Raw genomic sequence first — 115,343 nt, 5'->3', positions numbered from 1 at the left:
GCCGGGTGAATTCACCTTCTATCAAGGCACGCTCGCGCTCATCGACATGCCCATCAGCCTTGGCCGCCGCCACCAACGCCTTGAGAATCGCCTGACTGTGCAACTCGACTTGCGCGGCGGGTACCCGGTCCAGGGTTTGCGGCTCCGCACCGGCTGCACCGCCCTGCTGTGACTGCCAGTTGCCGTAGGCTTTATAGGCCAGCACGCCCAATGCGGCGAGACCGCCGTAGACCGCGACCTTGCCCCCGACCTTACGGGCCTTTTTACTGCCCAGCAGCAAGCCCATGGCGCCTGCCGCCAATGCCCCGCCGCTCGCGCCGGAGAGCAGACTGCCAAGGGCGCCTGTGCCAGCGTTCGCGCCCTTTTGCTGCGAGCCACCGGCCTTGTTCTGCAACAGGTCCTGGCCGGACTTGAGTAGTTGATCGAGCAATCCACGGGTGTTCATTCACCGCCTCCACTAGACGTTAAGCCTGAAACCAAGGCCACCAGCCTAGATGGAAAGCCCCCGATGGCTGCTCGCAAGAGTGCTTCGAGATGTTGCTCAAGACTTTCTGCTTGCCGCTTGACGCTTGCCTCCCATAAAGCGGCCTTTCAAAAAAAACGATATACACTCTCGCAAATCGATAAAAACAGCCCACCGGGTGCTTTCCCATGATGACCTTGCGCCAGATCCGTCATTTCATTGCCGTGGCCGAGACCGGCTCGATCTCGGCCGCCGCGCAAACCGCGTTCATTTCCCAGTCGACCCTGACCCTGGCCATCCAGCAACTGGAAGAAGAAATCGGCATCAGCCTGTTCAGCCGCCACGCCAAGGGCATGACCCTGACCCACCAAGGGCATCAATTCCTGCGTCAGGCGCACTTGATCCTGGCCACCGTGGACAACGCCAAACGCAGCCTGCAACAAAGTACCGACCAGGTCGCCGGGCAGTTGATCGTCGGCGTGACCAGCCTGGTGGCCGGTTATTACCTGGCGGATTTGCTCACGCGCTTCCAGCGCGCCTACCCCAACGTGGAAATCCGCGTGATGGAAGATGAGCGCCCGTACATCGAGCATTTGCTGGTCAGCGGCGAGATCGATGTCGGCGTGCTGATCCTCTCGAACCTCGAAGACCGCCACGCCCTGCAGACTGAAGTGCTGACCCATTCGCCGCACCGGCTCTGGCTGCCGGCCCAACACCCGTTGCTGGAACACGACAGCATCAACCTCGCCGACGTCGCCCGCGAGCCATTGATTCAACTGAACGTCGATGAAATGGACCGCAACGCCCAGCGCATGTGGTCCGCCGCTTCGCTGCAACCGCGCATCACCCTGCGCACGGCCTCGACCGAGGCAGTGCGAAGCCTGGTGGCCGCCGGATTGGGGGTGTCGATCCAGCCCGACATGACTTATCGCCCATGGTCACTGGAGGGCGACATCATCGAAGCCCGGCCGATTGCCGACCTGAGCCAGACCCTCGATGTCGGCCTGGCGTGGCGTCGCGGCACGGCGCGGCCGGCGCTGGTGGACCCGTTCCTCACGGTCGCCCGCGAACAACCCCACGGCGGGCGCAAGCCATCTATTTAATCGAACGCCACGTTCAGTATTTAGTATTTGTTGTCCTCGGGGCCGCGCACTAGTCTTGTTACATCTAATAAAGACAGCCGGCCCCCGGTCACAGGGAGCGCTGCCATGTCTACACAACAAGCCACACAAGCAAAGAGAACCCGAAAAATGGCTGGTGCGCAGACCCCGTTGTTCACCGCATTGTTGATCGATGGTGAATTAGTCGCCGGCCAAGGCTGCGTCGAGCCGATTCTCAACCCGGCCACCGGGGAAGTCCTGACCCGGATCGCCGAAGCCAGCACCGAGCAGGTCGAAGCCGCGATCCTCGCAGCCAATCGTGCCTTTGCCAGCTGGTCACGCACCACACCGCAGCAGCGTTCGAACCTGTTGCTGGACATCGCCAACACCATCGAAAAAAACGCCGACCTGCTGGCCCGCCTCGAATCCATGAACTGCGGCAAGCCGTTGCACCTGGCCCGTCAGGATGACCTGAATGCCACGATCGACGTGTTCCGCTTCTTCGCCGGTGCCGTGCGCTGCCAGACCGGCCAGCTCAGCGGCGAATACCTGCCGGGCTACACCAGCATGGTGCGCCGCGATCCTATCGGGGTGGTGGCGTCGATTGCGCCGTGGAACTACCCGATCATGATGGCCGCGTGGAAAATCGCCCCGGCCCTCGCCGCCGGCAACACGCTGGTGTTCAAGCCGTCGGAACACACCCCGCTGTCGATTCTGGCCCTGGCGCCGGCGCTGGCCGAGATCCTGCCACGGGGTGTGATCAACATCATTTGCGGTGGTGGTGAAGGCGTCGGCAGCCATTTGGTCAGCCATCCGAAGGTCCGCATGGTGTCGCTGACCGGCGATATCGTCACCGGGCAAAAAATCCTCCAGGCCGCCTCGAAAACGCTCAAACGTACCCACCTCGAACTCGGCGGCAAGGCCCCGGTGATCGTGTGCAACGATGCCGACATTCAGGCTGTGGTCGAGGGCGTGCGCACTTACGGCTATTACAACGCCGGCCAGGACTGCACCGCCGCTTGCCGCATCTACGCCCAGGCCGGGATTCACGACCGTTTGGTGGCCGAACTCGGCGCGGCCGTCGGCAGCCTGCGCTTCGCCGGTAAACGCGACGCCGACAACGAAATCGGCCCGCTGATCAGCACCCGCCAGCGTGACCGCGTGGCCAGTTTTGTCGAGCGCGCCCTCGGCCAGCCGCACATCGAACGGGTCACCGGTGCAGCCGTGCATTCCGGCGCCGGGTTCTATTACCAGCCGACCCTGCTGGCCGGTTGCAAGCAAAGTGACGAGATCGTCCAGCGCGAAGTGTTCGGTCCGGTGGTCACCGTGACCCGTTTCGATGAACTGGAACAAGCGGTGGACTGGGCCAACGATTCGGAATACGGCCTGGCCTCGTCGGTCTGGACCCAGAACCTCGACAAGGCCATGCAGGTCGCGGCGCGCCTGCAGTACGGCTGCACCTGGATCAACAGCCATTTCATGCTGGTCAGCGAAATGCCCCATGGTGGCCTGAAGCGTTCGGGCTACGGCAAGGACCTGTCCAGTGATTCGCTTCAGGACTACAGCGTGGTGCGGCACATCATGGCCCGCCACGGCGAGCATCTCTGACTAAGCTAATAACAAGGCACCAAGACCTGCATCACCACGTTCAAGACACTGCCCCGACCATAATTAAAGAAGAGGGAATTCCCATGTTCGTGCACAAGACCGCACTGCTCAGTGCAATCACCACCGCGCTGCTGGCCAGCGCCAGCGTCCAGGCCGCCGAGCCGCTCAAAGCTGTCGGGGCGGGCGAAGGCCAACTGGATATTGTGGCCTGGCCTGGTTATATCGAACGTGGCGAGAGCGACAAGGCCTACGACTGGGTGACCGGTTTCGAGAAGGAAACCGGCTGCAAGGTCAACGTCAAGACCGCGGCCACTTCCGATGAAATGGTCAGCCTGATGGCCAAGGGTGGTTACGATCTGGTGACGGCATCGGGCGACGCCTCCCTGCGCCTGATCGTCGGCAAGCGTGTGCAGCCGATCAACACCGCGTTGATCCCGAACTGGAAAAACCTCGATCCACGCCTCAAGGACGGACCGTGGTACGTGGTCAACAAGCAGACCTACGGCACCCCATATCAGTGGGGCCCGAACGTGTTGATGTACAACACCAATGTATTCAAGACCGCGCCCACCACCTGGGGCGTGCTGTTCAATGCGGAAAACCTGCCGGACGGCAAGCCGAACAAGGGTCGCGTGCAGGCCTATGACGGCCCGATCTACATCGCCGACGCGGCGCTGTACCTGAAGTCCGCCAAGCCGGAACTGGGCATCAAGAACCCCTACGAACTGACCGAAGCCCAGTACAAGGCCGTGCTCGATCTGCTGCGCGCCCAGCAGCCGTTGATTCACCGCTACTGGCACGACACCACGGTACAGATGAGCGACTTCAAGAACGAAGGCGTGGTCGCCTCAGGCGCGTGGCCGTATCAGGTCAACGGCCTGATGAACGAGAAACAGCCAATCGCTTCGACCATCCCGAAAGAAGGCGCCACCGGGTGGGCCGACACCACCATGATGCACGCCGAGGCCAAGCACCCGAACTGCGCCTACAAGTGGATGGACTGGTCGCTGCAACCGAAAGTCCAGGGTGATGTTGCGGCGTGGTTCGGCTCGTTGCCGGCAGTCCCGGCAGCATGCACCGGTAGCGAATTGCTCGGCGCCGAGGGCTGCAAGACCAACGGTTTCGACAATTTCGACAAGATCGCCTTCTGGAAAACCCCGCAGGCCGAAGGCGGCAAGTTCGTGCCGTACAGCCGCTGGACCCAGGACTACATCGCGATCATGGGCGGCAGATAGTTTGTGAACTGACACCGTCCCTGTGGGAGCGGGCTTGCTCGCGAAGAGGCCATCAGATCCAGCATTGATGTTGCCTGACACACCGCATTCGCGAGCAAGCCCGCTCCCACAGGGGCTCTCCACAGCCAGCACAGCGTATTCGATTCAGATTTTTCAGAAGTCCAGGCAGGGCCGCTGCGACGGCCTTCGCCTTTTTGGAGCACCGCGCCATGACACTTGCAGTCCAGTTCACCAACGTTTCCCGTCAGTTCGGCGAAGTGAAAGCCGTCGACCGGGTTTCCATCGACATCCAGGACGGCGAGTTCTTCTCCATGCTGGGGCCTTCCGGTTCGGGCAAAACCACCTGCTTGCGCCTGATCGCCGGTTTTGAACAACCGAGCGCAGGTTCCATCCGTATTCATGGCGCCGAAGCCGCCGGGCTGCCGCCCTACCAGCGTGACGTGAACACCGTGTTCCAGGATTACGCGCTGTTCCCGCACATGAACGTTCGCGACAACGTCGCCTATGGACTGAAAGTCAAAGGCGTCGGCAAAGTCGAACGCCAGAAGCGCGCCGAAGAAGCCCTCGACATGGTCGCCCTCGGCGGCTACGGCGACCGCAAGCCGGTGCAACTGTCCGGCGGCCAGCGCCAGCGTGTGGCCCTGGCCCGCGCCCTGGTCAACCGCCCACGGGTACTGCTGCTCGACGAACCCCTCGGTGCACTCGACCTGAAGTTGCGCGAGCAAATGCAGGGCGAACTGAAAAAGCTGCAACGCCAGCTCGGCATCACCTTCATCTTCGTAACCCACGACCAGACCGAAGCGCTGTCGATGTCCGACCGCGTGGCAGTGTTCAACAAGGGACGCATCGAACAGGTCGATAGCCCGCGCAACCTGTACATGAAACCGGCCACCACCTTCGTGGCGGAATTCGTCGGCACCTCCAACGTGATTCGTGGCGACCTGGCCAGGCAGTTGAGCGGCAACCCGCAGCCGTTCTCGATTCGTCCGGAACACGTGCGATTCGCCGACGGCCCGCTGGCCAACCACGAGATTGAAGTCAGCGGTTTGCTACATGACATCCAGTACCAAGGCAGTGCAACTCGCTATGAGCTGAAACTGGAAAACGGCCAGACCCTGAACATCAGCAAGGCCAACAACCAATGGCTGGACACCAGTACACAGCACCAGACCGGGCAACGCATCAGCGCACGCTGGGCGCGCGAGGCAATGATTCCATTGCACGATACCGTTGCAGGCGGGGTGTGAGATGAACACCGTGGCTATCCCTCAATCTCCGGCCAGCGGCTCGCTGCTGCGCAGGTTTTCCAACCTGCTGTATCGCCGGCCGAATTTTTACCTGTCGCTACTGCTGGTACCGCCGCTGCTGTGGTTCGGCGCGATCTACCTGGGTTCATTGCTGGTTCTGCTGTGGCAAGGTTTCTACACCTTCGATGACTTCACCATGGCGGTCACCCCTGACCTGACCCTGGCGAACTTCACCGCGCTGTTCCAGCCGTCGAACTTCGACATCATCCTGCGCACCCTGGGCATGGCGATTGTCGTGTCCATCGCCAGCGCCATCGTAGCGTTCCCGATTGCCTACTACATGGCGCGCTACACCACGGGCAAGACCAAGGCGTTTTTCTACATCGCGGTGATGATGCCGATGTGGGCCAGCTACATCGTCAAGGCCTACGCCTGGACGCTGCTGCTGGCCAAGGGCGGCGTGGCGCAGTGGTTCGTGCAGCATCTGGGGCTGGAACCGCTCCTGCAATTGGTGATGGGCATTCCGGGCTTTGGCGGCAGCACCTTGTCGACCTCGCACCTGGGCCGCTTCATGGTGTTCGTCTACATCTGGCTGCCGTTCATGATCCTGCCGATCCAGGCCTCGCTGGAGCGCCTGCCGCCATCGCTGCTGCAAGCCTCCGCCGACCTCGGTGCCAAGCCGCGCCAGACCTTCATGCAAGTGATTCTGCCGCTGTCGGTGCCGGGCATTGCCGCCGGTTCCATCTTCACCTTCTCGCTGACCCTGGGTGACTTCATCGTGCCGCAACTGGTCGGCCCGCCCGGCTACTTCGTCGGCAGCATGGTGTACGCCCAACAAGGTGCCATCGGCAACATGCCAATGGCCGCTGCCTTCACCCTGGTGCCGATCGTGCTGATCGCCATCTACCTGTCCATCGTCAAACGACTGGGGGCCTTCGATGCACTCTGAGAAAGCTTCCATAGGCCTGCGCATCGCAGCCTGGGGCGGATTGCTGTTCCTGCACTTCCCGATCCTGATCATCTTCCTGTACGCCTTCAACACCGAAGACGCGGCGTTCAGTTTTCCGCCCAAGGGCTTCACCCTGAATTGGTTCAGTGTGGCGTTCTCGCGGCCGGACGTGCTCGAAGCGATCAAGCTGTCGTTGCAGATCGCTTCGATTGCCACCCTGATCGCCATGATCCTCGGCACGCTGGCCTCGGCTGCGCTGTACCGCCGGGATTTCTTCGGCAAGCAGGGCATCTCGCTGATGCTGATCCTGCCGATCGCCTTGCCGGGGATCATCACCGGGATCGCGCTGCTGGCGACCTTCAAGACACTGGGAATCGAACCGGGGATGTTCACCATCATCGTCGGTCACGCGACCTTCTGTGTGGTGATCGTCTACAACAACGTCATCGCCCGCTTGCGCCGTACTTCACACAGCCTGATCGAAGCCTCGATGGACCTCGGCGCCGACGGCTGGCAGACCTTCCGCTACATCATCCTGCCGAACCTCGGCTCGGCGTTGCTGGCCGGCGGCATGTTGGCGTTTGCCCTGTCGTTCGACGAAATCATCGTCACCACCTTCACTGCCGGCCATGAACGCACCCTGCCGCTGTGGCTGCTCAACCAGCTCAGCCGCCCACGGGACGTGCCGGTGACCAACGTCGTGGCGATGCTGGTGATGCTGGTGACCATGCTGCCGATCCTCGGCGCCTATTACCTGACCCGTGGCGGTGAAAGCGTTGCGGGGAGTGGCGGTAAGTAACTGACAACCAACATCTCCTGTAGGAGCGAGCTTGCTCGCGAAAAACGTTAACGATGACAGGGGTTGCCTGGATGCACGCGGTGCCCTTGCATCCTTCGCGAGCAAGCTCGCTCCTACAGGTTCGGGTTCCGACAGAACAATAAAAGCACCAAAGAGGACATGAACATGCAAACCAAACTCTTGATCAACGGCCAATTGCTCGACGGCGAAGGCCCCGCCCAACCTGTGTTCAACCCGGCGCTGGGCAGTGTGCTGGTGGAAATCAACGAAGCCAGCGAAGCCCAGGTCGATACCGCCGTGCGCGCCGCCGACGCCGCGTTCGACAGCTGGTCACAGACCACGCCGAAAGAGCGTTCGCTGCTGCTGCTCAAACTCGCCGATGCCATCGAGGCCCATGGCGAGGAGCTGGCCAAACTGGAATCGGACAACTGCGGCAAGCCTTACAGCGCTGCGCTGAACGACGAAATCCCGGCAATTGCCGACGTGTTCCGCTTCTTCGCCGGCGCCAGCCGCTGCATGAGCGGTTCGGCCGGTGGCGAGTACTTGCCGGGGCACACCTCAATGATCCGCCGCGATCCGGTGGGCGTGATCGCCTCCATCGCGCCGTGGAACTACCCATTGATGATGGTCGCCTGGAAAATCGCCCCGGCCCTGGCCGCCGGTAATACCGTGGTGCTCAAACCATCGGAACAGACTCCGCTGACCGCCCTGCGCCTGGCCGAACTGGCGTCGGATATCTTCCCGGCCGGCGTACTCAACCTGGTGTTCGGCCGTGGTCCTACCGTCGGCAGCCCGCTGGTCACTCACCCGAAAGTGCGCATGGTCTCGCTGACCGGTTCGATTGCCACCGGTTCGAACATCATTTCCAGCACCGCCGACACCGTCAAACGCATGCACATGGAGCTGGGCGGCAAAGCCCCGGTGATCATCTTCGACGACGCCGACATCGATGCCGCTGTCGAGGGCATCCGCACCTTCGGTTTCTACAACGCCGGCCAAGACTGCACCGCTGCCTGCCGTATCTATGCCCAGGCAGGCATCTACGAGAAGTTCGTCGAGAAACTCGGCGCCGCCGTCAGCAGCATCAAGTACGGCATGCAGGATGATCCGTCGACCGAACTCGGCCCGCTGATCACCGCGCAACATCGTGACCGTGTCGCCGGTTTCGTCGAACGCGCCGTGGCCCAGCCGCACATCCGCCTGATCACCGGGGGTAAGGCGGTGGAAGGCAATGGCTTCTTCTTCGAACCAACGGTGCTGGCCGATGCGCAGCAGGATGACGAAATCGTCCGTCGCGAAGTGTTCGGGCCGGTGGTATCGGTGACCAAATTCACCGATGAAGCACAAGTGCTGGGCTGGGCCAACGATTCGGACTACGGCCTGGCCTCTTCCATATGGACCGCCGATGTCGGCCGCGCCCATCGTCTGTCAGCCCGTTTGCATTACGGCTGCACCTGGGTCAACACGCACTTCATGCTGGTCAGCGAAATGCCTCACGGCGGTCAGAAGCTGTCTGGTTATGGCAAGGACATGTCCATGTACGGACTGGAGGACTACAGCGTCGTACGGCATGTGATGTTCAAGCACTAGCAGGAGCAAGCTTGCTCGCGATGGACGTCAACGTTGACGCGGGAAACCTGACGCCCCGCGGTGTCCTCAGGTTTTTCGCGAGCAATCTCGCTCCTACAGCGAAGGTCTCACCTCGGTTTCAGGGCAGAAACCGGCAACACGCACCACCAGGCTCCACCCCAAAGAAGACAAAACAATAACCACCGATCCGGGCGGTGCCCTCAAGGCCCCGCCACGGTTTCGGACATCCGAAATCTGCCGATTTTCCGGAGAAAATACACATGAGTGCATCACCCGATCTCTCAGCAGCCGTTGCCGACAGCGATGCCGAGCAGCTACGCAAACTGGGCTATACCTCCAACTTCAATCGCAGCATGAGCCTGTGGGAAAACTTCGCCCTGGGCTTCACTTATCTGTCCCCGGTCGTAGGGGTTTATACCCTGTTCGGCCTGTGCCTCGCTGCTGGCGGGCCACCGATGTTCTGGGCCTATCTGCTGGTCGGTTGTGGCCAGTTGCTGGTGTGCCTGATCTTCGGCGAAGTGGTATCGCAGTTCCCGATTTCCGGCGGCGTGTACCCATGGGCCCGCCGTCTGGTGGGCAAGCGCTGGGCGTGGATGGTCGGCTGGATCTACTCCATCGCCCTGTGCGTCACCATCGCGGCGGTTGCCGTGGGTGCCGGTCCGTACCTCGCCGCCATGATGGGCTTTGAACCGAGCAACAACACGAACATAATTATTGCCCTGTTTCTGACGCTGTTCGCCACTCTGGTCAATCTCAGCGGCACCAAGGCGTTGGCGCGGATCGCCATGTTCGGTTTTCTGTGCGAACTGGTCGGTGCCGTGATCGTGGGTGTTTACCTGCTGATTTTCGAGCGTCATCAATCGATCAGCGTGCTGTTCAACACCTTCGACATCAGCGTCGACGGCTCGTACCTGCCAGCGTTCCTCACCGCTTCGCTGGCGGGGATGTTCCTGTACTACGGCTTCGAGGCCTGCGGCGATGTGGCCGAAGAAACCCCGAACCCGAGCAAGAAAATTCCGGTGGCCATGCGCATGACCATCTACATCGGCGGCATCGCGGCAATGTTCGCCTGCCTGGCGCTGATCCTGGCCGTGCCGGACATGCAAGCGGTGATCGACGGCACCGACAAGGACCCAGTCACCACCATCCTCAACAACGCGTTTGGACCAATCGGTTCGAAAGTGGTGATGGGTGTGGTGATGATTTCCTTCATCTCCTGTGTGATCAGCCTGCAAGCAGCAGCCAGTCGTCTGCTGTATTCCTACGCCCGTGATGAAATGGTCATCGGCAGCCGACTGCTGAAGACGATTTCCCCTACGACTCAGGTTCCAGTTGCCGCGCTGTTCGTGTCCGGCGTCCTGCCGGCACTGATCATCATCCTCGGCTTCTTCCTGCAAGACGCGGTGGCCACCATCGTCAGCTTTGCGGCAATCGGCATCTACCTGGCGTTCCAGATGATTGTGCTCGCGGCCCTGTACGCCCGCATGAAGGGCTGGAAACCGAGCGGCAAATTCACCCTCGGCGCCTGGGGCTGGGCGGTGAACATCGGCGCGCTGGCCTATGGTGTCGGAGCCATCATCAACATGGCCTGGCCACGTACGCCGGATGCCGCGTGGTACATCAACTACGCGATGGTGCTCAGTACCGCCATCGTGATCGGATTGGGCTTGCTCTACATGTGGATCGCCAAGCCGTATGACCACGGCACGGCGCCTGCAGGGGATGCGTGGAAGGTCAGTCGCTGACGAACATCGCCCCGTGAAAAAACTGTAGGAGCGAGCAAGCTCCGGGCGGCGATCCGACGATGGTCGTTAACGATTACGCGGGTTCACTGGCTATACGCGGTGCTCTTGAATTCATCGCGAGCAAGCTCGCTCCTACATTGCTCAACCAGGCGATCGACTCGGGCATTGCACGCTAATGCAGGGCCTGACCACCGAAAAAGCCAAATGGCTTTCACGGTGATCAGGTCCACTCAGAACCGCGAAACACTCCTCATCGCGTCCACCAGATACCTCATCGCAACCCTGTCACTCTCCGACAGTTCCCGGTAGCGCTCCACCAGTTTCATTTCCTCGCTATTGAGCCGGCGTCTTCGCCGCCCCATGGCCAGACACGGAAGGATTCCCAACAATTCGGCGATGTTCTGTACTTTCGACATGGACGATGTCCTTCTGAACGTCAAAGAAAACTGCAAAAAAAAAACCGCATCGCCCTCCTCCTTTTCAGCAGCCGCATCGTGCCGACTGAAGCGCACCGGCCTTTCGGGCATAGACCGGTCATGCACACAGAATAGAAATAATCCGGGCGCTGAAAAGCGGTTTTTAGAGTAATTAGTCGAAAAAGGCAGAAATACCCTTCAAATCAGAAACCACTGTCGGAATTGTTTCTCGACATGTCTTGTTTCATTGCCGGGCCGGCGCAATGCCATCAATCAATTTTGCTCTGCAATCGAACGGTTTAAGCTATCCGGCATCTGTTTCAAAGTCCGTTGCGTTTGGCCGAAGGCATGTCCGAACCGATATTTCTGATCCAGCACGTGCCAGGAACGGCGCGGGATTGTTCACGACAGGTTGTACTTATGCACCGCAGGAACTTGCTCAAAGCCTCCATGGCCATTGCTGCCTACACCGGCTTGTCCGCCACGGGCCTGTTGGCCGCTCAGGCCTGGGCCGCCAACGCCGGTACCGCTGATGGCGAGGCCACCGCGTTCGACTTCGAAGCGCTGAAAACCCAGGCCAGACAGCTCGCCAGCAATCGCTACCAGGACACCAAGCAACAGCTGCCGCCGACCCTGGCGAGCATGACGCCGCAGAACTTCAACGCGATCCGCTACGACGCCAACCACTCTTTGTGGAATGACCTGAACGGTCAGCTGGACGTGCAGTTTTTCCATGTCGGCATGGGCTTCAAGCAACCAGTGCGCATGTACAGCGTCGACCCCAGGACACGCCAGGCGCGTGAAGTGCATTTCCGCCCATCGCTGTTCAACTATGAAAACACCACGGTCGACACCGCACAGCTCAAGGGCGACCTGGGTTTCTCCGGCTTCAAGCTGTTCAAGGCCCCGGAACTGGACAAGCACGATGTCGTGTCGTTTCTAGGCGCCAGTTACTTCCGTGCGGTGGACGCCACCGGCCAGTACGGCTTGTCGGCCCGCGGCCTGGCCATCGATACCTACGCCAAAAAACGTGAAGAGTTCCCCGACTTCACCAAATTCTGGTTCGAGACGCCGGACAAGGACAGCACCCGCTTCGTGGTCTACGCCCTGCTCGACTCGCCGAGCGCCACCGGTGCCTACCGCTTCGATATCGACTGCCAGGCCGAACGCGTGGTGATGGAGGTCGACGCCCACATCAACGCCCGCACCGCCATCGACCAGTTGGGCATTGCGCCGATGACCAGCATGTTCAGTTGCGGCACCCACGAACGCCGGATGTGCGACACCATTCACCCGCAAATCCACGACTCCGATCGCCTGGCCATGTGGCGCGGCAACGGCGAGTGGATCTGCCGCCCGCTGAATAACCCGGCGACCCTGCAATTCAATGCTTTCGCCGACAAGGACCCGAAAGGTTTCGGCCTGGTACAGACCGACCACGAGTTCGCCAGCTATCAGGACACCGTCGACTGGTACAGCCGCCGCCCGAGCCTGTGGGTCGAACCGACCACCGCCTGGGGCGAAGGCTCGGTCGACCTGCTGGAAATCCCCACCACCGGCGAAACCATGGACAACATCGTCGCCTTCTGGACCCCGAAGAAACCGGTGGCTGCCGGCGACTCGCTGAACTACGGCTACAAGCTCTACTGGAGCGCATTGCCACCGGTCGGTACGCCGCTGGCACGGGTAAACGCCACCCGTTCCGGGATGGGCGGCTTCACCGAAGGCTGGGCACCGGGCGAGCATTACCCGCCAGTCTGGGCCCGTCGTTTCGCCGTGGACTTCACCGGTGGCGGCCTGGACCGCTTGCCAGAGGGCGCGGGCATCGAGCCGGTGGTCACTTGCTCGAACGGCGAGGTGAAGGACTTCAGCGTACTCAAGCTGGATGACATCAAGGGCTACCGCATCCTGTTTGACTGGTACCCGACCAACGACAGCACTGACCCTGTCGAGCTGCGGCTGTTCATCCGCACCAACGACCGCACGCTAAGTGAGACCTGGTTGTACCAGTACTTCCCGCCAGCGCCGGACAAGCGCAAATACCCCTGATGGCCGGGTAGCACCCCGCCACCATTCGGTTTTCCGAACGCGACCTGACGGTCAGTTCGGTTAACCGGATCACTTCACTGAAGTTTCAGCGCAAAAAATATTTAATTCCTTTATAAATCAACACTTTGACTAATTCAGACTGGTCTGGCACGAGTCATGCTCTACACTTCTTCGACGAATGTCCTTTGCGCCCACTCATCGTAGCGCTCAGGTGTTTTGCAGCACAAAAGGGCCGATGAACTGGCTCCATAAAAAAAACAATGTCGAGGAAAATTTGATGCGCATCGTTCCCCACATCCTGGGCGCAGCCATTGCTGCCGCTCTGATCAGCACGCCAGTTTTCGCCGCGGAACTGACCGGCACCCTGAAGAAGATCAAAGAGTCCGGTGTCATCACCCTGGGCCATCGCGACGCTTCCATTCCGTTCTCCTACATTGCAGACGCTTCCGGCAAACCGGTCGGCTACTCCCACGACATTCAGCTGAAAGTCGTTGATGCCCTGAAAAAAGACCTCGACATGCCGAATCTCCAGGTCAAATACAACCTGGTGACTTCGCAAACCCGCATCCCGCTGGTGCAGAACGGCACCGTGGACCTCGAGTGCGGTTCCACCACCAACAACGTCGAGCGTCAGCAGCAAGTTGACTTCTCCGTCGGTATCTTCGAAATCGGTACTCGCCTGCTGTCCAAGGCTGACTCCAAGTACAAGGATTTCCCGGATCTGGCCGGCAAGAACGTCGTGACCACCGCAGGTACCACGTCCGAGCGCATCCTGAAGTCGATGAATGCCGACAAGCAGATGGGCATGAACGTCATCTCCGCCAAGGACCATGGCGAGTCCTTCCAGATGCTGGAAACCGGCCGTGCCGTCGCGTTCATGATGGATGACGCCCTGTTGGCGGGTGAAGCGGCCAAGGCCAAGAACGCGAAAGACTGGGCTGTAACCGGCACTCCACAGTCCTTCGAAATCTACGGCTGCATGGTGCGCAAAGGCGACGAGCCGTTCAAAAAGGCCGTGGATGATGCCATCAAGGCCACCTACGCTTCGGGCGAGATCAACAAGATCTACGACAAGTGGTTCATGCAGCCAATCCCGCCAAAGGGCCTGAACCTGAACTTCCCGATGAGCGACGAACTCAAGGCCCTGATCGCCAATCCGACCGACAAAGCGGCTGACGACAAGAAATCCTGATTTCTGACTAACCTTATCCCCTGAAAGGGCCGTAGCCCTTTCAGGGGAATGCACTCCCTGCTGGCATTTCTGGAAACACTCGAACCGGTGTCTGTCGAGCCGAGCGCGTGTGCCTGTCCCCCAAGGACAGGCGGGAACGGAGCTTCCCCCAAGCGGGCATTTGTACATCGATCGAATCCGAGGGGAGACCCTAATGAATTACAACTGGGACTGGGGCGTGTTCTTCAAGTCCACCGGCGTGGGCAGCGAGACCTATTTCGACTGGTACGTGTCCGGTCTGGCCTGGACCATCGGCATCGCCATCGCGGCCTGGATCATCGCCCTGACACTGGGCTCGATCCTGGGCGTCATGCGCACCGTGCCGAACCGCATCGTATCGGGCATCGCCACCTGCTACGTCGAACTTTTCCGTAACGTGCCGCTGCTGGTTCAGCTGTTCATCTGGTACTTCCTGGTACCCGATCTGCTGCCTGCCGACCTGCAAGAGTGGTACAAGCAGGACCTGAACCCGACCACTTCGGCCTTCCTCAGCGTCGTCGTGTGCCTGGGCCTGTTCACCACCGCCCGGGTTTGCGAACAGGTGCGCACCGGTATCCAGGCCCTGCCCAAAGGCCAGGAGTCCGCGGCCCGCGCCATGGGTTTCAAGCTGCCGCAGATCTACTGGAACGTGCTGCTGCCCCAGGCCTACCGGATCATCATTCCGCCGCTCACCTCGGAATTCCTGAACGTTTTCAAGAACACCTCCGTGGCCTCGCTGATCGGCTTGATGGAATTGCTCGCGCAGACCAAACAGACTGCCGAGTTCTCCGCCAACCTGTTCGAAGCCTTTACCCTGGCAACGCTGATCTACTTCACCCTGAACATGAGCCTGATGTTGCTGATGCGCCTGGTCGAGAAGAAAGTCGCCGTACCGGGCCTGATCTCCGTAGGGGGTAAATGATGGAATTCGACTTCTCGGGCATCATCCCGTCCCTGCCGGGCCTGTGGAACGGCATGATCATGACCCTCAAGCTGATGATCATGGGCGTGGTCGGCGGGATCATCCTCGGCACGATCCTGGCCCTGATGCGCCTGTCCCACAGCAAACTGCTGTCGAACATCGCCGGCGCCTACGTCAACTATTTCCGTTCGATCCCGTTGCTGCTGGTCATCACCTGGTTCTACCTGGCGGTGCCGTTCGTGCTGCGCTGGATCACCGGCGAAGACACCCCGATCGGCGCGTTCGCCTCGTGCATCGTGGCGTTCATGATGTTCGAAGCGGCGTACTTCTGCGAAATCGTCCGCGCCGGCGTGCAGTCGATTCCCAAGGGCCAGATGGGCGCCGCCCAGGCACTGGGCATGACTTACGGCCAGATGATGCGCCTGATCATCCTGCCGCAGGCGTTTCGCAAGATGACTCCACTGTTGCTGCAACAGAGCATCATCCTGTTTCAGGACACCTCGCTGGTCTACGCCGTCGGCCTGGTGGACTTCCTCAATGCTTCGCGCGCCAGTGGCGACATCATTGGCCGCTCCAATGAGTTCCTGGTCTTCGCGGGTCTCGTGTACTTCATCATCAGCTTTGCCGCCTCGCAGCTGGTCAAGCGTCTGCAAAAAAGGTTCGCCGTATGATCTCTATCAAAAGCATCAACAAGTGGTATGGGGACTTCCAGGTACTGACTGATTGCAGCACCGAGGTCAAAAAAGGCGAAGTGATCGTGGTGTGCGGGCCATCCGGTTCCGGCAAATCGACCCTGATCAAGTGCGTCAACGCACTGGAACCGTTCCAGAAAGGCGACATCGTGGTCGACGGCACCTCCATCGCCGACCCGAAGACCAACCTGCCGAAACTGCGTTCGCGCGTGGGCATGGTGTTCCAGCACTTCGAACTGTTCCCGCACCTGACCATCACCGAAAACCTGACCATCGCGCAGATCAAGGTGCTGGGCCGCAGCAAGGAAGAAGCCACCAGGAAGGGCCTGCAACTGCTCGAGCGTGTCGGTCTCTCGGCCCATGCCCACAAGCATCCTGGCCAACTGTCCGGTGGTCAGCAACAGCGTGTGGCGATTGCCCGTGCGCTGGCGATGGACCCGATCGTCATGCTGTTCGACGAACCGACCTCGGCGCTGGACCCGGAAATGGTCAACGAAGTGCTGGACGTGATGGTGCAACTGGCCCACGAAGGCATGACCATGATGTGCGTGACCCACGAAATGGGCTTCGCCCGTAAAGTGGCCGATCGGGTGATCTTCATGGACGCCGGCAAGATCATCGAAGACTGCCCGAAAGAGGAATTCTTCGGCGACATCAACGCCCGTGCGGAGCGCACACAGCACTTCCTCAACAAGATTCTGCAGCACTAAAGGCTGTACGCCCCTCCCCTGTAGGAGCGAGCTTGCTCGCGATGTACTCAAAGACACCGCGTACATCCAGGATGAACGCGTCATCGTTGACGACCATCGCGAGCATGCTCGCTCCTACAGAGAGGCGGGCAGCGCTGGTTGACCCAAGGCATCTGTGATGAAATGCGACCCCAATCTTTATCGCGCAGCGTCGCCATCACTCGCCGTGAAACCCCGTCTGGTTCGTCATTTGTTTCTGCCGCCGCTGATCATCGCAATGATGATCGGCCTGGGCTATATCGGCTTCTGGATCAGTGAGCACTACGGCATTCGCAGCCTTGGCGAGAACGGCCAGCGTCAGCTGGAACTGCACGCCCGTGCCGTCGAAAGCGAAATCAGCAAATACACCTACCTGCCCAGCCTGCTGGAGCTCGAAACCAGCGTTTCGCAGTTGCTGGCCGACCCGACCCCGGAACACCGGCAAACAGTCAACGCTTACCTCGAAGGCCTGAACCGGCGCAGCCGCAGTCGGGCCATCTATGTGATGGACACCACCGGCCGCGTCATGGCCACCAGCAACTGGCGCGACGTCGACAGTTACCTGGGTGAAGACCTGTCCTTCCGCGCCTATTTCCAGAACGCCGTGCGCGGTCAGCCGGGGCGCTTCTATGGTATCGGCAGTACCAACGGCGAGCCCGGTTACTACCTGGCCCATGGCCTGGAAGAACACGGCAAGATCATTGGCGTCGCGGTGGTCAAAGTCCGCCTGGAAGCCATGGAAGAACGCTGGCAGCGGGCGCGCCTGGAAGCCTTCGTCAGCGACGAGAACGGCATCATCATTCTGTCCAGCGATCCGGCCCGGCGCTTGAAGTCGGTGGTGCCGCTGAGCGAAGAAACCAAGGAAAAACTCGCCCGCAGCCTGCAGTACTACTGGTTCCCGCTCAACGAACTGCAGCCGCTGGCCCGGGAAACCCTGTCCGAAGGCGTGGAAAAACTGACCTTCCCGGCCAACAGCGAACTGGTGTCCGACGAAGAAAACATCAGCTACCTGTCGCAAACCCGGCCGCTCAGCGATACGCCGTGGAATTTCACCTTGCTGACGCCGCTGCAGGACTTGCGCCGCGAAGCGATCAACCAGGGGATTCTGGTGGCCGTGGCGTTTGCCCTCCTGGCGTTCCTGTTGATCGCCTGGAACGAGCGGCGCAAGGTGATCGCCACGCGCCTCGCGGCCCGGGAAGCCTTGCAGGAAGCCAACAGTCAGCTGGAGCGTCGGATTACCGAACGCACCACCGACCTGCGCGCCAGCAACGAACGGCTCAAGGGGCAGATCCGCGAACGCCGGCTCGCCGAAGAGACCTTGCGCCGCGCCCAGGATGAACTGGTACAGGCCGGAAAACTCGCGGCCATCGGCCAGATGTCCACCAGCATCGCCCACGAACTGAACCAGCCGCTGGCGGCGCTGCGCACCTTGTCCGGCAATACCGTGCGCTTCCTCGAACGCGGTCAACTAGACGTGGCCAGCACCAACCTCAAGACCATCAACGAACTGATCGACCGCATGGGCCGGATCACTGCCAGCCTGCGCTCGTTCGCCCGGCGCGGGGACGACAAGGGCCAGGCCTGCCTCGGCAAAGCGGTGGACGCGGCCTTGCAATTGCACGGTGGCCGCGTGGAAAACATTCAGCTGCAATTGCATCGCGACTTCACCGATGTGCAGGTGCAAATCGACCAGACCCGCCTGGAGCAGATTCTGGTCAACCTCATCGGCAACGCCCTGGATGCGATGCAAGCACAGCCGTTGCCGGAGTTGTGGCTCGAAGGCGAAGTTTCCGAAGGCAAGTACCGGCTGCGGGTGCGTGACAACGGCCATGGCATCGACGCCGAAGCGCGCAAGCACCTGTTCGAGCCGTTCTTCACCACCAAACCCGGCGAACAGGGCCTGGGCCTTGGCCTGACCCTTTCCGCCAGCCTGGCCGCCGCCACCGGCGGTCACCTGGGTGTCGAGCACCCGTCCAGCGGTGGCACCGCATTCGTCCTCAGTTTACCGTTGGTAAGCCCCACTCCCGCCGAGCCAATATGAACAACGACCTTAGTGTATTGATCGTCGAAGACGACCCCCATGTGCTGCTCGGCTGCCAACAGGCGCTGACCCTGGAAGACATTCCCTGCATTGGCGTGGGCAGCGCCGAAGAAGCCCTGGAGCGGGTCGGCGAAAACTTCGCCGGCATCGTCGTCAGCGACATTCGCCTGCCGGGCATCGATGGCCTGGAACTGTTGACCCGGCTCAAGGCTCGCGACCGCAGCCTGCCGGTGGTGCTGATCACCGGGCACGGCGACATTTCCATGGCCGTCGGCGCGATGCAGAAAGGCGCCTACGACTTCATGGAAAAGCCGTTCTCCCCCGAGCGCCTGGTGGATGTCGCCCGCCGCGCCCTGGAGCAACGCAGCCTGGCGCGAGAGGTGTCGTCGCTGCGTCGGCAACTGGCCGAGCGCGACTCCCTCGAAGGTCGGATCATCGGACGCTCGCCGGCCATGCAGAACTTGCGAGAACTGATCGCCAACGTCGCCGATACCTCGGCCAACGTGCTGATCGAAGGCGAGACCGGTACCGGCAAGGAATTGGTTGCGCGCTGCCTGCATGATTTCAGTCGGCGGCACACCCGGCAGTTCGTCGCCCTGAACTGCGGCGGCCTGCCGGAGAACCTCTTCGAAAGCGAAATCTTCGGCCACGAGGCCAACGCCTTTACCGGCGCGGGTAAACGGCGGATCGGCAAGATCGAACACGCCGATGGCGGCACGCTGTTCCTCGACGAAGTGGAAAGCATGCCCCTGCCCTTGCAGATCAAGCTGCTGCGGGTGTTGCAGGAACGCACCCTCGAACGACTCGGTTCGAACCAGAGCGTGGCGGTGGATTGCCGCGTCATCGCAGCGACCAAATCCGACCTCGTCGAGTCGAGCAAGGCCGGCGAATTCCGCAGTGACCTGTATTACCGACTCAATGTGGTGACCCTGGAACTGCCGCCGCTGCGCGAGCGCCGCGAGGACATCCTGCAACTGTTCGAACACTTTTTGCAGCAGTCGTCCCTGCGCTTCGATCGCATCGCGCCGGAACTGGACAACCAGACCGTGTCGAATCTGATGAGCCACGACTGGCCGGGTAACGTACGTGAACTGCGCAACGTTGCCGAGCGCTTTGCCCTGGGCTTGCCGGCGTTCAAGAAAACCGGTGCCAGCGGTGGCAATCAGGGCCTGGCCTTTGCCGAAGCGGTGGAAGCGTTCGAGCGCAACCTGCTCAGCGATGCCTTGCAACGCAGCGGCGGCAACCTGACCCAGGCCAGCCAGGAACTGGGCATGGCCAAGACCACGCTGTTCGACAAAGTGAAAAAGTACGGCCTGAGCCATTAAGCGAGCCCCGCCGCCCGAAACTGGCGTGGTTAATGGCGGTCACTGCTTTGGTGACAGCATGGCTACGCTTTCACGGCTGAATGCCTTCCCCTGTGGGAGCGGGCTTGCTCGCGAAGAGGGAGTATCAGTTAGCATTTGAGTTGACTGACACACCGCTTTCGCGAGCAAGTCGGATCGCCGCACCGCCGCTCCCACATTGGATTGGGGGGTTAGAGGAGGTTGCGGTCGGCCACCGGTTCGATCTGCGCCCAGTGCGAAGTGTCTTCACGATGCGCCCGCAAGTACGGCAACACCGCCGCCAGCAGCGGTGCCTTGAACGCCTCCTGAAAGCGATGGGCCAGCCCCGGAATCAGGATCAACTGACTGCCACGCAAATGCGCCGCCAGGTGCACGCCGTGCATCACCGGCAAAAGCGGATCGGCCGTACCGTGCACCACCAGCGCCGGAACCCGCAGCTGGTTGAGCAGCGCCACCCGGCTTGGTTCGGCGAGTATGGCCATGATCTGGCGTTTCACGCCTTCGGGATTGAACGCCCGGTCATAAGACAGCGCCGCCTGATGCAGCAGCGCCTGACGATCATCGGTCACCATCGGGCTACCCAACGCCTCCAGCAGGTCGGCCTGTTGTTCCAGCGCCACTTCGCGATTCGGTGCGCCACGACGGGCAAGCAGTTGCACCAGCGCTGCACTGGGTGCCGGCAAGCCTTCGGCGCCTGAGGAGGTCATGATCAGGGTCAGGCTCTCGACCCGTTGCGGCGCCATGGCCGCCATGCGCTGGGCGATCATTCCCCCCATGCTCGCACCGAGCACATGGAACTGCTCGATGTGCAAGGCATCCATCAACCCCAGGCCATCGTCGGCCATGTCGGTCAGCGAGTACGGTGCCGACACCGGCAAGCCGAGCTTGTAGCGCAGCACTTCGAACGTCAGGTTGGCCTCGCCCGGTGGCTGTCGCCAGCTCGAAAGGCCGACATCGCGATTGTCATAGCGAATCACCCGAAAACCTTGTTGGCACAGGGCAACCACCACTTCGTCGGGCCAGTGGATCAATTGCCCGCCCAGCCCCATCACCAACAGCAAAGCCGGGTCCGACGCACGGCCGATGCTCTGGTACGCCAGGCTTACCTGGGCCAGATCCACCCGTTCGGTCGGAACATTGACGTCACAACGCGAGGCCGCCAGAGACGGCAGGCCGAACACCAGCGCGGCCAAAAATACGATTCGTGAAAAAAATGCAGCACCCATGGAAAAACACCAAAACGCAGAACCCCGGTAGAGCGCGAGTCTGATGAAGTTTGTTCAAGCGCGCTGCCACAGTTCCGTGACAGTTTGATGAAGGGTGCCGAGCGGTCGTCGAGAAGCAAAAGCGCACTGCACGATAACTATGTACCGCCAGTCCCTGATACGACGAACCTTTAATGGGGGCAACGCCGGCACACGCCCGGCCCTTTGGAGAACTATCGTCATGGTCGACGAACCCACCCCCCTACCGGCCGAATTCGGTCTCACGCGCACTTTGCCGTCCAGCCTGGATGAAAGCCTGATACTGAGCGCTTCGGCGCGCTGCAATGAGTACCGCGATCAATGGCTCGAGCTCATGGCGCAGAGCCCGCAGTCGATACTCGAGGGTCATTGGTGGAGCACCCGCGCTCGCGGTACCGACGTTTCACGCAGAGCCCTGGCGATGAGGCTGTATCACCAGCATTTCGAGGCATCGAGCCAACTGGCATTCGCCCAGGGCAGCCTGACTGTCGAGCAGATCAAGTCCGTGCACACGCTGATTGATCCCGCCAAACCGGCAACGACGCCTGAGGTCCCGGCGATCCAGGTCGAACGATTGACGCTGAAGACCGCCGATGACACACGCATCGAACTTGCCGGGGCCCTGGTCATCACCCGGGATACCGGTCAAGTGGTCGCGCAAATGTTATATCTGCCTTCCCGGCCAGTGGCCTGGGTGAACTTCCAGAACCGCAATGAAATGCAACGCTGGCTGATCGAGCATCAGCAACAACTGATTGACTCGTCCGGACCGGGCGTCGCCAGCATCGATTACACCGTGCTGGCAAATGCCCCGCTGACCGGTAGTGTCGACTTCCTGTTGACGCATTTGTCCACAGCACAGGTCAGTCAGTCGCAGCGCCAGGCAGTTTTTGCCCAGCCCACTGACCTGTCGCCAACGGACCCGAACGAGGTTGATGACCAGTCCCTGTTCGGCCTGTTGAACCCCGACATTCCCCTGAATGGGCGACGTAGCGCCCTGACGCAGCAGCACGCGGCACTGGAAAGCCTGTTCGACACGTCCAATGCTTTCCTCCTGTCCGTGCTGAAACAGCAACTTGATGCACTGACGGCCGCCGAACAGGCCAGCGCCACTGCTGCGTCAACGCTACTCGACACCCGCAACCCGCTCAATCTGCTGGAACTGCGCAACCTGCCAAACCCTCACTACACCGCTCTTTACCAGGCACGTCTCGCCGGCCTGCGTGCCGAGGCCGATGTTCAACTGAGCCTGAACCAGATCAGCGCCGAAGAACATCAATGGCTCAAAACCGTCCTGGACGCGCCGGATAAAACGGATCAACAAGCTGACGTGGCGGTGGCCCGCGTTACGCTGGTAGCGGCCGATGTCGAGGGCGCCAGCACGCCGGTCCCCCAGGAACTGGATGGCGTATTGCTTTTCACTCATCCGTCCGCGTTGCTGACCGACGCGCCCCATAGCCTTTTACTCTACTGGCCTGGCTACTTTGGAGGACTGCAACGCTTTGACTCTAGACAGGCCCTGGAAAGGACAGTGTTCAAACTGACGGCCAGCGAAAACACTTTGGTGCTACGCCTGTCGGTGCTGTCCCGTGATCCGATTGAATACTCATTGCAAAACCAGCTCTATGCCTGCCAACAACAGGCAGTCCGAATCATTGCCGACAATCCCGCGCCGCAACGTGCCGATCAGCGCAGCCAAGCCCTGGAAAAACTGCGCGAGCAAGCCCTGGCCAGCCTCACGGTACCCATCCCGGCCGCTCGGGAACTGGCCTACGCGCAGTTGCTCGAGCAACACCAGAGCGGCGTATTGGCGGGCAATTTGCCACAATGGCTTGGCACGCTGCCCGAGGCTCAGCGCTCGCGACTCAAAGGGTTGTTCACTGCCTACATCAAGGCGATGAAGCGCTCCCATGAACTGCTCGAACGCGATCTGCCGCCAAGGGAAGCCTTCGCTGAAAAGGCCATCGACATCAAGCTGAGCCTGGAGTTTGGCCTCACAGAAAAGGTCGAGGTGCTGCTCGACCTGCCCGACTCTACCTACTGGCAAAAAGTCGTCATGGAGGGTGCCGCGCCAGGTACGCCTCAGCAAAACATGCTGTTTGCCAGCCAGCAACGCAGCAAGTTGTCACTCGCCGAGCTGGCACTCAGCAATATCGATGAAGCCATGTGGCTGCGCCTGACGTTCATGCGAGTCGAGATGAGCGGGGCCGATGAGGCACAACGTCAGAAGTTGCAAATCGGCATCACCCAAATGTGGTTGCGCGCGCTGGTTACCGAACTTGACCTGGCCGGACACTATGAAACGCTGATCCGCGAGACCTTCCTCGGCAGCGTGGCTGCGTCGACCTTCAGCAATGAATATCGTCGCGAATGCCTGAGCGAGCCGTGGCGCCTGATGCTCAAACTGCAAGGCGAGTTCGCTTTGCTGCAACGACAGATCACCACCGACGGGCACCGGTTGCTGGAGATCGCCATCGAGGCCAATAGCCGTGAAGCCTATGCGGCCAACGGCAAACACATCGTGCTATTGCCAGCGCACCTGACGGTGGGCGGTGAGGACACCCCGCATCAGGGGCCGAGCCCCCTGGCCGGCGTCACCTTCATCGTGGAACAGATCAGCGGCCTGACCCTGCTTTACCTGCCCGACAGCCCTGACGGTGTCTTTCTACGTCAGTACGACACCCTTGAAGAAGCGCGCAAAGCCCTGTTCAACCTGTGCCTGCAGACACGAATGGTCAACTACCTGGCCGGCCGCGCAATCAATGGCAATTTTGAACACCACGTCAGCCGGATCAACCAGGCGTTGTTGAAAAACTTCGATGCCATGATCGGCACGGGCATGGCCTGGCCGGCCACCACCTCACTGGCGGTCCACCTGGTCAATGTCCACATGGGCCGTTTGCTCGAAGCGCACCGGACGACATCGCGCTCCAACGATGCCTTGTACTTTGAGCGTGCCGCATTGAAGTGCGGCGCTCTGTACAACTACCTGAAAATGGCCTTGGGCATGGTGCCTTTCGTGGGCACGGCCATCGCATTGTATGACGCCTGGAGCAGCGCAAATCTGGCGGTTGGCGCTTTCCTTCGTGGCGATGTCGGTCATGGTCTGGCCGAAGTGGAATCGGTGCTTATGTCATTGATCGACGCCGCGATGGACATCCTTCCCGGTGCCAGTGCCGGTTCCAGCCCGGCGACGGCGGCTCGTTCGCTGACGCGAGTACGACAGCTCGGAAAAACGGGCAATGCCGCCAGGGCGCTACGTCCCTTGAGGGCCATCCGTCATGCCAGGCAAGTTGTCGAGCGATTCGCGGGTTACGAGTACGAAAACCTGATCAGTCTTGCCGGCCTGCAGCCAGGGACTCACGGGATCTATCGCAATGTCTATCGGCATGCAGACGGCGACTTCATCGTTCGACAGGGTCGCATTTTCCAGATCGAGTGGAGCAACGACTCACGGAACTGGCGCTTGACCGGCACTCGAATGAAAACCTACAAGCAGCCGATAGCGGTTGATGAAGCGGGTGACTGGGATACTTACTTCCATGTCCACGGCAAGACATTCGAAGGTGGGGGGCTCGGTGGCGGCGCCGTCCTGGGTCACCTGGCCGACGGACTCGATCCACTCTGGCCAGCGGCGATTCGCGAACGGTTGCCACGCTGGTGGGCCGATCAGCGTTTTCGTCGGCAACACGCATTGACTGAGGCTGCCGACAACCTGGCACCGCAACTCGATGCCCAAGTGTCACGGACCAATACCGTGCTGCAAAATTACAACGGCAGCACCCTCGAGAATCGTGCGGCCCTCAGACAGGCCGCCGAAACGTCCTGCATCACCGACATTGAAATGGCCTCCAGGCATTACCGGACACTGGTTGATCTATTGCCTCTGACCCAAGGCAATAAAAGGCGTGCCCTCGTGGAGATGCAGAGCAATGACGCGCTGATTCTGGCTGACCGACACCAGCAGCGCCTGTACTTTGCCAATCATCGCGCGGTCAACTTGCTGGATCTGAGCGACGCCCTCATCCTCCGCCTGGACCGGATGCCACACGATGACCTCGCCGCGCGCCTGCGCGTTCTCGAGCACATCAGAAAGGTGCGCGTGGACTTCGTCCGCGAACTGGATGCCATCGATGTCATCCATCGCGATTTCAATCTGTGGTACGAGCGCATGACCGTCGCCGCACACAAGAGACAATTGACGCCCACCGTCAGAATGCTCGCAGGACGCCTGAGCGAGGCCAACAAGCTTTACCTGAAAACCGGGCACCTCCTGGAAGTGATCAAGCGTTTCGATACGGCCAGTGATGTCTCGTGGCTCTATCTGCAACAGCAGTCCCGGAACCTGCGGGCCAGGGTGGATCGTGCACTGTTCACTCAATACAGCCTGTCCGAAGTCTCCGCGACCAAGGCGCAACGTACTCAAATACTGCGCGACTGCCTCGAGGCGTACGGTCAGTTTCGCCGCGACATGAAAATCTGGACCGCCAGTTATCCACAGCACTTTCACCTGGAATGGGTCGCTCCCTTGATGGAGGGCATCGAAAGGATGGCCGAGCGGGCGCGCAAGGGCATTCAGGAACCGACACTGGCCTCCGCTCCGGGGCATGGCAACAAGAAAATCTTCATTACCGATGACGATCAGCTACTGATCGGCGTCGAGCACTGGGAACCGACCACTCAAACGCGGCGATACACCCTGACCGGCCAAGGCGCAACCAACGAAGTCTGGGAGCAGGATATCCATGGCAAATTCCGCCTGGCCAATCCTGTGGAGCAACCAGCTCAAAACATTCAAAGGGACCTGGATTCATTGCTGACCGATGCCCGCCGTCGACTCGATGCGGTGGACACCTACAAGGCCAAGGTCCAGAGCTACGCAACTCAGGACATGTCGCCGGTCGACCTTGAACACATGCTGATCAGCGAAGCCGCGGAGTTGAGGCTTCGAGCCCAGGCCATCGAACAGCTCTCGCCGTCTGCGCCGATGGTCGTGCAATTGCGCAACCGTGCAGATGAATTGACGCGGGCCGCACGCACCCTGCGTATCGATCAAACCCTTAAAAGCGCCACGCCTACCGAGGGCTATCTGGACTATCTGCTGGAGCAGAAGGTGGTGGATATCCGCAAGGAAGGCGGACTGCGGGACCTGGGCAAACGCGCGGATGGCCGCCGGGATTTCCTGCAGGAGTACGAGGTACGCGACCTGACCGGTGAATCGGCGCGAACGCTATGGTATGCGCACTTTCACTACACTTCGGCGACGTCGCAATTCAGCGACTTCGTCAAAGGCCACCTGAAATTGCCCGCACAGCGCAACCTCGGTTTGAAATGGCAGGAGGCGACGGCCAGCAGCGGTGCCGCGGTCGAGTCGATCTGGCGCGGCGACATCGGTAAACCGCTAGGCAACAAGCACTTTTCCGCACTGTGAAGCAATAACGGCGGAGCACGCAATGTGCTCCGCCGTGCTTATGGTCGACAGCGGCATCAACATGAGACAAACTCAACCTTTTCGGTTTATCGACAAGTTTTCCTCATGGAGCCCCCGGTGCTTGAAATCCGTCACCTGAAGACCCTGCACGCCTTGCGCGAAGCCGACAGCCTGGTGGATGCGGCCGACCGCCTGCACCTGACGCAGTCGGCCCTGTCCCACCAGTTCAAGGAGCTGGAAGAGCGCATGGGCATGCCGTTATTCGTGCGCAAGACCAAACCGGTGCGTTTCACCAGCGCCGGTTTGCGTCTGCTGCAACTGGCTGACGCCACCCTGCCGCTGCTGCGTGCCGCCGAGCGCGACATCAGTCGTCTGGCCGGTGGCACCGCCGGGCGCCTGCATATGGCCATCGAATGCCACAGTTGCTTCCAGTGGCTGATGCCGACCATCGACCAGTTCCGTGATGCCTGGCCGGAAGTCGAACTGGACCTGGCCTCGGGTTTCTCCTTCGCCCCGTTGCCGGCGCTGGCCCGTGGCGACCTGGACCTGGTGGTGACTTCCGACCCGGTGGACCTGGCCGGGATCACCTATGTACCGCTGTTCACCTATGAAGCGATGCTGGCGGTGGCCAACCAGCACCGCCTGGCCGGCAAGGCCTATATCGTCCCCGAAGACCTGCTCCCGGAAACCCTGATCACCTACCCGGTTGAACGGGACCGGCTGGACATCTTCACCCGCTTCCTCGAACCCGCCGACATCGAACCGGCCCAGGTGCGCACCTCGGAACTGACGGTGATGATGATGCAGCTGGTAGCCAGCGGTCGTGGTGTATGTGGCATGCCCCATTGGGCGCTGCACGAGTACAGCTCCCGGGGTTATGTGAAGGCCAAGCGATTGGGCGAAAAGGGCTTGTTTGCGACGCTGTATGCGGCGATCCGCGCCGACATGCTGGATGCACCGTATATGCGCGACTTTTTGCTGACGGCCAAGGACACGTCGTTTTCGACGCTGGATGGGGTTAGCGCCGTTCGCTAGAACAACACATCCATCTGTAGGAGCGAGCTTGCTCGCGATAAACCTGAGAGCAACACGGGGTGTCAGGCTTCCAGCGTTATCTTTGATGACCATCGCGAGCGAGCTCGCTCCTACAGGGGATCCATGTGATGGTTAGATCTCGCGCCACATGTGGATCTTGTCGAAGTAATCCTCGCCCACCCGCACAGCCATCGGCTCCAGGCCAAACTGGATGAAGCCGCAGCGCTGGTACAGGTTGAACGCGGCATCGTTGCCGGCGGTGACGGTCAATTTGATCAATCGCAGTTCCTGATGGGACCGCGCTTCGGCCAGAACAGCCTGCACCAAATGAAAACCGAGTCCACGCTGGCGAACGTTGGCGGACACGTACATGCCGAACAACGTCGCCTTGTGCCGGACCTTTTCCCGAGGTTCGAACGCCAGCCCGACAATGCCCGCCAACTTGCCCTCCTCGAACGCACCGAACACCACATCGAGCTTGCCGGTCAGGCGCGACTCCCACCAGCCCAGTGGCATCGCCGCCCGCTCGCGCACACTCGAGGTGAAGGCTTGCGGGTGCAGGTCATAGGCTTCGAGCATCAGTGCCCGATAGTCCAGGGCATGGCTGGCATCCAGTCGCTCGATCCACATGCTCAGGCCATCCGTTTTTGCTCAAGCATCAGCCGCACCGCCAGCCCCGACAATACGAAGCCCATGAAATAGCGTTGCATCGCCAGCCAGGTCGGATTGTTGACGAACCATGAGGCAATGCCCGCGGCAAACATGGCGATCATCAGGTTGACGCAAAAACTGACGCTGATCTGGGTCAGGCCGAGGATGATGCTCTGGCTGAACACCGAGCCGTGCTCCGGCGTGATGAACTGCGGAAACACCGACAGATAGAACACTGCGATCTTCGGGTTCAGGGCACTGGTCAGAAAACCCATGGTGATCAGTTTGCGTGACGAGTCCGGGGGCAACTGCTGTGCCTCGAACGGCGAGCGCGCACCGGGTTTGACCGCCTGCCAGGCCAGCCACAACAGGTACAGCGCACCGGCCCACTTCAACACCTCATAGGCCATCGGCACCGCCAAAAACACTGCCGTCAAACCGGCGGCCGCAGCAAACAGGTGCACGAAGAATCCGGCGGCCACCCCCAGCAACGAAATCACCCCGGCCTTGCGTCCCTGGCAGATCGAGCGAGAAATCAGGTAGATCATGTTCGGCCCCGGCGTCAGCACCATCAGCAACGCGGCAGCAGCAAAAATCAGCAAGTCTTGAAGCGGGATCATGGGCGAAGTCCTTTGCGTAATGATCAGGCGATCGCGGTCAGCGATGCTCGATAAAACGGCAAGATCAGGTCCCGTGTCAATGGCGCCAGGCTGACACCGCCATCGGTGGCCGGGTCGATCCAGAGCACTTCTTCGATCTCCGCCGCCGGAGTGACGTCGCAATGAATATTCAGCTGAAAGAGCTCGGCGTGTACGACAAACCCCGGTTCGTTGGCGGCCGGAGCCGAGAAGTGACCGAGGTAAACAGCCTGCGCCGGGTCGATGTCCAGCCCAAGTTCTTCTTCCAGCTCCCGGGCCAAGGCGTGAACCGGCAGTTCATGGGGCTCGATCTTGCCGCCCGGTTGCATGAAGGCCGTGGTGCCGCGCTTGCGCACCAGCAAGGTGCGGCCATCAGGGCCGATCAACAGGGCGGCGGCGATGTGGATAAGTCCAGCGGGCTGGGCAGAAAACGTCGTCATGAACAAAGGCCTTCAACTCAAAAGCGCCAAGGATCACATGTCCGCCCTGTAGGAGCGAGCTTGCTCGCGATGGTCGTGAACGAAAACGCGTAAAACCAGATGCCCATCGGTGCTCTCAGGTTTTTCGCGAGCAAGCTCGCTCCTACAGTTTCCTCTATGCAGCTTCCTGGAAATCCATTTCCGGCGGCTGGCGACGGAAACCACCGGTCAACACCGCCAGGTACATCACGCCAATCGCCAGCCAGCTCAGGCCCAGGTAAACCGCCAAATGATCGAGGCTGACCATCAGCCACAAATCCGCCGCCAGGCCGATGAACGGGAACAGCAGGAACAGTACGAACTCGCGCAGGCCTTTTTTCTCGCCACCGATCCAGTAATGGAAGATCACCGACAGGTTCACCAGGCTGAATGCCAGGAACGCGCCGAAGTTGATGAAAGAGGTCGAGGTGGTCACGTCCAGTTTCAGCGCCAGCAAGGCCACGACCGCGCACAGCAGGATGCTGTTGATCGGCGTGCCGAAACGTTCGTGCAAGGTTCCGAAGAACGATTTCGGCAGCACACCGTCACGGCCCATGGCGTATAGCAGGCGCGAGCCGCTGGCCTGCGCCGACAGACCTGAAGCGAACTGGCCGACGATCAGGCCGATCAGGAAGATCGAGACGAACAGGTCGCCACCGACGTTGCGGGCAATTTCATAGGCCGCCGAGTCGACGTTATCGAACTGGAAGGACGGATGAGCGATCTGCACGAAATACGACACGCCGACGAAAATCAGGCCACCGATCAGTGTGATCAGCATGATCGCCCGGGGAATGGTGCGGCGTGGATCGCGGGTTTCTTCGGTCAGGGTGCTGACCGCGTCGAAACCGAGGAACGAATAACAGGCAATGGCCGCGCCGCTCATGATCAAGGGCATCTGCATATCGCCGTTGAAGAACGGTTTGATCGACCACAACGGCGTGCTGGCGTCACCGCCGACGTAGTGCACGCACAGCGCGACAAAGGCGATCAGCACCAGGAACTGCACCAGCATCAGCAAGGCATTGATGCCGTTGGCCAGTTTCAGGCCGATGATGTTGATCGCGCTGGTGATGCCGATGAACGCCAACACCCAGATCCACTGCGGCACCGCCGGGAAGGCGGAGTTGAGGTAGGCCGCGCCGATCAGCCAGATCGCCATGGGCAAAAACAGGTAGTCGAGCAGCACCGCCCAACCGGCGATGAAGCCGAGCTTGGGGCTGATGGCCTTGCGCACATAGCTGTAGGCCGAGCCGGCCACCGGGAACGCCGAGGCCATGCGGCCGTAACTCATGGCGGTGAAGAACATGGCCACCAACGCCGCCAGGTAAGCGGCCGGCACCATGCCGGCGGTGGATTGAGCGAGGATGCCAAAGGTGCCGAGCACAATGATCGGCGTCATGTAGGCGATGCCAAACAGCACCACCGACCCCAGTGACAGGGTGCGTTGCAAACGAGCCATGAGCGACTACTCCGGATTTTATTGGATTTATGGCAGAGCCGAGTTCGGCGCAGGATATTCGGGTGTTGCGTTATTGTTCTTGGGTCAAGGGTCGAGCATGCGTGTTGTTTGTGCCGGCCTCTTCGCGAGCAAGCCCGCTCCCACAGGGGATCTCGGGCGTTCACAAGACCAATGTGGGAGCGGGCTTGCTCGCGAAGGCGTCAGCCCGGTCAACACAAAATCCGGATCAACGCACAGGAATCAGCAGCTCGCGCAACCCACAAGCATGCTCAACCCTCTCCCCCGGCAACTTCAGCCGCTGGTCATCCAGGTAGCGATAATCCTGGCGCGCCGCCGTCAACAGGTTCAGGTCCAGCTCGACCGCGAACTGCCCTTCCTCGCGTCCGGCTTCAAACAACAAAGTGCCCAACGGATCGACCAGCGCACTGCCACCGGCAAAGAGCAAGCCACCATCACCCTCTTCCACCCGGTTGACCATCAGCGCAAACGCCTGGTTTTCCTGGGCGCGGGCCATGATCGCGGTGCGATGGGTGGGGCCGTAGGGGTCCATGTTGCCGTTGGTGACGATCAGCAACTCGGCGCCGAGTTGCGCCAAGGCACGGGCGCTTTCCGGGAACTCGATGTCGTAGCAAATCAGCAGGCCCACGCGCACACCGTTCCACAGGCAGGTGGCGTAGCGATCACCCGCCTCATAGACGCCGCGATCCGAGGCCCACAGGTGAGTCTTGCGGTATTTCAGGGAGATGCCTTCGGGGGTGATCAGCAGCGTGGTGTTGTAGAAACGGCCGTTGTCGTTTTCGGCCATGCCGATGGCCACGGCGATATTGTGCTGGCGAGCGGCGGCGATCACTGCACTGACGGAGGGTCCGTCCAGCGGCTCGGCCACCTCGGCCACGGACTCGGCCGAAGGGAAGCCCATCAAGTGGCCCTCAGGGAACATGATCAGCTGCGTGTCGGCGCCGCATGCGGCAATGGCCGCCAGGGTGCGTTCGAGGTTGTAAGCCGTGTCGTTGTCACGACCTGCCAATTGGGCGAGCTCGACCTTCATGGATATTCCTTGTCATGGGCCGGGCGGCAGAAAGATTGCCCGGTCGGTGTCTGTGCGCCAGTATGCGCAGCAAGCAACCGGGCGGGGAATCACGCCGCTGGGGTAACACGATAGGGGTAGATGCATGACACTCTCGTTGGACGACATCGCCTGGCACCGTTCGGTGGGGCAACTGATCGACGCCCTGGACAAGCCCAATTTCTGGACCCAGCTTGTGCGTTTGCTGGATCAATACGTGACTTTCGACAGTTGGGTGGCCCTGCTTTTCAGCGCCGACCAGCGTCCGCAGGTGTTCGCCGAGTGCCCGGGCGAAGATGGCAGCCCCGACCAGTTGTTCCAGGATTACCTGCGCGGCCTGTACCTGCTCGACCCGTTCTACATCGCCTGCCGCGAGCAATCGCGCACCGGGCTGTATCGTCTGTCGGAAGTGGCCCCGGAGCATTTCGAGCTGACCGAGTATTACCAGCGCTACTTTCGTCTGAATGTGGTGGCCGACGAAATCCAGTTCAATTGCCAGCTCGAAGGCGACCGCACGCTGTGCCTGTCACTGGGCAGCACGCAGCGCTTCAGCAGCCAGCAGATCGCCTTGCTGTCGCTGATCCAGCCGTGGGTACTCGGGTTGTTACGCCAGCGTCTACCTTATGAAATCAATGAAGTCGTGGCCCTGGCCCCCGCGCCGCCGCAAGCCGACTGGCGGGTGCAACTGGAAGCGTCGGTGCAGCAACTCAAAGGCGCGCAGTTGACGGCCCGGGAGCTGGATGTCGGGCGTTTGATGCTCAGCGGTTGCTCCAGTAAAGAAATCGCTCGTAAGCTGGAAATCTCCGTCGAAACCGTGAAAGTCCATAAGAAACACATGTACAGCAAGCTGGGAATCAAATCCCAGTCCGAGCTGTTTTCGATTTTTCTCCAGGCACAAAATGCCTGAATGCCCTGTGGAACGCTCTGCTTTTCTGTGGGAGCGGGCTTGCTCGCGAAGGCGGTATTTCATACAGCATTTATGTTGGCTGACACACCGCTTTCGCGAGCAAGCCCGCTCCCACATTGATTTATGCATTGCCAAATTCATTGAGTCCGAACCCAAGGAAACCGTATGAGCCTGTCACTCCTGAGCCGCTACGCCTTCTTTGCCGTCTGCGTGATCTTCACCCTCGCCAGCCTGCCCTTCCTTGAATACGACTGGCTCTGGCCAATTACCGCTGTCACCGCCGTCCTCAGTCTGATCGGCCTGTTCGATCTTCTGCAAAGTCCGCATGCTGTGCGGCGTAATTACCCGATCCTCGGCAATATCCGTTATCTGGTCGAAGGCATCCGCCCGGAAATCCGCCAGTACCTGCTCGAATCCGACAGCGACGCCCTGCCCTTCTCCCGGGCCCAGCGTTCGCTGGTCTATTCCCGGGCCAAGAACGAAACCGCCGACAAACCGTTCGGCACGCTGATTGACGTGTACCAGTCGGGTTTCGAATTCATCGGCCATTCGATGCGCCCGGCGCCATTGAGCGACCCGAGCAGTTTCCGCGTCACCGTCGGCGGTCCGCAGTGCACCCAGCCGTATTCGGCGTCGGTGTTCAACATCTCGGCCATGAGCTTCGGCTCCCTCAGCGCCAATGCGATCCGCGCGTTGAACCAGGGCGCCAAGCTCGGCAACTTCGCCCATGACACCGGCGAAGGCAGCATCAGCCCCTATCACCGCGAGCACGGCGGTGACCTGACCTGGGAACTGGGCAGCGGCTATTTCGGCTGCCGCACCAGCGACGGTCGCTTCGACCCGGAGCGCTTCGCGGCGCAAGCCCGGACGCCGCAAGTGCGGATGATCGAAATCAAGATGAGCCAGGGCGCCAAACCCGGCCATGGCGGCATCCTGCCCAAGCACAAGGTCACCCGGGAAATCGCCGAAACCCGCGGCATCCTGATGGGCGAGGACTGCGTGTCACCGTCGCGCCACACGGCGTTTTCCACGCCGATCGAAATGATGCATTTCATCGCCCAACTGCGTGAGTTGTCCGGTGGCAAACCGGTGGGCTTCAAGTTCTGTCTCGGCCATCCGTGGGAGTTCATGGGCATCGCCAAGGCCATGCTGGAGACGGGCATCCTGCCGGACTTCATCGTCGTCGATGGCAAGGAAGGCGGCACTGGCGCAGCGCCTGTGGAGTTCACCGACCACATCGGCGTGCCGATGCGCGAGGGCCTGCTATTCGTCCACAACACCCTGGTGGGCCTGAACCTGCGGGACAAGATCAAACTCGGCGCCAGCGGCAAGATCGTCAGCGCCTTCGACATCGCCAGCGTGTTGGCCATCGGCGCCGACTGGGCCAACTCGGCGCGCGGCTTCATGTTCGCCATCGGCTGCATCCAGTCGCAGAGCTGCCATACCAATAAATGCCCGACCGGCGTCGCCACTCAGGACACCCTGCGCCAGCGTGCGCTGGTGGTACCGGACAAAGCCCAGCGCGTATTCAATTTCCACCGCAACACCCTCAAGGCCCTGGCGGAAATGCTTGCCGCGGCCGGCCTCGAACATCCGTCGCAACTGTCGGCCAAGCACCTGGTACGGCGCATGTCGGCGACCGAGATCAAGCTGTTCTCGCAGTTGCACGTGTTCCTCAAGCCCGGCGAGTTGCTGACCGGTGAAGTGAACGGTGAGTTCTACTCACGGATGTGGCAGATGGCCCGGGCCGACAGTTTCGAGCCCCATGAAATAGCGGCAGCATGACCTCGCCGTCCCGGTCAGAATCGCGCATCACCAGCGCAGCGTTTTGGTCGGGGTCGGCTCCTTCATCACGATAAAACCGTAATCGCCGATCAGGTATATCCGGTAGAACTGGCTTTCGACCAACGCCGGATAACCCTGATAGCCGACCCGCGTCGCATTGCGCCGCTCCTGTTCCGCCACCACGTTGGTGATGCCGGCTTTCGGCAGATTCTCGGCCAGCATGTAAAAGTCGGTATTGAGCAGGTAATGCAGCACCGGCATCTGCTTGAACGAGCCGGCTGCCGCCGTTAACCAGTAGTCGGAGTAAGTCACCGACAGGTAAATACGTTTTGCCTCGCGCAGCGCCTGACGACTGGCGATGTCGTACTCAAGGCTGGTCAACGCCATGGACGCGAAGGTTTTCTGCATTGTCAGCACCCGGCCATAGGCGAACGACAACGACAGCATCGCCAGCAGCGGAATGATCAACAACAGTGGCAATCGCTCATGGATCGACGCCAGCGCCAGATGACTCAAATAGAGCAACATCACCAATAGCACAGCGAAGCCCATCAAGGTACGGGCGCCTTCGTTGAAGTCGCGGAAAAACAACGTCACACCGGACACCAGCAGTGTCACCACCGGTAATGTCAGCAAACACACCAGGCTGATCAACAGTTTCTTCGGTCCGCTGTCCTGGCGCGCAGCTACGTTCAGCCCCAACCGCACCGCCCCGGCTAGCGCAAACAATGACAACCCGCCGAACACCCAAAGCCATCCGCCATGGAACAGCAGCACGACTTTTTCCAGGACCCGGGCAATGTTGATCTGGATCTGCATCAAGGGATGGGCCGTCCAATTGAGCAGCGATGTGCGATTGGAGCCCATGAACGGATAAGCACTGATGCTGTAGATCAATCCACCGAGCAAGAGCTGGGCGGTTTTCCAGCCCAGCAGGTCGCGCCAGGGCACCGGGGTTGTTTGATCGTTGGAGGCCCTGAGCAATTCCAGGCAACACAGGCCCAGGAACACATTCAGGCTGACTTGATACAGTCCCAGCGCCAAGGCAATCAGGAACGACGGCACCAGCCATTGCACGCCGCGCCAGGGGTGGCGAAAAGTGATCGCGTAGATCACCGCCACCAGGCTCAGGGTCGTGGCGGGACCGTCGTATTGATAAGACAGGTTTTGCAGGAAAAACGGGTTGTACCAGAGCGGCAACAGCACCAGGCAGCAAGCAACGCTGGGTTGGCGGAAATAATGGAACGTCAGGCTGGTCAGCGCCGACGCCATGGCCAGCGTGGCGATCAACAAGGGCAAGGGAAAAATGTTCGGCGCGGCATGGGTGAAAGTCAGCACGTTGTAGAACAGCTGGGTGAACAGTCGCCCCTGCTCGGACCAGGCCATGCCCGCCGACAGCGAGCGCCAGTTGTCATCGATGTAGGGAAAATCGGCGAGGATCAACGGCAGGACATACAAGAAGGTCGCGAACAGAAAAAACCGCCAGACCTGATGCCGGCTGAGCTCGCGAACGAAGAAGTCGCTGAACCGGCCCATGCTAGCGCCCGCCCCGGGCTTTACCGCCGACGATGTCCTTGATCACGTAGCGCGGCCGGTGCTTGGCCTCGATATAGATGCGACCTATGTACTCGCCGAGGATGCCGATGCCGATCAATTGCACGCCGCCGAGAAACAGGATGGCAGTCATCAGCGACGGATAGCCGGGGACGCTGTTGCCGAAGAAAATCTTGTCCAGCACCATGTACACGGCGTACAGCACCGCGAAAATCGAAATACTGCCACCGACATAAGTCCACAAGCGCAGCGGCACGGTGCTGAACGAGGTCACGCCTTCCAGTGCCAGGTTCCACAGCTTCCAGCCATTGAACTTGCTGCTCCCCGCCACGCGCCCGGCCCGCTCGAACTCCACCACCACGGTGTTGAACCCGGCCCACGACAACACGCCTTTCATGAACAACTGGTGCTCGGGCAGGGACCGGATCACGTCGACCACCTTGCGATCCATCAGCCGGAAGTCGCCAACGTTTTCCTCGATGCGGGTGTAGGCGATGCGATTGAGCACGTGGTAGAAAATCGACGCGCTGTGACGCCTGAGGTAGCCGTCGACGTCCCGGTTGCGGCGCTTGGCGAGTACCACATCGGCGCCCTTCTGCCATTGTTCGACCAGTAACGGGACGACACTGATCGGGTCCTGCAGGTCGACATCCATGGGGATCACGGCATCGCCGCTGGCGTGCTCCAGGCCGGCAAACAGTGCCGGTTCCTTACCGAAGTTACGCGAGAAATTGATCAGCATGACCTGATCATCCGCCTGCGCCAGTGCCGTAGCCTGCTCGGCCGTGCGGTCGGAGCTGCCGTCGTTGATGAACACGATTTCGACCTCGGCGCCCCCCAGCAGCAGCTCGCGGCGCACGGCCTGGTAAAACAGGTTGATCGATTGTTCTTCGTTGAACACCGGGACAATGAGCGAGATTTTCATTGATCACGCTCGCGAAACACCACGTATTTGGAATAAAGGAAACCGAACACCAGGCTCAACGCCGAAAACACGACCACGGTGAGCAAACCGTGCAATTGCCAGACATCGCCCAGATGGCCGATCCCCAGGCTCAATGCCCCCATGCCGAGGAGAAACAGCAGATACCCCGCGACCGTGGCACTGGCGGCGAAAGTGAATTGCGCATTCATGTAGAAGGAAAACGACGCCGCCACGCAGAAGGCGGTCAGGTTGCTGATCGCCTGGCTGAGGCCGGCCGCCACGCTCAACAGGAAAAAGATCTGCCAGTGAATCAGGGTGTTGGCGACCCCGATCACCGTGTAACTGGACAGCCCTTTCCACAACAGTCTCATGCGAGGCTCCCGCTTTAAGAACGTTGCACCCATAAGTATTTGAGTCCGTCTGCTGTCAGAAATCGCAGATTGACGGGCCTTTCAGACCAGCGGCTGAGTCTTGGAGCAACACTCGAGACATCCGGTAATATCCCGGTTTTGCAATTGCCCGCGAATCAGTCCACCCTGCGCGCCGCCGGTTGGACCTGCGGCCTTTTGCACCCGCGGCCAATCCCGTTTTCACTCGCTGTTACGAGCCTGCCGTCATGACGTTAGCACGCGATCACCGGATCGACTTTTTTCGTGGTCTGGCACTGATCTTCATCTTTTGGGATCACGTGCCCCACAACCCTTTGGGGCAAATCACCCTGCGTAATTTCGGTTTCAGCGATGCGGCCGAGGTTTTCGTGTTTCTGGCAGGTTTCGCGGCTGTGCTGGCCTACGGCAAAGTCCTGGCCCGAGACGGTTTCCTGATCGCCTGCGTGAAAATCCTGCGCCGCGCGTGGGTGCTCTATGTGGTGCATATCTTCCTTCTGGCGATGCTGATGGGCATTGTGTTTTTCGCCAACAGTCACGTGGAAACACGGGATCTGGTGGAGGAAATGGGCATGCATCATTTCATCAGCAACCCTCAGCAGGCCCTGATCGATGAACTGCTGTTGCGCTTCAAGCCGAACCTGATGGACCCGTTGCCGCTGTACATCGTGCTGTTGGCGGGCTTGCCGCTGGTGCTGCCGATGTTGGTGCGCAAGGCCTGGGTGGTGGTCACGATGTCCCTGGCACTGTATTTGATGGTGCCACTGGCTGGCTGGAACCTGGCGGCCATCAAGGACGGAGTGTGGTATTTCAATCCTGTCGCCTGGCAGTTGCTGTTCGTGCTCGGCGGTGCCGCCGCGATTCACAGCCAGCGCCCGCGACCGCCCGAAACCCGCCCATTGCTGCGCCAGCCGTTGTTTGTGAGTGCGGCGCTGTATGTCGTGGTCGCCGGTGCGTTGACCGTCCTGTGGCGTTGGCCGGACATACACGATGCCGTGGTGCCGGCGAGCCTGCAAAACGCCCTGTACCCCATCAGCAAGACCAACCTGTCCCCCGTGCGCCTGTTGCATTTTCTCGCACTGGCCTACGTCACGGCGAAACTGATACCCGACAGCGGATGGACACAAAACTGGTTCGCTCAGCAAAGTTGCCGCATGGGCCGTTTCTCGCTGGAGATTTTCTGCCTGGGCGTGCTGCTGGCGCCATTGGCGGACATGGTCAACGCCTTGACCGATGACGCCTTCGCCATGCAGGTCTTTACCGCGCTGGTGGGTGCAGGGTTGATGGCGTTGCTGGGGGCATGGCTGGAGTTAAACAAGCGCTTGAATCGATCACTGCAAACTGCGCCCGCCTGATATGTAGGAGCGAGCTCGCGATGGACCCAAGAGCGCCGCGTTCAGCCAGAAAACACGCGTCATCGTTAACGACCATCGCGAGCAAGCTCGCTCCTACAAAGGGTCGGCGTTTTTTTGTAGGAGCGAGCTCGCTCGCGATGGACCCAAGAGCGCCGCGTTCAGCCAGAAAACACGCGTCATCGTTAACGACCATCGCGAGCAAGCTCGCTCCTACAATGGGTCGGCGTTTTTTTGTAGGAGCGAGCTCGCTCGCGATGGACCCAAGAGCGCCGCGTTCAGCCAGAAAACACGCGTCATCGTTAACGACCATCGCGAGCAAGCTCGCTCCTACAATGGGTCGGCGTTTTTTTGTAGGAGCGAGCTCGCTCGCGATGGACCCAAGAGCGCCGCGTTCAGCCAGAAAACACGCGTCATCGTTAACGACCATCGCGAGCAAGCTCGCTCCTACAATGGGTCGGCGTTTTTTGTAGGAGCGAGCTCGCGATGGACTCAAGAGCGCCGCGTTTAGCCAGAAAACACGCGTTATCGTTATCGACCATCGCGAGCAAGCTCGCTCCTACAAGTTTACGAAGCCGAACGCACCGCGCCTTGCGCAACATTGGTCGGTTGCAGCTTGAACACGTAGAACAGCACCGTCAGCAGCACCAGGAACGCCGGGCCCACATACAGCGCCACGCGGGTGTCCGGGAAGTACGCCATCAGGCCGACCACCAGCACCAGGAATGCCAGCGCCAGGTACGAGCTGACCGGGTACAGCCACATGCGGTACTTCAAGCCCGCTCGCTCGCTGGCGCTCAAGCCTTTGCGGAACTTGAGCTGGGCCAGCAGGATCATCACCCAGGTCCAGATCGCGCCGAAGGTGGCAATCGCCGTTACCCAGACGAAGACCTTCTCCGGCACCAGATAGTTGAGCAATACGCCCAGCAGCAAGGCACCGATCGACAGCAGCAAGGCGCGACGCGGCACACCGTTCGAGGTCTTGGCAAAACCGGCCGGGGCCTGGCCGTTCTGCGCCAGGCTGTAGAGCATGCGCCCGGTGCTGAAGATGCCGCCGTTGCAGGACGACAACGCAGCGGTGATCACCACGAAGTTGATGATGCCCGCGGCAGTCTTGATGCCCAGGCGCTCGAAGGTCATTACGAACGGACTGCCCTGGGTGCCGATTTCATTCCATGGGTAGATCGACAGGATCACGAACAAGGCTCCGACGTAGAACAGCAGAATCCGCCAGAACACCGAGCCGATGGCGTCAGGGATGGTCTTCTGCGGGTTCTTCGCTTCACCGGCGGTCAGGCCGATCATCTCCACGCCCAGGTAGGCGAACATCACCATCTGCAGGGACATCAGCACGCCTTGCACGCCGTTGGGCATGAAGCCGCCGTGGGTCCACAGATTGGCAATCCCAAGGGCAATGCCGTCGTTGCCGAAACCCAACGCAATGACGCCGATACCTCCCAGCACCATGGCAATGATGGTGACGATCTTGATCAGGGCAAACCAGAATTCGAATTCGCCAAAGGCCTTGACTGCGATCAGGTTGATCGAGCCCATGCTGACCAACGCAGCGAGTGCCCAGATCCAGCGCGGCACTTCGGGGAACCAGACCCCCATGTACACCGCGACGGCAGTGATTTCCGCAACACAGGTCACCAGCCACAGGAACCAGTAGTTCCAGCCGGTCAGGAAGCCCGCCAGCGGGCCGAGGTAGTCTTGGGCGTAACGGCTGAACGAGCCTGCAACCGGGTTGTGCACGGCCATCTCGCCGAGGGCGCGCATGATCACCAGGATCGCCAGACCGCCGATGATGTAGGACAGCATGATGGCCGGACCGGCCATTTCAATGGCCTTGGCCGAACCCAGAAACAGACCGACGCCAATACAGGCACCGAGTGCCATCAGGCGAATATGCCGCTCGCCGAGTTCACGTTTGAGCGGACCGCCCTGAGCGGTTTCGCCGTGGGGCAGGTGATTGCCTACAGGCATGGGGGGACATCCTCGTCTTGTTATTGGATATGACCACCGAGTGGCGAAGCGCTGACCGGTAAGCCCTCGCTTCCCGAACCGGGCCTGCTTCGTGGGCAGACCTGTCTTGTGGGAAAAACCCGCAAAATCAGTGGGAAAAGCGGCGCCGAGTATTGCACAACAATGGTGCATCGTCATGCCCCTGCCAAAGTCGTATCTCCCCCTGCTAACGCTCTACCCCGGGCATTACAGACCACCCCCCTCTCAAACCATACGACACCTGTGGCGAGGGGGCTTGCCCCCGTTTGGCCGGCCCGCGCTCGGGCGAAGCAGTCGAACGGGGGCAAGCCCCCCTCGCCACAACTGCTTCAATCAGCCCAATTAACGGTGTGTCCGTGCATCATTTTGCCCTTCACATTTTTTTCACCTTCGCCAACCACCGTCTAAGCTTGAGTCAAGTCCGATCAATCTGCGTGAATGGATCAGTCGACTATGGGCGCTTTGTGGCAAACCGATTCGAGTAAAACCGTGGTTCCGACTGAACGTGAGGATGAAGCGCCTATACCTGAAAAACCCCGTCGTTCCAGGCACGGATGGGGAGCGTTCTGGCTATTGCTGTTGATTATCGCGATTGTCGTGGGGCTGGCGGCTGCCAGGGAAATGCGTACCTCGAAGTTCCAGGCCCGGGAAGTCAGCAAATACGCTGCGTCCCTCAACTATGAGCTCAAACCCGGCCCCAGCGATGCCATTCGCTATCCGGGCGACGGGCCGTTCGATCGGCGCCTGGGCTACAGCTCTCTGGATGAATTCCTGCCGCGCCTGATCAAGCGCGATTTCGTCGTCGAGGCGCAAACCCGTTTTTCTCCGGCCCTGTTGAAGTACAGCGACAAGGGCCTGTTCGTGCCTTATGCCGAAAAAATCCAGGCCGGGCTGTCGATCACCGATTGCCGCGCAGCGCCGCTCTACCAGTACCACTATCCACAGCAGCTTTATTCAACCTTTACCTCGATCCCGCCAGTGGTGGTCAACAGCCTGCTGTTCATCGAGAACCGCTTCCTGCTCGACCCCCAACAACCGCTGGCCAACCCGGCGGTGGACTGGCCACGGTTCGGCATGGCGGCATGGTCCCAGGTGGCCAAGATGTTGCACGTGCCCGGCCAGTCCGCCGGTGGCAGTACCTTGGCCACACAGTTGGAGAAGTACCGGCATTCCCCCGATGGCTTGACGGTCAATGGCGCGGAAAAGATCCGCCAGATGATTTCCGCCACCGTGCGCGCCTATCAGGCCGGGCCACAAACCCTCGAAGCCCGGCAGAACGTGGTTCGCGACTACCTCAACAGCGTGCCGTTATCAGCCGTACCGGGGCACGGCGAAGTGCATGGCATGGCTGAGGGCTTGCGCGTGTGGTATGGCTCGGACTTCAAGCAGGCCAACGAAGCCCTGACCAGCACTGCAACGGATCCGAAAACCATGGCGGAAAAAGGCCTGGCCCTGCGTGAAATGCTGTCGTTGATGATTGCACAGCGCCGCCCGTCGCATTACCTGACCAAAGGCCATGATGAACTGGCCGACCTCACCGACAGCCATATTCGCCTGCTGGCGCAAAATAATGTGATCGACGCTCAGTTCGCCGCCGCCGCCCTGGCCAGCAAGGTGACCTACCGCGATTGGGCCACCCAGCCGACCATTCAACCGATTGAAACCAACAAGGGCATCAGTGTGGCGCGCAGCCGTCTGGCCGGCATGCTCAATCGCCCGCTGTATGACCTCGACCGCCTCGACCTGTCCGCCACCAGCACCCTGCAAGGCGAGTTGCAATCGGAGGCCACCGAGTACCTGAAAAAACTGGCCGACCCTGGGTTTGCCACGCAGATCGGCCTGATCGGCGAACGACTTCTGACCACCACCAGCACCACCCAGGTACGCTACAGCTTCACCCTGTTCGAGCTGACCCCGGACGGCTCGCGGGTTAGGGTGCAGACCGACAGCACCGACCAGCCGTTCGACATCAACGAAGGCAGCAAACTGGAACTGGGCTCCACCGCGAAAATGCGCGTGCTGACCACCTACCTGCAAATCATCTCCGAGCTGCACGACAAATACGCCGGCATGGACGTTGCGGAACTGAAGAAAGTCGACGTACCGGATCAGGACCGCCTGAGTCGCTGGGCGGTCGATTACCTGATCGAGAACAAGGACCGCGACCTGCCAAAAATGCTCGGCGCGGCCCTGGACCGCAAATACTCCGCCAGCCCCGGCGAGGCGTTTTTCACCGGGGGCGGCCTGCATGTGTTCCACAACTTCCGCAAGGAAGACAACGGCCGCATACCGACCCTGCGCGACGCCCTGCGCGAGTCGATCAACCTGCCGTTCATTCGCCTGATGCGTGACCTGGTGCGCTACACCACCTACTCCGGTGCGAACAGCAGTGCCGAACTGTTCAAGGACGACCGCGACCCGCGGCGTCAGGAATACCTGGCCTCGTTCGCCGACCGTGAAGGTACTTCGTTCCTGCTCAAGTTCTGGAAGAAGTACAAGAACAAGGACACCCAGGAGCGGCTCGAAACCTTCCTCGACAGCATGCGTCCGACCCCGATCCGTATGGCCGCCGTGCACCGCTATCTGCTGCCACAGGCCAGCCAGGAAAGCTTCAATGCCTTCGTGCGCTCGCACCTGACCGGTAAGCTCACGGAAAAACTCACTGACGAACGTCTCGTGCGGCTCTACGAGGCCTACGGTCCCGGCACCTACGACCTGCCGGACCAAGGCTTCATCGCCAAGGTTCACCCGCTGGACCTGTGGCTGATGGGCTACCTGCTCAATCACCCCGACGCCAAGTGGGGTGAGATCGTCAAAGCCAGCCAGTTCGAACGCCAGGAGGTCTATAGCTGGTTGTTCAAAAGCCGGCACAAGGGTGCTCGCGACAGCCGCATCCGCACCATGCTCGAAATCGAGGCGTTCCTCGACATTCACCAGCGCTGGCAGAAAGTCGGCTACCCGTTCGACCACCTGGTGCCGTCGCTGGCGACCGCCATCGGCAGCTCCGGCGACCGCCCGGCGGCGCTGGCGGAGCTGATCGGCACCATCCTCAACGACGGCGTGCGCATGCCGACCCTGCGCATCGACAGCCTGCATTTCGCCGCGAACACACCCTATGAAACCCAACTGATCAATGACCCGGACGTCGGCAAACGGGTGATGCCATCCGAGGTCGCCACGGCCATGCGCGAAGCCCTTTCACAAGTGGTGGATGCCGGTACGGCCAAACGCGTGGCCGGCAGTTTCAAACTGCCGGACGGCACCCCGCTGGCCATGGGCGGCAAGACCGGCACCGGTGACAACCGTATCGAGGCCATCGGTTCCGGCGGGCGGATTCTCAGTTCCAAATCACTCAACCGCACGGCGACCTTCGTGTTCTACATCGGTGACCACCATTTCGGCACACTGACTGCGTTCGTGCCGGGACGCTCGGCCGAGAACTTCACGTTCACCTCGGCGCTGCCCGTGCAGGTGCTCAAGGGCATGGCACCGATCCTGACACCGTATCTGCAACCGGGCACTCACACCATGTGCCAGCCTGGTGCGTCGACGGCTGTGCGATGACGTGGTGGTATCCATGTATTGTTCATGTCTGAATTCTGAGAGTGTCGAGCCGCAAACGGCGGTGTTTCAAACCGATCTTTAAGCTTTTTCCGGGCATGGCGCCTGCCTAGACTGGTGGCTCCACTCACGATCAACGGACGATCAAACCATGCCCATACCCTTCGCGGCACCCGCGCAGGCGCCATCAGTTCCTGTGGATAAAAGTGTCCACTATGAGTTGGTAAAAAAGGCCATTCCTTCCTGGCTGCTGAGCACCTCGACATCCACTGTCAAAGCCCTGAAAACCGTCAGGCTGACCCTCCCCGACTGGCACAGGAATGCGTCGGCCACGGCCCATCAAAACCTTAAAAGCGACATGCAGCTGGCCTGGACTGCCCAGAACGATATCGACCGGATGCTGAGCAATCTGCAAGATGTCTACGCCTTTGCCAAACCCCTGTTGCAACAGGCGTTGAAGGACCGCTACGGTGTTGAAGACGATGTCGAAGACACCTGGTTGCGACTCTATGCACCGAGAGAAACGTCTTGGTGGGTGCATGATTTCTCTTCAAGCACTCAGGCTCGCAACGTATCCCTGCTGGATGCGGCGCTGCACAACTTTTCCAGTGGCGAAACATTTACCCCGGACTCGGGGTTCATCACCCGCCCCGACGAGCGCGGTCACTTCTTCACCAAACACCTGCTGCACAAAATCAGCATCAAGCAGTTCACGTCACTGTGTCGCGAATTGAACATCGGCGCCCTGTACGAACAGCATCTGCGCGATTACCTGCTGTCCACCAATCCGGTGGCCAGCAACTTCTTGCGCTACAAAGTCACTCTCAACCAGAAACGTGCACTCAAAGTCGCGGCACACATGGCGTTGATGAAAAACGACATCGGCCAGCACGCCCATCACGTCATCCAAGGCTTGATTGACGGCCACAGGAATCCGCACTGGAACGGTCACCCCGTCAGCTATTACACCCTGGAGATGATGGACGCCGCACTGACCGGCATCGTGCTGATCAGCTACTCGTCACTCACCGGCAACACCCCTGCGCCGCTGATTGCGTACGTCCCGCACGATCCGCAGCATCCGCTCAAGGAGTATCCGTCGTCGCTGCAATTCATGGCGGAACTGACCCGCCAGCTGCGCAGCACAGAGCCCGATGACAACTACCAACAGTTCTTCAGCCGGTTTGTCGCCCACAACCAGCGTGGGCATTTTTTTGCCAATTTGAACGCGCGCCTGAGCAAGGTGACATGGCAACCCGCCCCACCGGGCTCCAACCTTCCGAGTTGGCGCGACACACCGGTGAATAACCCGAATCTGCAATTTCGCGTGACGAAGTTCGAGGAGGATCGCCAGCTGCGCTATACCGGCGACCCGTGGGACTACCTCTACAAACGCAGCATGAACAAGATTTTCAACGACGCCCGGGAGATCGCGATCACCACCGAGTACGCCGACCGCATCGCTCGCTGGGCCTGGTGGGACAATCTGGAGAAAATGCTCTCGGACATTTTCAATGCCGCCCTGCTGGTGGTGACACCCTTCGTTCCGAGGCTGGGCGAGCTGATGCTGGCGTATACCGTCTATCAACTGACCGACGAAGTGGTCGAAGGCATTGTCGACCTGGCCGAAGGTCGCTTGATCGAGGCGGCTGAACAGGCCATCGGCGTGCTGGAAAGTGTCGCTCAGTTCGCTGCGTTCGCGGGGGGAGCCGCACTGGGCAACTACGCCCGGACGCAGCTCTCGCCGTTTTTCGAGGGACTCAAACCGGTCCAGTCGGCCAACGGCCAGACGCGTTTGTGGCACCCCGACCTGGCACCCTATCAGCGACCCGACATCGTCTTGCCCACCACCGCCAGGCCAGACCGGTTGGGTATCTACCAGCATCAAGAGCAAAGCCTTGTACGCTTGGACAACCAGCATTACCAGGTACGCCAGGACCCGGTAACCGGGCAACACCGCATCCAGCATCCGCAACGCGCCGACGCCTATGCGCCCACCCTGCAACACAACGGCCACGGGGCCTGGGTCAGCGAAACGGAAAACCCTCGGCAGTGGGAAGGCTCGACGCTGATGCGCCGCCTCGGTCACAGCACCGACGGTTACAGCGACCGGCAACTCGAGCGGATCCGTCAGGTCAGCGGCAGCGAAGAGGCCGAACTGCGCAGGATGCACGTTGAGCTCGCGCCACCGCCGCCGCTGCTGAGCGATACCCTGCAACGCATCGGTTCGACCGCCAGCCCCGCCCCGGTGCCCTCCCCCGAAATTGGCCAGCTGTTCAGCGACTTCCCGGACCTGCCAGAAAGCATCGCACAAAGAATCCTCGCCAGTGCCACCCCCTCGGAGCGCCAGCGGATCGCGCAAAACAAGCGCCTGCCACTGCGCCTGAAAACCCGCGCACGCGAACTCCAATTCGAAACACGATCGGTTCGCGCGGCACAGGGCCTGTACCTTGACTCATTAAGCAGCATCGATACCGAACGCCTGGCGCTGGGAGTCTTGCGAATCTACACCGATACCTTTGCCGACCTGCGCATTGAAATCCGCCAGGGAACGTTCGATGGCGAACTTCGTTGCGACACCGGTTCCGAAAATGCAACGCAGGTGCGGGTATTGATTCGGGACGCCACCGGAAAATACACCGTACGCGATGGCTCGGACCAGCCGATCCACGAAGCGGAAGGTCTTTTTGAAGCCCTCCTCCATGCCACTCAAAAGAACGGGCGCAACGTATTGGGCTACAGGCCGGGCGACGGCGAGTCTTTCAGACAATGGGTCATCGCCAAGGCCACCCCCACCGAACGTCGCACAGTCCTCGCCACCCCGCCCTTGCGGCCCGTTGCCGAACACGAAACCCTGCTGCTGGTGCGTGGCGGTGGTTTGAGCAGGGACGGCGCAACCGTGCACGATCGCATTCGCGACCTCTACCCGCATTTCAGCGAACGCGAGGTCGATACATACGCCGATGCCTTGATCGAACGAGGCGAGCCGCTCAAAGCCATGGAACGCGAAGAGGACGAGCTCGACGAACTGCGGACAATCGTCAACCGTTGGGAATATCAGCAACCCCAGGCCTGGGGACCCGGCGGTACCAGCTTCCGCGATGATGGCGGACAACACATTGCCGAACGGCTCATTGAATGTTTCCGGCGCAAAAACACCGACCTCGGTAACCGCACCGACCCGGCCAGCTACTCCCTTGACCTCTCTCGGGAGCTCTTGCCGCTGGACCTGGAAACCTGGTGGTCAAAACGCCCGGAGCTGAAAAAATTCCTCGACAAGGTCACCGAGCTCAAACTCGACAACACGCGTTTTTCGATTGAGCTGAACGGAATTCTCAAGGACTTTCCCAACCTTCGTGAACTCAGCGCCAAAGGTTGCGAGCTGACGATACTGCCCAAAAGGCTGGACACGATGCCGAGGCTGGAACGCCTGCGCCTGAGCGATAACAAGATCGTGCTGGACCTGGCCACAGTGAATCGGCTGAAAAAAATGACCCGCCTGGAAATCCTCCGGCTCGATGACAACCCTTTGGGCATGAGCCCGGACATCGGGCGCATGCCTCGCCTGAAAGTCGTGGGGCTGAAGAACACGGGACTTTCAGCCTGGCCGAACGGAACGTTCAGCAAACCCAGACCCCGTGGCTTCCTGCTGGACCTGCGAGCAAACCCGATCCGCCGGGTTCCCGAAGTGGTGCCTGGCTCTGCTCACGCCTGGATCGTGGCGCGCAGCCGCCTGAGTGTTGGCAATTTGTCTGATGTCGATCAATTGCTCTATCAGCAAATGCGTCGCTCATTTTCGTTGCCGCCGGAGCCCGTCGTGCCCTGGTCCAGTCAGATCGACCCCATGATCAGCATCGACCACTGGAGTGATGTACCCGGTTGGGGCATTGACCGCGCCACTCTGTGGTCGGACCTGATCGACGAACCCCGAGCCCAGCGCTTCATGGAAGTGCTGGTCAACACCCAGGACTCGGCCGACTATCGAGCCGGCGGCCCGGCGCGCGATCAGCTGCGTCAACGCATCTGGCGCATGCTCGATGCAGTACAGGTCGACACACGCTTGCGCGAGGAGCTGTTCACCATGGCCATCGCCCCCGTGGACTGTGCCGACGCCGGTGCGAAACTGTTCAACAACATGGGTATCCGGGTGCTGGCCTCCGAGGCGTACTCGTACTCCACCAACCGCGTCGAGCTTGAAAACAAACTGGTGACGCTGACCAAGGGTGCCGCTCGCCTGGAGCAGGTCAATGAAATCGCCCGTGCCGACGTCGCCAGTCGTGGCGGCAACCCTGACGATGTAGAGGTCTATCTGGCTTACCAGACCGGGCTGGCGCAGCGCCTGGGCTTGCCGTGGCAATCCGAAGGCATGCTTTTCAGGCCCGTGTCCGGAGTGACCGATGCCATGGTCAATCAGGCCTATGACACAGTGCTGACGCTGGAAGAAGGCGATGGCCTGGTCAACAAAATGCTTGAGCAGCATTTCTGGGAAGATTATCTGCGCGAAAGGTATCCAGCCCGAATGGAAGCCAACAAGCGAATCTACCAGGCCAAATACGAGCGACTGGAGACGTTGCGCAGCGTGCAGCGGGAGTGGACGCAAGCTGCGGACACAGACCGGGGTGAACTGCGAAACCGCCTGTGGGAGCTGATGAATGATCTGCCGGTGCCACCCACGGTGGTCTTTGCCGATGAGCCGATCAGCGATGCGATCTTTGACCGATTGCTGGTTGACCTGGGCGACGAAGAGAAGGAATTGTCGAGACGCTTGACTCGCGAGGCGTTAAGGCGAGCCGGGCAATAACAGTGCAGTGCCTGGACGGGCTGGCGACTGCCGCCAGCCCGTCCAGGAGCATTGCGACGCTCTGCGTCAGACGTCCGAATCCCAGATAACGGTGACAGAGCCCCTGTAACGTTGACCTACTGGCGGCCTGAGCATTTCTTCCACACGTTGCGGCGGCATTTCAAAGTGCAGCACGCCCGGCGCTCTATCGACATAAAACCCCGGTTGGAATTGCAACGCATTGGCCTCTCCCGGGAGCAGGCGCATTTGCCTGACGGGTTGTCCAGCCATGTCGGTCAGACCATTGGGCAGACTGACGCTGACATAGATCCCAACCATACGCCTCGCCTCAATGCTATAAAGCCCGCATTGGTCATAGACGGTGCTGTGTCCGCACATCAAATGCATCTTGAAACGCGATGACGCGGAAATGTTGAAGGTCTGGTCGCGGAACAGCCGCACAGGTTTGCGCCCCGCCTGCAACCAGCTCTGCCAACCGCCTTTGGGCTCCAACACAACGCTGTTACCACCCGGCGGAATATCGACTTTGAGGGTGTGTTCTACGTTCAATGCAAAATCAAGTTGGATGACATCATCATCGGGCAACATGATATCGCCCATATCGAATTCTTTATGTGGCCCCACACTGTAGGACAACACGCCCCTGTAGGTCCCTGACGACATTTTCAGAGGCTGAGGCGTTTCGAGCTCATAAGAAAAAGTCAGATCCTGATAAGCAAACCCATAAGTTTCGGGAATTAACTGAATAGCCTGTTTTGCGCAAGTGCCCGCATTGGGCGGCACTTTCCAAAAGAAGGCATAAAAGTAAGGGCTGGCATAGGCCACACCACCATGTCGACAGGGAGCAGGAGCATACCCCCAAGGACTGTTCCACATGCCTTCGGGAAACGGCAGTTTGACTGTGTACGCGCCACCTATGCCCACGACCCGCATTCTGACTGTTTCGGTTTCCCCGGTAACGTCATGGGTGACATTCAGCTCTTTCCAGGATGACGGCACCCGAAACATGGGGCCCTGGCGCTCATCATGCATCGGCAGGAAAGGCGCGACGGACCTGAAACGAATCGGTACCCCGATACTGAAAACCCCCTCCTCACAATAATTCGGATGATCCTTGCAATGCCCGCTCTGTGGTGTCGTATTCTGAAACACGTTGTGCATGGGTTTCGACGGATCAGGACGAAACACCGCTGTCATCTCAATGGTCGCTGCGTTTGATGACATTGAACAAAACAAAGTAAACACGCTTATAAGCGTGCACTTCAGTTTATTTATTGAGTGCATTCCCTGTACCTCGATTAACCGCTCCAAAAGCCCGCAATGAAAATGAAATTTCATGGCGCGGCCGCACTGAAGACCAGCAAGACATTTCCATAGTAAGTCCCCGGTTTGTAGCCGCCGGCCGGCGGCCTCGGTGTAATTACCAGAGGGAAACGGCCGCCGGTCCTGGCCTGTTCCGCCGGCACCACTTCCCGGGGCTGAGGCTCATGGCTCAACAAGCGATCATTGAATTGGACCTGCAGGAAAATGTTCTGCTCGTCGCGTCCATTGGACAGATACGGCGCACTCTCCAGCCGGGCCTCGATGGCGCCGGAGTCATGGCGCACGTCGAAATTTTTGCGTAGCCCTCCCAGCCTCGAGGTGCCCAGATCCCACGACAGTGTCTGTTCACGATGAATCCAGTTCGATTCGGCGGGTATCACGTAAAATCCCAGGGTCGGAATGTCCACCGACACTTCGAATCTGTGCTCTTCCCGCGCCGCGTACGCCAGCGCGCTGTTCAGCATCAGGGCGCCCATGCACAAGGCGCAAGCCACTTGCTTGTTCATATCAATTACCTGTTGCATCAAGTACGGGACCGCTCGGCAGGCGCTGTTATTGGCTGGCGATGCGCAGGGTTTTCTTGCTGTCGCCCTCGACCACATTGAAACGGTATTCGCGCCCGGGCTTCTTCTCGAACTCGAAGGTCCTGCCCGCCAGCACATGGTGCTTGGTGGTCGGTTCGCACTCGGTTTCGTTCTTGCGCGAGCAGTTGCGGAACTCGTCGATCACCACCACGGTATTGCCCTTGTTGCGCAGGCGATAACGCTCGGGGGTGTCGTCGATCACGCTGTCGAAACGCGCATTACTCGGGCGAACAAAAAACACCGTGCCGAAGCCGGTCATGACGTTGACTCCCGCCGACAGGTTCTTTTTGTAGTCGTCGCGCTCTTCCGCCGACACGGCGAACTCGTCTTCCTTTTCCGGCACTACCGGCACGAAGCGCACACGGAAATAGCGCTCGGTGTCGCGGCTGCCCATGTGCAGCAAACGGGTGCCCTGCATGCCGTTGGCCGGCACGATCAACCGCGCCGGGCTGGCCATCAGCCCATCGCGGCCGCTGGCATCGGCCTGGGTCTTGACCGGCACTTCACTGGACGTACCGTCAGCGTTATAGATGATTTCCAGGATGTTGACCTTGACGAACGCGGTGCTGTCGCCGCTGTTGAACACGCGCTTGAGGTACGTGCTTTTTTCGCCATCCAGATAGTCGTACACCGTGCCGACATTGATTTGCGGGCCGGCCTGGAGCCCCAAGGAAAAGCCGCACAAACCCAGCAATAACCACACACGTTTCATAACCTTGAACCTCATGACATTGACCCTCTTGCGAACCCGCACTATGGCTACGCTGCCCATCAGACTTCCGAATCCCAGATAACGGTGGCATTGCCCCTGTAAAAGGGACCTGCACCCGGCTTGAGCATGAATTCCATCTGGTCCTGCGGCACTTCAAAGTGCAGCACGCCCGGCGCTCTATCGACGTAGAACCCCGGTTGGAACTGCAATGCGTTGGCCGCTCCCGCGCGCAGGCGCATTTGCCTGACGGGTTGGCCGGCCATGTCGGTCAGCCCATTGGGCAGACTGACGCCGACATGCAACGCCACCCCACGTTTAGAGACTCGGTCATCCAGCAGGCAATCGTGGGGAAAGGCACTGAACTCACATTCCAGATGCATCTTGAAACGCGAAGACGCCGATATATTGAAAGTCTGGTCACGAAATAGCCGCACGGGCTTGCGTCCCGCCTGCAGCCAACTTTGCCAGCCACCCTGGGGCACCAACGAAATTTTGTTACCACCCGGCGGAAGTTCAACCTTTAGTTCGTGCTCTACCGTCAGAGTAAACATGAGATTGATAACACTGCTGCCTTCGGCAACCATGTTATTCCCCATGTCGATATCCCCTCGCGGCCCTATGGTGTAGATAATACTTCCGACATATACACCCGTGGCCATCTTCAACGGATTGGGTGTTCTCAGTTCATAGCCCAGATCAAGATGGTCGTACTTGAGTACAGGAATCTCAAACAAGGCCTTCTTCGCACAAACACCATCTGTTGCATCTACGCTTAAGAAAAAGCCATACATCCATGAGTTCGAACCATGATACCCCGTGGATTTGCAGGGGCCGGCGCCATGGACCCATCCCCCTCCCTCCCATAACATTTCGAATGCCGTAGCGGAAGAAGTACTCTCTGGCACCCCCACTATTTCCTGAACGGGTGTTTCCAGTAAATGAGTGGTCCCTATACCTGCCACCCTGACTTCTACCTCCGCCATTTCACCGGTCGAAACGTGCCTGACCTGGAGTGTTCTCCATTGTCCAGGGACGCCGAACATTGCACCGTCCGACTGCACAGGATGATTAGCCTTGATCGGGAAAGCCGATCGAAAACGCATCGGGAGTCGAAAACTGATTAATGGCGGATTGACACAGTACTGTGGCAGCGCCTCGCAATAGCCACTTTGTGGAGTGGTGTTAATAAACTCGTTTTTCAACGGATTTGCCGGATCCGGTCTGAATAAGGCAGTAATATTCACATCCAGCGCAACCACACGTTGTGATACCAAAGACACCAATATCCCCAATAACACAATGCTGATTCGAGCGATCAATCGTTCTTTGCAGAGTAACTTCATCATTGTTAACCCGCCTTCTCGGATTGATAAGACGCATCCGCCAAGGTATCCGGCGTACAGCGCAGATCACCGATCATCAGCACGTTGTTTTCACTGCGATGCAGGCTCGCATCAAGGCGGAACTGGCACAGCAACTGATCGGCATGACGCACTTCCAGCGTCGGCGAGCCGGCGTTCATTTCCATCGAGAAGAAGCCATCGACTTCGCTCACCCCACGGCTGGCGTGGTTGATCACGTGATGGCCCTTGAGCGGCTGCCCTTGGGCATCGAGCAAACGCCCAAGCACGGTGAAGGTTTTCATCACCCGCACCTTGCGATACTCCACGCCACCCTTGTTCAGGTGATAGCGGGTGCGCGAGGGCTCGATGGTTGCCGCCGGCGCGTGGTTGCCTTGGAAGTCGAAGCTCACCGAGCTGTTCTGGTACGCCGTGATCGGGATGAAGTTGCGCCCCGGGCGCAGGGCCGCGCTACCACCACTCAAGTCATCGGCGCGCAGGGCGATGCCGTCGATATCGGATTCCACATCGACGATCATCCCCGCGCCCCGGCCTTGGTGCTGGCTGGTCATGAGCATTTTGTCGCCGCCGACCACCAGGGTGCTGTCGACGTTGAGGCCGCCGGTGAAGTTGCCGTTGAAGGACGAGCGCTGGATGAAGCCGTCACCGTTCACACTGTCGGTGCGCAAGTTCGCCAGACTGGAAACGCCGACGCCGTAGGTATCGGTCAGTGCGGTCACCGAGACGTTCTGCAAGACGTGATCCTGCAAATCCTTGCGATAACCCAGGGATGCATTGTTGTCGCGGCTGCCGTCCCGTGCGGTGCGCGTGCCGATGCTGCCGGATATCTGCTGACCCGGCCCGCCCAATGCCATGTTGATGCTCAAGTCGACACCACGGTTACGCGCATCGCCACTGCTGAAGCTGCCGGGGCGATCAAACAGCGACAGACGCCAGTTGGCATCGCTGCCCATCACTGTGGTGCGCTGGGTCCAGCCCAGATCCACGCCTACGCCTTCAACATTGCCGTCACTGTGGGAAACCCGTGCATTCAACGAACTGCTGCGGCTGATCCGATGGTTGAGCGCCAATGACGAGTTGCTGGTCTCGCCGGTGAACACATTGCGCTGGCGTACTCGGGTACCGTCGGGCAACGTGTCGAAAGTGTTGGTGGTGTCGAGCCAACTGCGGTTGTGGCTGACCACCAGGCTGCCCGAGCCGTAGTTGTACAGGCCCTGCACATCGATGCCGGTGCCGTGGTCTTCGGTCTGGTAAAAATTGGCGTAGACACTGGTGCTGTTGGCCAGGCTCCAATCGACCGAGGTGCCGTATTGCAGTTTTTCCCGAACCTGACGCGCCGATAGTCCGAGAATCACCCGAGGATGCAGCAGGTAGTTGACCGCCGCCCCCGCCGTGGCGTCACCACTGTCCTGTTGATTCCAGTTGCTGAGCAGCCTGGTTTCCTGGCCGGCAAAAAGGTTGTAGCGCCAACGCTCGTCGTGGTTGCGCCAGTTGGTCGGTTTGTAGATCAGCTCCTGGGTGGTCGAGGTGATCTGGCCGTCTTCGATCAGGCGCACTTCCACTTCGTAGATACCTCCCGGCAATGGCCGGGTATCGAGGGTCTGCAACCCGGCCGGCACCGACTGGGTGTTGAGCAGCAGGCCATCGCGATAGATTTCCACCGAAGCCTGGCGGTTGGCGGTGACGTATACGGGATAGACGCTGGGTTTCGGTGAGTTGATCGCCAGGCTGTCGGAGCTGCCGAACATCAAGCCAACCGCCGTATCGGGGCTGGTGCCGAACGAACGGGGTTGCCGGGTCAGGCCTTCGGAATTGGGGGTGAAGTAACCCAGTCGGAAAAAACTGCCTTGCAGTTCGCGCTGGGTGTGCAGCTCATGTACGGCGTGGTAGAGCTTGTCGTCCGGCCCGCCCAGACGCGCCAGTTGCATATTGAAGGTCTGGCTCCAGTTGCCCATGCTACCGCTGGCTTCCAGGCCAAATCGGCCGCCCAGGTCCTGATCCTGCCCGCCATTGAGATTGAGCTGGTTGCGTACCATCAGGCCGCTGCTGCCGCCTTCGGGTTGGTCGTAGAAGCGTCTGGCTTCACTGTCGCGCTCGGCATTTTCCGTAACGACGGACAGCAATGAATTTTCCAGGTTGTAGTGAACGGCCAGCATTTGCTCCGGGCACTTTGCGCTGCAGGAGCCCAGCGCCACGCCGGGCTTGAGTATATCGGCCCAGGTGTCGCGCTCGCTGGCGCTGAAACGGCTGTCGCTGGTGTCGGTGAAATCGAGCAAGGTGACCCGGTCATCGCGAGATAACACAATCATCGCCTCGCCGAGGGGCTGTTGATCGAGTTCGACCCGAACCGCCAACGGAACATCGAAAAAGTGCTCCTCGAACTCTGCCGGCAGGCCTTTGGCCTGGGCCAGCAAACTTCGCGGCGTATTAACAACGGAAGTCGGCGCCGCAAATGCACTGCTACATAACAGCAGCGCAAGCGCTGCCGCGATGGGCGTCATCGGGAACATGAAAAAGTACTCTGATTACGGGAAAGTCAAAGCACGGCCGACAAACCGGAAAGTTTGCCGACCGAGTACGTTACTTGGAATAAGTAAGCGTTTTAGCGTCGAATGCCTTACTTAGACAGAAGGTTCAACGACCAGCATGACAACACCGGTGTAGTCGCCTGCATCAGGTTTACCGCTAGTGACTGCACTGATTTTGAACGGTGCACGATAACGCGTATTGGACTCAGTATCTCCAACGACTTCCTGCGAAGTGGTGTTCAACGTCTTGCCATTGAGTTCGACTTTCAAATCAATGGTTTTGCTACCGGCAATCAGCTTTGGAACGCCTTCGAGTCGCGCGTTGACCTTGCCGGCGGTGTGAAGGACGTCAAAGTGCCCGTCGACGGTTTTCATGGCGTCGATGCCTGGGTTGTAGCTCATGTCCTGATCCTTGTTGACCAGATCTGCATCGACTGGTACCGCGTAGAAATCGTCAGTTGGAACATTGGCAGTCAGACTGATGGAGTGCCGGGCTTCGGTAGCGGCGAATGCCATCGAGGAGCTGAGTGCCAGAACAGCCAGAGGAGCAGCAAACGCGATTTTCTTGAACATCTTTCAGTACCTGTCTTTTAAAAGGATTAAAGAGTTGAAAGTTCCTGATGAGCAAAAACAGTCACGAGCAGTTATTTGCTCAGCTGAACTTTCAACGCCGAAAGATGATGATTCAATAGATCTGGAAAGTAAGCAGGCAAATTCCTGCAAGTGCGTAGCCAAAGTGCTACCACCCTGGAAAGAAAAAACCTGAAACAACATAAAAACCAATGTTTGACTGTAAGAGACAGACTACAAATCGCACTTTATAGGCAATGATTAGCAACCACTCACGAAGTTACTTCTGTAAGACCGATACTACAAGCCCCGCAAACAATAGTCGAAAACATGACATTAGAGAGTTAACACTAATTTCAAGTTATTCGCCTGCATTAATACCCACTAATTTTTCGATCTTGACGGTTTCTCAGGGGTGACGCTGGGGGCGTCCGCTGGTCGGGCGGTCTTGCATTATCGTTAAGATATATCTTAAGTTGTATCTAAACACGACGAGAGAAAGCGAAAATGAGAGACCATCATTCCCCCCACCGCGAACACGGCGACGGCCACGACGGTTTCGAGAAGCGCCCCGGCCGTGAACGCGGTGGTCGGGGTCCGCGAGTGTTCGCCCCCGGCGACCTGAAATTACTGCTGCTGGCCTTGATCGCCGAACAGCCCTGCCACGGCTACGACCTGATCCGCCAGATCGAAGGCATGTTCGATGGCGCCTACAGCCCCAGCCCCGGAGTGATCTATCCGACCCTGACCTTTCTGGAAGAAAGCGAAATGATCCAGGGCGACGCCGAAGGCGGAAAAAAACGCTACGGCGTGACAGACGCCGGGCGCCAGTCCCTGATCGAGCAGGCCGTTGCACTTGAAGGTGTGCGGGTGCGCATCGATGTCAGCAAACGCTCCCTGCGCGGTCATGATCGTCCACCGGAAATCCACGAGGCGGTGCACAACCTGCGCCATGCCCTGCAACTGCACCATGGCCGCTGGAGCCCGGAAGAAATCCGGCGCGTCTCGACCCTGCTCAACAACACCGCCAAAGCCATTGTCGACGGCCCTGCCGTTCAGCCTGCCCAGGAGACAGCCGAATGATCGACGTTATCCTGCCTTCCCAAACCATTCACCGCGTCATGCACGAAATCAAACGGCGTCGCCTGGAAGTGCTGCGGGTAGTCGACCTGACTCCACGCATGCGTCGGATCACGCTGGGCGGTCCGGAACTGGCAGGTTTCGTCAGCCTTGGTACGGACGATCACGTCAAGTTGCTGTTCCCGCAGAACGCCGAGCAAGCTGCAGCCCTGGAAACCCTGGTGCTTGGCGCCGGCAAGGACAACGGGGCGATGCCGGCCATGCGTGACTACACGCCGCGCCGCTACGACCTGAACACGTTGGAGCTGGACATCGATTTCGTCCTGCACGGCGACGGCCCGGCCTCGACCTGGGCAGAACAGGCCAAGCCAGGTCAGTTTCTGCACATCGGCGGGCCCCGTGGCTCGATGATCGTGCCGGACATTTTCGACAGCTACCTGCTGATCGGTGATGAGACCGCCCTGCCCGCCATCGCCCGCCGCCTGGAAGGGCTGGCGGCCAATCGCCGGGCGTTGGTGATTGTCGAAGTGGAGAACGGCAAGGAGCAACAAGTACTGCAGAGCGCTGCCGAGATCAATGTGCTCTGGGTGCTGCGCGAAGGTGGCAAGGACCACTTGCTGAGCACTGTGCGTCAGATCCAGGTTCCTGCAGGAAGCTTGTATGCCTGGGTCGCGACCGAGAGCAAGGTGTCGCGGCAGATTCGCCGGGTGTTACTCGATGAGCATGGGCTGGATGAACAGTTCGTAAAAGCCGTCGGTTACTGGCGGCTGGATGACAGCGACGAGGAATGACAGCAACTCAATATTGTGGCGAGAGGGTTTGCCCCCTCACCACAATCAGCGTTCACTTGCGGGCAGCGCGCAATCGATCCAACGCGATCAACAACAACGCAATCACCACAAACCCCGCCAGCAATCCCCCGGCATTGATAAACACCTGTGGATAACCCAGCTTCTCCACATCAATGAACGGATACGGATAAACCGCCAGCAAATTCCCGCGCAACAGGGAATAGGCGAAGTACACCAGTGGATAAATCACCCATAACGCGATGTGCCCCAAGCGCAACATGCCCTTGGGCACACAGCACCACCAATAGCCCAGAAACAACAGCGGCATGACGTCATGCAGCAGCTCATCGGCCAGCCATTGCCAGCCTTGCGGATGCCACAAGTGACGCAGCAACAGGCTGTAGGCCAGGCCGACCACGGCGATGCTCACGGCCACTCCACTGCTGACCCACGGCTGCAAAAACCAGCGGCGCGCGGCCGACTCGCGGGACGTCGCTTCACAGGTCAGCACGGTTGCCACCAGCGTATTGCTGAGCACGGTGAAATAGCTGAAAAAGCTCACCAGGCCACCTGTCAAACTGGCTGCCAGCGTCCAGCGCGAGTAGAAAATCAGGTACAGCTGGATACTCAATCCGGCCCAGCCAAGGACGGCAGCGATGGCGGCGAAACGACGCCGCGCGACTGACGGGATGAACATGTCAGAGCGGACGCTTGGTGCGCATCAGTTTCACGTAGAGGCGCTCAACCTTCTCCCGCGCCCACGGGGTTTTACGCAGGAACGTCAGGCTCGACTTGATGCTCGGGTCACTCTTGAAGCAGCGGATATCGATGCGCTCGGCCAGCCCCGACCATTCGTAGTGTTCAACCAGGGTGTTGAGGATTTGCTCCAGGGTTACGCCGTGCAGCGGGTCGTGGGTCTGTTCGGTCATGCCGGGCCTTCAGCGATGTAGGGATGGGAAGCCGCGCACCTTAGCCGAGGGCTTCGTTGGGGGGAAGCGGTCTGTTAAATGTAGGTGATCCCGGGGTTCTGGGACCCTGGGACCCTGGGACCCTGGGACTCTGGGACTCTGGGACTCTGGGACTCTGGGACTCTGGGACTCTGGGACTCTGGGATTCTGGGATTCTGGGATTCTGGGATCCTGTAGGAGCGAGCTTGCTCGCGAAAAACGCAAGGACACCGCTGGGCATCTGGTTTTACGCGTTTTCGTTCACGACCATCGCGAGCGAGCTCGCTCCTACAGGAGAACACTGTTACCAAAATTGAAAGGATGCATGTCAGTAAAACCCCTTTCTCTATTTGTAACAGATCATTATCCTTGCGCCTGCCTTAGCTGAAACGCTTCCGCCAGCCACTTCTTCCGCTCATCCCCCAGAAAAAGATCAAGAATTTCTTCTCTATGCCTGATTTACGATTCTCGAAAGACAGCGCTGTCTTTAAGGTTGTCTCTTGCCACAACGTCCTCAAACTGATCGGCGGATTCACCGCGTTCGGCCTCGCCAGCTGTGTCCAGGCCGCTGCGGCATTCGAAAGCGACTCACCGTGGATGCTCGGCGACTGGAACGGCACTCGCACTGAACTTGCGGAAAAAGGCTACGACTTCAAAGTCGATTACACCGGCGAGATGGGCAGCAACCTGCACGGTGGCCACGACCACGACCGCACCGCGCGCTACAGCGACCAGTTCGGCCTGGGCACCCACCTGGACTTGCAGAAGATCCTCGGCTGGGACGATGCCGAGTTTCAGCTGACCATTACCGAACGCAGCGGCAACAACATCAGCAACGACCGCATCAACGATCCGCGCGTCGGCGGTTTCACCTCGGCCCAGGAAGTCTGGGGACGTGGCCAGACCTGGCGCCTGACGCAGATGTGGTATCAGCAGAAATTCTTCGATCAGAAGCTCGATATCAAGGTCGGCCGTTTCGGTGAGGGCGAAGACTTCAACAGCTTCCCCTGCGACTTCCAGAACCTGGCGTTCTGCGGCTCCCAGGTCGGCAACTGGGCGGGCGACATCTGGTACAACTGGCCGGTCAGCCAGTGGGCGATGCGGGTCAAATATCACCTGACGCCCGAGTTGTACGCGCAGGTTGGCGCCTATGAGCAAAACTCGTCGAACCTGGATCGCGGCAATGGCTTCAAGCTCAGCGGCAGCGGCACCCAGGGCGCGGTCCTGCCGGTGGAGCTGGTGTGGACGCCGAAGCTCAACGGCCTGCCGGGCGAATATCGCGCCGGTTACTACTACAGCAGCGCCAAGGCCACCGACGTCTACAAGGACAGCAACGGCCAGCCTGCCGCCCTGAGTGGCGAGGCCTACCGCAGCGCCTCGAGCAAACACGGCGTGTGGCTGGGCCTTCAACAGCAAGTCACCAGCCTCGCCAGCGACCACTCCCGCGGCTTGAGCCTGTTCGCCAACGGCACAATGCACGACAAGAAAACCAATGCCATCGACAACTACGTCCAGGCCGGCCTTGTCTACAAAGGCCCGTTCGATGCCCGCGCCAAGGACGACATCGGTTTCGCCATGGCCCGCGTGCACGTCAACCCGGCCTTGCGCAAAAACGCCGAGGCGACCAACCAGGCCCATGCCGTCTTCGACTTCGACGATCCGGCCTTCCTGCCACCGCAGGACACCGAATACAGCGCCGAACTCTATTACGGCGTGCACGTTACGAATTGGCTGACCGTACGCCCGAACCTGCAATACATCCGCCATCCCGGTGGCGTTGACCAGGTCGATGACGCGCTGATTGGCGGGATCAAGATCCAGTCGTCGTTCTAAGCAACACCACAAACCCCTGTAGGAGCGAGCTTGCTCGCGATGGACGTGAACGATAACGCTACGAGCCTGACACCCCGCGGCGTTCTCAGGCTTTTCGCGAGCAAGCTCGCTCCTACAGGGACTGCGTCAGCCAAACCGGTTTTATATGAACCCTGCCCGCGCCGGATCGTCATCTACAGTGAACTGGCGCGGGACTACTTGAAACGTCACGGAGAATCACACTATGAGCACTGATGGTGCCTTGGGTCGAAGCCGTCTATTGCCGGCCCTGCTCGGCATACTGCTTCTACTGATGGGCCTGGCCATGCTGGCCGGGGGGATCAAGCTGAGCATGCTCGGCGGCTCGCTGTATTACCTGCTGGCCGGTATCGGCCTGACGCTGACCGGCGTGTTGCTGATCGCCGCCCGCCGCGCAGCGCTGGGCCTGTATGCCCTGGTGCTGTTCGCCAGCACTGTGTGGGCCCTGTGGGAAGTCGGCCTGGACTGGTGGCAACTGGTGCCGCGCCTGGCGCTGTGGTTCGCCCTCGGCGTGGTGATGCTGCTGCCGTGGTTCCGTCGCCCATTGCTGATCAACGGCCCTGCCCCCATGGGCACTGGCGCCTTGAGCGTGGCCGTGGTCCTGGCCGGTGTTACCGCCCTGGCTAGCCAGTTCACCCATCCGGGCGAGACCTTTGGCGAGTTGGGTCGTGACTCGGCTGACATGGCCAGCACTGCGCCACAAATGCCTGACGGAGACTGGCAGGCCTATGGCCGCAGCGAATTCGGTGACCGCTACTCGCCGCTCAAGCAGATCACCCCGGGTAACGTCGGCAAGCTGCAGGAAGCCTGGCGTATCCAGACCGGCGATCTGCCAACCGCCGATGACCCGGTGGAACTGACCAACGAAAACACCCCGCTCAAGGCCAACGGCATGCTCTATGCCTGCACCGCCCATAGCAAGGTGCTGGCGCTGGACCCGGACACCGGCAAGGAACTGTGGCGTTTCGACCCGCAGATCAAGAGCCCGGTGGGCTTCAAGGGCTTCGCCCACATGACCTGCCGTGGCGTGTCGTACTACGACGAAGCCGCTTACGCCAAGTCTGAAACCGCTGCGTCCGCCGTCATCTCCGAGGCCGGCAAAGCCGTTGCCCAGGCTTGCCCGCGTCGCCTGTACCTGCCAACCGCCGATGCACGCCTGATCGCACTCAACGCCGACACCGGCAAGATCTGCGAAGGCTTCGGCACCAACGGTGTGGTTGACCTGACCCAAGGCATCGGCCCGTTCACCGCCGGTGGCTACTACTCCACCTCGCCAGCCGCGATCACCCGTGATCTGGTGATCATGGGTGGCCACGTCACCGACAACGAATCGACCAACGAGCCGTCCGGCGTGATCCGCGCCTACGACGTGCGCGACGGTCATCTGGTATGGAACTGGGACAGCAACAACCCGGACGCCACCGAACCCTTGGCCCCGGGCCAGACCTACAGCCGCAACTCGGCGAACATGTGGTCGCTGGCCAGCGTCGACGAAAAACTCGGCATGGTCTACCTGCCACTGGGCAACCAGACGCCTGACCAGTGGGGCGCCGACCGCACTCCAGGCGCCGAGAAATTCAGCGCCGGCCTGGTCGCCCTGGACCTCGCTACCGGCAAGGTACGCTGGAACTACCAGTTCACCCACCACGACCTGTGGGACATGGACGTTGGCAGCCAGCCAACCCTGCTCGACATGAAAACCGCCGACGGCGTGAAACCTGCGCTGATCGCTCCGACCAAACAGGGCAGCCTGTATGTCCTCGACCGTCGTGACGGCACGCCGATCATCCCGATCAAGGAAATCCCGGTTCCGCAAGGCGCCGTGAAAGGCGACCACACCGCCCCGACCCAGGCCCGTTCGGACCTGAACCTGCTGGCCCCGGAACTGACCGAAAAAGCCATGTGGGGCGCCAGCCCGTTTGACCAGATGCTGTGCCGCATCCAGTTCAAGGAGCTGCGCTACGAAGGTCAGTACACCCCGCCGTCGGAACAGGGCAGCCTGATCTATCCGGGTAACGTCGGCGTCTTCAACTGGGGCGGCGTTTCGGTCGACCCGGTTCGCCAGCTGCTGTTCACCAGCCCGAACTACATGGCCTTCGTCTCGAAAATGGTGCCACGTGCTGAAGTAGCAGCCGGCAGCAAGCGCGAGAGCGAAACAGCGGGCGTGCAACCGAACACGGGCGCACCTTACGCGGTGATCATGCACCCGTTCATGTCGCCGTTCGGCGTACCGTGCCAGGCTCCGGCCTGGGGCTACGTGGCCGGCATCGACCTGACCACCGGCAAAGTCGTGTGGAAACGCAAGAACGGCACCAGCCGCGACAGCTCGCCAATTCCTGTCGGCATGAACCTCGGCGTGCCGAGCATGGGCGGCTCGATCGTCACCGCAGGCGGCGTCGGCTTCCTCAGCGGCACCCTGGACCAGTACCTGCGCGCCTACGACGTCAACACCGGCAAAGAGCTGTGGAAAGCTCGCCTGCCGGCTGGCGGCCAGGCTACGCCGATGACCTACACCGGCAAGGACGGCAAGCAGTACGTGCTGTTGGTCGTCGGTGGCCACGGCTCGCTGGGCACCAAGATGGGTGACTATGTGATTGCGTACAAACTGTCGGAATAAGTATCAGCGGCAGTAAACATCAAAGGCGACTCCCCCACAGGAGTCGCCTTTTTTGTTGCCACCACAAAACCACTCTGTAGGAGCGAGCTTGCTCGCGATGGTGTGTCAGGCAAATTGATGCCGACTGACACACCATCGCGAGCAGGCTCGCTCCTACAGGGGGCCGGTGTCATGCCGAAATCCAGCTAACCTGTCTCTGCGCTGAACACGCCTTCGAAACACCGCGTTGCAGAAAATGACCGTTGAAACCACCGCCAACCTGCCCCATCTAAGACCCATACCCATTGCGCAGGTGCCCCCATGAGCGACCAGCAAGAATTCCCCGAAGACCCGAGCGAATACGCAGACCCGGAAAACGCACCGCACCACACAGCCGGCAAAGGCCTGGCCCTGCCCGGCCAGAACCTGCCGGACAAGGTCTACATCATCCCGATCCACAACCGACCGTTTTTCCCGGCCCAGGTGTTGCCGGTCATCGTCAATGAAGAGCCATGGGCCGAGACGCTCGACCTGGTGGCCAAGTCCGGACACAACTCTCTGGCCCTGTTCTACATGGACACGCCCCAGGAAGACCCGCGCCACTTCGACACCTCGGCCCTGCCGCTGTACGGCACCCTGGTCAAGGTGCACCACGCCAGCCGCGAAAACGGCAAGCTGCAGTTCGTCGCCCAGGGCCTGACCCGTGTGCGCCTGAAGACCTGGCTCAAGCATCACCGCCCGCCGTACCTGGTGGAAGTCGAATACCCGCACCAGCCCACCGAGCCGACGGACGAGGTCAAGGCCTACGGCATGGCGCTGATCAATGCGATCAAGGAACTGCTGCCGCTCAACCCGCTGTACAGCGAAGAGCTGAAGAACTACCTCAACCGCTTCAGCCCCAACGACCCGTCGCCGCTGACCGATTTCGCCGCCGCGCTGACCTCGGCCACCGGTAGCGAACTGCAGGAAGTGCTCGACTGCGTGCCCATGCTCAAGCGCATGGAAAAAGTCCTGCCGATGCTGCGCAAGGAAGTCGAGGTCGCGCGCCTGCAAAAAGAGATTTCAGCCGAAGTTAACCGCAAGATCGGCGAACATCAGCGCGAGTTCTTCCTCAAGGAACAACTCAAGGTCATCCAGCAGGAGCTGGGCCTGACCAAGGACGACCGCAGCGCCGACCTCGAACAGTTCGAGCAACGACTGACCGGCAAGGTGCTGTCGTCGCAAGCGCAAAAGCGCATCGAAGAAGAGATGAACAAGCTGTCGGTGCTGGAAACCGGCTCGCCCGAGTACGCAGTCACCCGTAACTACCTCGACTGGGCAACCTCGGTGCCGTGGGGCGTCTACGGCGAGGACAAACTCGACCTCAAGCACGCGCGCAAGGTGCTGGACAAACATCATGCCGGCCTCGACGACATCAAGGACCGCATCCTCGAATTCCTCGCGGTCGGGGCGTACAAAGGCGAGATCAGCGGCTCCATCGTACTGCTGGTCGGTCCGCCGGGCGTGGGCAAGACCAGCGTCGGCAAATCCATCGCCGAATCCCTGGGCCGGCCGTTCTATCGTTTCAGCCTCGGCGGCATGCGCGACGAAGCCGAGATCAAGGGCCACCGCCGCACCTACATCGGCGCGCAGCCGGGCAAACTGGTCCAGGCGTTGAAAGACGTCGAAGTGATGAACCCGGTGATCATGCTCGACGAGATCGACAAGATGGGCCAGAGCTACCAGGGCGACCCGGCCTCGGCGCTGCTGGAAACCCTCGATCCGGAACAGAACGTCGAATTCCTCGACCACTATCTGGACCTGCGTCTGGACCTGTCGAAAGTGTTGTTCGTGTGCACCGCCAACACCCTCGATTCGATCCCCGGCCCGCTGCTGGACCGGATGGAAGTGATCCGCCTGTCGGGTTACATCACCCAGGAAAAAGTCGCCATCGCCAAACGTCACCTGTGGCCCAAGCAGCTTGAGAAAGCCGGCGTGTCCAAGAGCAGCCTGAGCATCAGCGACAGCGCGCTCAAGGCGTTGGTCGACGGTTATGCCCGTGAAGCCGGCGTGCGCCAGCTGGAAAAAAACCTCGGCAAACTGGTGCGCAAGGCGGTGATGAAACTGCTCGACGAGCCGCAGGCTGTGATCAAGCTCGGGCCGAAAGACCTGGAGGCCTCCCTCGGCAAGCCGGTGTTCCGCAACGAGCAGGTGCTGGCGGGTGTCGGCGTGATCACCGGGTTGGCCTGGACCAGCATGGGCGGCGCCACCCTGCCGATCGAAGCCACGCGCATCCACACCCTCAACCGTGGGTTCAAGCTCACCGGGCAGCTGGGTGACGTGATGAAAGAGTCGGCGGAGATCGCCTACAGCTACGTCAGCTCGCACCTGAAGTCGTATGGCGGCGATCCGAAGTTCTTCGACGAAGCCTTCGTCCACCTGCACGTGCCGGAAGGCGCCACGCCGAAAGACGGCCCGAGCGCCGGCGTGACCATGGCCAGCGCCCTGCTGTCGCTGGCGCGCAACCAGCCGCCGAAAAAAGGCGTGGCCATGACCGGCGAACTGACGTTGACCGGGCATGTATTGCCGATTGGCGGGGTGCGGGAAAAAGTGATTGCGGCGCGGCGGCAGAAGATCTTCGAACTGATTCTGCCAGAGGCCAACCGCGGGAACTTCGAGGAGCTACCGGAATACCTGACGGAAGGCATTACCGTGCACTTTGCCAAGCGCTTTGCGGATGTGGCGAAGGTGCTGTTCTGATATATCACTAGCGCCTGCTCCATCGTCTTCGCGAGCAAGCCCGCTCCCACATTTGATCGCGTAATCAGCAAGCCACTCGGTCTGATGTGGGAGCGGGCTTGCTCGCGAAGGCGTCGGTACTCACAACACCAATTCCCGCAGCTGTCACACTTTGTCTCATCTCGGTTATGCTCGCCGTTCGTCGTGAACGCCGGAGCCACTGACCTCATGTCCCCCATTCGCCTGCTTGTCCCCCTCGCCCTCGCCTTGCTGGCCGCGTGTGCCACGCAACCGAAACAGAACGTGACCGTGGAAAAACAAAGCGAATGTCCGGTGAAACTCACCAACGGGCAAAACCTGATCCTGACCCTGCCGAGCAATCCGACCACGGGTTATCGCTGGGCGATCCAGGATTCGGCTGGTGGTGTCTTGCACGCCCTGGGGCCAGAGGTTTATCGAAACCCGGAAGATGCCGGCATCGTCGGCGCGGCCGGGGTATCGACCTGGCGCTTCCAGGCGTTTGCGACCGGCACCGGGCGTTTGCGCCTGACCTCGCAACAGCCGTGGGCGCCGGAAGTGCTGCCGGTCGAATCCTTCGACTGCGCGATCTCGGTTAACTGACCGTGGGTTGGCTGATTCTGGCGCTAATGGGCGCGGTAACCTTTCTTTACGGCCTGAGCGTGCATGCGTCTCTCCTGTGCCTGCTGGTCAAGCCACTGCCGGTGCTGGCGCTGCTCGGGTGGCTGCACGACGCACCGCCCGGCGAATATCGACGCTGGATCAGCCTGGGCTTGATCTTCTCCTTGCTCGGCGACGTGCTGCTGGCGTGGCCGGGGGACTTGTTCGTGTTTGGCTTGGGCGCGTTTCTGGTTGCGCATCTGGCCTATCTGAAAGCCTACCTGAGCGATTGCCGGCGTCCGGCGTTGCTGCCGCTGTTCATTGCCCTCAGTGTCGGCGCCATTCTGCTGGGAATTCTGATTTCCCATGGGCTGGGGCCATTGTTGATCCCGGTTATCGTCTACGGCCTGGCGATCAGCGCCATGCTCTGGCGCGCCCTCGCGCGGCTCGGTACCGATGTTTCCAAGCGTTCAGCGCTGCTGGCGGCGGGCGGGGCCGTGGCGTTTGTGTTTTCCGACAGTGTGATTGGCATCAGCCGTTTCGTAGTGCCATTCGACGCGGCGCCTTACGTGATCATCCTCAGTTATTGGCTGGGGCAATGGGGGATCACCGCTTCGGCGTTTGGCACAAAACCGCGCTGAATTCTTCGCGAGCAAGCCCGCTCCCACATTGGAATGCGGTCAAATGTGGGAGCGGGCTTGCTCGCGAAAGCAATCTCACGGCCAACGAAGAATCCGGACCTGCCCGCCGGTTTATCAGACAACCCGCGCATCAGCGCGCCAACTTGGCTAAAATGCCGGCCTTTTCCACCTACACCGCTGGAACCGCCGTGAGCAAAGAACCCGATCGCCTTTTCGCCCAGCCTCTGGCCCAGGTGCCTGACTTCGCCTTTAACGAGGACGTGGTGCGGGTGTTCCCGGACATGATCAAGCGCTCGGTGCCGGGCTATCCGACCATCGTTGAAAACCTCGGTGTGCTCGCCGCGCAGTTCGCCCAGCCGGGCAGCGTGCTGTACGACCTGGGTTCGTCGCTGGGTGCCGTGACCCAGGCCCTGCGCCGGCACGTGCGCACCGACGGTTGCCGGGTGATCGCTGTGGATAACTCGGCAGCGATGGTCGAACGCTGCCGCGAGTACCTCAACGGACAGGATTCGATGTTCCAGGAGCTGCTGCCGGTCGAGGTGATCGAAGGCGATATCCTTGCCCTCGACTTTCAGCCAGCCTCGGTGGTGGCGTTGAACTTCACCCTGCAATTCATCGCCCCGGACCAGCGCACCGCGTTGCTGACGCGTATCCGCCAATCGCTGCTGCCCGGTGGCGCGCTGATCCTCTCGGAGAAGCTGCGCTTCAACGATGCCGAAGAACACGCGTTGCTCACTGACCTGCACGTGGCGTTCAAACGCGCCAACGGCTACAGCGAGCTGGAAATCGCCCAGAAGCGCAGCGCCATCGAAAACGTCATGAAGCCCGACAGCCTCGAAGAACACCGCGAACGCCTGCTGGCCGCCGGGTTCTCGAAAGTCGTGCCGTGGTTCCAGTGTCTTAACTTTGCCTCGTTGATTGCCTTGCCATGATTGATCTGTCCCCCCTCGCCCGCCGTCTGGCCGGAACACCGCTGGCCGACTGGGCCAACACCCTGCAAGCGCAACTCGACAAGAAAATGGAAAAAGGTCATGGCGACCTGGAGCGCTGGCAAAGCGCGCTGGACGCCCTGCCACAGATCCAGCCAACTGAAGTCGATTTGCTCAACGGCTTGAAGCTGGACACCGATTGCGATGACGCAACCCGCGCGCAAATGCGCACCGCGTTGATGGGCCTGTCGCCATGGCGCAAGGGGCCGTTCGACCTGTTCGGCGTGCACGTCGACACCGAATGGCGCTCGGACTGGAAATGGTCGCGGGTCGCCCCGCACCTGAATCTGAAAGGCAAGCGCATCCTCGATGTCGGCTGCGGCAACGGCTACTACATGTGGCGCATGCTTGGCGCCGGCGCGGACAGCGTGATCGGCGTCGACCCGAACTGGCTGTTCTTCTGCCAGTTCCAGGCGGTGCAACGTTACCTGTCCAAGCCCAATGCCTGGCACCTGCCCTTCCCGTTCGAAGACCTGCCGCCGAACCTCGAAGGTTTCGACACGGTGTTTTCCATGGGCGTGTTCTACCACCGCCGCTCGCCCATCGAGCATTTGCTGGCGCTGAAGGATTGCCTGGTCAAGGGTGGTGAACTGGTGCTGGAAACCCTGGTGGTCGAAGGCGATAAACACCAGGTACTGGTGCCGGAAGACCGTTACGCGCAGATGCGCAACGTGTGGTTCCTGCCATCGGTGCCGGCGCTGGAGTTGTGGCTGCGTCGTGCCGGGTTCACCGATGTGAAGTGCGTGGATGTGAGCACCACCACGATCGAGGAACAGCGCGGGACGGAGTGGATGAAGTATCAGTCGCTCAGTGACTTCCTTGATCCGGAAGATCACAGCAAGACCATCGAAGGTTTACCGGCACCGATGCGGGCTGTCATCGTCGCCAGAAAGTAACGCAAGAATCTGTAGGAGCGAGCTTGCTCGCGAAGGTGTGTCAGTCGACACCACTTAGCCTGACACTCCATCGCGAGCAAGCTCGCTCCTACAGAGGTTCGGTGTTCAGTCTGAGGGCTTGGCGCGCCGGGCCTTGAAGAACTCGCTCAGCACCGCCCCGCACTCCTCCGCCAACACCCCGCCTTCATACAGCACCCGGTGATTCAAGAAGCCCTGGGTAAAGAACTGCCCCTGGCTTTGCACAATCCCGGCCTTGGGCTCCAGCGCGCCGTACACCACCCGCGCAATCCGCGAATGCACGATCAGGCCCGCACACATGCTGCACGGCTCCAGGGTCACATACAGCGTGCTGCCTGGCAGGCGATAGTTGCTCACGGCCTGGGCGGCAGCGCGAATGGCGACCATCTCGGCGTGGGCGCTCGGGTCGCTGCCACTGATCGGGCAATTGAAGCCGCGACCGATGATTTCACCGTCCTGCACCAGCACCGCGCCCACCGGCACTTCACCGAGGGCGGCACCTTGCGCGGCCAGCACCAGGGCTTCACGCATGAAGTCCCGATCACGGCTGCGGTCGATAATGGCGGCGGGTCGAATCTGACGCATCACGCCACCTCGATCGCGGCCATCAGGCCGGTTTCCATGTGGTCGATCACATGGCAATGGAACATCCACACGCCAGGGTTATCCGCCACCAGCGCCACCTGGGCGCGCTCGTTCTTGCCCAGCAGGTAGGTGTCGGTGAAGTACGGAATGATTTTGTGCCGGTTCGAGGCGATGACCTTGAAGCTCATGCCGTGCAAGTGAATCGGGTGCTGATACTGAGTCATGTTTTTCAATTCGAAGATGTAGCTCTTGCCCTTCTCAAGCTTGGCAATCGGGCGGTCGGCGCAAGTCTTGTCGGTGATGTCCCAAGCCTTGCCGTTGATCTGCCACAGGCTTGGCGGCTTGCCGTTGTCGATATTGACCGACACCGAGCCCACCCATTCGAAATTGAAGTTGAGTTTCTCGGCATTGGCCAGGTCCGGCTCGGCGATCGGGTTGGCCGGCAGTGCCGGCGGCCACTCGGTCGGCGCGTCGCCATTGGCCACCGAACGCAAGGTGCCGAGGCGCACCGGACCGTTGCGCAGGGACAACTCTTCACCGGCCGCTGGCGCCTTGATCGCCAGGCAGATGCGCATGCCGGGGCCGAGCCAGTACTCCTTGCCCAGCGGGCGTGGCTCGATGGGGTTGCCGTCCAGTGCATAGATCTGCGCTTCGACGCCGGGGATGTTCAGGCGATAAGTCAAAGTATTATCGAGGTTGAGCAGGCGTACACGGGTGATCTGCCCGGCTGGCAAATCAATCACCGGCTGCGAGACCCCGTTGATGGTCGACAGACGCCCCGCCGTACCGCCACGGGCCGCTTCACGGGGAATGCTGAACTCGACGAAATTGCCCACCTCGTCGACATGCCAGCTCTTGAGGCTCAAGGTTTTCTCGTACTTGAATCCGGTCGGCTCGCGCTCTTCGATGATCAACGGCCCGACCAGCCCACGGCCAAGCTCTTCGCTGCTGTTCACGTGCGGGTGATACCAGTAACTGCCAGCGTCAGGCACGCGGAACTTGTAGTCGAAATATTCACCCGGCAGTACCGGCAATTGCGACACATAAGGCACACCGTCCATTTCCAGCGGCAGGCGGATGCCGTGCCAGTGGATGGTGGTGGCGACCGGCAGATGATTGATGAAACGCACCCTCAGCCATTCGCCCTGGCGCACGCGCAACTCGGTGCCTGGTGCCGACGGGCCGAAGGCCCAAGCCTCGGTCTTGTGCCCCGGCACCAGTTCGACGTCCAGCGGTGCGGCGATCAGTTCATAGTCGTGACCGGCATCTGCGTCGGCCATCTTGCCCAGCCAGTAGCGCGACGCGCCACCGGCTCCCACGCCAACGACAACAAGACCGGCCAGACCACCGAGTATTTGGCGACGGGTAAACGACATGAACTCAACTACCTCACGAATCAGCAACAGGCCCACGGCCCGCAAAAGGCGAATACGATACACCTGCGATTGCGAAACAGTAAGGGCTGCGCGGCGGATGGACGCAGGGCGGCATCGGACATACAGGCTAAATCGGGACGCGGTACAGCCCTGTCCGTACCCGAAATCGAATCGCAAATGGGCGTAACCATGTAGTGCACATTGCTAGAGCGTACGGGGCATCTTCGACATCCATTTTCTCAAGGAACGAGAGCCGATGAACTCAATTGAGTCCCGCTGATCCACCGCTTCCGCGCCACCGATCAGGACAACGCCGACCTGCATACGAGCGAGTTTGTGAAAAACGATTTGCGCTTTCAGGTCGAGATGCCCTGGATGGCGCTGGATCCTTCTCACCCAATGGTTTTCTTCATCTCAGGTCGATCACGATGATCTCGCAAAGATCGCCGGCTTTCAGATCCTGCGTGTTGTGAAGCTCCGATTGGGCCTTCAGTTCGTCCACCAGTGGTATGCGCGGCACTTCAGTCGGTGCACCTTTCTTGCCACCATGCTTGCCCGCCATCGTTGACATCACGGTCTTGAGGCGATCGGGTGTCTGTTCCTCGTTGCGTTTGTTGAAGCGGCTCCACATCGCCCTGGGCGTTGCGTTCAGGCTGCCGTGATGTCCGACCTTGTAGAAATCGACGTCGTCGAGCAGTTCCGCCATCTCCGATTGGAGCGCGTAGTTCCAGTTCTCCAGTTGCGCATCACCGGGAAACAACAGCTTCCTGGTTCCCGCTTCGAACAAAAGGATCAGGCTCGTATTGTTCATGGCGTCATCCAGCGCCGTGACGATCCCGAGCAATTGATCAGCTTCCGCGTTGTCGACCCGTTCCGCGACCCAGCGCATCTCGCTTGGCAGGCTCGTCTTGCGAAACATTTCTTCTTTCGATAGCTGTGGGAACAGCTTGCTGTTCGACTGCGTAGCCAGCTCGCCATCCACACCGAGAGCCACCAGGGGATTCGCACGCAACCAGTAATCGCTCGAGGCTTTCGCATACTTTTTGATCGACTTCGACTGCTGCAATGTCGGGGGGCCCAACACGTGCACCTTGATGCTCGGCAGGACTTCATCGAGAGCGACATCACAGCCGTGAAACAGATAGACGTTGCGTGTCTCATCACCGGCCATGGTCATCAGGTTCTTTACCGCGGAGAGGTTCTTGATGTTGTCCTCGCCGAGAAAGCGCAGGCGGTCGGCGAACGGCCACTGGGCGTTGAAGCCCTTCTCGCCGTCAAGACGCCGCACCACCGATTCGGCGATGGCATGCATGCTTTCGAGCGAGGCAACACGCGTGTCAAACGCCTTCTTCGCCGCTGCCGCATCAGTCGGGCCCGCCCAGTTCTCAGGTGCTTCGGGCGCCTCGGTCCATGGCTGCAGCACGCGATCAGGCTTCAGTGCCCGGATCACATCACCAGGACCATCGCCATTGTCGGACGTCGCGAACCCGCTGATGTGATCGGCATGCCGGTGGGTGGCGACCACGATATCGAGCTTGCCGCCACATTGCTGCGCGATGTCGTCGGCCACGTGCTTCATGTCCGCCTTCGGATCGTTTTTCGGCATGCCGGTGCTGCCGAAATCGATCAGGATGTGCCTGGCGCTGTCGTCGCTGTAGTCGAAGCGCAGAAGAAAGCAGTCGCCGAATCCGACCTGGTAGGCACGAATTGTCGCCTTGACGGGGTGCGGTGCTGCGGCGTGAGCGGTAGTGACCATGGAGTCAATCCTCCATGCGCGCCAGATGCATGTTCGAGAAGCGCATGCGCGCCTCTTCCCGTGGCATGCCCAGTTGCCCTGTATCGCGCAGGTACTCGAGGCGCCGCACTTGCCGAGCGCCATCGAGCAGGCCATTGCAGATGTGGTACTTGACGCGACCGTACTGGTCGAAGACGACGACACCACCGCCGAAGAGATCGGCCCGCGTGCGGGTCGTGAAGCCCTCGGGCAAGGGTTTGATGCCGCACTCCGACATCAGCTCGGATCCGAAGAAATGCCCGATCTGGACGTACTGACAAATCGTTTCCCTGAACGGAATGCCGTCGGGATCGACACGCACGGCCGCGTCGATCGACTGCACTTCCGTATAGCCCCGATCGGTGATGCGGAGTGCCTCGCGGTTTTCCCAAAGGAAGCGAAAGCATTCATCAGGGTCACGCGTCAGCGCTTCGGCATTGCTGCGCGAATACTGCAGCTCATCCGGCGTCGAAAAACGCGACCAGCATCCGTCGGTGTCAGTTTGTCCGCAGGGCGGGGCGATGCCATAAGCCTTGAAGGAATTCCTGATCTGCGAGCGATAACCGAACCGGCTGTCATCCGGCACCAGCTCGCGATCCGCCGTGAGCAGCCCGGCCAGGAACTGGCCAAAATCGAGATCGGTCGGTGGACAGTAGTCGATCGCACGGATCGACATCTGCAACAACTGCGCAGCGGCCTTGGCTCCTTCCTCGACGACAGACTTGAGGTTGTAGCCACCACCTTCGAATGTGCCGAGCTGGGCGATGCGTTCGGTCCATAGTTCGACGAAGGCGCGCATCATCGCTGCCACGAGGACTTCCCCTCGTCGGTGCGGCTCCAGCATTTCGGAGGCGTTGAGAATGTCCGGATCAGGCGCGATCTTGACTGATTGGCGCAGAGCCTCGCGCCCACCATCGGCAATGGCGCCGATCTCTGCAGCAATGCCGAGCAGGATCGACGATCGTATGACATCGCCCGTCACCTTCTCGGCAGGGATCAGCTGCATCGGCTCGCCGAGGCCCGGCAGTTTGTCATTGAAGCCCAGACCCGCTGCGACCACTTCGGGTAGCGAGAAGATCGAGAGGATCGCAACGATGTCGGCGAAGCCTTCATGGAAGGCGGCCTGGTCGGGACCAGAGGGCTCCGTGTAGCGCGTGCGCAGGCCGTCCAATACCGCATGCGTCGTCTCATGTGCAATGACGTCGTGGCTGAGCGCGGTGAAGACCGGCTGCATCTTGTCGTCGAAGAAGTAGCCAAACATCAGCGTCCTGTCGGGCTCTGAATAAAAGGCGTTGGCCAGCGCGAAGGCATGTGGCGCAATGTGCAGCTGATGACCGCCGAACGACCAGCGGACGCGGCGACCGAGCGCGCGCTCGAACAGACCCAGCGTGCGCATCGCGATCGCATAGCAGTTCTGGGCATGGAAATTGGGATTCGCGAGCAGGCGGGCCTGGTAGGCCTTGTCGTGCAGTGTTTCGCCGTCCTGCGGCGCGAAGGGATCGAGCAAGACATTGACGTCTTGGTAGCGTTGGCGATTGGCGTAGGCGCGCCGCTCGGTCGCGTTGTAGTCGACCACCTTGATCCTGTAGCCAGTGGGGCCCCAATCCAGCATCTCGGCGGGGACGTCGACCTGCGCGAACACTATGGGTCCGTTGTCGCCCAGGCGCAGACCGGGATCCTTGGCGATGACGGTAAGTTTACGCACGGATTGCAGAACAGTCATGGAAGCGTCCTCTTGCGAAAAAGCTACTCACAGACTTTATGCGTTGTACTGCGTGCGCATCATCTGGTTTGGGTAGAGTAGATGAACTCATTTCGGCTTGCGCCGAATTTGCCCATCAAGCCGCAGGCGCTGCCGTTCACCCCAAGGAATTCAACGGCTTAGAGTTTGGGAAGCCGCAATCGATATCGTACTCACGATCATCGACAGCCCTCCTCTAAGCCATTGATTCACATAGGCAGTTCAACCACCCTCATTCCCACTCAATGGTCGCCGGCGGCTTGCTCGACACGTCGTAGGTGACGCGGGAGATGCCTTCGATTTCATTGATGATGCGGCCGCTGACGGTTTCCAGCAGTTCGTAAGGCAGGTGTGCCCAACGCGCGGTCATGAAGTCGATGGTTTCCACGGCACGCAGGGCCACGACCCAGGCGTAACGACGGCCATCACCGACCACGCCAACCGATTTAACCGGCTGGAACACCACGAATGCCTGGCTGACCTTGTGATACCAGTCGGCCTTGCGCAGTTCTTCGATGAAGATGTGGTCGGCGCGACGCAGCAGGTCGGCGTATTCCTTCTTCACTTCACCGAGGATGCGCACGCCCAGGCCCGGGCCCGGGAACGGGTGACGGTAGACCATGTCGTACGGCAGGCCCAGTTCCAGGCCCAGACGACGGACTTCATCCTTGAACAGCTCGCGCAGTGGCTCGACCAGTTTCAGGTTCATCTCTTCCGGCAGGCCGCCCACGTTGTGGTGCGACTTGATCACGTGGGCCTTGCCGCTTTTCGCGCCAGCCGACTCGATCACGTCCGGGTAGATGGTGCCCTGTGCCAGGTACTTGATGTTGTCCAGCTTGCAGGATTCGGCATCGAATACGTCGATGAAGGTACGGCCGATGATCTTGCGCTTCTTCTCAGGGTCAGCTTCGCCGGCCAGGTTGTTGAGGAACTGGTCCTCGGCGTTGGCGCGGATCACCTTGACGCCCATGTTCTCGGCGAACATGGCCATCACTTGCTCGCCTTCGTGCAGGCGCAGCAGGCCGTTGTCGACGAAGACGCAGGTCAGCTGGTCGCCGATGGCCTTGTGCAGCAGCGCGGCAACTACCGAGGAGTCCACGCCGCCAGAGAGGCCGAGCAGCACGTTGTCGGTACCGACCTGGGCACGCACCTGGGCGATGGCGTCTTCAGCGATCTTCGACGGGGTCCACAGCGCTTCGCACTCGCAGATGTCGAGGATGAAGCGCGACAGGATGCGGCCGCCCTGCTTGGTGTGGGTCACTTCCGGGTGGAACTGCACGCCGTAGTAGCGACGCTCGTCGCTGAACATGCCAGCGATCGGGCAGCTCGGGGTGCTGGCCAGGATATGGAAGTCGGACGGCATGCGGGTGACCTTGTCACCGTGGCTCATCCACACGTCGAGGCCGAACAGGCCGTCGGCGTCGATGTGGTCTTCGATGCCGTCGAGCAGGCGGCTCTTGCCGACCACGTCGACACGGGCGTAACCAAACTCACGCAGCTCGGAACCTTCAACCTTGCCGCCCAGTTGCTCGGCCATGGTCTGCATGCCGTAGCAGATACCGAAGACCGGCACGCCCAGGTCAAAGACTGCCTGCGGGCAGCGAGGGCTGTTGGCTTCGTGCACGGACTCCGGGCCGCCAGCGAGAATGACGCCTTTTGGCGCGAACTCGCGGATCGCATCCTCGTCCATGTCGAACGGGTGCAGTTCGCAGTACACGCCGATTTCACGCACGCGGCGGGCGATCAGCTGGGTGTACTGGGAACCGAAGTCGAGGATCAGGATGCGGTGAGCGTGAATATCGAGGGCCATGATTCAGTCTCGTCTAAGTCATTCAGAAACAGTCGTGATTCAGAAACAACTCGGGGCTGAATAAAACAGCCCCGGTTGCTTAGCTTGTTGCTTGAAGGCTCAACCTACGCGGTAGTTTGGCGCTTCCTTGGTGATCTGCACGTCGTGAACGTGGGATTCGGCCATGCCTGCGCCGGTGATCCGCACGAACTCGGGCTTGGTGCGCATCTCTTCGATGTTGGCGCTACCGGTGTAGCCCATCGAGGAGCGCAGGCCGCCCATCAACTGGTGGATGATCGCGCTCAGGGTGCCCTTGTACGGAACACGCCCTTCGATGCCTTCCGGAACCAGCTTCTCGGCGCCTGCCGAGGAGTCCTGGAAGTAACGGTCGGAGGAACCCTGGGCCTGGGACATGGCGCCCAGCGAACCCATGCCGCGATAAGCCTTGTACGAACGGCCCTGGAACAGTTCGATCTCGCCCGGCGCTTCTTCGGTACCGGCGAACATCGAGCCCATCATCACGCAGGAAGCACCGGCCACGATGGCCTTGGACAGGTCACCGGAGAAACGGATGCCGCCGTCGGCGATCAACGGTACGCCAGTGCCTTCAAGGGCAGCGGCGACGTTGGCGATGGCACTGATTTGCGGCACGCCGACACCGGCGACGATACGGGTGGTGCAGATCGAGCCAGGGCCGATACCGACCTTGACCGCATCAGCGCCCGCTTCGGCCAGGGCCTTGGCGGCAGCGCCGGTGGCGATGTTGCCGCCGATCACCTGCACTTCAGGGAAATTCTCTTTAACCCAGCGAACGCGGTCGATCACGCCTTTGGAGTGACCGTGAGCGGTGTCGACCACCACCACGTCAACGCCGGCATTGACCAGGGCGGCAACGCGGTCACCGGTGTCTTTACCGGTACCAACGGCAGCACCGACGCGCAGACGACCTTGATCGTCCTTGCTGGCCAGCGGGTAAGCCTTGGCTTTTTCGATGTCTTTGACGGTCATCATGCCTTTGAGGGCAAACTTGTCGTCGACGATCAGGACTTTTTCCAGGCGGTGCTTGTGCAGCAACTCGCGGACTTCGTTCTTGTTGGCGCCTTCCTTGACCGTGACCAGACGCTCTTTAGGCGTCATCACTTCACGTACGGTGGCATCCAGGCGGGTTTCGAAGCGCACGTCACGGGAAGTGACGATGCCGACCAGGTCGCCATCGTGCAGCACCGGAACGCCGGAAATGTTGTGCATGCGGGTCAGTTCGAACAGGTCACGCACCGTGGCGTCAGCCTCGATGGTGATCGGGTCCTTGACCACACCGGCTTCGAACTTCTTGACCTTGCGGACTTCGGCAGCTTGCTGCTCGATGGTCATGTTCTTGTGGATGATGCCAATACCACCTTCCTGAGCCATGGCGATTGCCAGACGGGCCTCAGTGACGGTGTCCATGGCGGCGGAGACCAGTGGAATATTCAGCTCGATGCCACGGGTAAGGCGGGTCTTGAGACTGACTTCGTTAGGAAGCACCTCGGAATAACCGGGCACTAGGAGAATGTCGTCGAATGTCAGAGCTTCTTGGCTGATACGCAGCATCGCGGGGGCTCCCGAGCGGGAAAATGGAAGCGCGCCATTATAGTCAGACACCCCTTCGGGTTCAATGTAAAACTCTGTCTATTATTGGCATTACTGATATACGGGGATTCCATCCGCTGTATTGCTGCTTTTTTGTAGGAGCGAGCCTGCTCGCGATGAGCTTGAAGGCGACGTTTGTTTTCAGACAGCACGCGCCATCGTTCACGACCATCGCGAGCGAGCTCGCTCCTACAACGGTCATCAGAGTTCGACTTTCACCCAACTGACCGGCTGATCGAGCCAATCGGCGAATTCATCGAGAAAGCTCTGCTTGAACCCGGCTTCGGCCCAGTTGTTGAAGATGAAACCGAGGTTGGAAAAGCCGCATTCCTGCAGGAACAGGAAGCCGTTGATGTCGTCTTCATGCCCGCACTCAGGGCAAGTGAAGTTATCGGTACGCCCCGGCATCCAGTCTTCCAGGCTTTCGAACAGGGCTTCACCCACTTCCTTGCGGCACTCGGCGCAGCCCGCTTCGCCAAGAAAACCCTTGGCCGGCGTATAGATGCAGCGCTTGGTGACGATCTCCAGACCATTGACCGGCTCGCCGAATGGCAGCGCGTCCGGGTGCAGCACCACCTCACGGGCACCCTCGGCGATGGCGTGGCCCATGCGATTGCCGGTGCGGCCGCACGTGGTCAGCTCTTCCTGGACGATGTTCTTGCGCACCAGCCAGCGCACGATCGCCCGAGCTCGGGGCTCGTGCACCGGCAGTGTGGAGATTTTCGGGACGATGATGCTTTGCGAATTCATGGGGTACAGGCCTGAAGCATTGATAAATGACCTGTAGGAGCGAGCTTGATCGCGATGGTCGTTAACGATAACGCGTACTTTCTGATTGAACGCGTCACCCTCTAGTCCATCGCGAGCAAGCTCGCTCCTACAAGGATCAGTAGGCGAGCCTTTAGAAGGTATAGGCCCGCCGCAGCTGTTTTTACAGCTCGACAACAACCGCCTGCGATGCACGGGTCGCCTTGGCGCGGGCGGCTTCGATCGACTCGTCGCGAGCCAGGGCAACGCCCATGCGGCGCTGGCCGTTGACTTCAGGCTTGCCGAACAGGCGCAGCGCGGTATCCGGCTCGCTCAAGGCTGCGCCCAGATTGGCGAATGCGGTCTGGGTCGACTGCCCTTCCACCAGGATCACCGCCGAGGCCGATGGCCCGAACTGACGGATCAACGGGATCGGCAGGCCGAGAATGGCCCGTGCATGCAGGGCGAACTGCGACAAGTCCTGGGAGATCAGGGTCACCAGGCCGGTGTCGTGCGGGCGCGGCGAAACTTCGCTGAACCACACCTGATCACCCTTGATGAACAATTCGACCCCGAACAGACCACGGCCACCCAGGGCTTCGGTCACGGCTTTGGCAACGCGTTCGGATTCAGCCAAGGCAATCGGGCTCATGGCTTGCGGCTGCCAGGATTCCTGATAGTCGCCCTTCTCCTGACGGTGGCCAACCGGCGCGCAGAAAGTGGTACCGCCGACGTGGCGCACGGTCAGCAGGGTGATTTCGTAGTCGAAATCGATGAAGCCCTCGACGATCACCCGACCTTTACCGGCACGGCCACCTTCCTGGGCGTAGTCCCAGGCTTTGCGCACGTCATCGACGCTGCGCAGCAGGCTCTGGCCCTTGCCCGAGGAACTCATGACCGGCTTGACCACACACGGGAAACCGAGGTCTTCGACGGCCTTGCTGTAGTCCTCGAAGGTGTCGGCGAAGTGGTACGGCGAGGTTGGCAGGTCCAGCTCTTCAGCCGCCAGGCGACGGATGCCTTCGCGGTTCATGGTCAATTGCGCGGCGCGGGCGGTCGGGATCACGTTGAAACCTTCGGCCTCCAGCTCCACCAGGGTCGCGGTGGCGATGGCTTCGATTTCCGGCACGATGAAGTGCGGTTTCTCGGCTTCGATCACGGCACGCAAGGCAGCGCCGTCGAGCATGTTGATCACGTGGCTGCGGTGCGCCACCTGCATGGCCGGCGCGTTGGCGTAGCGATCCACGGCAATCACTTCAACGCCCAGACGTTGCAGCTCGATCACCACTTCCTTGCCCAACTCGCCACAGCCACACATCAATACGCGGGTCGCGGTAGGCGACAATGGAGTTCCGATACGGGTCATCTGAAGGTCCTCAAGAAGCGGATCATCGAGGATACGGCGCACCAGGCGCGATCCATGGGGAGAAAGCGCGGCATTTTACATGAACTTCAGCCGACGACAGCCTGTTTGCGCAGGCGCCAGGCCATGATCAGCCACACGGCGGTGACCCCGGCGAACTTCGAGCCCAGGGCAGTGAGGATCACCCCCGGCGTCAGGGCGTCGATCATGCCGAAAAAGATAAAGGTATCGAGGGGAATGCTCAGGGCCGAACTTATCCACAGCCGATCATGCAGCGGGCGCCTGGTGATGCTGAACACCAGCCAGTCGATGCACTCGGAAACCGCGAACGCCGTGGCGCTGGCCAGGGCGATGGACGGATCGGAGGTGACATAGGACAACACCAGCGCCACCAGCATCGCCACGAGGGCGCCATGGCCGAATCGGGCTTGCACCATGTCGCGCAACACGAACACCAGCCCGCCCCAGGCCGACCAGATGATGTCCAGGTGCGGGGCGGTGGAAAAGGCGTAGTTGATCAGCACGACGCTGCCGATGTAGGCGATGAGGAAGAACATGGGCGGGGAAGTACCTGTGAATTTGCCGCACAGGATACTGTAGGAGCGAGCTTGCTCGCGATGGTCGTGAACGATAACGCGGCGAATCTGACACCCCGCGGTGTTCCTCAGTCCATCGCGAGCGAGCTCGCTCCTACAACCGCGGTTTTGCCCCGATCATCCAGACCAACCCACTGGCCTTCGCCCGCTCATGACACAACCCCAGCACCTGGCGCCGCTCTTCGTTGGTCATGCGGCTCCAGCGGGTGATCTCCTCCACCGTGCGTTGGCAACCGGTGCAGACATCATCGTCATCCAGCGCGCAAATGTTCACGCAGGGCGATGGCACCGGGCGTTCGGGTGTGCTCATTCTTCCTGCTCGGCCAGATCGCGGGCATAACGCTGCGAGTTGTGCACGTAGTGAGCAGCGCTGGCCTCCAGCATCCGGATTTGCGGCTCGGTCAGTTCGCGCACCACTTTGCCGGGTGAGCCCATGACCAGCGATCCATCCGGAATTTCCTTGCCCTCGCCGATCAGCGAGTTGGCGCCGATGATGCAGTTCTTGCCGATCCTTGCACCGTTGAGGATCACCGCGTTGATGCCGATCAGACTGTTGTCGCCGACAGTGCAGCCGTGGAGCATGGCGTTGTGGCCGATGGTCACGCCGGTGCCGATGGTCAGCGGATAGCCCATGTCGGTGTGCATCACGGTGCCGTCCTGGACGTTGCTGTTCCTGCCGATCAGGATCAACTCGTTATCGCCACGCAGCACGGCGTTGAACCAGACGTTGGCGCCCTCTTCCAGCTTGACCTTGCCCACCAGCACGGCATTGGGGGCGACCCAGCTCTGTGGATGGGTTTCGACGCGGGCGTCGCCCAGACGATATTTCATTGTTGTTTTCCTCAAGGCTCAGGCAGGCTTTTTTTCAGCAAAATCAGGATTCAGGCCATGCGAATGATGGCTTCAGATATTGATAAAGCTTTTGGGAGGCTGATGCAGGCTGATTTTGGCGTCATACAGCAGGTTGATCAACTCGACGATCATGATCGCCGTCAGCCCCCAGATCTTGTATTCGCCATAGCGATAGCTCGGCACGTACCAGCTGCGGCCCTGATAGTCGATGCGATGGGTATGTTCGCGGGGGTCTTTGCGGAAGAATTCCAGCGGTACGCTGAACACCGCGGCGATCTCGGCATCGTTGGCCCGGTATTCGACAAAATCCGGGATGACCCCGACATAGGGCGTGACCATGATGCCATGCAGGCTGATCAGCGGGCTGAGCGGGCCGATCACCTCGACCAGCCCCGGCGGCAGGCCGATCTCTTCTTCGGCTTCACGCAGGGCGGTGAAAATCAGGTCGGGGTCTTCGGGGTCGCGGCGACCACCGGGGAAGGCGACTTCGCCGCCATGGGTCGACAGGCCGCTGGCACGCAGGGTCAACACCAGCTCAGGCTCGTCACTGCGTGTGATGGGCACCAGCACCGCGGCCTCGGGAAAACGACGGTCGGTCTCCAATGTGCGCGGAGTGTGGTTACTAACCCGATGCAGTAGCTCGTCCAGCATGAGTGTTCTCGATCTGTGCCTTACCCGGCATCATGCACCAATCGCTGCGGTCGCCCAACCCCCGCAACAGACCCATGTCGCGAAACGACAACTTGCCGACAGACACTGCCGCACGCCAAGATAGGCGCAGCATTCAGGAACCCCAGCATGAAATTTTGCAGCCAGTGCGGTAACCCGGTGACCCAGCGCATTCCCGAAGGCGATTCGCGCCTGCGTTTTGTCTGCGACAGCTGTCAGGCCATCCACTACCAGAACCCCAACATCGTCGCCGGCTGCGTGGCGACCTGGGGCACCAAGGTGCTGCTGTGCCGGCGGGCCATCGAGCCGCGACGCGGTTACTGGACCCTGCCCGCCGGCTTCATGGAGAACGGTGAGACCATCGAACAGGCCGCCATTCGCGAAACCGCCGAGGAAGCCTGCGCCCGGGTGCGCAACCTGAGCATCTATACGCTGATCGACGTGCCACATATCAGCCAGGTGCATGTGTTCTTCCGTGCCGAGCTGGCGGACCTGGATTTTTCCGCCGGCCCCGAGAGCCTGGAAGTGCAACTATTCGACGAAGCGGACATTCCTTGGGATGAGCTGGCTTTCCGCACGGTAGGTCGTACCTTAGAATGCTTCTTCGCTGACCGGCGGACCGAGGTCTATCCCGTACGGTCTGAATCGATCCCGCCGCTTGCTCAGCCTGCCATTATTTGATGCCATATTGGTATCATTCGTAGCCGCTGAAAAATCGCAGCCTGCGGCAGCTCCTACAAAAACATCTATAAATGAATAGTCGCGACACCTCCTGGGGAATCGTTTCAATGCGCTGGTTGCTTGCCCTGTTCTGTTTGTCGTTCGTCGCGGTGTCCCAGGCTTCTGCCGTGGAAACCCTGGACGGCAAGGTCATCGAGAAAATCCTGATTCTCAAGTCTTCCCATCAATTGCAATTGATCAATGACGGCAAGCCGCTCAAGACCTATCGCATTTCCCTGGGCAAACGGCCCAAGGGGCCAAAGCTGATGGAGGGCGACAAACGCACCCCGGAAGGCTTCTACTGGGTTGACTGGCGCAAGGTCAGCGACCGCTTCAACCTGGCGATGCACATTTCCTACCCGAACATCAGCGACTCTGCCCGCGCCCGTCGTGAAGGCGTCGAGCCCGGCGGCATGATCATGATCCACGGCACCCCGGACACCGAGGACACCCCGGAAGACCTGTTCCACACCCTGGACTGGACCGACGGCTGCATCGCCATGCGCAACATGGACATGCGCGAAGTCTGGAACCTGGTGCCGGACGGCACGATGATCGAGATCCGCCCGTAACTCCCCCGACCATTGGTCGCCCTCGAAAAATAAATTCAAAAAATCGCAGCCTGCGGCAGCGCCTACAGTAGTGATACCACTCTGACCTGTCGACGCTGCCGAAGGCTGCGATCTTTGCTGCTGCATCCCCCTGCGCTAATACCACTTAGAACCACCCTCTGAAAAACCGGCCAAAACGGCAGGACTTCCCGAGCCAAAGGCCCGGTGGCGGCGTTGACATGGTATGCAAGTGGTATTAGTTTCGCCTCACTACCGGGCGACAACCATCCTGCAACCGCATCGGACAATGCCTACATGAATGACCTCCGCGCCCTGCGCCCCGACGACACCCAACCCACGCCGTTGTACCTGCAACTGGCACGCAATCTGGAAGCGGCGATCCATGCCGGCCAGTGGAAGGCCGAACAGGCCATGCCGTCGGAGCGCAATCTGAGCGAGACGCTGGGCATCTCCCGGGTCACCGCCCGCAAGGCGCTGGAAGTGTTGTTCGAACAAGGCCTGATCCGCCGTAACCAGGGCTCCGGTACCTTCATCACGCCACGCCTCGAACAACCGTTGTCGCGCCTTTCCGGTTTCAGTGAAATGCTCCGCCTCAAGGGTTTTGTACCCGGCTCGCAATGGCTGGAGCGGGAAATTACCCTGCCGACCCACGAAGAGCTGATCCGCCTCGGCCTGTCGCCCAATGACAAGGTCGCGCGGCTCAAACGCCTGCGCAAGGCCGACGACACCGTGATGGCCATCGAGATGAGCACCCTGCCCGCCTCGATCATTGCCAACCCGCAATCGGTCGGCGACTCCCTCTACGAATTCCTCGACGGCATTGGCAAACCGGTTGTCCGCGCCCTGCAGCATATCCAGGCGATCAACGCCTCGGACGAGTTCGCAGCTTTGGTCGGCATCGCCCCCGGCACTGCGATGCTGCTGATGACCCGGGTCGGCTACCTGGAAGACAACACGCCAATCGAAGTCACCGACACCTATTGCCGCAACGACTACTACGACTTTGTGGCAGAGCTTCGCAGGTAAGTAGCCGCGCAGTTAAAACCGAGACCGATCATGTCCGAAGACAACATCCTCACCGCTCACGGCTGGGTTCGCGGCCGACTGGTCCACGCACACGGCAAAGTCGTGTCGATCGAAGGCCAGCCCTGCGATCCGGCAGACAACGACCTGCCATACCTGCTCCCGGGTTTCATCGACCTGCACGTTCACGGCGGCGGCGGCAAAGACATCATGGAAGGCGCGCCGGCCTTCGAAACGATCACCCGAACCCACCTGCGCTTCGGCACTACGTCGCTGCTGGCCACCACCATGACCGCGCCGAGCGACGAGATATCCAGCGTGCTCAAGGCCGTCGGCGAATTCTGCGAGCAGCGGCCCCAAGGCTGCGCCCGGGTGCTCGGCGTGCACCTCGAAGGCCCGTACATCAACCCCGGCAAGCTCGGCGCACAACCCAACTTCGCCCACACGGCGCTGATGGCCGAAGTCGAAGCCTACCTGGCGCTCGCACCGATCCGGGTGATCACCATCGCGCCGGAAATCGCCGGTCACGATGCCTTGATCCGTGACCTCAGCAGCCGTGGCGTCCGCATGCAGATTGGCCACACCCTGGGCAGCTATGAGGAAGGCGTGGCTGCGCTGGAGGCCGGCGCCAGCAGTTTCACCCACCTCTACAACGCCATGAGCCCGCTGCATCACCGTGAGCCGGGGATCGTCGGCGCCGCTTTGGCCCACGCCCAATACGCCGAACTGATTCCGGACTTGCTGCACGTGCACCCCGGCGCCATCCGCGTGGCCCTGCGCTCGATTCCATGCCTGTACTGCGTCACCGACTCGACCGCGGCCGCCGGCATGCCCGATGGCGAATACAAACTCGGGAGCCACACCGTGACCAAATGCCTGGGCGGCGTGCGCCTGCCCGACGGCACCCTGGCCGGCAGCACGCTGACCATGGATCAGGCCCTGCGCAACCTGGTGAAGATCGGCCTGCCCATCGCCGAAGCCTCGCAGCGCCTGTCGCAATTCCCCGCCGACTACCTCGGCATCACCGAACGCGGGCGCCTGCAACCGGGGGCCTGGGCCGACTGCGTGCGGCTGGATCGCTCATTGAAACTGACCGCCGTCATGGTCGAAGGAGAAGACATTGACTTCAAAAATGCTTGAAGAGGCGCTGTCCTCGTTCGAGGCAGTGCAAGTCCAGTTGCAACAACTCGACCCACAGATGATCGAAATCGCCGGACGCCTGCGCCGCCAGCCGCCGCAAGTGGTCATGACTGTGGCCCGTGGCAGTTCCGACCATGCCGCCAGTTACTTCGCCTACCTGACCATGCAACTGCTGGGCATCCCGGTGGCCTCGCTGCCGATGTCGGTGGTGACCATGCAACAGGCACCATTGAAGGTCAGCGGCCAGGTGGCATTCGCCTTTTCGCAATCGGGACAGAGCCCGGATCTGGTCAACAGCCTGCGCCTGTTGCGCAAGCGCGGAGCCTTGAGCATTTCGCTGGTCAATGCCGAAGACTCGCCACTGGAGGCCGCCTGCGAATTCAGCCTGCCGCTGTGTGCCGGCACCGAAAGCAGCGTTGCCGCGACCAAGAGCTTCATCGCCACCCTCAGCGCCAGCGCTCGCCTGATCGGCCACTGGAAAGAAGACGCCGAACTGCTCGAGGCAGTTTCTGCCTTGCCCGATGGCCTGCGCGACGCCGCGCAACAGGACTGGAGCCCGGCCATCGACGCCTTGCGCGATTGTCAGCGGCTGATGGTAATCGGCCGTGGCGCCGGTTTCGCCATCGCCCAGGAAGCGGCGCTCAAGTTCAAGGAAACCTCGGCGATCCAGGCCGAAGCCTTCAGCAGCGCCGAAGTCCGTCACGGCCCGATGGCGCTCATCGACGAAAACTACCCGTTGCTGATCTTCGCCCCACGCGGTGCAGAACAGGCCGGCTTGCTCAGCCTGGCCGCCGACATGCGCCAGCGCGGCGCCCGTGTCCTGCTGGCCGCACCGGATGACGTGCTCGAGCGCGACCTGACCCTGACCCTCGCCGAGCACCCGGCCCTCGATCCGATCCTGGCGATCCAGAGTTTCTACGTGATGGCCGCCGGTTTGGCGGTTGCACGCGGCATGGACCCGGACCAACCGCGGCACCTGAGCAAAGTCACTCGTACGCACTAACCACCCTTGTAGGAGCGAGCTCGCTCGCGATGGACTAAAGAACGCCGCGGTTATCCAGCAAACGCGCGTTTTCGTTGACGACCATCGCGAGCAAGCTCGCTCCTACAGGGGGGCCGCGTCGATCCCAATAGTTTTCCTGATGAGACCGAGCCATGCACAACAACAATAAAGAGCTGACCCTCAGCGCCCCGCTCAGCGGCCCGGTGCTCACGCTCGCCAAAGTCCCGGATGCGGTGTTTGCCAGCGGCGCCATGGGCGACGGGATCGCCATCGACCCGTTGAACGATACCCTGCACGCGCCCTGCGCGGGCGTGGTGGTGCATGTCGCGCGCACCGGTCATGCAGTGACCCTGCGCGCGGACAACGGCGCCGAACTGCTGCTGCACCTGGGCCTCGACACCGTCGAACTGCAAGGCCAGGGCTTTTCGATGCTGGTGCAGGAAGGTGCACGGGTTGCCAATGGCCAGCCCCTGCTGCGCTACGACCTGGACAAGGTCGCGCAGCAATGCAAAAGCCTGGTCAGCCTGCTGATCCTCACCAACAGCCAGGACTTTCAGGCACGACCCATCACCCTCAAGTCAGTGAAAGTCGGCGAGCCGTTGCTGCACATCATTCGCCGCCAGGGCGTGGGTGCGCAGGCGGACGTGGAGCTTGCCGGCGAAGAAGTGGTCGGCCACATCCGCACCGCCCATCGTGGCGGTCTGCATGCCCGGCCAGCCGCGTTGATCCGTCAGACCGCCCTGGGTTTCAAAAGCAAATCCCGGCTGCATTTCGCCGGTAAATCGGCGACCTGCGATAGCCTGATCGGACTGATGGGTTTGGCCGTCGGCGAGCAGGACGAAGTGCAGGTCAGCTGCCAGGGTCCGGATGCCGAAGCCGCACTGCAAGCCTTGCTGACTGCGCTGTCCACGGCACTGGCCGAAGAGCATCACGCCACCGCCCCGGCACCGATGATCCAGCGCAACCGAGTGGCCGAAGCCGGTGTGCTGCACGGTGTCTGCGCCGCTCCGGGGCTGGTCGGCGGGCCGCTGTTGCGCTTGAACGCGATCAGCCTGCCTGCGGATGCCGGGCACAATGATCCGGTGCAGCAACGGCAAACCCTCGACACTGCGTTGACCCAGGTTCGCAGCGAAATCGCCGGCACCCTGGACCAGGCCAGAAAACACAGGAACACTGACGAAGAAGCCATCTTCGCCGCCCATCTCGCGCTGCTGGAAGACCCGGCATTGCTGGACGCGGCCCGCCGGGCCATCGACCTCGGCACCGCGGCGACCCACGCCTGGAGCCAGTCGATCGAGGTGCAGTGCGACGTGCTCCAGCAGTTGGGCAGCACGCTGCTGGCCGAACGCGCCAACGACCTGCGCGACCTCAAGCAACGGGTGCTGCGCGTCCTGCTCGGTGAAGCCTGGCATTACGATGTACCACCCGGTGCCATCGTCGCCGCCCACGAGTTGACCCCATCCGATCTGCTGCAACTGAGTCAGCAAGGTGTCGCCGGTTTGTGCATGGCCGAAGGCGGCGCGACGTCTCACGTGGCAATCCTTGCGCGGGGCAAAGGCTTGCCGTGCATGGTCGCACTGGGCTCGACGTTGCTCGATCAGCAACAGGGGCAACAGGTAGTGCTGGACGCCGACGGCGGTCGCCTCGAACTGACACCCAGCGCCGAGCGCCTGACGGACGTGCGCCAGAAGCAACAGCAACAGCAGCAACGCCGGGCCGAACAACAGCTCCAGGCGCATACACCTGCGCTGACCACCGACGGCCTGCGCATCGAAGTCGCCGCCAATGTGGCGTCCAGCACCGAAGCGGCAGATGCATTGGCCAATGGCGCCGACGGCGTCGGCTTGCTGCGCACCGAATTTCTCTTCGTCGACCGCCACACCGCCCCGGACGAACAGGAACAACACCACGCCTATCAGGCCGTGCTCGATGCCATGGGCGACAAGTCGGTGATCATCCGCACCATCGACGTCGGTGGCGACAAGCAACTCGATTACCTGCCACTGCCCGCCGAGGCCAATCCGGTGCTCGGCCTGCGCGGCATTCGCCTGGCCCAGGCCCGCCCGGAATTGCTCGACCAGCAACTGCGCGCCCTGCTGCACGTCACGCCGTTGTCCCGTTGCCGGATCCTGTTGCCGATGGTGACCGAGGTCGAAGAGCTGCTGCATATCCGCCAGCGCCTCGACGCCTTGTGCACCGAACTGGGCCTGAGTGAGCGCCCGGAGCTGGGGGTGATGATCGAAGTTCCGGCCGCCGCTCTGCTGGCTGAACAGTTGGCGGAGCACGCGGACTTCCTGTCCATCGGCACCAACGACCTGTCGCAATACACCCTGGCCATGGACCGCGACCACGCCGGTCTCGCCTCCCGGGTCGATGCCCTGCACCCGGCGCTGCTGCGCTTGATCGCCCAGACCTGTGCAGGTGCCGCACAGCACAAACGCTGGGTCGGGGTTTGTGGGGCGCTGGCCTCCGATCCGCTAGCTACACCAGTGCTGATCGGGCTGGGCGTGAGCGAACTGTCGGTGAGCCCGGTGCAGATCGGTGAAATCAAGGATCGTGTACGCCATCTCGATGCCAGCCAATGCCGGCGCATCAGCCTGGACCTGCTCAAGCTGAGCAGCGCCGGTGCGGTGCGTCACGCCTGCCACCAGCACTGGCCTTTGAGCTGAGCTCTTAACAGAAGAACAAGAACATCCAGGGAGTACCGCCATGTATCAATACTTTATCGAAGGACTGCAGCGCCTCGGCCGCGCGCTGATGCTGCCAATCGCGATCCTGCCGATTGCCGGCCTGCTGCTGCGCCTGGGCGACACGGACCTTTTGAACATCGCGATCATCCACGACGCCGGCCAGGTGATCTTTGCCAACCTGGCCATGATCTTCGCCATCGGCATCGCGGTCGGTTTCGCCAAGGACAACAACGGCACGGCCGGTTTGGCCGGGGCCATCGGTTATCTGGTGATGGTGTCCACGCTCAAGGTGTTGGATGCGAGCATCAACATGGGCATGCTCGCCGGGATCATCAGCGGCTTGATGGCCGGTGCGCTGTATAACCGTTTCAAGGACATCAAGCTGCCGGAGTACCTGGCGTTCTTCGGCGGCCGGCGCTTCGTGCCGATCGCGACCGGTTTCAGCGCGGTCGGCCTGGGCGTGGTGTTCGGTCTGATCTGGCCGCCGGTCCAGCACGGCATCAACAGCTTCGGCGCGCTGCTGCTGGAGAGCGGCAGCATCGGTGCATTCATTTTCGGTGTGCTCAACCGCCTGCTGATCGTCACCGGCCTGCACCACATCATCAACAACATGGCCTGGTTCGTGTTCGGCAATTTCACCGACCCGACCACAGGAGCCTTGGTGACCGGCGACATATCGCGCTACTTTGCCGGCGACCCGAAAGGCGGCCAGTTCATGACCGGCATGTTCCCGGTGATGCTCTTCGGCCTGCCCGCCGCCTGCCTGGCGATGTACCGCAACGCCCTGCCGGAACGGCGCAAAATCATGGGCGGGATATTCCTGTCGATGGCCCTGACCTCGTTCCTGACCGGCGTTACCGAGCCCATCGAATTCGCCTTCATGTTCCTCGCGCCGCTGCTGTTCTTGCTGCATGCGCTGCTGACCGGCCTGTCCATGGCTGTCACCAACCTGTTGAACATCCACCTGGGCTTTACCTTTTCCGGCGGCTTCATCGACATGATCCTCGGCTGGGGCAAATCCACCAATGGCTGGCGCGTGGTCCCGGTCGGCCTGGTCTATGCGCTGATCTATTACCTGGTGTTCGACTTCTGCATCCGTCGTTTCAATCTCAAGACGCCGGGACGCGAAGACGCTGCTGTCACTGAAAAAGCCGCAGTGGCGGACAGCGACCGTGCCGGGGCCTACATCAAGGCATTGGGCGGCACCGAAAACCTGATCACCGTCGGCGCCTGCACCACTCGGTTGCGCCTGGACATGGTGGATCGCAACAAGGCGTCGGACGCGGACTTGAAAGCACTGGGTGCCATGGCGGTGGTGCGTCCGGGCAAGGGCGGGAGCTTGCAAGTGGTGGTCGGGCCGATGGCCGACGCGATTGCCGATGAAATTCGCCTGGCGATGCCGGCATTGGGTCGCGCCATCGTGTCGACGCCGGCAGCAGAAACAGACGCGCCGCCACCTGCCGCCGTGGCGACACCCGAGGCGCAGCAATGGCTCAATGCGCTGGGTGGTGGCGACAATGTGCTGCAACTCGATTGCATCGCCATGACCCGCCTGCGCCTGCAACTGGCCGATGGCAAGGCGTTGTCGGAATGTGATTTGAAAGCACTGGGTTGCCAGGGTGTCAGTCAGCTGGACGGCGGCGTATGGCATCTGTTGATTGGCGACAAGGCACCGACCTTGAGTGATGCGCTGGAAGCGTTGGTCAATCGCAGTGAGGTCAGTGCCAAGGTTTGATGCTTTGGTGACTGAAAGTCCGCCATCGTCGGATCGCCGCCCGGAGCCGGACGGCGACCCGACGATGAGACTCTCCCGGCCACCGAAGGCTCCAGCCCCCGCCAAATCGTGGCATACATATATACCGCCACCGCCTCCCTTTCCCTCTCCATGCTGCCGGCTCTTTCTACCGACTGGAGACCGTGCCCATGAGCATACCCACCGCCCCACCGTCCTTTGAAGAAATCAAAGGCTATCTCAACCAAATCGGCCATCACCTGCTCAACGCCCAGACCCCACTGCTGCCCGACCATAAGCCCACAGCCGAACTACGCTACCTGGAACGCCTGGACGGCATCCTCAAGCGCTACCGGGAACAGTTCCTGAGCAAGGCCAGAACCCACTATCAGGCATTGGCCAACAGCGACCTGAAAACCCCGGAAGGCCAGACTCTGCTCACCACCCTCAAGAGCACCTTGAACACGCATCTGATGGACATGGACCTGCGCGAGCAGATCGATGGCAGGCCACTCAAATCCTACATGACCTTCGAGGCCGGGTTCACGGCCCTGGAGCATGAGGCCAGGCTCGGCGTTCAGGACCGCCTGCTGCACCCACAAGAAGGCAAGATGCTCGAAAGCGTGGCGCTGCCCCCAAGCTTGCGTCCAGGCCTGTACGCCTTGCAGTTCAGTTACCAGGCGCAACAGGTCGAGCTGGCCGGTGCCTTTGTCGCCACAGAAAAAAACAGCGTTGTGGTCAACGACCTGATGAGCGCGCAGGACGTCGGCCAGATCTTGCTGTTCACACCTGCGCGAGGGATCGAGTCGTTCAACACCCTGGCCGAACTCGACACCCACTTGCGGCAAAACATGGAGCACGCCAGCGGGCGCAGTGAATTCATCGACAGGTTGCCCACGCGCTACCACGCCTTGAGCCCTGCCGGAATCTGGCCCCTGGAACTATCACCCATCGACGACCAGCCGTTGTTCGAACACACCGTCGGTGCACTGATCGCCAAGCGCACCCAGGATGTCGACCGGACCCTGAGCCTGGTGGACAACCCGCAGCACGACCCCGCCCAATTGATCGCGGCTCTCGACCGCGCCATCCGCAGCGCCCTGCCCGACCTCAGCGCCCGCCTGGAACTGCGCGCCCAACGCCTGCTCGAACGATTGCTGCGTTACAGCGCACCCGATTGGTATCGCAGCGCCAGCGAGGCACGCCGGGCCGCGCTGGCTGAACATCTGGGCAGCTACAACCAGGCACGCCAGCACCTGCTCGACCTGTTGGGCCCCGCCGCGACCCCCCAGGCCCTGGCCCGTCATCAATGGCTGGAGCGGTTGAGCGATGAGCTGGAGATTCACGACCTGAACCCGGAGCACCTGCAGGTCAAAACCCAACGGCTTGTGGCCAGCGTCGGCCACTATGAACACAATCGCAACCTGATCGACCTGGCCTTGCGGGGCCTGCATACCGGCGACGAACTGCCCGGCTCCGACTTTCTGACGAAGACCACTCTCACGTACAACGGGGGCCCCTTGCCCGATGCGTACCAGGATCTGACCCTGGCGTGGATCGTGGAACAGTTGATGACCTTGCATCCCCGGATCGACTTTGCCCAGGTGCAACGGGAACTGCACGCCCGGCCCGAGTTCAGCGGCGCCATCGAGCAGATGCTCGACCAGCGGATCAACGCCCTGGCCTACACCGCTTTCCTGCAAGGCCATATCCGTGAAGAGGACTACCAGGCGATCCAGCGCTTGCGTCAGGGTAGCGATGCGCAACTGAGCGCGGACACCCTGGGCGCCAGCACTCTATCGCTGCACGGCGCACAACTTCAGGACCTCTGGGTGATGCGCCAGACCGATGCCAACGGGATGGTCAACCGCGTACTGCTCTGCACCCCCGAGGCACCACAAGAGCACCAGTTCCAGGCATTCGACAGCGAGCTTGCGTGCCAGCAGCACATCCTCGGCTGGACCCTGGACAATGGCCTCAAGGCCCCGCCCGGCACCATGACCGATTACTTGATCCGCCAGGCACCACTGCGCCTTCGCAACTCGATGAAGCACCTCTTGAGCGGTCTGAGCCTGAAGTTTCACGACCAGGAATACAACGAGGTCACGTTCAACGCTGGCAGCTATCGCCAATGCCTGAAATCAATGGCTGAACACATACTCGCCATACGTTTCGATAACTACGAATTCAACACGCCGAATTGGTATCGCTCAGCCACCCTTGATGTCAGGCGAAGACTCTCGACCCTCGCCGAGGATGCAGAAGGCAGTTTGCAGACCTACAACGACCATCCACAGTCCGAGGCCCGCTTCCAGAGCTTCGATGCCTACCTGCATGAAAAGGCCAGGGAGCGCTTGAACCAGCTATTGGGTCGCCCTCAGAACGATGTTGACCCGGACACCGTATGGGCCTATTCACCCTCCTCGCTGATCGGTAGCCAGACACCGGCGCCCATGACATATACCAGGCTCTACCGTGATGGCTACGCCGATGGCGTCGGTTTTCTCGACGAAAAATTCTCCCGCGCGGCAAGGTACAGGGGCCCGCAAGGCGTTGACCTGAGCACCCTGAACGCCAATCCCGAAGCCGTCGCGCGCTCGGTCACCGGCGTCTGGATTGGCCAGCGCTACGTCGACAAGGTCAAGGCCGAGTTGCTGGACCCGGACAGCCCGGCGTTTACTTTCAGACGCAATGCGGTACTGGCCATTACTCAACGACAGATGCTCAGTGCCGCGTTGGAGTGTCGCCTGCAAGGACACATCGCCGGAGTTGACCTGCAATGGCTTGAGCGCAGCATCGCCAGCATGGGCGACACGTCGCAGGAGACTCGCGGCAACTACGCCATCCATCGTCTGCTGGTCGACGGCGAATGGGTCATCGACACCTACCTGTTCAGCCACGCTGACAATCCGGTGCTGCTCTATACGCCCCATTCCCCCGACGGCATCGCCTTTCGCGAGGCCAGGCAGTTCAATTACCTGCTGAAAAAACTCCCCGGCCTCATCGGCTATCTCACCCTGCGTGTCGATGTTCGATCCCGGGGCCGGGTCCAGGCATTTCTGGAAGCGGCCAAACAAGGGCTGCCCGACGACCTGGATAAAACCACCCCCAGCCCCCCACGTTACGACTCGACACGGGCACTGCCTCCAGTGCCCGACCTGCGTTATTTGCTGTACAACATGAAGCTGCAACGCAAGATCGACGAAGTGACCGCCACCACCACTAGCCGCACTCAGATGATCACCAGTATTCTCTGGACGTGCGTGGAGTTCGTGGCCACCATCGCCACTGCGCCTTTCCCGGTTCTGAGCCTGAGCGTTGGCCTGCTTCTGGCCTTCAAGGACGGCATGCTCGCCCTGCACGCGTACAACCAGGGCGACACCTCGGCCGCCCTTGAGCACTTCGTCGGGTATCTGCTCAACAGTGCCGGAGCCATCTTCACCGACCTGCGTCCGGCCCTGCGCTCGCTCAAACCCATCGGCAAATCCGCGCGCCTGGCAGTTGCCAGCACCGAGCAGTGCCGGGCGATGAAGCTGATCAGCCAGCTGGAGACAGCCCCCCCAGCACCTGCCAACATGCAGCCGGTGTTGTTCAACAGCGAGGTACTCTGGGCGCCGAAGACCCCGGATGTGATCGGTCGCTACTTGCTGTATCGCCTCGATCCGGCCAGCGCAAAGCTGGTCTCGACCACACGCCTGGCCGCACCGAACACCGAGGGCATCTGGACCCGCACCGGGGTTTCCGGTGGCGCGCCGAAATACGAAACAGTGCCTGAAACCCCCGGACCGTCAAAAGACTATGGGATGCCACGGAAGTACTGGAGCAACCTTGAGTCGGTCATGGACCCGCAGATGCGAGCGCTCATGATCAGCCAGGCAACCGATATTGACCAAGGTTTGGTCGGCGTTGTGCTAGGCAGTGCCGCCAATAAACTGCGTTCGTTACGTACGGTTTACCTGCAACAGGTCGAACGCCTGACCAAGGACGCGGACAACTTCTTCCTCTACCTCGACACGCTGCCCGCTCGCGCCAGCGTGCCTGCCGTAGATGCCAGCACCCCACTGGCCCGACTGGTCGCCAGCGATGCGTTTGCCGGCAACAAGAACCTGGTCATCGGTGCCGTGCCAGGCTCCATCGCCAGCAAGCAGGCACTGATTACCAACATGGATGCCCTGGTCGAACAAGGTTTCAAGCGCCTGTATGTGGAGTTCCTGCCAGGGGATGTTTTCAAGCTCAAGCTTGAAAAGTTCAACCAAGGGAAATCATGGCGGCACATCAAAGAACATTTGAAGGCCATAGACCGGTCCTTCGGCATTGCAAAAGACGCCGAGTACTCATACTTGGCCCTCGTACGCAAGGCCAGGGAAAAAGGCGTGCAAATCAGGGCACTGGACGCCTCGACCTCCTATCGGCTGGACGATGTCCTGCTCATGGGCGACAGCTCGCCGACCACGCCCCAGCCCAACAGCCTGAGAAACTACTACTCGCACAAAGTCATTGAAACCGACATGGCCGATGCACCGCACGAACGCTGGATCGCCCTGGTAGATCAATCGCGCATGACCACATACAACGGGACGCCTGGCCTGGCTGACCTGAACAATGCGGTTGCGCTGCGCATCGAAGACGTCGGCTTGAATCAATCGGTGGGCATCTGGTCAGACACCCCCGGCAAGATACCAGGTGATGCACTCGCCAAAGGCGACTACCACATAACCCTGCAAACACCGTACAAGATGCCCGAGCCTATCGCACCGACTGCCTCTACATCCCTCACCGGCACCGGACATTTCAACGACTTCGATATTGCACCGTCGCTCAGAGATGAAATCGCCCGCATGGCCGACCAGCCACGCAGCCTGGATTCTCGCTACGTGCCGTCACAGCCATCGCGATTGGAAGCGTTCTCTGAATTCATCAAGCTACGCCAAAACCTGAGTGCCAAGGCCGAGAGCTTCTTTGCCGACTATGTTCCACCTGCCAGGCCAACGTTGCCGACGATCGACGCCAGCACCGCGCCCGAGTCGTTCCTGAAACAAATCAGCGAAAGCCGCTTGCCAGGGTTGATTATCGGCGAGGCCCACTCGGCAGAGTCGAGCAAGGCGTTTCTGATAAAGCAGATGAAGCAGCTGAAGCAGCAGGGCTACCAGACACTCTACGTCGAACACCTGCTCACCGACCTGCACCAGGCTGAACTGGAGGTATTCCATCAAACCCAAAGGATTCCCGGCAACCTCAAGGCCTACCTGAGAACCCAGGACCGGGGACATATGCCGTTCTACAAAGGCTCTGACAACTACTCGGAAGTCATCCAGGCCGCCAACAAACATGGCATCCGCATCAGGGCACTGGACTGTACCGCCAGCTATCACGTCAAGGGCTTGCCTGATCCGGAAAAAGCCCGCAACCAGATGTTCAGCTACTTCGCTTCCCGGGTCATCCAGGCCGACCAGGAGGCACACGGGCCCCATAAGTGGATTGCCTTCATCGGCAGCGCCCACACCAACAACTACCAAGGCGTATCGGGAATGGCCGAAATCCTGGGCACGGTCAGCCTGCACGTCAGGGATAGCGCGCCGTCACTGTCCAGAGGCATTCACCTCGGGTACTGGGAAACCGATCTCACGGGGCCTTACTGGAAGGCGATACGCAGTGACTTCAAACTGGAAGTCAGTAACGCCCGGCAACCAGTTCCAGCGCCCTTTTTACCTGTCGACAGGTCAAGACTGCGTCAGGCGGGACACTTCCTGATCGAACGCCCCTCGGCTGCCGAGACCAACCTGCTGCACCGCTCCCGCAGCGGTGAAATTGTTTCCACGCCGATTCAGGTGGACGATAACGGATTGTTCTTTATCGACCGCTGGGACATGTCGGCACGACGCTTCGAGTACCAGAACATCCTGATCGAAGTACTCAAGGCAGAGGTTCACCTGACGCCAGCGCCGTAATCGGCGTCAGTCACCTATTATCACGCCCAACAAAAAACCCGCTGAAATCACTTTCAGCGGGTTTCTCAATTCAGCAGCCTGGAAGATCAGAAATCCTCCAGCCGCCACACCTCATAAGCTGGTGTCTCGTAGGGATGGCTCTGTTTCAAAGCCTCCACCACCGAGCGAATCAACTCATCCGCCACCACCAGCTCAACCTTCCATTCCTCGACCTGCTCGACCTGCCCTGCTTCGCCAATGAACGGCTGGCTGCCATCCAATGGACGAAACTGGCCCTGGCCCAACACCTGCCAGGCGCAGTGATCGTAAGCGCCGATCCGCCCGCCACCGGCGGCGAATACGGCACTCTTCACGTCTTCGACGTGACTGGCTGGAACAAAAAAGCTGAGCTTGTACACGGCTGTCAGTTCACCCACACGCGAGCATTACGGAACATGCGCATCAGCGGTGCATCTTCGTTCCAGTCATCCGAACGCCACGAGTTCTGCACGGCACGGAATACACGCTCCGGGTGCGGCATCATGATGGTCACGCGACCGTCGCGGCTGGTCAGGCCGGTGATCCCGCGCGGCGAACCGTTCGGGTTGGCCGGGTAGCTTTCGGTAACCTTGCCGTGGTTGTCGACGAAACGCATCGCCACGCAACCCGACAGATCGGCTTCCAGCAGTGCTTCTTCGCTGGCGAACTCGGCATGGCCTTCACCGTGGGCGATGGCGATCGGCATGCGCGAACCGGCCATGCCCTGCAGGAAGATCGAGTTCGACTCCTGGATCTGCACCATGGCCACACGGGCTTCGAACTGCTCGGAACGGTTACGCACGAAGTGCGGCCAGAACTCGCTGCCCGGGATCAGCTCGTGCAGGTTGGACATCATCTGGCAACCGTTGCACACGCCGAGGGTGAAACTGTCGTTGCGTTCGAAGAAGCCCTGGAACGCATCGCGGGCACGGCTGTTGAACAGCGCCGACTTGGCCCAGCCTTCACCGGCACCCAATACGTCGCCGTAGGAGAAACCGCCGCAAGCGACCATGCCCTTGAAGTCGTTCAGGTCGACACGGCCGGCGAGAATGTCGCTCATGTGCACGTCGATCGCGTTGAAACCGGCGCGATCGAACGCAGCCGCCATTTCCACCTGGCCGTTGACGCCCTGCTCACGCAGTACGGCAACCTGTGGGCGGATGCCTTTCTTGATGTAAGGCGCGGCGATGTCCTGGTTGATGTCGTAGCTCAGCTTGACGCTCAGGCCCGGATTGTCTTCTTCCAGCAGCACGTCGAACTCTTGTTCGGCACAGTCGGCGTTGTCACGCAGACGCTGGATCTGATAGCTGGTCTCGGCCCACTGACGTTGCAGCAGACGACGCTGGCCTTCGAACACGGTGTCACCGTTGAAGGTGATGCTGATCTCGCCGTTGTTGATTGGCTGACCGATCACCGACACGCAATCGCCCAGGCCGGCAGCGCTGAACTGCGCGAGGATGTCCGGAGTGGCGTCCTGGCGAACCTGAATCACGGCACCCAGTTCTTCGTTGAACAGGATCGCAGCGATGTCGGCGGAGGAATCCGCCAGGCTGTCGAGGTTCAGGCTCAAGCCGCAGTGACCGGCGAACGCCATTTCCACCACGCTGGTCAGCAGACCGCCGTCGGAACGGTCGTGGTAAGCCAGCAGGTGACCGTCGGCATTGAGGCCCTGGATCACCGCGAAGAAGGCTTTCAGGTCTTCGGCGTCATCGACGTCCGGAGCCTGCTTGCCGAGCTTGCCGTGAACCTGTGCCAGGATCGAGGCGCCCATGCGGTTCTGGCCGCGGCCCAGGTCGATCAGGATCAGGTCGGTGGTGCCCTTGTCCATGCGCAGTTGCGGGGTCAGGGTCTGACGGATGTCAGTCACTGGCGCGAAACCGGTCACGATCAGGGACATTGGCGACGTGACGGACTTGTCCACGCCTTCATCGTTCCAGCGGGTGGCCATGGACATCGAGTCCTTGCCCACCGGAATGGTGATGCCCAGCTCAGGGCACAGTTCCATGCCGACCGCTTTCACGGTGTCGTACAGGCGTGCATCTTCACCCGGGTGACCGGCAGCGGACATCCAGTTCGCCGACAGTTTGATGTCGGAGATCTTGCCGATGCGCGAAGCGGCAATGTTGGTCAGGGTTTCACCGATGGCCATGCGGCCCGACGCTGGAGCGTCCAGCAGCGCCAGCGGAGTACGCTCGCCCATGGCCATGGCTTCACCGGTGTAGACGTCGAAGCTGGTGGCGGTGACGGCAACGTCGGCCACCGGCACCTGCCACGGGCCGACCATCTGGTCACGGGCCACGAGGCCGGTGATGGTGCGGTCGCCGATGGTGATCAGGAAGCTTTTGCTGGCCACGGCCGGGTGATGCAGAACGCGCTCGACGCAGTCGGCGATGTTCAGGGTCGACGGATCGAAGTCATCACCCAGTTCGGCTTCACGCACCACCGAACGGTGCATGCGCGGGGCCTTGCCCAGCAACACTTCCAGTGGCATGTCCACCGGGCTGTTGCCGAAATGGCTGTCGGTGACAGTCAGCTGTGGTTCGGCAGTGGCTTCGCCGACCACGGCAAACGGGCAACGCTCGCGTTCGCAGATCGCCTTGAAGCGCTCGAAATCCGCCGGGCCGACAGCCAGGACGTAGCGTTCCTGGGATTCGTTGGACCAGATTTCGTGCGGGGCCATGCCCGGCTCGTCGTTTGGAATGTTGCGCAGTTCGAAACGGCCACCGCGGTCGCCGTCGTTGACCAGTTCCGGGAAGGCGTTGGACAGACCGCCCGCACCCACGTCGTGGATGAAGCTGATCGGGTTCTTGTCGCCCAGTTGCCAGCAACGGTCGATGACTTCCTGGCAACGGCGTTCCATTTCCGGGTTTTCACGCTGTACCGAAGCGAAGTCCAGGTCTGCCGAGCTGGTGCCTGTGGCCATGGAGGAAGCTGCGCCGCCGCCCAGGCCGATCAGCATCGCCGGGCCGCCGAGCACGATCAGCTTGGAGCCGACGACGATCTCGCCTTTCTTGACGTGTTCTTCACGGATGTTGCCCATGCCGCCAGCCAGCATGATCGGCTTGTGGTAGCCGCGAACTTCGTCACCGTGCGGGGTGGTGATCGATTGTTCGAAGGTACGGAAGTAACCGGTCAGCGCCGGACGGCCGAATTCGTTGTTGAACGCAGCGCCGCCTAATGGGCCTTCGATCATGATGTCCAGCGCGGTGACGATGCGCTCGGGCTTGCCGTACGGCACTTCCCACGGCTGTTCGAAGCCCGGGATCTGCAGGTTGGACACGGTGAAACCGGTCAGGCCGGCTTTCGGCTTGGCACCACGGCCGGTAGCGCCTTCGTCGCGGATTTCGCCACCGGAACCGGTGGACGCGCCCGGGAACGGGGCAATCGCGGTCGGGTGGTTGTGGGTTTCAACCTTCATCAGGATGTGCACCGGCTCCTGCACCGCGCCGTACTGGCGGGTTTCAGGGTCCGGGAAGAAGCGACCGGCCACGGAGCCGACGATCACCGAAGCGTTGTCCTTGTAAGCCGACAGGACACCTTCGCTGTGCATCTGGTAGGTGTTCTTGATCATGCCGAACAGGCTTTTTTCCTGGCTTTCGCCGTCGATGTCCCAACTGGCGTTGAAGATCTTGTGACGGCAGTGCTCGGAGTTCGCCTGGGCGAACATCATCAGTTCGATGTCATGCGGGTTGCGCGAAAGGCCCACGAAGGCGTTGACCAGATAGTCGATCTCGTCTTCGGCCAGGGCCAGGCCCAGCTCGGTGTTGGCTTTTTCCAGCGCGGCACGGCCGCCACCCAGCACGTCGATGGCGGTCAGGGGTTTCGGTTCGGCGTGGCTGAACAGGCCGGCGGCCTGTTCGAGATTGCCCAGGACGATCTGGGTCATGCGGTCGTGCAGACCGTCAGCGATCAACCGGGCTTCAGCGTCGCTGAACTGGCCGGCCACGTAGAACGCAATGCCTCGCTCCAGGCGCTGGATTTTCGCCAGGCCACAGTTGCGGGCGATGTCGCTGGCCTTGCTCGACCATGGCGAGATGGTGCCGAAACGCGGCAATACCAGGAACAGACGACCGGTCGGTTCTTGTACCGGAACGCTTGGACCGTACTTCAGAAGGCGCGCAAGCACCTGCTGTTCGTCGCCGGTCAGGACGCCGGTAACTTCGGCGAAGTGAGCGAATTCAGCATACAGGCCACTGACAGCCGGAACCTTCTGGCTCAGTTGCTCAAGGAGCTTGCTGTGGCGAAAGGCAGAAAGGGCAGGAGCGCCGCGCAGGATCAACATCTTCGGGACAGCCTCGGGAAGGGGTGTGCTTTGAGGCCGTGCATTCTAGCCTAAACAGCCCGCGACATCACCCGAAACGCTACGCACGGTTGCACTCGGGTGTCGATTTGTGTTTCTGCCTTGAAAGTCAGGTTAACGGGACGTGCGGTGATCGCTTATTTTTACTGTAACAAAATGCAGATCAGGCCCATTCCTGCGGGGTTTCGGTCGGTTTTGTGATCGCTAGCAGACAAGCCCTTCGCTGTCGAGATATGGCGCCCGTGGTCCTTTGCGTATACTGCGCAGATGTTTTCCCCAACGGCTTTACGTCCGCGGTACGCCAAATGGCTGATCGCAACCGGACTCTTCCTGATGCTCGGTGGCTGTGTTGATAAACCCAACACGCTTGAGCGCGTAAAGGAGGATGGTGTGCTGCGGGTGGTTACCCGAAACAGCCCCGCCACCTACTTTCAGGATCGCAACGGTGAAACCGGCTTCGAATACGAGCTGGTGAAGCGCTTCGCCGACGATCTGGGGGTCGAGCTCAAGATCGAGACCGCCGACAACCTCGATGACCTGTTCAACCAGGTAGGCAAGCCCAATGGCCCGGTGCTGGCGGCTGCCGGCCTGGTCAGCAGCGAAGAGCGCAAGAAGCAGGTGCGTTTCTCGCATTCCTACCTGGACGTCACCCCGCAGATCATCTACCGCAACGGCCAGTCACGGCCGACCGATGCGAAGGATCTGGTGGGCAAGAAGATCATGGTGCTCAAGGGCAGCACCCACGCCGAGCAACTGGCGCAGCTGAAACAGAAATTTCCCGGCATCGAATACGAAGAGTCTGACGCGGTCGAGGTCGTCGATCTCCTGCGCATGGTCGACGAAGGCCAGATCGACCTGACGCTGGTCGACTCCAACGAAGTCGCGATGAACCAGGTGTACTTCACCAACATCCGGGTCGCCTTCGACCTCGGTGACGCCAGCAACCAGAGCTGGGCCGTCGCACCGGGCGACGACAACAGCCTGCTCAACGAAATCAACGAGTACCTCGACAAGGTCAAGAAAAACGGCACCCTGCAACGCCTCAAGGACCGTTACTACGGGCATGTCGACGTTCTCGGCTACATGGGCGCCACCACGTTTGCGCAACACTTGCAGCAACGCCTGCCCAAGTACGAACAGCACTTCAAGTCGTACGCCAAGAAAGAGAAAGTCGACTGGCGCCTGCTGGCGGCCATCGGGTACCAGGAGTCGTTGTGGCAACCGGCCGTCACGTCCAAGACCGGTGTGCGTGGCCTGATGATGCTGACCCAGAACACCGCGCAGGCCATGGGCGTGTCCAACCGCCTGGACCCCAAACAGAGCATCATGGGCGGGGCCAAGTACCTGGCCTACATGAAAGACCAGCTCGACGAGTCGATCCAGGAACCGGACCGTACCTGGTTTGCCCTGGCGGCCTACAACGTCGGCAGCGGCCACCTGGACGACGCACGCAAACTGGCGGCCAAGGAAGGGTTGAACCCGGACAAATGGCTGGATGTGAAGAAGATCCTGCCGCGCCTGTCGGAAAAGAAGTGGTACAGCAAAACCCGTTACGGCTACGCCCGAGGCGGCGAACCGGTGCATTTCGTGGCGAACATCCGGCGCTACTACGACATCCTGACCTGGGTCACGCAGCCGCAGCTTGAAGGCGACCAGGTCGCCGAGGGCAAACTGCTGGTTCCGGGGATCGACAAGACCAAGCCGGCGCAGGAACCGGCGCCGCTCTGACAGAACAACCGAGATCAAATGTGGGAGCGGGCTTGCTCGCGAAGGCAATTTATCATCCAACATCTCTGTTGGCTGATACTCCGCTTTCGCGAGCAAGCCCGCTCCCACATTGTTTTTTGTGTTCGGCTTAGGCTTTTGTGGCAGCCGCCAGAATCAGCGCCTTCATTTCCGAAACAGCCGATTTGAACCCAACGAACAGCGCATGGGCCACCAGCGCGTGTCCGATGTTCAGCTCGTTGATGCCCTTGATCGCCGCCACGGCTTCGACGTTGTGATAGTGCAGGCCATGGCCGGCATTGACGATCAGGCCCTGGGCCAGGCCGAAGGCCACGCCATCGGCCACACGCTTGAGTTCTTCAGCGACTTCGGTCGGCGTCTCGGCATCGGCATAACGCCCGGTGTGCAGTTCGATGACTGGCGCGCCGACACGGCGCGAGGCTTCGATCTGGCGCTCATCGGCATCGATGAACAGCGACACTTCGGAGCCGATCTTCGACAGACGCTCGACCGCCGCCTTGATCCGCGCTTCCTGCCCTGCCACGTCCAGGCCGCCTTCGGTGGTCAGCTCCTGACGGGTTTCCGGTACCAGGCAAATGTGCGCCGGGCGGATGCGCTCGGCGAACTGCATCATTTCTTCGGTGACGCCCATTTCGAAGTTCATGCGGGTTTGCAGCACGTCCTTGAGCAGCAGAACGTCGCGCTCCTGAATGTGCCGACGGTCCTCGCGTAGGTGCACGGTGATGCCGTCAGCGCCCGCCTCTTCCGCGTCCAGTGCCGCCTTGACCGGGTCCGGGTAACGGGTGCCCCGGGCCTGACGCAGGGTGGCAACGTGGTCGATGTTCACGCCAAGAAGAATACGGGTGCTGGTGGTCACGGAAGCGCTCCAGAAGAAGAGAAAGTTCGGTGCACAGCATACGGGGAGACTACGGCTTGCGAAACAGCTCGCGACTGACCAGCGGGCGACCACCCAAATGAACGGCCAATGCCTGGCGCATCAAACGCTTGGCGGCAGACAACGCACCGGGTGCGGACCAGTCGGCTTCGGCCATGGCCAGCAGCTCTACTCCGTTGAACAACCCTGGCTGCAAAAGATAAACCCGCTCCAGCCCTGCATCCACTTGCAAGCGATAGAGACCATCCGGGGCAATGGGTTGATCGTGAATATCGCTGGTCAGGGAAAAACCGTAGCCCAGATCATCGAGCAGGCGCCATTCGAAGGAACGCAGCAACGGTTCCAGTGCACGACCTTCGGCCAAGGCCAGCAAGGTCGCGGCGTAGTGATCGAACACGGCGGGGTGCGGGTCTTCGGCGGGCAGCAGGCGAATCAGCAACTCATTGAGATAAAGGCCACTGAACAGTGCCTCGCCATTCAGCCAGGTGGAAACGCCAGCACTTTCCATGCGCCCGACATTCTTCAGCTCTCCCCTGCCCCGAAACTCCACTTCCAGCGGCACGAACGGCCGCGCCAGCGTCCCGGCCTTGCCCCGCGCACTGCGCAACACCGCCCGCAACCGACCTTGCGGCGTGAGGAAATCCACCAGCGCGCTGTTTTCACGGTAGGCGCGGGAGTGCAGGACGTAGGCGGGTTGGCCGATGGGAGGGGTTTGGGACATGGAACTCTCAATGAAGAATCGCGGTTTTACAGACAACCCCAAACTAATGTGGGAGCGGGCTTGCTCGCGAAAGCGGTGCAACAGCCAACATTAATGCTGAATGTTACATCCTCTTCGCGAGCAAGCCCGCTCCCACAGTAGATCCATGTGCTGCCAGACGATTTACAGGTCGCCATAACCCAACGAACGCAATGCACGCTCGTCATCGGACCAGCCGCCCTTAACCTTGACCCAGAGGTTGAGCATGATCTTGGAGTCGAACAGCAGCTCCATGTCCTTGCGAGCTTCGGTGCCGATGCGCTTGATGCGCTCGCCCTTGTCGCCAATGATGATTTTCTTCTGGCCATCGCGTTCGACGAGGATCAAGGCATGGATGTGCAAGGTCTTGCCCTGCTGCTTGAACTCTTCGATTTCAACGGTGATCTGGTACGGCAGCTCAGCGCCCATCTGGCGCATGATTTTCTCGCGCACCAGCTCGGCGGCGAGGAAACGGCTGCTGCGGTCGGTGATCTGGTCTTCCGGGAAGAAGTGATCGTTTTCCGGCAGGTGCTCGGCAATCACCCGCTCCAGCGCATCGAGGTTGTGCCCGTGCTGCGCCGAAATCGGCATGATCTGCGCATTCGGCAGCTGTTCCTGCAACCAGGACAGGTGCGGCATCAGCTCGGCCTTGTCTTCGATGCGGTCGGTCTTGTTCAGCGCGACGATCAGCGGGCCGGTCACGTACTGGACGCGCTCGAGAACCATCTGGTCTTCGTCGGTCCACTTGGTGCGGTCGACCACGAAGATCACCACGTCGACGTCTTTCAACGCCGCCGAAGCGGTCTTGTTCATGTAGCGGTTCAGGGCCTTTTCGCCACCCTTGTGCATACCGGGGGTGTCGACGTAGATCGCCTGTACATCGCCCTCGGTCTTGATACCGAGCATGTTGTGACGGGTGGTTTGCGGTTTGCGCGAGGTGATCGCCAGCTTCTGACCCAGGATGTGGTTCAGCAACGTGGACTTGCCCACGTTCGGACGGCCGACGATGGCAACATAGCCACAGCGAGTTGCGTTTGTATCAGTCATTGCCATTCTCCACACCCAGGGCAATCAGTGCTGCGGCGGCCGCTACCTGTTCGGCAATACGACGGCTCACACCCTGACCTCGGCTTTTTTCATTCAGTAAGATGATTTCGCATTCGACGAAGAACGTCCGGCAATGCGGTTCACCCTGGATATCCACCACTTCGTAACGCGGCAGCTCACAACCACGGGACTGCAGGAACTCTTGCAGGCGGGTCTTTGGATCTTTGTTGGTGTCGACCAGCGTCAGGCCTTCGAACTCTCCGGCCAGCCAGGCGAGCACACGCTCACGGGCCACTTCCATGCCAGCATCGAGGTAGATCGCACCGATCAGCGCTTCCAGGGCATCGGCCAGAATCGACTCTCGACGAAAGCCGCCGCTTTTCAGCTCGCCGGAACCCAAGCGCAGGTATTCGCCCAGATCGAAACCACGGGCCAGTACGGCCAGGGTCTCACCTTTCACCAGGCGCGCGCGCAAACGCGACAACTGGCCTTCACGAGCCAGCGGGAAGCGCTCGAACAACGCCTCGCCGGCGACGAAGTTGAGGATGGCGTCACCGAGGAATTCCAGGCGTTCGTTGTTACGCCCGGCAAAACTGCGGTGAGTCAGGGCCAGGACCATCAGTTCCTGATCCTTGAAGGTGTAGCCGAGCTGACGCTCTAGACGGCTTAAGGAGACGCTCACGGTTTACCCACGCTGAGTTCGTGGCTCGATTGTACTGCCATCGCCGTGAGGCGGCGCAGGCTTGGGACAATTAACGCTGTGTTCAAAAATAACGTCCTGAATATCATTGGTTTCATGCTTTCTGTCGGTTCCAGAAATGCATTCGGCGCTGTGTTCAACAGCGCCGTGATTGATTACTTGATCAGGCCAACCCGCGAGAAATTCGGCAGGTGACTGAGTTTGGGTTCCGGCCAGCTCATCCAGACCGCAAAAGCCTTGCCGACGATATTCTTGTCGGGAACCATGCCCAGCAGATCCTTGGGAATGCTCGGATCATCCCAGTAGCGACTGTCGTTCGAGTTGTCGCGGTTGTCGCCCATCATGAAGTAGTGCCCGGCCGGCACGGTCCACGAATGGTCCGGCATTGCGCGGTAGCGACTCATTTCCTTGCGGATCATGTGCTCGGCCGCACCGAGTTTTTCCTTGTAGAGCTCAGCGCTGCCCAGCGTGCCCGGCTCGGAGCCGACCAGTTGTTCGGCAATCGATTGACCGTTGACGAACAGACGCTTGTCGGCGGTGTAGCGAACCGTGTCGCCCGGCAAACCAACCACACGCTTGATGTAGTTGACGTTCGGATCGCTCGGGTAACGGAACACCATGACATCGCCGCGCTGCGGATCACCGACTTCGATGACTTTCCTGTCGATCACCGGCAAGCGGATCCCGTAGGAAAACTTGCTCACCAGAATGAAGTCGCCGACATCCAGGGTTGGCTTCATCGAACCGGAAGGAATCTGGAACGGTTCCACCAGGAACGAACGCAGCACCAGCACGATGAACAACACCGGGAAGAACGACTTGCCGTATTCAACCAGCAGCGGCTCTTTGTTCAGCTTCTCGACCACGACCATGTCAGGCTGGCTGACGCTGCCCTGATAGGAGGCGATGGCCGCACGCCGACGCGGGGCCAGGATCAACAGATCGAGCAACGCCAACAGGCCGCAGACGAACACGGCGATGACCAGCAACAGCGGGAAATTTAGTGACATAGGACCTAACTATCCAACCTGAGCACTGCAAGGAAGGCTTCCTGTGGAATTTCCACGTTGCCGACTTGCTTCATGCGTTTCTTACCGGCCTTTTGCTTTTCCAGCAGCTTTTTCTTACGGCTGACGTCACCGCCGTAGCATTTGGCCAATACGTTCTTTCTGAGCGCCTTGACGGTTGTCCGCGCCACAATCTGCCCGCCAATGGCGGCCTGGATTGCCACGTCGAACATCTGCCGCGGAATCAGATCCTTCATCTTCTCGGTCAACTGGCGACCTTTGTAGTGCGAATTGTCACGGTGCACGATCAGCGCCAGGGCGTCGACCTTGTCACCGTTGATCAGCACGTCCAGTTTCACCAGGCTGGCCGATTGGTAACGATCGAAATGGTAGTCCAGAGAAGCATAGCCGCGACTAGTGGATTTCAGGCGGTCGAAGAAGTCCAGAACCACTTCGTTCATCGGCAGGTCATAGGTCACTTGTACCTGGGAGCCGAGGAACAGCATGTCGACCTGCACACCACGTTTTTCGATGCACAGGGTAATGACGTTACCCAGGTGCTCTTGCGGCACAAGAATATTGGCGCGCACGATCGGCTCGCGCATGTCTTCGATGGCAGACAGGTCCGGCAGCTTGGACGGGTTATCGACGTAGATCGTCTCGCCGGTCTTGAGCAGCAGCTCGAAGATTACCGTCGGCGCCGTGGTGATCAGGTCCAGGTTGTACTCGCGCTCGAGGCGCTCCTGGATGATTTCCATGTGCAGCATGCCGAGGAAGCCGCAACGGAAGCCGAAGCCCAGTGCGTCGGAGCTTTCCGGTGTGTATTGCAACGACGAATCGTTGAGGGTGAGCTTTTGCAGCGCCTCGCGGAAGTCTTCGAAGTCGTCGGAGCTGACCGGGAACAGGCCAGCGTAAACCTGCGGCTGGATGCGCTTGAACCCCGGCAGCACGTCGACGTCCGGCGTCGAGCTCAAAGTCAGGGTGTCGCCCACTGGCGCACCGTGAATATCCTTGATGCTGGCGATGATGAAGCCCACTTCACCGGCCTTCAGGTCGGCGGTAGGGGTGTGTTTCGGGTTGAATACACCGACGCTGTCCACCAGGTGGATCTTGCCGGTGGATTTGACCAGGATCTTGTCGCCCTTCTTCACGCGGCCGTGGCGAACGCGAACCAGGGAGACAACGCCCAGGTAGTTGTCGAACCAGGAGTCGATGATCAACGCTTGCAGCGGATCTTCGATGTTGCCGGTCGGCGCCGGGATGGTGGTCACCAGGCGCTCGAGCACTTCATCGACGCCCAGGCCGGTCTTGGCAGAGCAAGTGACCGCATCGGTGGCATCGATGCCGATGATTTTTTCGATTTCTTCCTTGACGCGCTCCGGATCGGCCTGTGGCAGGTCGATCTTGTTCAGCACCGGCATCACTTCCAGGCCCTGTTCGATCGCCGTGTAGCAGTTGGCAACCGACTGCGCTTCAACACCCTGACCGGCATCGACCACCAGCAGCGCGCCTTCACAGGCAGCCAGCGAACGGCTCACCTCATAGGTGAAGTCAACGTGGCCGGGGGTATCAATGAAGTTCAGCTGGTAATTGATGCCATCGCGAGCCTTGTAATACAGGGTGACGCTGTGCGCCTTGATGGTGATCCCGCGTTCACGCTCAAGGTCCATGGAGTCCAGGACCTGGGCTTCCATTTCGCGCTCGGCAAGGCCGCCGCACATCTGGATGAAGCGATCGGCCAGCGTCGACTTGCCATGGTCAATGTGGGCGATGATGGAGAAATTGCGGATATGACTCAAATCACTCACGGATCAACACTCAAAAAGGCTGCAGGCATAGCCCGCCGAAAAATAGCCGGGAATTGTACCTGATCCACGGCGCAAGCGTCACGTTCGCAGGTCAGACGGCACTTACAAAAACGCCCCGGTCTTGCGACAAGGGCGTTTCTTATGGTCAAAGCGGTCGGAAAATGCCCGCCATCAGCCTGCTCGACGTAACAGCCAGAGCCCCGCCACGGCGCAAACACCCGCCGGTACCAGTACCGAAAGCAACGGTGGGAAGCCAAACACCTGGCTCGAAGGTCCCAGCAGATCCTGAACGATGCGGAAGGTGAAGCCCACCAGCACGCCGGTAAACACGCGCTGGCCCAGGGTCACCGAGCGCAGCGGGCCGAAGATGAAGGAAATCGCCATCAACACCAGGGCGGCAGTCACCAGCGGCTGCAACACCTTGACCCAAAATGCCAGCCAATAGCGGCTGTTGTTCAACCCCTGGTCCGCCAGGTAGTGGATATAACCCCACAGACCGCTGATCGACAATGACTCCGGCACCATGACCACCGTGCTGAGCAATTGCGGACTCAAGGCCACGGCCCAACGCTCGACCGGGGTCGACACCACTTCAGTGCTGCGCTCGTGGAACAGCGTGGTCGTGACGTCCGTCAGCTGCCAGTGATCCGTGTCGAACTCGGCACGCTTGGCGAAGCTCGCCGACAGCATGTACCGCTCGTTATCGAAACGATAACGGGTCACACCGTACAGGATGCCGTTGGGCTGTACCGAGTTGACGTGAATGAACTCATCGCCCTGGCGGTGCCACAGGCCGTGCTTGGCGCTTTGTGCATCGCCACTGCCCTGGGCCAGCGAGCGATTGGCTTGCGCGGCGGTTTCGGCAGGCGGAGCGATGTACTCCCCGACCAGCAGGCCAGCCAGCATCAATACCAGCATCGGTTTCATGACCGCCCAGACAATCCGGCCGATCGACACACCGGCGGCGCGCATGATGGTCAGCTCACTGTTGCTGGCCAGGCTGCCCAGACCGATCAGGCAACCGATCAGCGCGGCCATCGGCAGCATTTCGTACATCCGGCGCGGCGCAGTCAGCGTCACATAACTCAGAACGTCGACCAGCGTGTAGGTATCGGTGACCTCACTCATCTCATCGATGAAGGCAAACAGTGTCGCCAGACCGAGAATGATCCCGAGCACCGCCAGAATCGCTATCAACACACTGCTACCAATGTAGCGATCCAGCTTAACCACGGGCCACCTCCAGTGCACTGCGGCGACTCGCCCGTTTCAAACGCAAGGGCTCCCAATAGAGCAAGCCCAGACCAATGGCCAGGAAAATTCCGTGCACCCACCACAAGCCCAGCGCCGCGGGGATCTTGCCCTTGTCGAGGGCACCGCGGGCGGCAATCAGAATGGTCAGGTAAGCCATATAAAGAAGAATCGCCGGCAGTAATTTGAGGAATCGGCCCTGACGCGGGTTGACCCGCGACAGCGGCACCGCCATCAAGGTCACGATGAACACCAGCAACGGCAGCGACATCCGCCATTGCAATTCGGCGCGCAGGCGAATGTCTTCACTGCCGATCAAGGTGCTGGTCGGCATCGCATCACGGTCGGTGACTTCGTCGCTGACGTCGGGTTTTGGCAGCAACACACCATACTCGTCGTACTTGATCGCCCGGTAGTCGGCCTGCCCCGGACTGCCGTCATAGCGATAGCCATTATCCAGGATCAGATAGCGGTTGCCGTCCGGACGAATTTCCTGACGCCCCTTTTCCGCCACCAGGACAGAAATTCCGCGATCCTTGTTGTTGGAACTGATGTTCTTTTGCGAGATGAACACACCGCCCAGATTGACCCGGTCATCCGACATGCGTTCGGTGTAGGTGACCCGGGTACCGTCGCGCAGGGCCTGGAAGCGCCCTGGCTCCAGGGTGTCGAATTCGGTCAGGGCATCCTGCTTGTTCAGCAGCAACTGAAACTGGTTGGCCCCTTGTGGCGCAAGGCTCAGGCTCAACCACGCCACGATGAGTGCGACCAGGGTGGCCGGAAACATTGTCATCCAGACCAGTCGTTGCTGGCTCATGCCGGTGGCCGAGAGTACGGTCATTTCGCTTTCGAGGTACAGGCGCCCGTAGGACAACAGGATCCCGAGAAACAGCCCCAGCGGCAGGATCAGCTGGAGGAAGCCCGGCAGTCGAAAGCCCATGATCAGGAACAGCGAACCCGGATCCAGCAGGCCCGAGGCCGCCTGGGCGAGGTATTTGATGAAGCGACCGCTCATGATGATGACCAGCAGCACGGCACTGACCGCGCTCAAGGTCAACAGGACTTCGCGGGATAGATAACGGAAGACGATCAAACCAGACACTCCAGGGTTGTCAGGCTAAGGCGGCCAAACAAGCAAACGTATCGGACGGCCCGCAAGACAGGGCCACCGAAAAAAGATGGCGCATTATCCTGTGATTGGGTGCGCCTGTCACTGCGCAATGCATGGAAACGCCTGTAGGAGCGAGCTCGCTCGCGAAGGTCGTCAACGATAACGTGGGGAGCCTGAAACCCCGCGGCGGTCTCAGGTTCTTCGCGAGCAATCGAGCGTCGACCGGCTGCTCCTACAATCGTGCAGCCGAGGGTTGTCAGGCGCCGCTGGCGAGGTTCAAACTGCGGCCTTCGTCGCCGATCGGTATTGGCGCCTTCCATTTTATAAGCAAGCGACGCAGACCACTGTCGGACGCTTGCGTGCTAACCATCAATTCAGGGACCCGGACATGGAACTGGTTGTAAAAAGCGTCAACCCGGAAACGTTGAAGACCGCCACGCTGGTGGTTTCCGTTGGCGAAGATCGCAAGCTCGGTGCAGTTGCCAAACAACTCGATGAATTGAGCGGCGGCGCGATCAGCGCAGTGCTCAAGCGCGGCGATCTGGCCGGCAAGGTTGGCCAGAGCCTGTTGCTGCACAGCCTGCCGAACCTCAAGGCCGAGCGTGTACTGCTGGTGGGCGTTGGCAAGGACGACGAGCTGGGTGACCGCCCGTTCCGCAAAATCATCGCCGGCATCCTCAACACAGTGAAAGGCCTGGGTGGCAGCGATGCGGTGCTGGCCCTGGATGAACTGGTCGTCAAAGGTCGCGACAGCTATGGCAAGACTCGCCTGCTGGCCGAGACCCTGGTGGACGGCGAGTACACCTTCGATCAGTTCAAGAGCCAGAAAGCCGAACCCCGCTCCCTGAAGAAAATCACCCTGCTGACCATCAAGGCAGCTCAGGCTGAAGTGCAGCGCGCCGTAACCCACGCCACCGCCATCGCCAACGGCATGGCCTTTACCCGCAACCTGGGCAACCTGCCGCCAAACATCTGCCACCCGACCTTCCTCGGTGAACAGGCCAAAGACCTGGGCAAAGAATTCAAGGACCTGAAGGTCGAAGTCCTCGACGAGAAGAAGATCAAGGCCCTGGGTATGGGCTCGTTCTACGCCGTGGGCCAGGGCAGCGCCCAGCCACCACGCCTGATCGTCATGCAATACAACGGCGGCAAGAAATCCGAGAAGCCGTATGCGCTGGTCGGCAAAGGCATCACCTTCGACACCGGCGGCATCAGCCTCAAGCCGGGCGCCGGCATGGATGAAATGAAGTACGACATGGGCGGCGCCGCCAGCGTGTTCGGCACCCTGCGTGCCGTGCTGGAACTGAAGCTGCCGATCAACCTGGTGTGCATCCTGGCTTGCGCCGAGAACATGCCAAGCGGCAACGCTTCGCGCCCGGGCGACATCGTCACCACCATGAGCGGCCAGACCGTGGAAATCCTCAACACCGACGCCGAAGGCCGTCTGGTGCTGTGCGACGCACTGACCTACTCCGAGCGCTTCAAGCCGCAAGCGGTCATCGACATCGCGACCCTGACCGGCGCCTGCGTAGTCGCCCTGGGTTCCCACACGTCGGGCCTGCTGGGCAACAACGACGAACTGATCGGCCAACTGCTGAGCGCCGGCAAGGCTGCCGACGACCGCGCCTGGCAACTGCCGCTGTTCGATGAGTACCAGGAACAGCTGGACAGCCCGTTCGCCGACATCGCCAACATTGGCGGCCCGAAAGCCGGCACCATCACCGCGGCCTGCTTCCTGTCGCGCTTCACCAAGAACCTGAACTGGGCGCACCTGGACATCGCCGGCACCGCATGGACCAGCGGCGGCAAGGACAAGGGCGCCACTGGCCGTCCGGTTCCGCTATTGACCCAATACCTGCTGGACCGCGCCAAGGCCTGAAACCGATGACCTTGGGTGGCGCTACTTTCAGGTGGCGCCGCTCAAGGCTCAGGAACTGCAATGACCAAAGTCGACTTCTATATCCTGCCCAGCGCCGATCCTTCGGCACGCCTGGATTTCGCCTGCAAGCTCACCGAAAAAGCCTGGCGCATGGGCCACCGTGTCTACCTGCATTGCAGCGACGCTGCCCAGCGTGACGATCTCGACGCACGCCTCTGGACGTTCAAGGGTGAAAGCTTCGTGCCCCACGGCCCCGCCGAAAGCGAACCGGATAGCTTGATTGTCCTGGGCCTTGGTGACGATTGCGGTCAGCATCAGGATTTGCTGGTCAACCTCGACCTGAAAGTCCCGGCCTTCGCCCAGCGTTTCGCCCGCGTGGCGGAAGTGGTGGTGGAAGACCCGACGATTCGCCAGGCCGCGCGGGAGAGTTTCCGTTTCTACCGCGAACAGGGCTATCCTCTGCAAGATCACCGTTTACAGCGACTCTGAGCCTTCCAATGGACACTCCAAAACCGCTGCAACAGTCCGCGCACCTGCTGGACGACCTCGAGTCAATCCGCCAATTGCTCGGCGATGACAACCTGCAACCGCCCCTGCTGACCGACACGGTCGAGGATGGCGATCAGGAACAGATCCCCATGTTGTTCGACGCCGTGAGCGAGCCTTCGCCGCCCGTGGTACCGACACCCCCTGCCCCCACCGTTGAACCTGCCGCCAGCAAGAAGCCGGATGACTTGCTGCACCTGGACAGCGAACTGCGCGCCGCCGCGCAGTTGATCATGCAAGACGTGATCGACGATTTCGCCCCGCACATCGAGACCGAAATCAAACGCCGCCTCAGTGCACGGCTGGAGCGGTTGTTGAGCCAGTACAACGATTGAGAGGCCGGTTGTATTTAGGAGCGAGCTTGCTCGCGATGGGCGCTAACGATAACGCGTGTTTCCTGATAAAACGCGTCGCCCTCACGTCCATCGCGAGCAAGCTCGCTCCTACAGGTCTGCACCGAACATTCAGGTGCTCAGGTAGCGCCCGATCAATGCGATCCCGCTCACCAGCACCAGCCACGTCACCAGCCGCACGAACGCCTCGCGGGACAAGCGCATGGTCAGCCGCCGACCGACCCACAGCCCCAGCGCCATGGCCGGCAACAGACAAACCGCCAGCACCAGCAACGGCAGATCGGCATACACACCGGCGATAACAAACAGACTCAAACGCACCACCGTACTGCAACTGATCAATGCACTCTGGGTGGCCCGGGCCGCCTCCTTGGGCAAACGGCTGTTCAAGTAGA

The 115,343-nt window shown here is 60.6% G+C and carries 86 protein-coding genes (2 of these 86 running past the window's edge); 43 read left to right on the top strand and 43 right to left on the bottom strand.

Going from position 1 to position 115,343, the window contains the following annotated elements; genetic code table 11:
- Positions 1-445: the 5' portion of a tellurite resistance TerB family protein gene (locus AC06G5_RS05285; protein ID WP_413425724.1), read on the bottom strand. Its footprint begins 248 nt before the window's first position; only the first 445 of its 693 coding nucleotides appear in the window; it begins with the start codon at positions 443-445; its stop codon lies off the left edge, out of view.
- A 206-nt stretch (positions 446-651) separates the two neighbouring features.
- Here AC06G5_RS05285 and AC06G5_RS05280 point away from each other — a divergent pair, with 206 nt between their 5' ends.
- From AC06G5_RS05280 to AC06G5_RS05245, 8 genes are all read left to right on the top strand, one after another.
- Complete coding sequence (locus tag AC06G5_RS05280; protein ID WP_480459057.1) at positions 652-1,566, top strand: LysR family transcriptional regulator; 915 nt, start codon at positions 652-654, stop codon at positions 1,564-1,566.
- A gap of 105 nt (positions 1,567-1,671) precedes the next feature.
- A complete protein-coding gene (locus AC06G5_RS05275; protein ID WP_413703499.1) occupies positions 1,672-3,171 on the top strand; it encodes a gamma-aminobutyraldehyde dehydrogenase in 1,500 nt (499 codons plus the stop codon).
- A gap of 83 nt (positions 3,172-3,254) precedes the next feature.
- Complete coding sequence (gene ydcS, locus AC06G5_RS05270) at positions 3,255-4,406, top strand: putative ABC transporter substrate-binding protein YdcS (RefSeq protein ID WP_085715741.1); 1,152 nt, start codon at positions 3,255-3,257, stop codon at positions 4,404-4,406.
- A gap of 209 nt (positions 4,407-4,615) precedes the next feature.
- A complete protein-coding gene (locus AC06G5_RS05265) occupies positions 4,616-5,653 on the top strand; it encodes an ABC transporter ATP-binding protein (protein WP_413425728.1) in 1,038 nt (345 codons plus the stop codon).
- Position 5,654: 1 nt separating this feature from the next.
- A complete protein-coding gene (locus AC06G5_RS05260; protein ID WP_413425730.1) occupies positions 5,655-6,602 on the top strand; it encodes an ABC transporter permease in 948 nt (315 codons plus the stop codon).
- A complete protein-coding gene (locus AC06G5_RS05255) occupies positions 6,592-7,401 on the top strand; it encodes an ABC transporter permease (protein ID WP_413703500.1) in 810 nt (269 codons plus the stop codon). The genes AC06G5_RS05260 and AC06G5_RS05255 overlap by 11 nt, the downstream gene beginning before the upstream one ends.
- Positions 7,402-7,566: 165 nt before the next feature.
- Positions 7,567-8,991 carry a gamma-aminobutyraldehyde dehydrogenase gene (locus AC06G5_RS05250; RefSeq protein ID WP_413425733.1) on the top strand — a complete coding sequence of 475 codons (1,425 nt, stop codon included), beginning with the start codon at positions 7,567-7,569 and terminating at the stop codon, positions 8,989-8,991.
- 260 nt (positions 8,992-9,251) lie between these two features.
- Positions 9,252-10,736: an APC family permease gene (locus AC06G5_RS05245; RefSeq protein WP_413425735.1), complete on the top strand. Its 1,485-nt coding sequence runs from the start codon at positions 9,252-9,254 to the stop codon at positions 10,734-10,736.
- A gap of 230 nt (positions 10,737-10,966) precedes the next feature.
- Here AC06G5_RS05245 and AC06G5_RS05240 read toward each other — a convergent pair whose 3' ends face one another.
- Positions 10,967-11,152, bottom strand: coding sequence for a hypothetical protein (locus AC06G5_RS05240; protein WP_413425737.1), 186 nt, complete (start codon positions 11,150-11,152; stop codon positions 10,967-10,969).
- A gap of 420 nt (positions 11,153-11,572) precedes the next feature.
- Here AC06G5_RS05240 and AC06G5_RS05235 point away from each other — a divergent pair, with 420 nt between their 5' ends.
- The 7 genes from AC06G5_RS05235 to aauR all read left to right on the top strand — a co-directional run bounded on the left by AC06G5_RS05235 (position 11,573) and on the right by aauR (position 20,119).
- Positions 11,573-13,201 (top strand): glucan biosynthesis protein D, encoded by a 1,629-nt coding sequence (locus AC06G5_RS05235; protein WP_413425739.1) that lies wholly within the window; start codon positions 11,573-11,575, stop codon positions 13,199-13,201.
- 277 nt (positions 13,202-13,478) lie between these two features.
- Positions 13,479-14,393, top strand: a complete 915-nt coding sequence (locus AC06G5_RS05230) for a glutamate/aspartate ABC transporter substrate-binding protein (protein WP_413425741.1) — start codon at positions 13,479-13,481, stop codon at positions 14,391-14,393.
- A 193-nt stretch (positions 14,394-14,586) separates the two neighbouring features.
- Positions 14,587-15,333, top strand: coding sequence for an amino acid ABC transporter permease (locus AC06G5_RS05225; RefSeq protein ID WP_111281261.1), 747 nt, complete (start codon positions 14,587-14,589; stop codon positions 15,331-15,333).
- Positions 15,333-16,004, top strand: coding sequence for an amino acid ABC transporter permease (locus tag AC06G5_RS05220; RefSeq protein ID WP_413425743.1), 672 nt, complete (start codon positions 15,333-15,335; stop codon positions 16,002-16,004). The genes AC06G5_RS05225 and AC06G5_RS05220 overlap by 1 nt, the downstream gene beginning before the upstream one ends.
- Positions 16,001-16,735 (top strand): amino acid ABC transporter ATP-binding protein, encoded by a 735-nt coding sequence (locus AC06G5_RS05215; RefSeq protein WP_413425745.1) that lies wholly within the window; start codon positions 16,001-16,003, stop codon positions 16,733-16,735. Before AC06G5_RS05220 ends, AC06G5_RS05215 begins: the two co-directional genes overlap by 4 nt.
- A 157-nt stretch (positions 16,736-16,892) precedes the next feature.
- Positions 16,893-18,794, top strand: coding sequence for a two-component sensor histidine kinase AauS (gene aauS / locus AC06G5_RS05210; RefSeq protein WP_413425748.1), 1,902 nt, complete (start codon positions 16,893-16,895; stop codon positions 18,792-18,794).
- Complete coding sequence (aauR, locus tag AC06G5_RS05205; RefSeq protein WP_413425750.1) at positions 18,791-20,119, top strand: two-component response regulator AauR; 1,329 nt, start codon at positions 18,791-18,793, stop codon at positions 20,117-20,119. The genes aauS and aauR overlap by 4 nt, the downstream gene beginning before the upstream one ends.
- A gap of 209 nt (positions 20,120-20,328) precedes the next feature.
- Here aauR and AC06G5_RS05200 read toward each other — a convergent pair whose 3' ends face one another.
- Complete coding sequence (locus AC06G5_RS05200) at positions 20,329-21,363, bottom strand: alpha/beta fold hydrolase (RefSeq protein ID WP_413703502.1); 1,035 nt, start codon at positions 21,361-21,363, stop codon at positions 20,329-20,331.
- Positions 21,364-21,583: 220 nt separating this feature from the next.
- Here AC06G5_RS05200 and AC06G5_RS05195 point away from each other — a divergent pair, with 220 nt between their 5' ends.
- Complete coding sequence (locus AC06G5_RS05195) at positions 21,584-26,812, top strand: dermonecrotic toxin domain-containing protein (RefSeq protein WP_480459055.1); 5,229 nt, start codon at positions 21,584-21,586, stop codon at positions 26,810-26,812.
- 117 nt (positions 26,813-26,929) lie between these two features.
- A complete protein-coding gene (metR, locus tag AC06G5_RS05190; protein ID WP_008021042.1) occupies positions 26,930-27,847 on the top strand; it encodes a transcriptional regulator MetR in 918 nt (305 codons plus the stop codon).
- A 132-nt stretch (positions 27,848-27,979) separates the two neighbouring features.
- Here the strand turns inward: metR and AC06G5_RS05185 are convergent, their stop codons facing one another.
- The 5 genes from AC06G5_RS05185 to AC06G5_RS05165 all read right to left on the bottom strand — a co-directional run bounded on the left by AC06G5_RS05185 (position 27,980) and on the right by AC06G5_RS05165 (position 32,104).
- Entirely contained in the window at positions 27,980-28,477 is a 498-nt protein-coding gene (locus tag AC06G5_RS05185) for a GNAT family N-acetyltransferase (protein ID WP_413425756.1), read from the bottom strand.
- 2 nt (positions 28,478-28,479) lie between these two features.
- The gene (locus AC06G5_RS05180) at positions 28,480-29,118 is read right to left on the bottom strand and encodes a LysE family translocator (RefSeq protein WP_413425758.1); all 639 of its coding nucleotides are present in this window, start codon (positions 29,116-29,118) and stop codon (positions 28,480-28,482) included.
- A gap of 23 nt (positions 29,119-29,141) precedes the next feature.
- Positions 29,142-29,576, bottom strand: coding sequence for an NUDIX hydrolase (locus AC06G5_RS05175; protein ID WP_413425760.1), 435 nt, complete (start codon positions 29,574-29,576; stop codon positions 29,142-29,144).
- Between the two features lie 154 nt (positions 29,577-29,730).
- Complete coding sequence (locus tag AC06G5_RS05170; protein WP_413425762.1) at positions 29,731-31,056, bottom strand: APC family permease; 1,326 nt, start codon at positions 31,054-31,056, stop codon at positions 29,731-29,733.
- A 226-nt stretch (positions 31,057-31,282) separates the two neighbouring features.
- On the bottom strand, positions 31,283-32,104 hold the full coding sequence (locus AC06G5_RS05165) for a carbon-nitrogen hydrolase family protein (RefSeq protein WP_413425764.1): 822 nt from the start codon (positions 32,102-32,104) through the stop codon (positions 31,283-31,285).
- A gap of 124 nt (positions 32,105-32,228) precedes the next feature.
- Between AC06G5_RS05165 and AC06G5_RS05160 the strand changes: the two genes are divergently transcribed.
- Positions 32,229-33,029, top strand: a complete 801-nt coding sequence (locus AC06G5_RS05160; RefSeq protein ID WP_413425766.1) for a helix-turn-helix transcriptional regulator — start codon at positions 32,229-32,231, stop codon at positions 33,027-33,029.
- Positions 33,030-33,194: 165 nt separating this feature from the next.
- On the top strand, positions 33,195-34,814 hold the full coding sequence (locus AC06G5_RS05155) for an FMN-binding glutamate synthase family protein (RefSeq protein WP_111281241.1): 1,620 nt from the start codon (positions 33,195-33,197) through the stop codon (positions 34,812-34,814).
- Positions 34,815-34,841: 27 nt separating this feature from the next.
- On the opposite strand, the gene AC06G5_RS05150 is transcribed toward AC06G5_RS05155, so the two are convergent.
- Genes AC06G5_RS05150 through AC06G5_RS05140 form a run of 3 tightly spaced genes read right to left on the bottom strand, consistent with a single transcriptional unit; the run spans position 34,842 to position 37,664 of the window.
- The gene (locus tag AC06G5_RS05150) at positions 34,842-36,350 is read right to left on the bottom strand and encodes a glucosyltransferase domain-containing protein (protein ID WP_480459054.1); all 1,509 of its coding nucleotides are present in this window, start codon (positions 36,348-36,350) and stop codon (positions 34,842-34,844) included.
- Between the two features lies 1 nt (position 36,351).
- A complete protein-coding gene (locus AC06G5_RS05145; RefSeq protein WP_413425770.1) occupies positions 36,352-37,293 on the bottom strand; it encodes a glycosyltransferase family 2 protein in 942 nt (313 codons plus the stop codon).
- Complete coding sequence (locus AC06G5_RS05140) at positions 37,290-37,664, bottom strand: GtrA family protein (protein WP_413425773.1); 375 nt, start codon at positions 37,662-37,664, stop codon at positions 37,290-37,292. The genes AC06G5_RS05145 and AC06G5_RS05140 overlap by 4 nt, the downstream gene beginning before the upstream one ends.
- Before the next feature lie 245 nt (positions 37,665-37,909).
- On the opposite strand from AC06G5_RS05140, the gene AC06G5_RS05135 reads away from it, so the two are divergent.
- Positions 37,910-39,034 (top strand): OpgC family protein, encoded by a 1,125-nt coding sequence (locus AC06G5_RS05135; protein ID WP_413425775.1) that lies wholly within the window; start codon positions 37,910-37,912, stop codon positions 39,032-39,034.
- Positions 39,035-39,598: 564 nt separating this feature from the next.
- Here AC06G5_RS05135 and AC06G5_RS05130 read toward each other — a convergent pair.
- On the bottom strand, positions 39,599-41,017 hold the full coding sequence (locus AC06G5_RS05130; protein ID WP_413425777.1) for an amino acid permease: 1,419 nt from the start codon (positions 41,015-41,017) through the stop codon (positions 39,599-39,601).
- A 471-nt stretch (positions 41,018-41,488) separates the two neighbouring features.
- On the opposite strand from AC06G5_RS05130, the gene AC06G5_RS05125 reads away from it, so the two are divergent.
- Together AC06G5_RS05125 and AC06G5_RS05120 are read left to right on the top strand one after the other, a co-directional pair.
- Complete coding sequence (locus tag AC06G5_RS05125) at positions 41,489-44,599, top strand: transglycosylase domain-containing protein (RefSeq protein ID WP_480459053.1); 3,111 nt, start codon at positions 41,489-41,491, stop codon at positions 44,597-44,599.
- A 148-nt stretch (positions 44,600-44,747) separates the two neighbouring features.
- Positions 44,748-49,397, top strand: coding sequence for an NEL-type E3 ubiquitin ligase domain-containing protein (locus AC06G5_RS05120; RefSeq protein ID WP_480459052.1), 4,650 nt, complete (start codon positions 44,748-44,750; stop codon positions 49,395-49,397).
- A gap of 66 nt (positions 49,398-49,463) precedes the next feature.
- Here AC06G5_RS05120 and AC06G5_RS05115 read toward each other — a convergent pair whose 3' ends face one another.
- The 6 genes from AC06G5_RS05115 to AC06G5_RS05090 all read right to left on the bottom strand — a co-directional run bounded on the left by AC06G5_RS05115 (position 49,464) and on the right by AC06G5_RS05090 (position 56,478).
- Positions 49,464-50,735: a hypothetical protein gene (locus tag AC06G5_RS05115; RefSeq protein WP_480459051.1), complete on the bottom strand. Its 1,272-nt coding sequence runs from the start codon at positions 50,733-50,735 to the stop codon at positions 49,464-49,466.
- Positions 50,732-51,226, bottom strand: coding sequence for a CS1 type fimbrial major subunit (locus AC06G5_RS05110; protein ID WP_413703509.1), 495 nt, complete (start codon positions 51,224-51,226; stop codon positions 50,732-50,734). The genes AC06G5_RS05115 and AC06G5_RS05110 overlap by 4 nt, the downstream gene beginning before the upstream one ends.
- A 46-nt stretch (positions 51,227-51,272) precedes the next feature.
- Positions 51,273-52,016 carry a molecular chaperone gene (locus AC06G5_RS05105; RefSeq protein WP_413428026.1) on the bottom strand — a complete coding sequence of 248 codons (744 nt, stop codon included), beginning with the start codon at positions 52,014-52,016 and terminating at the stop codon, positions 51,273-51,275.
- A gap of 59 nt (positions 52,017-52,075) precedes the next feature.
- Complete coding sequence (locus AC06G5_RS05100; protein ID WP_480459050.1) at positions 52,076-53,362, bottom strand: hypothetical protein; 1,287 nt, start codon at positions 53,360-53,362, stop codon at positions 52,076-52,078.
- Between the two features lie 2 nt (positions 53,363-53,364).
- Complete coding sequence (locus AC06G5_RS05095; protein ID WP_413428028.1) at positions 53,365-55,887, bottom strand: CS1-pili formation C-terminal domain-containing protein; 2,523 nt, start codon at positions 55,885-55,887, stop codon at positions 53,365-53,367.
- Between the two features lie 111 nt (positions 55,888-55,998).
- Positions 55,999-56,478, bottom strand: a complete 480-nt coding sequence (locus AC06G5_RS05090) for a CS1 type fimbrial major subunit (protein ID WP_413428029.1) — start codon at positions 56,476-56,478, stop codon at positions 55,999-56,001.
- Between the two features lie 504 nt (positions 56,479-56,982).
- Here AC06G5_RS05090 and AC06G5_RS05085 point away from each other — a divergent pair.
- Positions 56,983-57,558 (top strand): PadR family transcriptional regulator, encoded by a 576-nt coding sequence (locus AC06G5_RS05085; protein ID WP_413428030.1) that lies wholly within the window; start codon positions 56,983-56,985, stop codon positions 57,556-57,558.
- On the top strand, positions 57,555-58,346 hold the full coding sequence (locus tag AC06G5_RS05080) for a siderophore-interacting protein (RefSeq protein ID WP_413428031.1): 792 nt from the start codon (positions 57,555-57,557) through the stop codon (positions 58,344-58,346). Before AC06G5_RS05085 ends, AC06G5_RS05080 begins: the two co-directional genes overlap by 4 nt.
- Before the next feature lie 52 nt (positions 58,347-58,398).
- On the opposite strand, the gene AC06G5_RS05075 is transcribed toward AC06G5_RS05080, so the two are convergent.
- Entirely contained in the window at positions 58,399-59,043 is a 645-nt protein-coding gene (locus tag AC06G5_RS05075) for a Pr6Pr family membrane protein (protein WP_413428032.1), read from the bottom strand.
- Between the two features lies 1 nt (position 59,044).
- Positions 59,045-59,275: a VF530 family protein gene (locus AC06G5_RS05070; protein WP_413428033.1), complete on the bottom strand. Its 231-nt coding sequence runs from the start codon at positions 59,273-59,275 to the stop codon at positions 59,045-59,047.
- Between the two features lie 468 nt (positions 59,276-59,743).
- On the opposite strand from AC06G5_RS05070, the gene AC06G5_RS05065 reads away from it, so the two are divergent.
- From AC06G5_RS05065 to cmoB, 7 genes are all read left to right on the top strand, one after another.
- Positions 59,744-61,126, top strand: a complete 1,383-nt coding sequence (locus AC06G5_RS05065; RefSeq protein ID WP_413703512.1) for a carbohydrate porin — start codon at positions 59,744-59,746, stop codon at positions 61,124-61,126.
- Positions 61,127-61,349: 223 nt separating this feature from the next.
- On the top strand, positions 61,350-63,761 hold the full coding sequence (locus AC06G5_RS05060) for a glucose/quinate/shikimate family membrane-bound PQQ-dependent dehydrogenase (protein WP_413428035.1): 2,412 nt from the start codon (positions 61,350-61,352) through the stop codon (positions 63,759-63,761).
- A gap of 300 nt (positions 63,762-64,061) precedes the next feature.
- A complete protein-coding gene (gene lon / locus AC06G5_RS05055; RefSeq protein WP_413703513.1) occupies positions 64,062-66,479 on the top strand; it encodes an endopeptidase La in 2,418 nt (805 codons plus the stop codon).
- Between the two features lie 207 nt (positions 66,480-66,686).
- Entirely contained in the window at positions 66,687-67,079 is a 393-nt protein-coding gene (locus AC06G5_RS05050; RefSeq protein WP_008016732.1) for a protease inhibitor I42 family protein, read from the top strand.
- 2 nt (positions 67,080-67,081) lie between these two features.
- Complete coding sequence (locus AC06G5_RS05045; RefSeq protein WP_413428037.1) at positions 67,082-67,717, top strand: lysoplasmalogenase; 636 nt, start codon at positions 67,082-67,084, stop codon at positions 67,715-67,717.
- Positions 67,718-67,869: 152 nt separating this feature from the next.
- Entirely contained in the window at positions 67,870-68,649 is a 780-nt protein-coding gene (gene cmoA / locus AC06G5_RS05040) for a carboxy-S-adenosyl-L-methionine synthase CmoA (protein WP_413423649.1), read from the top strand.
- Positions 68,646-69,602, top strand: a complete 957-nt coding sequence (gene cmoB, locus AC06G5_RS05035) for a tRNA 5-methoxyuridine(34)/uridine 5-oxyacetic acid(34) synthase CmoB (protein ID WP_413423651.1) — start codon at positions 68,646-68,648, stop codon at positions 69,600-69,602. The genes cmoA and cmoB overlap by 4 nt, the downstream gene beginning before the upstream one ends.
- Positions 69,603-69,707: 105 nt before the next feature.
- On the opposite strand, the gene tadA is transcribed toward cmoB, so the two are convergent.
- The 12 genes from tadA to AC06G5_RS04975 all read right to left on the bottom strand — a co-directional run bounded on the left by tadA (position 69,708) and on the right by AC06G5_RS04975 (position 82,723).
- Positions 69,708-70,205 carry a tRNA adenosine(34) deaminase TadA gene (gene tadA, locus AC06G5_RS05030; RefSeq protein WP_413423653.1) on the bottom strand — a complete coding sequence of 166 codons (498 nt, stop codon included), beginning with the start codon at positions 70,203-70,205 and terminating at the stop codon, positions 69,708-69,710.
- The gene (locus AC06G5_RS05025; protein ID WP_413423655.1) at positions 70,205-71,581 is read right to left on the bottom strand and encodes a multicopper oxidase family protein; all 1,377 of its coding nucleotides are present in this window, start codon (positions 71,579-71,581) and stop codon (positions 70,205-70,207) included. Before AC06G5_RS05025 ends, tadA begins: the two co-directional genes overlap by 1 nt.
- 409 nt (positions 71,582-71,990) lie before the next feature.
- On the bottom strand, positions 71,991-73,337 hold the full coding sequence (locus AC06G5_RS05020; protein ID WP_480459049.1) for a hypothetical protein: 1,347 nt from the start codon (positions 73,335-73,337) through the stop codon (positions 71,991-71,993).
- 4 nt (positions 73,338-73,341) lie between these two features.
- Entirely contained in the window at positions 73,342-75,078 is a 1,737-nt protein-coding gene (locus AC06G5_RS05015; RefSeq protein WP_413423659.1) for a gluzincin family metallopeptidase, read from the bottom strand.
- Between the two features lie 250 nt (positions 75,079-75,328).
- Entirely contained in the window at positions 75,329-76,906 is a 1,578-nt protein-coding gene (guaA, locus tag AC06G5_RS05010; RefSeq protein ID WP_413423661.1) for a glutamine-hydrolyzing GMP synthase, read from the bottom strand.
- Between the two features lie 99 nt (positions 76,907-77,005).
- Positions 77,006-78,475 carry an IMP dehydrogenase gene (gene guaB, locus AC06G5_RS05005; RefSeq protein ID WP_413423663.1) on the bottom strand — a complete coding sequence of 490 codons (1,470 nt, stop codon included), beginning with the start codon at positions 78,473-78,475 and terminating at the stop codon, positions 77,006-77,008.
- 240 nt (positions 78,476-78,715) lie between these two features.
- Positions 78,716-79,264 carry a sugar ABC transporter ATPase gene (locus AC06G5_RS05000; RefSeq protein ID WP_413423665.1) on the bottom strand — a complete coding sequence of 183 codons (549 nt, stop codon included), beginning with the start codon at positions 79,262-79,264 and terminating at the stop codon, positions 78,716-78,718.
- Between the two features lie 181 nt (positions 79,265-79,445).
- Positions 79,446-80,627: a formate-dependent phosphoribosylglycinamide formyltransferase gene (gene purT / locus AC06G5_RS04995; RefSeq protein WP_480459048.1), complete on the bottom strand. Its 1,182-nt coding sequence runs from the start codon at positions 80,625-80,627 to the stop codon at positions 79,446-79,448.
- An 86-nt stretch (positions 80,628-80,713) separates the two neighbouring features.
- A complete protein-coding gene (locus AC06G5_RS04990; protein ID WP_413423669.1) occupies positions 80,714-81,181 on the bottom strand; it encodes a preQ0 transporter in 468 nt (155 codons plus the stop codon).
- 133 nt (positions 81,182-81,314) lie between these two features.
- Positions 81,315-81,530: a DUF1289 domain-containing protein gene (locus AC06G5_RS04985; RefSeq protein ID WP_413423671.1), complete on the bottom strand. Its 216-nt coding sequence runs from the start codon at positions 81,528-81,530 to the stop codon at positions 81,315-81,317.
- Complete coding sequence (locus AC06G5_RS04980) at positions 81,527-82,051, bottom strand: gamma carbonic anhydrase family protein (protein WP_413423673.1); 525 nt, start codon at positions 82,049-82,051, stop codon at positions 81,527-81,529. Before AC06G5_RS04980 ends, AC06G5_RS04985 begins: the two co-directional genes overlap by 4 nt.
- A gap of 72 nt (positions 82,052-82,123) precedes the next feature.
- Entirely contained in the window at positions 82,124-82,723 is a 600-nt protein-coding gene (locus AC06G5_RS04975; protein ID WP_413423675.1) for a CoA pyrophosphatase, read from the bottom strand.
- Positions 82,724-82,870: 147 nt separating this feature from the next.
- Here AC06G5_RS04975 and AC06G5_RS04970 point away from each other — a divergent pair, with 147 nt between their 5' ends.
- The 8 genes from AC06G5_RS04970 (at position 82,871) to AC06G5_RS04935 (ending at position 97,569) form a co-directional block, all read left to right on the top strand.
- Positions 82,871-83,422: an NUDIX hydrolase gene (locus AC06G5_RS04970; RefSeq protein ID WP_008016748.1), complete on the top strand. Its 552-nt coding sequence runs from the start codon at positions 82,871-82,873 to the stop codon at positions 83,420-83,422.
- 107 nt (positions 83,423-83,529) lie between these two features.
- Entirely contained in the window at positions 83,530-84,033 is a 504-nt protein-coding gene (locus AC06G5_RS04965; RefSeq protein WP_413423677.1) for a L,D-transpeptidase family protein, read from the top strand.
- A 294-nt stretch (positions 84,034-84,327) separates the two neighbouring features.
- A complete protein-coding gene (locus AC06G5_RS04960; RefSeq protein WP_413423679.1) occupies positions 84,328-85,059 on the top strand; it encodes a GntR family transcriptional regulator in 732 nt (243 codons plus the stop codon).
- 30 nt (positions 85,060-85,089) lie between these two features.
- Positions 85,090-86,196: an N-acetylglucosamine-6-phosphate deacetylase gene (nagA, locus tag AC06G5_RS04955; protein WP_413423681.1), complete on the top strand. Its 1,107-nt coding sequence runs from the start codon at positions 85,090-85,092 to the stop codon at positions 86,194-86,196.
- Positions 86,177-87,199 carry an SIS domain-containing protein gene (locus tag AC06G5_RS04950; RefSeq protein ID WP_413423683.1) on the top strand — a complete coding sequence of 341 codons (1,023 nt, stop codon included), beginning with the start codon at positions 86,177-86,179 and terminating at the stop codon, positions 87,197-87,199. The genes nagA and AC06G5_RS04950 overlap by 20 nt, the downstream gene beginning before the upstream one ends.
- A 152-nt stretch (positions 87,200-87,351) precedes the next feature.
- Positions 87,352-89,868: a phosphoenolpyruvate--protein phosphotransferase gene (ptsP, locus tag AC06G5_RS04945; protein ID WP_480459047.1), complete on the top strand. Its 2,517-nt coding sequence runs from the start codon at positions 87,352-87,354 to the stop codon at positions 89,866-89,868.
- A gap of 40 nt (positions 89,869-89,908) precedes the next feature.
- The gene (gene nagE, locus AC06G5_RS04940) at positions 89,909-91,624 is read left to right on the top strand and encodes an N-acetylglucosamine-specific PTS transporter subunit IIBC (protein WP_413703517.1); all 1,716 of its coding nucleotides are present in this window, start codon (positions 89,909-89,911) and stop codon (positions 91,622-91,624) included.
- Positions 91,625-91,812: 188 nt separating this feature from the next.
- Positions 91,813-97,569: a membrane-targeted effector domain-containing toxin gene (locus AC06G5_RS04935; protein WP_480459046.1), complete on the top strand. Its 5,757-nt coding sequence runs from the start codon at positions 91,813-91,815 to the stop codon at positions 97,567-97,569.
- Between the two features lie 86 nt (positions 97,570-97,655).
- On the opposite strand, the gene AC06G5_RS04930 is transcribed toward AC06G5_RS04935, so the two are convergent.
- Together AC06G5_RS04930 and purL are read right to left on the bottom strand one after the other, a co-directional pair.
- Positions 97,656-97,967: a YqfO family protein gene (locus AC06G5_RS04930; protein ID WP_413423691.1), complete on the bottom strand. Its 312-nt coding sequence runs from the start codon at positions 97,965-97,967 to the stop codon at positions 97,656-97,658.
- Positions 97,968-97,972: 5 nt separating this feature from the next.
- Positions 97,973-101,869, bottom strand: coding sequence for a phosphoribosylformylglycinamidine synthase (gene purL / locus AC06G5_RS04925; protein ID WP_413423693.1), 3,897 nt, complete (start codon positions 101,867-101,869; stop codon positions 97,973-97,975).
- A 285-nt stretch (positions 101,870-102,154) separates the two neighbouring features.
- On the opposite strand from purL, the gene mltF reads away from it, so the two are divergent.
- Positions 102,155-103,615: a membrane-bound lytic murein transglycosylase MltF gene (mltF, locus tag AC06G5_RS04920; RefSeq protein WP_413423695.1), complete on the top strand. Its 1,461-nt coding sequence runs from the start codon at positions 102,155-102,157 to the stop codon at positions 103,613-103,615.
- Positions 103,616-103,742: 127 nt separating this feature from the next.
- Here the strand turns inward: mltF and pdxJ are convergent, their stop codons facing one another.
- From pdxJ to lptF, 8 genes are all read right to left on the bottom strand, one after another.
- Positions 103,743-104,489 carry a pyridoxine 5'-phosphate synthase gene (gene pdxJ, locus AC06G5_RS04915; RefSeq protein WP_480459045.1) on the bottom strand — a complete coding sequence of 249 codons (747 nt, stop codon included), beginning with the start codon at positions 104,487-104,489 and terminating at the stop codon, positions 103,743-103,745.
- 49 nt (positions 104,490-104,538) lie between these two features.
- On the bottom strand, positions 104,539-105,228 hold the full coding sequence (recO, locus tag AC06G5_RS04910; RefSeq protein ID WP_413423102.1) for a DNA repair protein RecO: 690 nt from the start codon (positions 105,226-105,228) through the stop codon (positions 104,539-104,541).
- Between the two features lie 162 nt (positions 105,229-105,390).
- On the bottom strand, positions 105,391-106,293 hold the full coding sequence (gene era, locus AC06G5_RS04905; protein ID WP_008020290.1) for a GTPase Era: 903 nt from the start codon (positions 106,291-106,293) through the stop codon (positions 105,391-105,393).
- Positions 106,286-106,975, bottom strand: a complete 690-nt coding sequence (gene rnc, locus AC06G5_RS04900; protein ID WP_007973960.1) for a ribonuclease III — start codon at positions 106,973-106,975, stop codon at positions 106,286-106,288. Before rnc ends, era begins: the two co-directional genes overlap by 8 nt.
- A 173-nt stretch (positions 106,976-107,148) precedes the next feature.
- Entirely contained in the window at positions 107,149-108,003 is an 855-nt protein-coding gene (gene lepB, locus AC06G5_RS04895) for a signal peptidase I (protein WP_413423105.1), read from the bottom strand.
- Between the two features lie 5 nt (positions 108,004-108,008).
- Positions 108,009-109,808, bottom strand: a complete 1,800-nt coding sequence (lepA, locus tag AC06G5_RS04890; RefSeq protein WP_322615950.1) for a translation elongation factor 4 — start codon at positions 109,806-109,808, stop codon at positions 108,009-108,011.
- 171 nt (positions 109,809-109,979) lie between these two features.
- Positions 109,980-111,041 carry an LPS export ABC transporter permease LptG gene (lptG, locus tag AC06G5_RS04885; protein WP_480459044.1) on the bottom strand — a complete coding sequence of 354 codons (1,062 nt, stop codon included), beginning with the start codon at positions 111,039-111,041 and terminating at the stop codon, positions 109,980-109,982.
- On the bottom strand, positions 111,034-112,152 hold the full coding sequence (gene lptF, locus AC06G5_RS04880) for an LPS export ABC transporter permease LptF (protein WP_413423109.1): 1,119 nt from the start codon (positions 112,150-112,152) through the stop codon (positions 111,034-111,036). Before lptF ends, lptG begins: the two co-directional genes overlap by 8 nt.
- 406 nt (positions 112,153-112,558) lie before the next feature.
- On the opposite strand from lptF, the gene AC06G5_RS04875 reads away from it, so the two are divergent.
- The 3 genes from AC06G5_RS04875 to AC06G5_RS04865 are packed head-to-tail and all read left to right on the top strand — an operon-like array spanning position 112,559 to position 114,930.
- The gene (locus AC06G5_RS04875; protein ID WP_413423111.1) at positions 112,559-114,049 is read left to right on the top strand and encodes a leucyl aminopeptidase; all 1,491 of its coding nucleotides are present in this window, start codon (positions 112,559-112,561) and stop codon (positions 114,047-114,049) included.
- 60 nt (positions 114,050-114,109) lie between these two features.
- Positions 114,110-114,538 (top strand): DNA polymerase III subunit chi, encoded by a 429-nt coding sequence (locus AC06G5_RS04870; RefSeq protein ID WP_111281152.1) that lies wholly within the window; start codon positions 114,110-114,112, stop codon positions 114,536-114,538.
- 8 nt (positions 114,539-114,546) lie between these two features.
- Positions 114,547-114,930, top strand: coding sequence for a DNA polymerase III subunit chi (locus AC06G5_RS04865; RefSeq protein ID WP_413423113.1), 384 nt, complete (start codon positions 114,547-114,549; stop codon positions 114,928-114,930).
- A gap of 129 nt (positions 114,931-115,059) precedes the next feature.
- On the opposite strand, the gene AC06G5_RS04860 is transcribed toward AC06G5_RS04865, so the two are convergent.
- Positions 115,060-115,343 carry the 3' portion of a sulfite exporter TauE/SafE family protein gene (locus tag AC06G5_RS04860; protein ID WP_480459043.1) on the bottom strand. 484 nt of this gene lie beyond the right edge of the window, so 284 of the gene's 768 nt are visible here — the last part of the coding sequence; its start codon lies off the right edge, out of view; it ends in the stop codon at positions 115,060-115,062.

Source organism: Pseudomonas sp. WT-JTC, assembly GCF_056711565.1.
This window is presented reverse-complemented; position numbering and strand designations above follow the sequence as displayed.

What these genes read in the sequence shown, in the direction of transcription:
- lepB (WP_413423105.1), bottom strand. Translation starts at nt 108,003, where the DNA reads ATGTCACTAAATTTCCCGCTGTTGCTGGTCATCGCCGTGTTCGTCTGC.
- AC06G5_RS05265 (WP_413425728.1), top strand. Translation starts at nt 4,616, where the DNA reads ATGACACTTGCAGTCCAGTTCACCAACGTTTCCCGTCAGTTCGGCGAA.
- guaB (WP_413423663.1), bottom strand. Translation starts at nt 78,475, where the DNA reads ATGCTGCGTATCAGCCAAGAAGCTCTGACATTCGACGACATTCTCCTA.
- AC06G5_RS05050 (WP_008016732.1), top strand. Translation starts at nt 66,687, where the DNA reads ATGTCCCCCATTCGCCTGCTTGTCCCCCTCGCCCTCGCCTTGCTGGCC.
- AC06G5_RS05245 (WP_413425735.1), top strand. Translation starts at nt 9,252, where the DNA reads ATGAGTGCATCACCCGATCTCTCAGCAGCCGTTGCCGACAGCGATGCC.
- cmoA (WP_413423649.1), top strand. Translation starts at nt 67,870, where the DNA reads ATGCCGGCCTTTTCCACCTACACCGCTGGAACCGCCGTGAGCAAAGAA.
- AC06G5_RS04870 (WP_111281152.1), top strand. Translation starts at nt 114,110, where the DNA reads ATGACCAAAGTCGACTTCTATATCCTGCCCAGCGCCGATCCTTCGGCA.
- AC06G5_RS05090 (WP_413428029.1), bottom strand. Translation starts at nt 56,478, where the DNA reads ATGTTCAAGAAAATCGCGTTTGCTGCTCCTCTGGCTGTTCTGGCACTC.
- AC06G5_RS04990 (WP_413423669.1), bottom strand. Translation starts at nt 81,181, where the DNA reads ATGTTCTTCCTCATCGCCTACATCGGCAGCGTCGTGCTGATCAACTAC.
- purT (WP_480459048.1), bottom strand. Translation starts at nt 80,627, where the DNA reads ATGACCCGTATCGGAACTCCATTGTCGCCTACCGCGACCCGCGTATTG.
- AC06G5_RS05150 (WP_480459054.1), bottom strand. Translation starts at nt 36,350, where the DNA reads ATGGGCCGGTTCAGCGACTTCTTCGTTCGCGAGCTCAGCCGGCATCAG.
- AC06G5_RS05085 (WP_413428030.1), top strand. Translation starts at nt 56,983, where the DNA reads ATGAGAGACCATCATTCCCCCCACCGCGAACACGGCGACGGCCACGAC.
- era (WP_008020290.1), bottom strand. Translation starts at nt 106,293, where the DNA reads ATGACTGATACAAACGCAACTCGCTGTGGCTATGTTGCCATCGTCGGC.
- AC06G5_RS05240 (WP_413425737.1), bottom strand. Translation starts at nt 11,152, where the DNA reads ATGTCGAAAGTACAGAACATCGCCGAATTGTTGGGAATCCTTCCGTGT.
- AC06G5_RS05145 (WP_413425770.1), bottom strand. Translation starts at nt 37,293, where the DNA reads ATGAAAATCTCGCTCATTGTCCCGGTGTTCAACGAAGAACAATCGATC.
- AC06G5_RS05250 (WP_413425733.1), top strand. Translation starts at nt 7,567, where the DNA reads ATGCAAACCAAACTCTTGATCAACGGCCAATTGCTCGACGGCGAAGGC.
- AC06G5_RS05080 (WP_413428031.1), top strand. Translation starts at nt 57,555, where the DNA reads ATGATCGACGTTATCCTGCCTTCCCAAACCATTCACCGCGTCATGCAC.
- AC06G5_RS05220 (WP_413425743.1), top strand. Translation starts at nt 15,333, where the DNA reads ATGGAATTCGACTTCTCGGGCATCATCCCGTCCCTGCCGGGCCTGTGG.
- recO (WP_413423102.1), bottom strand. Translation starts at nt 105,228, where the DNA reads ATGTCCCAAACCCCTCCCATCGGCCAACCCGCCTACGTCCTGCACTCC.
- AC06G5_RS05105 (WP_413428026.1), bottom strand. Translation starts at nt 52,016, where the DNA reads ATGAAACGTGTGTGGTTATTGCTGGGTTTGTGCGGCTTTTCCTTGGGG.
- AC06G5_RS04960 (WP_413423679.1), top strand. Translation starts at nt 84,328, where the DNA reads ATGAATGACCTCCGCGCCCTGCGCCCCGACGACACCCAACCCACGCCG.
- AC06G5_RS04980 (WP_413423673.1), bottom strand. Translation starts at nt 82,051, where the DNA reads ATGAAATATCGTCTGGGCGACGCCCGCGTCGAAACCCATCCACAGAGC.
- AC06G5_RS05180 (WP_413425758.1), bottom strand. Translation starts at nt 29,118, where the DNA reads ATGATCCCGCTTCAAGACTTGCTGATTTTTGCTGCTGCCGCGTTGCTG.
- AC06G5_RS04875 (WP_413423111.1), top strand. Translation starts at nt 112,559, where the DNA reads ATGGAACTGGTTGTAAAAAGCGTCAACCCGGAAACGTTGAAGACCGCC.
- AC06G5_RS05170 (WP_413425762.1), bottom strand. Translation starts at nt 31,056, where the DNA reads ATGGCTCGTTTGCAACGCACCCTGTCACTGGGGTCGGTGGTGCTGTTT.
- AC06G5_RS05110 (WP_413703509.1), bottom strand. Translation starts at nt 51,226, where the DNA reads ATGAACAAGCAAGTGGCTTGCGCCTTGTGCATGGGCGCCCTGATGCTG.
- AC06G5_RS05155 (WP_111281241.1), top strand. Translation starts at nt 33,195, where the DNA reads ATGAGCCTGTCACTCCTGAGCCGCTACGCCTTCTTTGCCGTCTGCGTG.
- AC06G5_RS05095 (WP_413428028.1), bottom strand. Translation starts at nt 55,887, where the DNA reads ATGTTCCCGATGACGCCCATCGCGGCAGCGCTTGCGCTGCTGTTATGT.
- AC06G5_RS05255 (WP_413703500.1), top strand. Translation starts at nt 6,592, where the DNA reads ATGCACTCTGAGAAAGCTTCCATAGGCCTGCGCATCGCAGCCTGGGGC.
- AC06G5_RS05060 (WP_413428035.1), top strand. Translation starts at nt 61,350, where the DNA reads ATGAGCACTGATGGTGCCTTGGGTCGAAGCCGTCTATTGCCGGCCCTG.
- lon (WP_413703513.1), top strand. Translation starts at nt 64,062, where the DNA reads ATGAGCGACCAGCAAGAATTCCCCGAAGACCCGAGCGAATACGCAGAC.
- AC06G5_RS05120 (WP_480459052.1), top strand. Translation starts at nt 44,748, where the DNA reads ATGCCCATACCCTTCGCGGCACCCGCGCAGGCGCCATCAGTTCCTGTG.
- AC06G5_RS05215 (WP_413425745.1), top strand. Translation starts at nt 16,001, where the DNA reads ATGATCTCTATCAAAAGCATCAACAAGTGGTATGGGGACTTCCAGGTA.
- AC06G5_RS04865 (WP_413423113.1), top strand. Translation starts at nt 114,547, where the DNA reads ATGGACACTCCAAAACCGCTGCAACAGTCCGCGCACCTGCTGGACGAC.
- tadA (WP_413423653.1), bottom strand. Translation starts at nt 70,205, where the DNA reads ATGCGTCAGATTCGACCCGCCGCCATTATCGACCGCAGCCGTGATCGG.
- AC06G5_RS05000 (WP_413423665.1), bottom strand. Translation starts at nt 79,264, where the DNA reads ATGAATTCGCAAAGCATCATCGTCCCGAAAATCTCCACACTGCCGGTG.
- AC06G5_RS05165 (WP_413425764.1), bottom strand. Translation starts at nt 32,104, where the DNA reads ATGAAGGTCGAGCTCGCCCAATTGGCAGGTCGTGACAACGACACGGCT.
- AC06G5_RS05200 (WP_413703502.1), bottom strand. Translation starts at nt 21,363, where the DNA reads ATGGGTGCTGCATTTTTTTCACGAATCGTATTTTTGGCCGCGCTGGTG.
- AC06G5_RS05260 (WP_413425730.1), top strand. Translation starts at nt 5,655, where the DNA reads ATGAACACCGTGGCTATCCCTCAATCTCCGGCCAGCGGCTCGCTGCTG.
- AC06G5_RS04985 (WP_413423671.1), bottom strand. Translation starts at nt 81,530, where the DNA reads ATGAGCACACCCGAACGCCCGGTGCCATCGCCCTGCGTGAACATTTGC.
- mltF (WP_413423695.1), top strand. Translation starts at nt 102,155, where the DNA reads ATGTTTTCCCCAACGGCTTTACGTCCGCGGTACGCCAAATGGCTGATC.
- AC06G5_RS05160 (WP_413425766.1), top strand. Translation starts at nt 32,229, where the DNA reads ATGACACTCTCGTTGGACGACATCGCCTGGCACCGTTCGGTGGGGCAA.
- AC06G5_RS05075 (WP_413428032.1), bottom strand. Translation starts at nt 59,043, where the DNA reads ATGTTCATCCCGTCAGTCGCGCGGCGTCGTTTCGCCGCCATCGCTGCC.
- AC06G5_RS05235 (WP_413425739.1), top strand. Translation starts at nt 11,573, where the DNA reads ATGCACCGCAGGAACTTGCTCAAAGCCTCCATGGCCATTGCTGCCTAC.
- AC06G5_RS05140 (WP_413425773.1), bottom strand. Translation starts at nt 37,664, where the DNA reads ATGAGACTGTTGTGGAAAGGGCTGTCCAGTTACACGGTGATCGGGGTC.
- AC06G5_RS04975 (WP_413423675.1), bottom strand. Translation starts at nt 82,723, where the DNA reads ATGCTGGACGAGCTACTGCATCGGGTTAGTAACCACACTCCGCGCACA.
- nagA (WP_413423681.1), top strand. Translation starts at nt 85,090, where the DNA reads ATGTCCGAAGACAACATCCTCACCGCTCACGGCTGGGTTCGCGGCCGA.
- AC06G5_RS05115 (WP_480459051.1), bottom strand. Translation starts at nt 50,735, where the DNA reads ATGAAATTTCATTTTCATTGCGGGCTTTTGGAGCGGTTAATCGAGGTA.
- AC06G5_RS05070 (WP_413428033.1), bottom strand. Translation starts at nt 59,275, where the DNA reads ATGACCGAACAGACCCACGACCCGCTGCACGGCGTAACCCTGGAGCAA.
- AC06G5_RS05135 (WP_413425775.1), top strand. Translation starts at nt 37,910, where the DNA reads ATGACGTTAGCACGCGATCACCGGATCGACTTTTTTCGTGGTCTGGCA.
- AC06G5_RS05195 (WP_480459055.1), top strand. Translation starts at nt 21,584, where the DNA reads ATGGTCGACGAACCCACCCCCCTACCGGCCGAATTCGGTCTCACGCGC.
- cmoB (WP_413423651.1), top strand. Translation starts at nt 68,646, where the DNA reads ATGATTGATCTGTCCCCCCTCGCCCGCCGTCTGGCCGGAACACCGCTG.
- AC06G5_RS05020 (WP_480459049.1), bottom strand. Translation starts at nt 73,337, where the DNA reads ATGGTCACTACCGCTCACGCCGCAGCACCGCACCCCGTCAAGGCGACA.
- nagE (WP_413703517.1), top strand. Translation starts at nt 89,909, where the DNA reads ATGTATCAATACTTTATCGAAGGACTGCAGCGCCTCGGCCGCGCGCTG.
- AC06G5_RS05025 (WP_413423655.1), bottom strand. Translation starts at nt 71,581, where the DNA reads ATGTCGTTTACCCGTCGCCAAATACTCGGTGGTCTGGCCGGTCTTGTT.
- ydcS (WP_085715741.1), top strand. Translation starts at nt 3,255, where the DNA reads ATGTTCGTGCACAAGACCGCACTGCTCAGTGCAATCACCACCGCGCTG.
- AC06G5_RS04935 (WP_480459046.1), top strand. Translation starts at nt 91,813, where the DNA reads ATGAGCATACCCACCGCCCCACCGTCCTTTGAAGAAATCAAAGGCTAT.
- AC06G5_RS05100 (WP_480459050.1), bottom strand. Translation starts at nt 53,362, where the DNA reads ATGATGAAGTTACTCTGCAAAGAACGATTGATCGCTCGAATCAGCATT.
- AC06G5_RS05230 (WP_413425741.1), top strand. Translation starts at nt 13,479, where the DNA reads ATGCGCATCGTTCCCCACATCCTGGGCGCAGCCATTGCTGCCGCTCTG.
- AC06G5_RS05125 (WP_480459053.1), top strand. Translation starts at nt 41,489, where the DNA reads ATGGGCGCTTTGTGGCAAACCGATTCGAGTAAAACCGTGGTTCCGACT.
- aauS (WP_413425748.1), top strand. Translation starts at nt 16,893, where the DNA reads ATGAAATGCGACCCCAATCTTTATCGCGCAGCGTCGCCATCACTCGCC.
- AC06G5_RS05275 (WP_413703499.1), top strand. Translation starts at nt 1,672, where the DNA reads ATGTCTACACAACAAGCCACACAAGCAAAGAGAACCCGAAAAATGGCT.
- AC06G5_RS05130 (WP_413425777.1), bottom strand. Translation starts at nt 41,017, where the DNA reads ATGCCTGTAGGCAATCACCTGCCCCACGGCGAAACCGCTCAGGGCGGT.
- aauR (WP_413425750.1), top strand. Translation starts at nt 18,791, where the DNA reads ATGAACAACGACCTTAGTGTATTGATCGTCGAAGACGACCCCCATGTG.
- AC06G5_RS04965 (WP_413423677.1), top strand. Translation starts at nt 83,530, where the DNA reads ATGCGCTGGTTGCTTGCCCTGTTCTGTTTGTCGTTCGTCGCGGTGTCC.
- AC06G5_RS05185 (WP_413425756.1), bottom strand. Translation starts at nt 28,477, where the DNA reads ATGTGGATCGAGCGACTGGATGCCAGCCATGCCCTGGACTATCGGGCA.
- AC06G5_RS05280 (WP_480459057.1), top strand. Translation starts at nt 652, where the DNA reads ATGATGACCTTGCGCCAGATCCGTCATTTCATTGCCGTGGCCGAGACC.
- purL (WP_413423693.1), bottom strand. Translation starts at nt 101,869, where the DNA reads ATGTTGATCCTGCGCGGCGCTCCTGCCCTTTCTGCCTTTCGCCACAGC.
- AC06G5_RS04970 (WP_008016748.1), top strand. Translation starts at nt 82,871, where the DNA reads ATGAAATTTTGCAGCCAGTGCGGTAACCCGGTGACCCAGCGCATTCCC.
- AC06G5_RS05225 (WP_111281261.1), top strand. Translation starts at nt 14,587, where the DNA reads ATGAATTACAACTGGGACTGGGGCGTGTTCTTCAAGTCCACCGGCGTG.
- ptsP (WP_480459047.1), top strand. Translation starts at nt 87,352, where the DNA reads ATGCACAACAACAATAAAGAGCTGACCCTCAGCGCCCCGCTCAGCGGC.
- AC06G5_RS05065 (WP_413703512.1), top strand. Translation starts at nt 59,744, where the DNA reads ATGCCTGATTTACGATTCTCGAAAGACAGCGCTGTCTTTAAGGTTGTC.
- guaA (WP_413423661.1), bottom strand. Translation starts at nt 76,906, where the DNA reads ATGGCCCTCGATATTCACGCTCACCGCATCCTGATCCTCGACTTCGGT.
- AC06G5_RS05175 (WP_413425760.1), bottom strand. Translation starts at nt 29,576, where the DNA reads ATGACGACGTTTTCTGCCCAGCCCGCTGGACTTATCCACATCGCCGCC.
- AC06G5_RS05015 (WP_413423659.1), bottom strand. Translation starts at nt 75,078, where the DNA reads ATGACTGTTCTGCAATCCGTGCGTAAACTTACCGTCATCGCCAAGGAT.